The sequence below is a fragment of the Xanthomonas sp. NCPPB 2864 genome (genome assembly GCF_056675615.1).
The window spans coordinates 169,805-282,469 of record NZ_JBWWVS010000004.1 but is presented as its reverse complement, the minus strand read 5'-3'; the positions used below and the strand labels follow the sequence as shown (position 1 = coordinate 282,469).

The 112,665-nt window shown below is 66.3% G+C and carries 107 protein-coding genes and 2 other RNA genes (2 of these 109 only partly in view); 44 read left to right on the top strand and 65 right to left on the bottom strand.

Annotation, left to right across the window (positions count from 1 at the left end; genetic code table 11):
- The 7 genes from AC1KVE_RS11855 to AC1KVE_RS11825 form a co-directional block, all read right to left on the bottom strand.
- Positions 1–683, bottom strand: partial view of an ABC transporter permease gene (locus tag AC1KVE_RS11855; RefSeq protein ID WP_042827951.1) — the 5' portion only. It extends 103 nt beyond the left edge of the window; 683 of the gene's 786 nt are visible here — the first part of the coding sequence; its start codon is at positions 681–683; its stop codon lies off the left edge, out of view.
- Positions 684–774: 91 nt separating this feature from the next.
- A complete protein-coding gene (locus AC1KVE_RS11850) occupies positions 775–2,154 on the bottom strand; it encodes a glycosyltransferase family 4 protein (RefSeq protein ID WP_481092120.1) in 1,380 nt (459 codons plus the stop codon).
- A complete protein-coding gene (locus AC1KVE_RS11845; protein ID WP_024938366.1) occupies positions 2,151–3,350 on the bottom strand; it encodes a cystathionine gamma-synthase in 1,200 nt (399 codons plus the stop codon). The genes AC1KVE_RS11850 and AC1KVE_RS11845 overlap by 4 nt, the downstream gene beginning before the upstream one ends.
- A gap of 89 nt (positions 3,351–3,439) precedes the next feature.
- The gene (locus AC1KVE_RS11840) at positions 3,440–4,810 is read right to left on the bottom strand and encodes a pyridoxal-phosphate dependent enzyme (protein ID WP_046344410.1); all 1,371 of its coding nucleotides are present in this window, start codon (positions 4,808–4,810) and stop codon (positions 3,440–3,442) included.
- Positions 4,811–5,072: 262 nt separating this feature from the next.
- Positions 5,073–5,291, bottom strand: coding sequence for an HP1242/YdcH family protein (locus AC1KVE_RS11835; RefSeq protein WP_002814034.1), 219 nt, complete (start codon positions 5,289–5,291; stop codon positions 5,073–5,075).
- 345 nt (positions 5,292–5,636) lie between these two features.
- Positions 5,637–6,527 (bottom strand): coiled-coil domain-containing protein, encoded by an 891-nt coding sequence (locus AC1KVE_RS11830; RefSeq protein ID WP_184458170.1) that lies wholly within the window; start codon positions 6,525–6,527, stop codon positions 5,637–5,639.
- Entirely contained in the window at positions 6,524–6,907 is a 384-nt protein-coding gene (locus tag AC1KVE_RS11825; protein WP_039525328.1) for a DUF4398 domain-containing protein, read from the bottom strand. The genes AC1KVE_RS11830 and AC1KVE_RS11825 overlap by 4 nt, the downstream gene beginning before the upstream one ends.
- A 98-nt stretch (positions 6,908–7,005) precedes the next feature.
- Here AC1KVE_RS11825 and AC1KVE_RS11820 point away from each other — a divergent pair, with 98 nt between their 5' ends.
- Positions 7,006–8,139 (top strand): PilT/PilU family type 4a pilus ATPase, encoded by a 1,134-nt coding sequence (locus tag AC1KVE_RS11820; protein WP_016900968.1) that lies wholly within the window; start codon positions 7,006–7,008, stop codon positions 8,137–8,139.
- A gap of 257 nt (positions 8,140–8,396) precedes the next feature.
- Here AC1KVE_RS11820 and maiA read toward each other — a convergent pair whose 3' ends face one another.
- A complete protein-coding gene (gene maiA, locus AC1KVE_RS11815; RefSeq protein WP_184458168.1) occupies positions 8,397–9,062 on the bottom strand; it encodes a maleylacetoacetate isomerase in 666 nt (221 codons plus the stop codon).
- A gap of 43 nt (positions 9,063–9,105) precedes the next feature.
- Entirely contained in the window at positions 9,106–10,164 is a 1,059-nt protein-coding gene (locus tag AC1KVE_RS11810; RefSeq protein WP_184458248.1) for a fumarylacetoacetate hydrolase family protein, read from the bottom strand.
- Between the two features lie 308 nt (positions 10,165–10,472).
- On the opposite strand from AC1KVE_RS11810, the gene AC1KVE_RS11805 reads away from it, so the two are divergent.
- The gene (locus tag AC1KVE_RS11805; protein WP_039525325.1) at positions 10,473–11,861 is read left to right on the top strand and encodes a DEAD/DEAH box helicase; all 1,389 of its coding nucleotides are present in this window, start codon (positions 10,473–10,475) and stop codon (positions 11,859–11,861) included.
- A 224-nt stretch (positions 11,862–12,085) separates the two neighbouring features.
- On the opposite strand, the gene AC1KVE_RS11800 is transcribed toward AC1KVE_RS11805, so the two are convergent.
- Together AC1KVE_RS11800 and AC1KVE_RS11795 are read right to left on the bottom strand one after the other, a co-directional pair.
- Positions 12,086–14,371 (bottom strand): transferrin receptor-like dimerization domain-containing protein, encoded by a 2,286-nt coding sequence (locus AC1KVE_RS11800; protein ID WP_481092119.1) that lies wholly within the window; start codon positions 14,369–14,371, stop codon positions 12,086–12,088.
- A gap of 108 nt (positions 14,372–14,479) precedes the next feature.
- Entirely contained in the window at positions 14,480–17,101 is a 2,622-nt protein-coding gene (locus tag AC1KVE_RS11795; protein WP_184458164.1) for a TonB-dependent receptor plug domain-containing protein, read from the bottom strand.
- 282 nt (positions 17,102–17,383) lie between these two features.
- Between AC1KVE_RS11795 and queD the strand changes: the two genes are divergently transcribed.
- Together queD and AC1KVE_RS11785 are read left to right on the top strand one after the other, a co-directional pair.
- Positions 17,384–17,737 carry a 6-carboxytetrahydropterin synthase QueD gene (gene queD / locus AC1KVE_RS11790; RefSeq protein WP_054592396.1) on the top strand — a complete coding sequence of 118 codons (354 nt, stop codon included), beginning with the start codon at positions 17,384–17,386 and terminating at the stop codon, positions 17,735–17,737.
- 192 nt (positions 17,738–17,929) lie between these two features.
- A complete protein-coding gene (locus tag AC1KVE_RS11785) occupies positions 17,930–18,292 on the top strand; it encodes a phasin family protein (RefSeq protein WP_039518815.1) in 363 nt (120 codons plus the stop codon).
- Positions 18,293–18,550: 258 nt separating this feature from the next.
- Here the strand turns inward: AC1KVE_RS11785 and bioD are convergent, their stop codons facing one another.
- Positions 18,551–19,225: a dethiobiotin synthase gene (gene bioD / locus AC1KVE_RS11780; protein ID WP_481092118.1), complete on the bottom strand. Its 675-nt coding sequence runs from the start codon at positions 19,223–19,225 to the stop codon at positions 18,551–18,553.
- Between the two features lie 116 nt (positions 19,226–19,341).
- On the opposite strand from bioD, the gene AC1KVE_RS11775 reads away from it, so the two are divergent.
- Both AC1KVE_RS11775 and AC1KVE_RS11770 read left to right on the top strand, forming a co-directional pair.
- Complete coding sequence (locus AC1KVE_RS11775) at positions 19,342–19,824, top strand: GAF domain-containing protein (protein ID WP_104593589.1); 483 nt, start codon at positions 19,342–19,344, stop codon at positions 19,822–19,824.
- Positions 19,821–20,213: a TfoX/Sxy family protein gene (locus AC1KVE_RS11770; RefSeq protein ID WP_102580578.1), complete on the top strand. Its 393-nt coding sequence runs from the start codon at positions 19,821–19,823 to the stop codon at positions 20,211–20,213. Before AC1KVE_RS11775 ends, AC1KVE_RS11770 begins: the two co-directional genes overlap by 4 nt.
- A 107-nt stretch (positions 20,214–20,320) precedes the next feature.
- Here the strand turns inward: AC1KVE_RS11770 and AC1KVE_RS11765 are convergent, their stop codons facing one another.
- The 4 genes from AC1KVE_RS11765 to dinB all read right to left on the bottom strand — a co-directional run bounded on the left by AC1KVE_RS11765 (position 20,321) and on the right by dinB (position 25,879).
- Positions 20,321–21,232 (bottom strand): alpha/beta hydrolase, encoded by a 912-nt coding sequence (locus AC1KVE_RS11765; protein WP_481092143.1) that lies wholly within the window; start codon positions 21,230–21,232, stop codon positions 20,321–20,323.
- Between the two features lie 95 nt (positions 21,233–21,327).
- Complete coding sequence (locus AC1KVE_RS11760; protein ID WP_481092142.1) at positions 21,328–23,541, bottom strand: TonB-dependent siderophore receptor; 2,214 nt, start codon at positions 23,539–23,541, stop codon at positions 21,328–21,330.
- A 434-nt stretch (positions 23,542–23,975) separates the two neighbouring features.
- Complete coding sequence (locus tag AC1KVE_RS11755) at positions 23,976–24,626, bottom strand: phosphoglycolate phosphatase (protein ID WP_054592397.1); 651 nt, start codon at positions 24,624–24,626, stop codon at positions 23,976–23,978.
- A gap of 173 nt (positions 24,627–24,799) precedes the next feature.
- Positions 24,800–25,879, bottom strand: coding sequence for a DNA polymerase IV (dinB, locus tag AC1KVE_RS11750; protein ID WP_481092117.1), 1,080 nt, complete (start codon positions 25,877–25,879; stop codon positions 24,800–24,802).
- A 341-nt stretch (positions 25,880–26,220) separates the two neighbouring features.
- On the opposite strand from dinB, the gene fabA reads away from it, so the two are divergent.
- Entirely contained in the window at positions 26,221–26,736 is a 516-nt protein-coding gene (fabA, locus tag AC1KVE_RS11745) for a 3-hydroxyacyl-[acyl-carrier-protein] dehydratase FabA (RefSeq protein WP_046344438.1), read from the top strand.
- Positions 26,736–27,944, top strand: coding sequence for a beta-ketoacyl-ACP synthase I (fabB, locus tag AC1KVE_RS11740; protein WP_024938384.1), 1,209 nt, complete (start codon positions 26,736–26,738; stop codon positions 27,942–27,944). The genes fabA and fabB overlap by 1 nt, the downstream gene beginning before the upstream one ends.
- 96 nt (positions 27,945–28,040) lie before the next feature.
- Here fabB and AC1KVE_RS11735 read toward each other — a convergent pair whose 3' ends face one another.
- A complete protein-coding gene (locus AC1KVE_RS11735) occupies positions 28,041–30,065 on the bottom strand; it encodes a M3 family metallopeptidase (RefSeq protein ID WP_481092116.1) in 2,025 nt (674 codons plus the stop codon).
- A gap of 98 nt (positions 30,066–30,163) precedes the next feature.
- Positions 30,164–31,267, bottom strand: a complete 1,104-nt coding sequence (locus AC1KVE_RS11730; protein WP_024938387.1) for a PLP-dependent cysteine synthase family protein — start codon at positions 31,265–31,267, stop codon at positions 30,164–30,166.
- Between the two features lie 133 nt (positions 31,268–31,400).
- Between AC1KVE_RS11730 and AC1KVE_RS11725 the strand changes: the two genes are divergently transcribed.
- The 4 genes from AC1KVE_RS11725 to gloA all read left to right on the top strand — a co-directional run bounded on the left by AC1KVE_RS11725 (position 31,401) and on the right by gloA (position 35,764).
- Entirely contained in the window at positions 31,401–31,802 is a 402-nt protein-coding gene (locus AC1KVE_RS11725) for a CopL family metal-binding regulatory protein (RefSeq protein WP_065032889.1), read from the top strand.
- An 82-nt stretch (positions 31,803–31,884) separates the two neighbouring features.
- Positions 31,885–33,720, top strand: coding sequence for a copper resistance system multicopper oxidase (locus tag AC1KVE_RS11720; protein ID WP_481092141.1), 1,836 nt, complete (start codon positions 31,885–31,887; stop codon positions 33,718–33,720).
- 233 nt (positions 33,721–33,953) lie between these two features.
- The gene (locus AC1KVE_RS11715; RefSeq protein WP_481092140.1) at positions 33,954–35,018 is read left to right on the top strand and encodes a copper resistance protein B; all 1,065 of its coding nucleotides are present in this window, start codon (positions 33,954–33,956) and stop codon (positions 35,016–35,018) included.
- Between the two features lie 221 nt (positions 35,019–35,239).
- Positions 35,240–35,764: a lactoylglutathione lyase gene (gloA, locus tag AC1KVE_RS11710; RefSeq protein ID WP_026064020.1), complete on the top strand. Its 525-nt coding sequence runs from the start codon at positions 35,240–35,242 to the stop codon at positions 35,762–35,764.
- Between the two features lie 131 nt (positions 35,765–35,895).
- On the opposite strand, the gene AC1KVE_RS11705 is transcribed toward gloA, so the two are convergent.
- The 4 genes from AC1KVE_RS11705 to glmS form a co-directional block, all read right to left on the bottom strand.
- A non-coding RNA gene (locus AC1KVE_RS11705) (sX9 sRNA) lies at positions 35,896–35,973 on the bottom strand.
- Between the two features lie 99 nt (positions 35,974–36,072).
- Positions 36,073–37,221 (bottom strand): hypothetical protein, encoded by a 1,149-nt coding sequence (locus AC1KVE_RS11700; protein WP_481092115.1) that lies wholly within the window; start codon positions 37,219–37,221, stop codon positions 36,073–36,075.
- Between the two features lie 228 nt (positions 37,222–37,449).
- Positions 37,450–37,923 carry a hypothetical protein gene (locus tag AC1KVE_RS11695; RefSeq protein ID WP_024938393.1) on the bottom strand — a complete coding sequence of 158 codons (474 nt, stop codon included), beginning with the start codon at positions 37,921–37,923 and terminating at the stop codon, positions 37,450–37,452.
- A gap of 336 nt (positions 37,924–38,259) precedes the next feature.
- Complete coding sequence (glmS, locus tag AC1KVE_RS11690) at positions 38,260–40,089, bottom strand: glutamine--fructose-6-phosphate transaminase (isomerizing) (protein WP_102580587.1); 1,830 nt, start codon at positions 40,087–40,089, stop codon at positions 38,260–38,262.
- Positions 40,090–40,293: 204 nt separating this feature from the next.
- On the opposite strand from glmS, the gene AC1KVE_RS11685 reads away from it, so the two are divergent.
- The 6 genes from AC1KVE_RS11685 (at position 40,294) to AC1KVE_RS11660 (ending at position 48,138) form a co-directional block, all read left to right on the top strand.
- Positions 40,294–41,565, top strand: a complete 1,272-nt coding sequence (locus tag AC1KVE_RS11685) for an efflux RND transporter periplasmic adaptor subunit (protein ID WP_481092114.1) — start codon at positions 40,294–40,296, stop codon at positions 41,563–41,565.
- 101 nt (positions 41,566–41,666) lie between these two features.
- Positions 41,667–42,386 (top strand): ABC transporter ATP-binding protein, encoded by a 720-nt coding sequence (locus AC1KVE_RS11680; RefSeq protein ID WP_481092113.1) that lies wholly within the window; start codon positions 41,667–41,669, stop codon positions 42,384–42,386.
- Between the two features lie 11 nt (positions 42,387–42,397).
- Positions 42,398–43,690 carry an ABC transporter permease gene (locus tag AC1KVE_RS11675; RefSeq protein ID WP_481092112.1) on the top strand — a complete coding sequence of 431 codons (1,293 nt, stop codon included), beginning with the start codon at positions 42,398–42,400 and terminating at the stop codon, positions 43,688–43,690.
- A gap of 62 nt (positions 43,691–43,752) precedes the next feature.
- Complete coding sequence (locus tag AC1KVE_RS11670) at positions 43,753–44,961, top strand: ABC transporter permease (RefSeq protein WP_047129375.1); 1,209 nt, start codon at positions 43,753–43,755, stop codon at positions 44,959–44,961.
- A 472-nt stretch (positions 44,962–45,433) separates the two neighbouring features.
- Positions 45,434–46,777, top strand: a complete 1,344-nt coding sequence (locus AC1KVE_RS11665; RefSeq protein ID WP_053054038.1) for a sigma-54-dependent transcriptional regulator — start codon at positions 45,434–45,436, stop codon at positions 46,775–46,777.
- Positions 46,778–46,785: 8 nt separating this feature from the next.
- Positions 46,786–48,138 (top strand): sensor histidine kinase, encoded by a 1,353-nt coding sequence (locus tag AC1KVE_RS11660; protein ID WP_349778355.1) that lies wholly within the window; start codon positions 46,786–46,788, stop codon positions 48,136–48,138.
- Here AC1KVE_RS11660 and AC1KVE_RS11655 read toward each other — a convergent pair.
- Positions 48,135–49,106 carry a right-handed parallel beta-helix repeat-containing protein gene (locus AC1KVE_RS11655; RefSeq protein ID WP_481092111.1) on the bottom strand — a complete coding sequence of 324 codons (972 nt, stop codon included), beginning with the start codon at positions 49,104–49,106 and terminating at the stop codon, positions 48,135–48,137. The genes AC1KVE_RS11660 and AC1KVE_RS11655 overlap by 4 nt on opposite strands.
- 109 nt (positions 49,107–49,215) lie before the next feature.
- Entirely contained in the window at positions 49,216–50,580 is a 1,365-nt protein-coding gene (glmU, locus tag AC1KVE_RS11650; protein WP_481092110.1) for a bifunctional UDP-N-acetylglucosamine diphosphorylase/glucosamine-1-phosphate N-acetyltransferase GlmU, read from the bottom strand.
- A gap of 145 nt (positions 50,581–50,725) precedes the next feature.
- Here glmU and AC1KVE_RS11645 point away from each other — a divergent pair, with 145 nt between their 5' ends.
- Complete coding sequence (locus AC1KVE_RS11645; RefSeq protein WP_016901007.1) at positions 50,726–51,109, top strand: GtrA family protein; 384 nt, start codon at positions 50,726–50,728, stop codon at positions 51,107–51,109.
- 42 nt (positions 51,110–51,151) lie between these two features.
- Here AC1KVE_RS11645 and AC1KVE_RS11640 read toward each other — a convergent pair whose 3' ends face one another.
- The 10 genes from AC1KVE_RS11640 to AC1KVE_RS11595 all read right to left on the bottom strand — a co-directional run bounded on the left by AC1KVE_RS11640 (position 51,152) and on the right by AC1KVE_RS11595 (position 59,399).
- On the bottom strand, positions 51,152–51,721 hold the full coding sequence (locus tag AC1KVE_RS11640; protein ID WP_481092109.1) for a chorismate mutase: 570 nt from the start codon (positions 51,719–51,721) through the stop codon (positions 51,152–51,154).
- Positions 51,722–51,954: 233 nt separating this feature from the next.
- Positions 51,955–52,377 (bottom strand): F0F1 ATP synthase subunit epsilon, encoded by a 423-nt coding sequence (locus AC1KVE_RS11635; RefSeq protein WP_024938404.1) that lies wholly within the window; start codon positions 52,375–52,377, stop codon positions 51,955–51,957.
- 143 nt (positions 52,378–52,520) lie between these two features.
- Positions 52,521–53,927, bottom strand: a complete 1,407-nt coding sequence (gene atpD, locus AC1KVE_RS11630; protein ID WP_016901010.1) for a F0F1 ATP synthase subunit beta — start codon at positions 53,925–53,927, stop codon at positions 52,521–52,523.
- 144 nt (positions 53,928–54,071) lie between these two features.
- On the bottom strand, positions 54,072–54,935 hold the full coding sequence (gene atpG / locus AC1KVE_RS11625) for a F0F1 ATP synthase subunit gamma (RefSeq protein ID WP_481092108.1): 864 nt from the start codon (positions 54,933–54,935) through the stop codon (positions 54,072–54,074).
- Between the two features lie 186 nt (positions 54,936–55,121).
- Positions 55,122–56,669 carry a F0F1 ATP synthase subunit alpha gene (atpA, locus tag AC1KVE_RS11620; RefSeq protein WP_039525261.1) on the bottom strand — a complete coding sequence of 516 codons (1,548 nt, stop codon included), beginning with the start codon at positions 56,667–56,669 and terminating at the stop codon, positions 55,122–55,124.
- A gap of 47 nt (positions 56,670–56,716) precedes the next feature.
- A complete protein-coding gene (locus tag AC1KVE_RS11615; protein WP_016901013.1) occupies positions 56,717–57,244 on the bottom strand; it encodes a F0F1 ATP synthase subunit delta in 528 nt (175 codons plus the stop codon).
- 3 nt (positions 57,245–57,247) lie between these two features.
- Positions 57,248–57,718, bottom strand: coding sequence for a F0F1 ATP synthase subunit B (locus tag AC1KVE_RS11610; RefSeq protein ID WP_016901014.1), 471 nt, complete (start codon positions 57,716–57,718; stop codon positions 57,248–57,250).
- Between the two features lie 113 nt (positions 57,719–57,831).
- Positions 57,832–58,134 carry a F0F1 ATP synthase subunit C gene (gene atpE, locus AC1KVE_RS11605; RefSeq protein ID WP_002814105.1) on the bottom strand — a complete coding sequence of 101 codons (303 nt, stop codon included), beginning with the start codon at positions 58,132–58,134 and terminating at the stop codon, positions 57,832–57,834.
- A 73-nt stretch (positions 58,135–58,207) separates the two neighbouring features.
- On the bottom strand, positions 58,208–59,008 hold the full coding sequence (gene atpB, locus AC1KVE_RS11600) for a F0F1 ATP synthase subunit A (protein WP_016901015.1): 801 nt from the start codon (positions 59,006–59,008) through the stop codon (positions 58,208–58,210).
- Between the two features lie 25 nt (positions 59,009–59,033).
- Entirely contained in the window at positions 59,034–59,399 is a 366-nt protein-coding gene (locus AC1KVE_RS11595; RefSeq protein ID WP_016901016.1) for a hypothetical protein, read from the bottom strand.
- 528 nt (positions 59,400–59,927) lie between these two features.
- Here AC1KVE_RS11595 and AC1KVE_RS11590 point away from each other — a divergent pair.
- Complete coding sequence (locus AC1KVE_RS11590; RefSeq protein WP_026064024.1) at positions 59,928–60,740, top strand: hypothetical protein; 813 nt, start codon at positions 59,928–59,930, stop codon at positions 60,738–60,740.
- Positions 60,741–60,948: 208 nt separating this feature from the next.
- Here the strand turns inward: AC1KVE_RS11590 and AC1KVE_RS11585 are convergent, their stop codons facing one another.
- Positions 60,949–61,896, bottom strand: coding sequence for a Xaa-Pro dipeptidase (locus AC1KVE_RS11585; RefSeq protein ID WP_456363000.1), 948 nt, complete (start codon positions 61,894–61,896; stop codon positions 60,949–60,951).
- Between the two features lie 71 nt (positions 61,897–61,967).
- Between AC1KVE_RS11585 and AC1KVE_RS11580 the strand changes: the two genes are divergently transcribed.
- Positions 61,968–62,243 carry a hypothetical protein gene (locus tag AC1KVE_RS11580; RefSeq protein ID WP_456362999.1) on the top strand — a complete coding sequence of 92 codons (276 nt, stop codon included), beginning with the start codon at positions 61,968–61,970 and terminating at the stop codon, positions 62,241–62,243.
- A 356-nt stretch (positions 62,244–62,599) separates the two neighbouring features.
- Here AC1KVE_RS11580 and lpdA read toward each other — a convergent pair whose 3' ends face one another.
- The 5 genes from lpdA to AC1KVE_RS11555 all read right to left on the bottom strand — a co-directional run bounded on the left by lpdA (position 62,600) and on the right by AC1KVE_RS11555 (position 68,514).
- On the bottom strand, positions 62,600–64,432 hold the full coding sequence (gene lpdA, locus AC1KVE_RS11575) for a dihydrolipoyl dehydrogenase (protein WP_039518769.1): 1,833 nt from the start codon (positions 64,430–64,432) through the stop codon (positions 62,600–62,602).
- 16 nt (positions 64,433–64,448) lie between these two features.
- Positions 64,449–65,096, bottom strand: a complete 648-nt coding sequence (locus tag AC1KVE_RS11570) for a hypothetical protein (RefSeq protein WP_054592378.1) — start codon at positions 65,094–65,096, stop codon at positions 64,449–64,451.
- Positions 65,093–66,865, bottom strand: coding sequence for a dihydrolipoyllysine-residue acetyltransferase (locus AC1KVE_RS11565; RefSeq protein WP_126966608.1), 1,773 nt, complete (start codon positions 66,863–66,865; stop codon positions 65,093–65,095). Before AC1KVE_RS11565 ends, AC1KVE_RS11570 begins: the two co-directional genes overlap by 4 nt.
- A 128-nt stretch (positions 66,866–66,993) precedes the next feature.
- Entirely contained in the window at positions 66,994–67,752 is a 759-nt protein-coding gene (locus AC1KVE_RS11560) for a DUF2884 family protein (RefSeq protein ID WP_184458140.1), read from the bottom strand.
- Between the two features lie 234 nt (positions 67,753–67,986).
- Positions 67,987–68,514, bottom strand: a complete 528-nt coding sequence (locus tag AC1KVE_RS11555; protein ID WP_425511588.1) for a DNA-deoxyinosine glycosylase — start codon at positions 68,512–68,514, stop codon at positions 67,987–67,989.
- A gap of 175 nt (positions 68,515–68,689) precedes the next feature.
- Between AC1KVE_RS11555 and AC1KVE_RS11550 the strand changes: the two genes are divergently transcribed.
- Positions 68,690–69,361 carry an OmpW/AlkL family protein gene (locus AC1KVE_RS11550; RefSeq protein WP_016901022.1) on the top strand — a complete coding sequence of 224 codons (672 nt, stop codon included), beginning with the start codon at positions 68,690–68,692 and terminating at the stop codon, positions 69,359–69,361.
- Between the two features lie 84 nt (positions 69,362–69,445).
- Here the strand turns inward: AC1KVE_RS11550 and AC1KVE_RS11545 are convergent, their stop codons facing one another.
- The 6 genes from AC1KVE_RS11545 to AC1KVE_RS11520 all read right to left on the bottom strand — a co-directional run bounded on the left by AC1KVE_RS11545 (position 69,446) and on the right by AC1KVE_RS11520 (position 73,868).
- Complete coding sequence (locus AC1KVE_RS11545) at positions 69,446–70,003, bottom strand: CcdC protein domain-containing protein (protein ID WP_024940264.1); 558 nt, start codon at positions 70,001–70,003, stop codon at positions 69,446–69,448.
- A gap of 25 nt (positions 70,004–70,028) precedes the next feature.
- Positions 70,029–70,104, bottom strand: a non-coding RNA gene (locus AC1KVE_RS11540) — sX9 sRNA.
- A 62-nt stretch (positions 70,105–70,166) separates the two neighbouring features.
- Positions 70,167–70,970, bottom strand: coding sequence for a MetQ/NlpA family ABC transporter substrate-binding protein (locus AC1KVE_RS11535; protein ID WP_054592382.1), 804 nt, complete (start codon positions 70,968–70,970; stop codon positions 70,167–70,169).
- 136 nt (positions 70,971–71,106) lie between these two features.
- Positions 71,107–71,799, bottom strand: coding sequence for a methionine ABC transporter permease (locus AC1KVE_RS11530; protein WP_024940266.1), 693 nt, complete (start codon positions 71,797–71,799; stop codon positions 71,107–71,109).
- Positions 71,796–72,803, bottom strand: a complete 1,008-nt coding sequence (locus AC1KVE_RS11525) for a methionine ABC transporter ATP-binding protein (protein ID WP_154832686.1) — start codon at positions 72,801–72,803, stop codon at positions 71,796–71,798. The genes AC1KVE_RS11530 and AC1KVE_RS11525 overlap by 4 nt, the downstream gene beginning before the upstream one ends.
- Positions 72,804–72,971: 168 nt before the next feature.
- Positions 72,972–73,868 carry a DMT family transporter gene (locus AC1KVE_RS11520; protein WP_054592383.1) on the bottom strand — a complete coding sequence of 299 codons (897 nt, stop codon included), beginning with the start codon at positions 73,866–73,868 and terminating at the stop codon, positions 72,972–72,974.
- Positions 73,869–73,974: 106 nt separating this feature from the next.
- Between AC1KVE_RS11520 and AC1KVE_RS11515 the strand changes: the two genes are divergently transcribed.
- The 6 genes from AC1KVE_RS11515 to AC1KVE_RS11490 all read left to right on the top strand — a co-directional run bounded on the left by AC1KVE_RS11515 (position 73,975) and on the right by AC1KVE_RS11490 (position 79,294).
- Positions 73,975–74,460: a YajQ family cyclic di-GMP-binding protein gene (locus tag AC1KVE_RS11515; RefSeq protein WP_016903460.1), complete on the top strand. Its 486-nt coding sequence runs from the start codon at positions 73,975–73,977 to the stop codon at positions 74,458–74,460.
- A gap of 133 nt (positions 74,461–74,593) precedes the next feature.
- Complete coding sequence (locus AC1KVE_RS11510) at positions 74,594–75,058, top strand: hypothetical protein (RefSeq protein WP_184458138.1); 465 nt, start codon at positions 74,594–74,596, stop codon at positions 75,056–75,058.
- The gene (locus AC1KVE_RS11505) at positions 75,051–76,790 is read left to right on the top strand and encodes an ATP-binding response regulator (protein WP_481092107.1); all 1,740 of its coding nucleotides are present in this window, start codon (positions 75,051–75,053) and stop codon (positions 76,788–76,790) included. The genes AC1KVE_RS11510 and AC1KVE_RS11505 overlap by 8 nt, the downstream gene beginning before the upstream one ends.
- Complete coding sequence (locus AC1KVE_RS11500; RefSeq protein WP_184458134.1) at positions 76,777–77,604, top strand: alpha/beta hydrolase; 828 nt, start codon at positions 76,777–76,779, stop codon at positions 77,602–77,604. Before AC1KVE_RS11505 ends, AC1KVE_RS11500 begins: the two co-directional genes overlap by 14 nt.
- 135 nt (positions 77,605–77,739) lie before the next feature.
- Positions 77,740–78,300: a DUF1415 domain-containing protein gene (locus tag AC1KVE_RS11495; protein ID WP_016903456.1), complete on the top strand. Its 561-nt coding sequence runs from the start codon at positions 77,740–77,742 to the stop codon at positions 78,298–78,300.
- 187 nt (positions 78,301–78,487) lie between these two features.
- Entirely contained in the window at positions 78,488–79,294 is an 807-nt protein-coding gene (locus tag AC1KVE_RS11490; protein WP_448122034.1) for an SDR family oxidoreductase, read from the top strand.
- A 76-nt stretch (positions 79,295–79,370) separates the two neighbouring features.
- Here the strand turns inward: AC1KVE_RS11490 and AC1KVE_RS11485 are convergent, their stop codons facing one another.
- Both AC1KVE_RS11485 and AC1KVE_RS11480 read right to left on the bottom strand, forming a co-directional pair.
- The gene (locus tag AC1KVE_RS11485) at positions 79,371–80,084 is read right to left on the bottom strand and encodes a pseudouridine synthase (RefSeq protein WP_184458129.1); all 714 of its coding nucleotides are present in this window, start codon (positions 80,082–80,084) and stop codon (positions 79,371–79,373) included.
- Complete coding sequence (locus tag AC1KVE_RS11480) at positions 80,081–81,148, bottom strand: class I SAM-dependent methyltransferase (RefSeq protein ID WP_481092106.1); 1,068 nt, start codon at positions 81,146–81,148, stop codon at positions 80,081–80,083. The genes AC1KVE_RS11485 and AC1KVE_RS11480 overlap by 4 nt, the downstream gene beginning before the upstream one ends.
- 192 nt (positions 81,149–81,340) lie before the next feature.
- Here AC1KVE_RS11480 and AC1KVE_RS11475 point away from each other — a divergent pair, with 192 nt between their 5' ends.
- Positions 81,341–81,601, top strand: coding sequence for a hypothetical protein (locus tag AC1KVE_RS11475; protein ID WP_087962350.1), 261 nt, complete (start codon positions 81,341–81,343; stop codon positions 81,599–81,601).
- Between the two features lie 109 nt (positions 81,602–81,710).
- On the opposite strand, the gene AC1KVE_RS11470 is transcribed toward AC1KVE_RS11475, so the two are convergent.
- From AC1KVE_RS11470 to AC1KVE_RS11450, 5 genes are all read right to left on the bottom strand, one after another.
- Entirely contained in the window at positions 81,711–83,045 is a 1,335-nt protein-coding gene (locus tag AC1KVE_RS11470) for a PQQ-dependent sugar dehydrogenase (RefSeq protein WP_184632604.1), read from the bottom strand.
- Between the two features lie 87 nt (positions 83,046–83,132).
- Complete coding sequence (locus AC1KVE_RS11465; protein WP_016903450.1) at positions 83,133–83,441, bottom strand: DUF3247 family protein; 309 nt, start codon at positions 83,439–83,441, stop codon at positions 83,133–83,135.
- Between the two features lie 125 nt (positions 83,442–83,566).
- Entirely contained in the window at positions 83,567–85,600 is a 2,034-nt protein-coding gene (locus tag AC1KVE_RS11460; protein WP_104568920.1) for a hybrid sensor histidine kinase/response regulator, read from the bottom strand.
- 107 nt (positions 85,601–85,707) lie between these two features.
- A complete protein-coding gene (locus AC1KVE_RS11455; RefSeq protein WP_016903448.1) occupies positions 85,708–85,998 on the bottom strand; it encodes a hypothetical protein in 291 nt (96 codons plus the stop codon).
- A complete protein-coding gene (locus AC1KVE_RS11450; protein ID WP_180970435.1) occupies positions 85,985–86,431 on the bottom strand; it encodes a hypothetical protein in 447 nt (148 codons plus the stop codon). Before AC1KVE_RS11450 ends, AC1KVE_RS11455 begins: the two co-directional genes overlap by 14 nt.
- 249 nt (positions 86,432–86,680) lie before the next feature.
- On the opposite strand from AC1KVE_RS11450, the gene AC1KVE_RS11445 reads away from it, so the two are divergent.
- Positions 86,681–87,256 carry a DUF3016 domain-containing protein gene (locus AC1KVE_RS11445; protein ID WP_024940281.1) on the top strand — a complete coding sequence of 192 codons (576 nt, stop codon included), beginning with the start codon at positions 86,681–86,683 and terminating at the stop codon, positions 87,254–87,256.
- A gap of 149 nt (positions 87,257–87,405) precedes the next feature.
- On the opposite strand, the gene alr is transcribed toward AC1KVE_RS11445, so the two are convergent.
- Both alr and AC1KVE_RS11435 read right to left on the bottom strand, forming a co-directional pair.
- Positions 87,406–88,506 carry an alanine racemase gene (alr, locus tag AC1KVE_RS11440; protein WP_184458125.1) on the bottom strand — a complete coding sequence of 367 codons (1,101 nt, stop codon included), beginning with the start codon at positions 88,504–88,506 and terminating at the stop codon, positions 87,406–87,408.
- Positions 88,506–89,795, bottom strand: a complete 1,290-nt coding sequence (locus tag AC1KVE_RS11435; RefSeq protein WP_481092105.1) for a D-amino acid dehydrogenase — start codon at positions 89,793–89,795, stop codon at positions 88,506–88,508. Before AC1KVE_RS11435 ends, alr begins: the two co-directional genes overlap by 1 nt.
- Before the next feature lie 148 nt (positions 89,796–89,943).
- Here AC1KVE_RS11435 and AC1KVE_RS11430 point away from each other — a divergent pair, with 148 nt between their 5' ends.
- A complete protein-coding gene (locus AC1KVE_RS11430; protein WP_024940284.1) occupies positions 89,944–90,423 on the top strand; it encodes an Lrp/AsnC ligand binding domain-containing protein in 480 nt (159 codons plus the stop codon).
- 39 nt (positions 90,424–90,462) lie between these two features.
- Here AC1KVE_RS11430 and AC1KVE_RS11425 read toward each other — a convergent pair whose 3' ends face one another.
- Positions 90,463–90,894, bottom strand: coding sequence for a hypothetical protein (locus AC1KVE_RS11425; protein ID WP_102580606.1), 432 nt, complete (start codon positions 90,892–90,894; stop codon positions 90,463–90,465).
- 422 nt (positions 90,895–91,316) lie between these two features.
- Here AC1KVE_RS11425 and msrB point away from each other — a divergent pair, with 422 nt between their 5' ends.
- From msrB to AC1KVE_RS11400, 5 genes are all read left to right on the top strand, one after another.
- On the top strand, positions 91,317–91,781 hold the full coding sequence (gene msrB, locus AC1KVE_RS11420) for a peptide-methionine (R)-S-oxide reductase MsrB (RefSeq protein ID WP_039525207.1): 465 nt from the start codon (positions 91,317–91,319) through the stop codon (positions 91,779–91,781).
- Between the two features lie 403 nt (positions 91,782–92,184).
- A complete protein-coding gene (motA, locus tag AC1KVE_RS11415) occupies positions 92,185–93,039 on the top strand; it encodes a flagellar motor stator protein MotA (protein ID WP_024940287.1) in 855 nt (284 codons plus the stop codon).
- 10 nt (positions 93,040–93,049) lie between these two features.
- Complete coding sequence (gene motB / locus AC1KVE_RS11410; protein ID WP_184458121.1) at positions 93,050–94,246, top strand: flagellar motor protein MotB; 1,197 nt, start codon at positions 93,050–93,052, stop codon at positions 94,244–94,246.
- Positions 94,247–94,712: 466 nt separating this feature from the next.
- Complete coding sequence (locus tag AC1KVE_RS11405; protein WP_184458117.1) at positions 94,713–95,294, top strand: hypothetical protein; 582 nt, start codon at positions 94,713–94,715, stop codon at positions 95,292–95,294.
- A gap of 9 nt (positions 95,295–95,303) precedes the next feature.
- Complete coding sequence (locus tag AC1KVE_RS11400; RefSeq protein ID WP_024940290.1) at positions 95,304–95,588, top strand: DUF4031 domain-containing protein; 285 nt, start codon at positions 95,304–95,306, stop codon at positions 95,586–95,588.
- 647 nt (positions 95,589–96,235) lie between these two features.
- Here the strand turns inward: AC1KVE_RS11400 and AC1KVE_RS11395 are convergent.
- Positions 96,236–96,787: a DUF6630 family protein gene (locus tag AC1KVE_RS11395; RefSeq protein WP_024940705.1), complete on the bottom strand. Its 552-nt coding sequence runs from the start codon at positions 96,785–96,787 to the stop codon at positions 96,236–96,238.
- Positions 96,788–96,950: 163 nt separating this feature from the next.
- On the opposite strand from AC1KVE_RS11395, the gene AC1KVE_RS11390 reads away from it, so the two are divergent.
- A complete protein-coding gene (locus AC1KVE_RS11390) occupies positions 96,951–97,217 on the top strand; it encodes a DUF3297 family protein (protein ID WP_016900894.1) in 267 nt (88 codons plus the stop codon).
- A gap of 421 nt (positions 97,218–97,638) precedes the next feature.
- Here the strand turns inward: AC1KVE_RS11390 and AC1KVE_RS11385 are convergent, their stop codons facing one another.
- The 4 genes from AC1KVE_RS11385 to AC1KVE_RS11370 form a co-directional block, all read right to left on the bottom strand.
- Positions 97,639–98,400 (bottom strand): ABC transporter permease, encoded by a 762-nt coding sequence (locus tag AC1KVE_RS11385; protein ID WP_016900895.1) that lies wholly within the window; start codon positions 98,398–98,400, stop codon positions 97,639–97,641.
- Positions 98,397–99,341, bottom strand: a complete 945-nt coding sequence (locus AC1KVE_RS11380) for an ABC transporter ATP-binding protein (protein ID WP_054593062.1) — start codon at positions 99,339–99,341, stop codon at positions 98,397–98,399. Before AC1KVE_RS11380 ends, AC1KVE_RS11385 begins: the two co-directional genes overlap by 4 nt.
- Before the next feature lie 278 nt (positions 99,342–99,619).
- Positions 99,620–101,257, bottom strand: coding sequence for a Na+/H+ antiporter (locus AC1KVE_RS11375; protein WP_016900897.1), 1,638 nt, complete (start codon positions 101,255–101,257; stop codon positions 99,620–99,622).
- Positions 101,258–101,535: 278 nt separating this feature from the next.
- A complete protein-coding gene (locus AC1KVE_RS11370) occupies positions 101,536–102,177 on the bottom strand; it encodes a hypothetical protein (protein ID WP_435013154.1) in 642 nt (213 codons plus the stop codon).
- 346 nt (positions 102,178–102,523) lie between these two features.
- Between AC1KVE_RS11370 and AC1KVE_RS11365 the strand changes: the two genes are divergently transcribed.
- Together AC1KVE_RS11365 and AC1KVE_RS11360 are read left to right on the top strand one after the other, a co-directional pair.
- The gene (locus tag AC1KVE_RS11365) at positions 102,524–102,718 is read left to right on the top strand and encodes a hypothetical protein (RefSeq protein ID WP_115042717.1); all 195 of its coding nucleotides are present in this window, start codon (positions 102,524–102,526) and stop codon (positions 102,716–102,718) included.
- 81 nt (positions 102,719–102,799) lie between these two features.
- Positions 102,800–103,357: a fasciclin domain-containing protein gene (locus AC1KVE_RS11360; protein WP_016900899.1), complete on the top strand. Its 558-nt coding sequence runs from the start codon at positions 102,800–102,802 to the stop codon at positions 103,355–103,357.
- Positions 103,358–103,832: 475 nt separating this feature from the next.
- Here AC1KVE_RS11360 and AC1KVE_RS11355 read toward each other — a convergent pair whose 3' ends face one another.
- The 4 genes from AC1KVE_RS11355 to AC1KVE_RS11340 form a co-directional block, all read right to left on the bottom strand.
- Positions 103,833–105,272: a UdgX family uracil-DNA binding protein gene (locus AC1KVE_RS11355; RefSeq protein ID WP_184458115.1), complete on the bottom strand. Its 1,440-nt coding sequence runs from the start codon at positions 105,270–105,272 to the stop codon at positions 103,833–103,835.
- Positions 105,273–105,491: 219 nt separating this feature from the next.
- Entirely contained in the window at positions 105,492–106,736 is a 1,245-nt protein-coding gene (locus AC1KVE_RS11350; RefSeq protein ID WP_016900902.1) for a putative DNA modification/repair radical SAM protein, read from the bottom strand.
- 385 nt (positions 106,737–107,121) lie between these two features.
- Complete coding sequence (locus AC1KVE_RS11345) at positions 107,122–107,952, bottom strand: dioxygenase family protein (protein WP_184458111.1); 831 nt, start codon at positions 107,950–107,952, stop codon at positions 107,122–107,124.
- A 31-nt stretch (positions 107,953–107,983) separates the two neighbouring features.
- Entirely contained in the window at positions 107,984–108,394 is a 411-nt protein-coding gene (locus tag AC1KVE_RS11340) for a DoxX family protein (protein WP_104541716.1), read from the bottom strand.
- 105 nt (positions 108,395–108,499) lie between these two features.
- Between AC1KVE_RS11340 and AC1KVE_RS11335 the strand changes: the two genes are divergently transcribed.
- The 5 genes from AC1KVE_RS11335 to AC1KVE_RS11315 all read left to right on the top strand — a co-directional run.
- Positions 108,500–109,393 carry a LysR family transcriptional regulator gene (locus tag AC1KVE_RS11335; RefSeq protein WP_184458109.1) on the top strand — a complete coding sequence of 298 codons (894 nt, stop codon included), beginning with the start codon at positions 108,500–108,502 and terminating at the stop codon, positions 109,391–109,393.
- Between the two features lie 95 nt (positions 109,394–109,488).
- Positions 109,489–110,058 carry a flavodoxin family protein gene (locus tag AC1KVE_RS11330; RefSeq protein WP_039518741.1) on the top strand — a complete coding sequence of 190 codons (570 nt, stop codon included), beginning with the start codon at positions 109,489–109,491 and terminating at the stop codon, positions 110,056–110,058.
- A 278-nt stretch (positions 110,059–110,336) separates the two neighbouring features.
- The gene (locus AC1KVE_RS11325) at positions 110,337–111,332 is read left to right on the top strand and encodes an aldo/keto reductase (RefSeq protein ID WP_481092104.1); all 996 of its coding nucleotides are present in this window, start codon (positions 110,337–110,339) and stop codon (positions 111,330–111,332) included.
- Between the two features lie 117 nt (positions 111,333–111,449).
- Entirely contained in the window at positions 111,450–112,145 is a 696-nt protein-coding gene (locus AC1KVE_RS11320) for a glycosyltransferase (protein WP_481092139.1), read from the top strand.
- Positions 112,146–112,295: 150 nt separating this feature from the next.
- On the top strand, positions 112,296–112,665 hold the beginning of the coding sequence (locus AC1KVE_RS11315) for a M13 family metallopeptidase (RefSeq protein WP_080931480.1). 1,700 nt of this gene lie beyond the right edge of the window; the window shows 370 of its 2,070 coding nt (coding positions 1–370); the start codon lies at positions 112,296–112,298; its stop codon lies beyond the right edge, outside the window.

Here is a 112,665-nt window from a genome sequence, read left to right as displayed (position 1 = left end):
GCCGGGGAACGTCCGTAAAGAAGTACTCCCTGATATGCACTGACAAGCGGGAACAGCGGATTGAGCTTGAAGAGTTCCTGGGTCTGCGCGGGAAGGATATCGATGGTGTAAACGATAGGCGTCACCCAGAACATTGCCTGCAGAACGACCGGTACAACCTGCCCGATGTCACGCACGAAGACATTGAAGACGCCGAGCAGCAATCCAATCGACATCGCGAAAGCCAACGTCAGCAGCATCAGTAGCGGCAGCCAAGCTGCCTGCGGGCCCAAGGTGTGCCCCAGGATAGCGAACACAATGATGATTGCCAGGAACAGCAACAGATTGTTCACCATGACGGTGCCGCCGGCAATGAGTGGGAGACATATCCGCGGGAAGGCCTGCTTCTTCATCAGATTGCCGTTATCCACGAACAATGAAACACATTTGCCAATGCATTCGGCAAACAGGGTCCAGCAAAGCGTTCCGGCCATCAGATACAGTGCGTAAGCAAACTTGTTATTGACGCCTGGCAGCTTCGCGGCCAGCACCTCGGAAAGAATCGTCGCAAAGATCAGCACCTGCATGAGCGGGTGGATGATCATCCACAATGCGCCGAGTTTGCTGCGCAGGAAGCGCAGACGCAGGTCATTCCTGATCGACGACAGGATGAAGTATCGGAAGGCCCATACGGACCGGATCATGTCCAACGTTACTACCTCTGAAAGTGTTCACTACTTTGGTGAAGCGGGCAACCAAATCGCTACATCACAGGATCGACAAAAACAGTCACCGTCAGTGCGTTGACGCGACCACCTTCGCAGCCCTTGCCAGCAGGTGTCCCGCTACGCTTCGGGGAGCAAGCCTTATGCAGATATCGGCCCTGGCTGCTTCGCCCAGCCGCCGCGCCTGTAACGGGTCGTCCGCAAGCCGACGCATCGCAGCTGCGGCAGATGCGATGCTGGGCTCTGCCCAGCGCGCGCCATCCGACTCCGGATATCGCCCCGCAACCGGCACCAGGTCGTAGTCTACGAGGCAGGAGTTGCTGTCCGTCATGAACTCCATGTTGCCCGACCAGCCCGTCGCAATGACCGGCTTGCCAAGTGACATGCACTCGGCAAGCCCCAACCCGAAGCCTTCGGCCCGATGCAGCGACACATACACGTCACAGCATCGCTGCAGCGCCCGCACGTGCATCCTGTCGATCACCTCGTCCCGCAGCAGGATCCGCTTGTCTGCCGCGACCAGGCCCAGGAGTTCTGCCATTTGTTCGGGATACATATGCCCATTGCTTGACTTCACGACCAAACGCACGTCGTCACGGCCGTCCGGAAACGCATGCCTGAATGCATTGACCACGGCCTGGGGATTTTTCCTGGCCACGAAGGAGTGGAAATCAAAAGTGAAAAGAAAGACGAAGGTTTCCGGATCCAGCCCGAAGTCCTGTCTCTGCAAGCCGCTATCAGGCTGGTCAGAAAGCGGCAGCGGAAGTCGCATGATCGGTTTGTCGGTCACGTTGCGGAACGCATCCTCGATGAATCGTGAGGCCACCATGATCTCGTCCACCAGCGCAATGGCACTCAGCCAACTTGGCGGAATCACTTCAAGTTCCCAGAACCAGCACGCAATGACGTAATGCCCGTCCATACGGGCCCGGCCGATCTTCTCTAAGGCGGCTTCGAGGTAGTCGGGGTTGACGAAGACGACGGTGACCTGGTGCGGCATGCGCTGGTCGATGAGACCATCCAGACTCCGGTCGTCCCAGGAGTGTGGAAGCCCCATGTCCAGGTCATACAACGACACGGGAACGCGAGCGCTGATCAGCGCACGCGCATACATCCTTGCGCTCTCAGCCAGCCCGAATTCGCCACGGAGATAGCCGGCAATGTTGATCCCCACCGATAGAATCCGGGTGACGGAGAAATCAGCGTCCATCGGCAAGGAAGTGTCAGCGCCTTTCGCGCGCAGCTCCCAGGCGGCGGTGCGCTGAAACCGCGTTTGAACCAAAGAGCGGGCGGACAGCGTGGAAGAAACGCGGTCGCGCCAACTCTGCGGGAAAACGCGATAGATACGCTGCAACCAGGACTGTTGGCGTACCCACGACTGCAGTCGAAGGCCGGCCAGCCCGCTCCGCCAATACGCGAAGATGCCCTGACGTTGCGGCGACGCGGTCATGGAGAACTGGATGCCTCGAGCGCCTGCGCCAGATCCCCCCGCAAATCCCCCACATCCTCAACCCCCACGCTCAACCGCACCAGCGCATCGCTGATGCCAAGCTGGTCGCGGCGGGCCACCGGGATGGAGGCATGCGTCATGACGGCGGGATGGTTGACCAGGCTTTCGACGCCGCCGAGCGATTCGGCCAGGGTGAACAGTTCGGTCTTCTCGCAAAAACGTTTGGCCGCCTCGAAGCCGCCCTTGAGCACGATCGAGACGATGCCGCCGAAGCCGGACATCTGGCGCTGGGCCAGTGCGTGCTGCGGGTGCGAGGCCAGGCCGGGGTAGATCACCTTTTCGATCGCGGGGTGGGTTTCCAGCCATTGCGCCAGCGCCAGGGCGTTCTCGCAATGTGCGCGCATGCGCAGCGGCAGGGTCTTGAGGCCGCGCAAGGCGAGGAAACTGTCGAACGGGCCTTGCACGCCGCCGATGGAGTTCTGCAGGAAGGCCAGTTGCTCGGCCAGTTCGGCGTTGTCGCCGACCACCGCGATGCCGCCGACCATGTCCGAGTGGCCGTTGAGGTACTTGGTGGCCGAGTGCACCACGATGTCGGCGCCCAGGCCGAGCGGGCGTTGCAGCATCGGCGAGGCGAAGGTGTTGTCGACCACGATCAGCAGGCCATGCTTGCGCGCGATCGCAGCGATGGCGGCGATATCGACCAGCTTGAGCATCGGGTTGGTCGGGGTTTCGATCCACACCATCTTGGTGTCGGGACGGATCGCGGCTTCGAAGGCGGCCGCATCGGTCAGGTCGACGAAGCTGAAATCCAGGCCGGCGGTGCGGCGACGCACCCGCTCAAACAGGCGAAAGGTGCCGCCATACAGGTCGTCCATCGCTACCACGTGGCTGCCGGCGTCCAGCAGCTCCATCACCGTGGAGGTGGCGGCCATGCCGGAGGCGAACGCGAACGCACGCGTGCCGCCTTCCAGCGACGCGACGCAGCGCTCATAGGCAAAGCGCGTGGGGTTGTGGGTACGCGAATACTCGAAGCCCTGATGCTCGCCCGGGCTGGACTGCGCATAGGTGGACGTCGCGTAGATCGGCGGCATCACCGCCCCGGTGCTGGGGTCCGGCGACTGCCCTCCATGGATCGCCAGCGTGGCGAGCGAGAGTTCGCGCTCGCCATCGTGGCTGGGTGTGGTGCGATTGGACATGGAGGTTCCCGGAAAAAGTGGCGGATTGTAGCAAGCAGGTCTGAATGGCCGGTGCCGCGCGTCCCATCCGGGCGCGCGGCCAGCTGCGATCACTGCACGCGGCGGCGCAGGTAGTTGAGCAGGTCGATGCGGGTGATCAGGCCGAGGAACTGGTTGCCGTCCATGACGATGGCGACCTGGCCGCGGTCGAACACCGGCAGCAGCGCTTCGATCGGCGAAGCGACATCCAGGCGATCGAGCTTGCTGACCATGGCGGTGGAGATCGGGTCGCGGAAGCGTGCCTCGTCGCCGTACACATGCAGCAGCACGTCGCTCTCGTCGACGATGCCGACCAGCTCGCCGTCATCGATGACCGGCAGCTGCGAGACGTCGTACAGCTTCATGCGCTGGTAGGCGGTGGTCAGCAGGTCCTTCGGTCCGACCACCACGGTGTCGCGCTTGTTGTACGGGCGCAGGATCAGGTCGCGCAGGTCGCCGTGCTGCGGGCGCTCCAGGAAGCCGTTGTCCAGCATCCAGTAATCGTTGTACATCTTGGACAGGTACTTGTTGCCGGTATCGCAGACGAATACCAGCACGCGCTTGGGCGTGGTCTGCTCGCGGCAATACTTCAGCGCGGCGGCCAGCAAGGTACCGGTGGACGAGCCGCCGAGGATGCCCTCCTTGGCCAGCAGCTCGCGCGCGGTGTGGAAGCTTTCCGCGTCGGTGATCGAATAGGCCTTTTTGACCCGCGAAAAATCGGAGATGTCCGGCAGGAAGTCCTCGCCGATGCCTTCGACCAGCCAGCTGCCGGATTTCTCGCTGACCGTGCCCTCTTCGATGTACTGGGTCAGGATCGAGCCGACCGGGTCGGCCAGCACCAGCTCGGTGTGCGGCGAGGCGGTGGCGAAGGCGCGCGACAGGCCGGTCATGGTGCCGGAGCTGCCGCAGCCGAACACGATCGCATCCAGATCGTTGTCCATCTGCGCCAGGATCTCCGGGCCGGTGCCGAATTCGTGCGCGGCCGGGTTGTCCGGGTTGCCGAACTGGTTGATGAAGTAGGCGCCCGGGGTCTCGGTGGCGATCTTGGCGGCCAGGTCCTGGTAGTACTCCGGGTGGCCCTTGGCCACGTCCGACCGGGTCAGCACCACCTGGGCGCCCATGGCCTTGAGGTTGAAGATCTTCTCGCGGCTCATCTTGTCCGGCACCACCAGGATCAACCGGTAGCCCTTCTGCTGGGCGACCAGTGCCAGACCCAGGCCGGTGTTGCCGGCGGTGCCTTCGACCAGGGTCGCGCCCGGGGTGAGGTCGCCACGCTGTTCGGCCGCCTCGATCATCGACAGGCCGATGCGGTCCTTGATCGATCCGCCGGGGTTGGCCGCCTCCAGCTTGAGGAACAGCTCGCAGACGCCGGTGTCCAGGTGCTGTGCCTTGACGATCGGCGTGTTGCCGATCAGTTCGAGTACGGAGGAATGGATCGCCATCGGAATATCGTCACTGCGTCGCGCGGGGCTTGGCCGCCCATTATCCGACGAACGGCTGGGGAATGCTCATTCAGACTGGAACCGATCGCGCCGGCCAATGAACGGGCGGGCTCAGCCAGCGCTGCGCCACTACCACCGGCATGAGTGCGCGGCCGCCAGGCGCGTGACACGGGTTGCGCAAATAAAGACGCGGACGGTGGCAAGCCGACGAGGAGGCCGCCACCGCCCGCGGCGGTGAACTTGTTCTAGCGGTGGGGAAGGATCAGTGGGTGAGCTGGTCGTACATCCGGGTGAGCTTTTCTTTCGCCTGCAACTTCTCGCGCTTCATCTGGCCCAAGGTCACGTCGTCGATGGGGAGTACCCCGAGTTCGGCATCCATGCATTTCTTGTTCAAGAGCTTGTGGCGTTGGTACAGCTGCTTGAACTCGGGATCGGACTTGACCAATGCGTCGATTTCGGTCTGCGGTTGCCCTTCGAACATGGCGTTACCTCCTTCACTTGAAACACTTAAAACAAGAACGCCCCGGCCGCGGGCGGCACGGGGCGCTGCTTGGGGATGGAAGACTCGCGGATCACAATGGCAAGCGCACTGGCGGAACCAAAAAGCTGTCCACCGAATTGCGTTGATGCGTGCCCTTGCGTCACTGGCCCGGCCCTCCGTACTTCCAGGCAGCGGAGTGCTGCCCGGGAGTACGACCCTACGCCGGTCGCGGAGGGGGTTCAAGGCCAGAACGGCTGCTTTTGCCGTTCCCTGCCTCAATCAGTGACCGCGGTTCAACCGGGCGTCATGCCCGGGTTAAAAGACCTTAACTTCCAACCACTTGCATTACGGCGCGACAACCACCTCGGCAGCGCGCGTCTTGCTGGCGGCGGCCTTGGTGCCATTGACCTGCAGCCGTGCGCTGGCGACACCGGCAGCCACCAAGGCGTCGCGTAACGCTTCGGCCCGCTTCTTGGCGGTGGCCACATCGCTGTCGTAGCCGACGATGCTGACCCGGCCTTTCTTGCCGATGTTCAGATACTCGGCCAGTGCCTTGGCCTGCCCCGCGGCATCGCCGGACAGCGCGGCCTTGCCACCGAAGGCGCCACTACCCAGCGAAAACACTTCGCCGCGGCTGTCGAACTTGGCGGACGGCAACTTGGCCCCGGCCACCAGCTCGGCTTCTTCATGGGCCAGTTGCACCGCTTTCTGCTGGGCCGCATTGAGCTTGGCGGTCTGCTTGCCGGCCACGCTGGTCAGCGCCAGCTCGGCGTCCTGACGGGCCAGGGTCTCCTGTTCGGCCGCCTGCCGCATGCGCTCGGCCTCTTCGGCCTGGATCTGCGCCTGCACGCGCAGACGCTCGGCTTCCTGGCGCGCGCGCGAGGCGTCGCGGCGGCTGGCTTCGATCAGCAGGTCGTTGCGGGTGCCTTCCAGCCGATCCAGCTCGCGCCGCGCCAGTGCGGTGCGCGCGGTGAGTTCGGCGATTTCGACCCGACGATCGGCCAGGAACACCAGCTCGTCGCGGTCGCGCCGCTTGGCCTCGGCCAGCGCCGCCACGCTCTGCTGCGCCTGCAGCCGCTCGAAGCGGGCCAGTTCATTGGTCTGCGGGTCGTTCTGCAGCGCGGCCAGGCGCCGGTTGAGCGCGTCGGCCTGCGGGTCGTCCTTGGCCGCCATTGCCAGCGACGGCAGGGTGCCCAGGCTCAGTACGCCCAGATAGAGAAGCGGACGCAGTTTCATCGGCCGGCCTCCCCGGTGTTGAGGCTGTTCTGCAGTTGCGCCACTTCCTTGCGCCGCTGTTCCAGCTGGGCGGTGACCACCGCCTCTTCGCTGCGCGCCTTGGCCAGATCGGCGTCGGCCGCTGCGCGCAAGGCGATCTGTGGCACCTGCTTGCGCTGGCGCTTGTCCAGTTGAGCCTGCTGGGCCTGCATCAGTTCCTGGCGGGCCAGATTGACCAGATCGGGTGCGTACTGGTCGGCATCGGCCTGGGTGGCGCGTTGCACCGCCTGTTCGGCGGCGGTGAGCTCCGGTGCCACCTGGGCGGCAGCAGGAGAGGAAAGAACCATGAAACAGGCGATGCCATACAGGGATCGCCGCAAGTATGCGAAGCTAGCCGTCATTAGGGGAGCCGTAGCGAGAAGTCTCGAGCACGGCCATTGTCGGAAGCCTGCGGCGGACTTGCAACGAGACGCTGCCGTTTGTTGGGGAACCATTGCGCATGGATATCGGCTACTTCCTGAAGCTGATGACCGAAAAGAATGCCTCGGACATGTTCTTGACCACCGGCGCACCGGTGTACATCAAGATCGAAGGCAAGCTCTACCCGCTCGGCAATACGGGGTTGCCGCCGGGAATGGTCAAGAAAATCGCTTATTCATTGATGGACGAAGGCCAGGTACCGCAGTTCGAGCGCGAGCTGGAGCTCAACATGGCCATCGCCCTGTCCGACGCCGGGCGCTTCCGCGTGAACGTGTTCAAGCAGCGCGGCGAGGTGGGCATGGTGATCCGCGCCATCCGCAGCCGGATCCCCAGCATCGAAGAGCTCAACCTGCCGCAGGTGCTCAAGGACGTCATCATGACCCCGCGCGGGCTGGTGCTGGTGGTCGGCTCGACCGGCTCGGGCAAGTCGACCTCGCTGGCCTCGATGATCGACCACCGCAACAGCACCACCACCGGGCACATCCTCACCATCGAGGACCCGATCGAATATCTGCACAAGCACAAGATGTCGATCGTGAACCAGCGCGAGGTGGGCCTGGACACGCACGCCTTCCAGAGCGCGCTGAAGAACGCGATGCGCGAGGCGCCGGACGTGATCCTGATCGGCGAGATCCTGGATGCCGAGACGATGGAGGCGGCGATCGCCTTCGCCGAGACCGGCCACCTGTGCCTGGCGACGCTGCACTCCAACAATGCCGACCAGACCATCGAGCGCATCCTCAATTTCTTCCCCGAGAGCGCGCACAAGAACGTGCTGATGAACCTGGCACTGAACCTGCGCGCCGTGGTGTCGCTGCGCCTGGTCAAGGGCGTGGACGGACGCCGCCGGCCGGCGACCGAAGTGCTGCTCAACACGCCGATGATCCGCGACCTGCTGCGCCGTGGCCAGGTGCACGAGGTCAAGCAGGCGATGGAGGAATCGCTGGAAGAAGGCATGCAGACCTTCGACCAATGCCTGTTCCGCATGGTCAAGTCCGGCGAAATCGAGCAGGAGGAAGCGCTGCGCGCGGCCGACTCGCGCGATGGCCTGGCGCTGAAGTTCCGCCTGTCCGAGGGCGGTTCCGGCGAGCACGACCCGTACGCGGATTACGAAACGGCAGCAGCGCCGAAGATCAGCCACGGCTTTATCTGATCATCGGCAGGTGCGCGGCGGATTGCGCAGGGCCGTTGCCGGCGTACGAGCGGTGCGCACGGTTGGGGCAGCGCAGCGGCTAGCTCCGATCAACCCATGAGTGCCGCCGAGCGCGGCCGGTGCCCAGTGCGCGGAGACAGCGCGCCGCCTGCGCGCCACCCGGCCAACCGACAACCGCTCGCTACCGGTACCTGCCCTGCCAGAGCTGCGAGTTCGACGCGGATGTGCCCCCGCACCAGGCAAACGCCTGCCGCCGATCAGGCCGGCACCGCGTCGGCCTGCATTTCCGGCCGCGCCGCCGCGAATGCCGGCAATGCCAGGCAGGCCTGTTCGATACGCTGCAGGATCGGATATGCCGTCAGATCGACTTCGAAACGGCGCGCATTGTAGAGCTGCGGGATCAGCAGGCAATCGGCCAGGCCCGGCGTGTCGCCGTGGCAGAACGTGCCGGTATGCGGATCACCGGCCAACTGCGCTTCTAGCGCCGCAAAACCGCACTGCATCCAGTGCCGCGTCCATTGCTGGCGCTGCGCAGCATCCAGCTGCCATTCGCGCTCGAAAAACTGGGTGACGCGCAGGTTGTTGAGCGGATGCACGTCGCAGGCGATCACCTGCGCCAGGGCGCGCACGCGGGCGCGCGCGGCCGGCGCTGCGGGCAGCAGCCGTGCGCTGTCCGGGAACGCCTCTTCCAGATACTCCAGGATCGCCAGCGACTGCGGAATCACCACCGCGCCGTGCCGCAACGTGGGCACCAGTTCCTGCGGGTTGAGCTGCGCGTAGGCGGGTGCATGCTGCTCGCCGCCGTCGCGCACCAGATGCACCGGATGCGCGAGGTAGGCCAGTGCCTTCAGGTGCAGGCCGATGCGCACGCGATACGCGGCGCTGGAGCGCCAGTACGAGAACAATTCCAGTGGCGCGCTCATGCCCGGCCTCGCAGGCAGTGTTATGCAGACGCCCTTGCCGATGTCATGGCAGCGGCTGACGTTCGACCCGCTGTTCGATCGCACCGAAGATGCTGGCGCCATCGGCAGCGAACATCTCGATCCGCACCACGTCGCCGAAGGACAGGAACGGCGTGCTCGGGGTGCCGTCGCGCAGGGTTTCCACCACGCGCTGCTCGGCAAAGCACGAGGCGCCCAGCGTGGTGTCCTGGTTGGCGATGGTGCCGGAGCCGACGATGGTGCCGGCCGAGAGCGGCCGCGTCCTGGCGGCGTGGGCGATCAGCTGGGCGAAGTCGAACTGCATGTCGTTGCCGGCTTCCGGCGCGCCGAACCAGGCGCCATTGACGTGGGTGACCAGCGGCAGGTGCACCTTGTTGTCGCGCCATGCCTCGTCCAGTTCATCCACGGTGACGAACACCGGCGACAGCGCCGAGCGCGGTTTGGATTGCACGAAGCCGAAGCCTTTGGCGAGCTCGGCCGGGATCAGGTTGCGCAGCGATACGTCGTTGACCAGGCCGACCAGCTGGATATGCGCGGCGGCCTGCTCGGGCGAGGCGCCCATCGGCACATCGTCGGTGACCACCACCAGCTCGGCTTCCAGATCGATACCGTGGTCTTCGCTGATCACCTTGATCGCATCGCGCGGGCCGTAGAACCCGGCGCTGGTGGCCTGGTACATCAGCGGGTCGGTGTAGAAGCTTTCCGGCACCTCGGCATTGCGCGCACGGCGCACGCGCTCCACGTGCGGCAGGTAGGCGCTGCCGTCGACGAACTCGTAGGCGCGCGGCAACGGTGCGGCCAGCGCCTGCAGATCCAAATCGAACACGCCATCGGCGCTGCCCTCGTTGAGCGAGGCCGACAAGGCATTCAGGCGCGGCGCGACATTGCTCCAGTCTTCCAGCGCGCGCTGCAGCGTGGGCGCGATGCCGGTGGCGCGGACCGCGGTGCGCAGGTCGCGCGCGACCACGATCAGGCAGCCATCGCGGCCGCCCTCCTTCAGGGAACCTAGCTTCATGACCGTCCTGTGCTGTGGCTGATCGGTCGATTGTACGGCCTGTTGCAACAGTGGTTGCAACTGAAACAACTGACCCGTAGCCCAACCGATGAACTCGCCTTTTGTGCAGCGCGCCAAACGCGCGTACACTGGCGCGGTCTGCATGCGGCCGTCCGTTTCCCTTAGGGACAACCGGCGAGGCCAGGATCGATCGATCCGCTCGCCCGCCCCACCCGACGCCTTTCGTGGTGCCGACAAACCCATCGCGTCTTGATTGGGTTGTTCCACCATCTCGCAGCGCGGTTCACGGGAACGCTCCGAGCCTCACTTTTTTGCATCTGCAATGCGTTTGCGCTCCGGGCCTGGCCTGGCGGCGACGCTTTACTTGGAGCTTCCTGATGTCTTTTGAATCCCTGGGCCTGGCGCCCTTCCTGCTGCGCGCGTTGGCCGAGCAGGGCTACGAAACCCCCACTGCGATCCAGCAGCAGGCCATCCCGCTGGTGTTGGCAGGGCATGACCTGCTGGCCGGCGCACAGACCGGTACCGGCAAGACCGCCGCGTTCGGCCTGCCGTTGCTGCAGCACCTGGGCACCTCGCCGCAGCCGGTCAACGGCCCGCGCAAGCCGCGCGCGCTGATCCTGACCCCCACCCGCGAGCTGGCCACCCAGGTGCACGACAGCCTGCGCGGTTACAGCAAGTACCTGCGCATCCCGAGCGCGGTGATCTACGGCGGCGTGGGCATGGGCAACCAGCTCGACACCCTGCGTCGCGGCGTGGACCTGCTGATCGCCTGCCCGGGCCGGCTGATCGACCATATCGAGCGCCGCAGCGTGGATCTGTCCGGTATCGAAGTGCTGATCCTGGACGAAGCCGATCGCATGCTCGACATGGGCTTCCTGCCGTCGATCAAGCGCATCCTGACCAAGCTGCCGCGCCAGGACCGTCAGACCCTGCTGTTCTCGGCAACGTTCGAAGAGAACATCAAGCAGCTGGCGCTGGAGTTCATGCGCAACCCGATGCAGATCCAGGTCACCCCGAGCAACACCGTGGCCGAGAGCATCACCCACCGCGTGCACCCGGTCGATGGCGCGCGCAAGCGCGACCTGCTGCTGCACCTGCTGGCGCAGGACAGCCGCGAGCAGACCCTGGTGTTCGCCCGCACCAAGCACGGCAGCGACAAGCTGGCGCTGTTCCTGGAAAAGTCCGGCATCAAGACCGCGGCGATCCATGGCAACAAGAGCCAGGGCCAGCGCATGCGCGCGCTGAGCGACTTCAAGGCCGGCCGCGTGACCGTGCTGGTGGCCACCGATATCGCCGCGCGCGGCATCGACATCGACCAGTTGCCCAAGGTCATCAACTACGACCTGCCGATGGTGGCCGAGGATTACGTGCACCGCATCGGCCGCACCGGCCGTAACGGTTCCACCGGCGAGGCGATCTCGCTGGTGGCGCAGGACGAAGCCAAGCTGCTGCGCCAGATCGTGCGCATGCTGGGCCGCGACGTGGAAATCCGCGACGTGCCGGGCTACGAGCCGCAGACCCCGATCCGTTGGGGCAATAGCGCGCCGGGCCGTGCCGAGCAGCCGGGCGGCGATCGCGCCCCGCGCAAGAGCCACGCCCGTCGTCCGCATGGCGATGCACCGCGTCAGGCGCATGCGCATGCCGGCCCGAAGAAGCCGGGTGGCCAGCGCAGCAGCGGTCCGCGTCAGGCCGGTGTTGCCGCCGGTGCCGGTGCAGGCCGTCGCGATGGTGGCCGTGGCGGTCAGCGTCCGGGCGGCTCGCGCTGACGCCGGAGCGCCGGTACGACCGGCGCCCAGGTCTGCGTTGAACTGAAAGAAAAAGCCGCCCTTCGGGGCGGCTTTTTTGTGGGCGCAGTTCAGGCGATACGCGTGATGCAGCGCGAAGGAGATGGCGCCCGAGCCTCGTGCGTGCCATCCCAAGAGGCCGCAGTTATACAGCGATCCCTAGGAATGACGGGTGGCTGCGCAAGCAACCACCGTTCGTCGCTCGCCTAGCCTTCGATCAACGCGGTATTGCGATCGATCGCCTCGCGATACCGATCCAGCACCGCGGCGGTCTGCACGATGTAGGCGCTCAGATCCTCCCAGCGCCGGTCTTCCAGCGCTTCGCGGATGCCGGGCAAGGTCTTGACCTCGTATCCGGTGGCCAGGCCGGGCGCGTAGATCAGGTTCCGGTACCACGGCCGCCCCGGCAGACCGCCTTCGGCCAGCAGGGTCTGGTCGATGCGCTGCAGCGAGGCATTGAGCGTGCCGCGCACACGTGCATCCAACCCGCCGCCGCGCGATGCCAGTGCATCGTCATAGCGTCTGGCGCTGGTTTGTAGGCGGGTAATGGCCTGATCCAGTGCGGCAAAGTCGATCTGCGGCACTGCAGCTTTCGGCTCGGGCGCGCGTTGCGGCCGGTTCGGGTTATCGATGGCGGCATAGGCACCGGCCTGCAACAACTCGGCCTGGGTGCGGGCGGCAGTGCGGTCGCTGTCGGCCTGCTGCTTGAGCTCCTGCGCGTAGCCGGCCACCGCGTCGGCGAAGTCGCCGAAGCGTTGCGGCAACACCGGCGCGTTGGCGACGCGCAGCACCGTGCGGCCGACCGTCTGCGACAACAGCGGCAGATAGCTGAAGTCCGGGTCGATATAGCGCGCGAAATAATCGTAGGAGTCGTACAGCGAGTGATAGACACCGCTGCCGCCGCCCTGCCCGCCATAGCCCAGATCCAGCGTGGTCAGCCCCAGATGCTGCAGGAACGGGCTGTAGTCGCTGCCCGAGCCCAGCGCCTTCAGCGGCACGTCGCCGCCGGCCGCGAGTTGCTTGGCAATGTCTTTTTGCGCCGGCTTGGCGGTGGGGGCCAGCGCGTCGATGCGGGCACGGGCGCGTTGCCGTTCGAGCACGCTCACGCCGCTGTCGGGGTCGCGCAGATCCGCCGCCACGCCGTTGACCAGGCGTTGCAGCGCATGGCTGCCGCCGGCAGTGAGAAAGCCGCGCCCGTTGCCGTCGGTGTTGACGTACAGCACCGCCTTGCGGCGCAGTTCGTCGGCGTGCTGTTCGGCCCACTCGGTGGAGCCGAGCAGGCCGGCCTCCTCGCCGTCCCAACTGGCGTAGACGAGCGTGCGCTTGGGACGCTGCCCCTGCCTGGCCAGCTCGCCGATCGCCTTGGCTTCGGCCAGCAAGGCGGTGGTACCCGAGAGCGGATCAGCCGCACCGAACACCCAGCCGTCGCGGTGATTGCCGCGCACCACCCATTGGTCCGGATACTCGCTGCCACGCAGGGTGGCGATGACGTTGTAGATGGTCTTGCTGCCCCACTCCGCATCCACCTTGAGATGCACGCGCGCGGTGTCGTCGCCGCCGATGCGGTAGGTGATCGGCAGCGCGCCGCGCCAGTCCTCCGGTGCCACCGGCCCGCCCAGCGCGGCCAGCAAGGGCTGCGCGTCGCCCCAACTGATCGGCAGGGTCGGGATCTTCAACACGCTGCCGGCCTGGTCGATCTTCAGGCGTTTGGCGCCCTTGCTGGCGCCGACGCCCGGGGTCAGCGGATCGCCGGGATAGATCGCGAAATTGGCGACCGAGCCGCGTTGCACGCTCCACTGGTTGCGCGCCGGGCCATCCGGATACGCCCGATCCTGGAAATAACCGTCGTCGCGCGGATCGGAATAGATGATCGCGCCGATTGCGCCATGCTCCTGCGCCAGCCGCGGCTTGAGCCCGCGCCAACCCTTGCCGTAGCGGGCGATGACGATCTTGCCGCGCACATCCACGCCGTTGCGCGCCAGCGCTTCGTAGTCTTCGGCGATGCCGTAATTGACGTAGACCAGATCGCCGGTGACATCGCCGTTGCCGCCGTAGATCACATACGGCGGCAGCACGTTCTCGGTCTGGGTGGAGGTGCTGTCGCCCGGCAGCGGCGGCTCCTTCAGACGCGCGACATACGGCTTGGCCCCGAGCAATTCCAGCTGCGAGCTCCTGGGCGAGGGCCACAGCACCTGGAAGGTTTCGATGCGCGCATCCCACCCGTAGCCGCGCAGGCGGTTTTGCAGATCGCGGGCGTTCTCCAGGTTATGCGGCGCGCCAACGTGATTGGGCGCCGACGACCATTGCTTCAACCAGCCGCGATAATCGGCGTCCTTCAGGCCACTATCGAAACGCGCTTCCAGCGCGCGCTGCGCCTGTGCGGCAGCGGCGTCATAACCCGGCAGCGCGACGGGTTGGGCCGCAGGTTGGGCAGCGAGGGAAGGTGCGACAAAGGCCAGGGCGAGCAGCCAGGCATGCGGCGAAGACGTCATCGGAGTTCCTTGGAAAGTGTCCGGGGGCGAACGGCGATTGGGTTGAGACAGCACGCTGGAGCACGCACGCACCATCGCACGGGCGTGCATGGGCGGTGCGTATTCCGATCAAAATCGATAGTCCAGGCCCACGGTGAAGTAACGCCCGCGCAGGTCGTACTGGGTGAAGTCGTAAGGCGCACGAATGCCCGGGAACGAGGCGTCGTCCGGCGGCTGCTTGTCGGCCAGGTTCTCGATCTTGGCGTACAGGGTCAGCTTGTCGATGCCGGTGTAACCCAGATACAGGTCGAACTGGTTGTAGTCGCCCACGCGCGACTGCACGGCACTGGCCGCGGCGCTGGCCTTCTGGTCGTAGCCGCCGGTGTAGTACCAGGTCAGTGCGGCGCTGACGGTGCCCAGGTTCCAGTCCAGCGTGGTGGTGGCCTTGTTGCGTGGCAGCGACGGGCCGAGATTGCTGCCGGCGTAATCCTGCAACGGGCCACCGACCACGGTGGGGCGGCGGTAATCGCGCACATGGGTATAGGCGGTATTGAGGCCGAAGTTGCCGGCTGCCTCGGTGCGCCAGCGCTGACGCAGTTCGACATCGACTCCCGAGGTCGTCAGCTCGCTGAGGTTCTGGTAGCGGTTGTACACCGCCACCAGGGTGCCGCGCTCGTTGCGGATCACGTCGGCCGGGTCGTTGTTCTGCACGATGGTGGCGTTGTTGCCGGTGCCAACCAGATTCTCCAGTTCGATCTTGTACCAGTCCACGCTCAGGCTGGTGTCGGCCCACGGCGACAGCACCACGCCCAAGTTGTAGCTGCGCGTGCGCTCGGGTTCGAGCGCGGTGTTGCCGACGGTGAAGAAGGTCGGGTTCTGGCGCGAGCCCGGCACGTCCGGATCGAACGGGTCGACCACCGAGCCGTAAGAGATGTTGGTGCTGGCCGCATTCTCCGACAACGACGGTGCGCGAAAGCCGCGCGAGGCGGCCGCGCGCACCAGCACGGCGTCCAGCGGCTGCCAGCGCAGGCTAGCCTTGGGCGAAAACGCCTCGCCGAAATCGCTGTAGTGATCGCCGCGCCCGGCCAGTTGCAGTTCCAGCGATCGCAGCAGCGGCAGGTTGACCTCGGCATACAGCGCCGACACCCTGCGCTCGCCATCCACCGCGGCAATCGCGGGGCGGATCTGCAGGCCCTGGTCGATCTGCCAGGGATTGCGCGAGACCAGTTCCTCCTGCCGCCACTCGGCACCGGCAGCGAACCCGACGCTGCCGGCCGGCAGCTCGAACAGGTTGCCGGACACCTTGGCATCGACGCCGCGCAGCGTCGATCGCGCCGGGCGCAGCGTGCTGAGGTTGATGCCGTCGATCACCGACTGCGGCGTGGCGGACGGGTCGAGCAGGTTGTAGCTGCCGTCGGCCAGCGCCTGCGCCAGCGTGAAGCGGTTGGCGAAGCCACCGGATACGGTTTCGTGCTCGCTGCTGCGTGCGGCGAACGCAGCCGCCTCCCAATCCCAGCGTTCGGTCTTGCCGCGCACACCACCGAGAAAGCGGTAGGACTGCGAGCGATTGGTTTTGACCGTCTGGCCCAGGTCGAAGAAGGTGTATTCGATCGGCACCGCGGTGCCGTACGGGTTGTACGGGCTGGAGGCCGGCAGCAGGTTGGACACCGGCTCGGCCAGCCCGCTGCTGGCGTTCAAGGCGAAGCGGCCGCCCTCCAGGGTGAAGTACGGGCTGGAGCCGAAGATCGACACGCCCTTGACCTCGCTGTAGAGCGCCTCGCCGAACGCCTCGACATTGTCGCTGAGCCGGAAGGTGGCATTGGTGTAGGCCTGATAGCGCTTGGTCGAGGGAATCAGCGTGGTGAACGGGGCCTGGTTGAAGCCGCAGGTGTCGCCGGCCAGGCCGTCGATCGGCGCGCTGGCGGTCAGCACGGTGCCGGCGGGGCAGTTGCCTTGTGCGTCCAGCATCGGCACCGAGCGGCCGCCGACCAGGTAGCGCGCGCCCTTGGCCGACCAGCCGTTCCAGCGCCCGCCAGGCAGGTCGGTGTAGATGCCCGAGCGGGTCAGCGCGCGCTGATCCTGATCCAGCCGGTCGCGGTTGTAGGCGTCGAAACTGAAAAGGATGTTGTAGCCGTCGCGGTCCAGGTCGCCGATGCCGCCGATGAACTTGGCACGCTGGGTATCCATGCCGCCCTGATCGGAGGTGCCGCCGCTCAAGCCCAGCTCGGCGCCCTGGAAATCCTGGCGGGTGATGATGTTGACCACCCCGGCCACCGCATCGGAGCCGTACACGGCAGAGGCGCCGTCCTTGAGCACTTCGATGCGCTCCACTGCCACCAGCGGCAATGCGTTGAGGTTGACGAAGGTGTCGCCCAGGCCATTGGCGGGAAAGCCGTAGTTGGCCAGGCGGCGTCCGTTGAGCAGCACCAGGGTGTTCTTCTGCGACAGCCCGCGCAGGCCGATGCCCGCCGAGCCGGACGCCCAGCCGTTGTTGGTGGTTTCGTTGGTGGCGTTGCCGGTGTTGGCCGAGATCGAGCGCAGCGCGTCGGCCACGGTGACCTTGCCGGACTGTTCCAGCTGCTGGCGGTCGATCACCTGCACCGGGTTCGGGCCTTCGCTGTCGGTGCGCTTGATATTGGAGCCGGTGACGCTGACGGTGGCCAGGGTCTTGCCCGTGTCGGGTGTCGCGTCGTCGGCATGGGCAAGGGGAATCAGCGCCGACAGAACGGCAGCAGACAGCAGATAAGGCATCGGGCGCTTCACGCACGGCATCCATGAATGGGGGTTTTGCAGTGGGCCATGCGCAATCGATTAACAAAAATTACAGATCTGCATAGAGATATGACGCGCGGTGACACATGTCGCTGGCCGGACGCAGTAAGACGCGCGTCGGACTTTGTGTGGGCGAACGGGTGCGGCGCTCCGGCGCAACGCGACCACCCCGTGTTGCGGGTGCCACGCGAGGGCGCAGAGACGCTGTGTCGCCGCGATCGGGTCAGCCCGGCAGGCACCGGCGCACTTACAATGGCGCGCATGGATATCTTCAAAGTCTTTACGCTCGAAGCCGCGCACCGGCTTCCCAATGTGCCCCCCGGCCACAAGTGCGCCCGCCTGCACGGGCATTCGTTCCGGGTCGAGCTGCATGTCAGCGGCGAACCCGGTGCCGAGACCGGCTGGATCATGGATTTCGGCGACATCAAGGCCGCCTTCCAGCCGATCTACGACCGCCTGGACCACCACTACCTCAACGACATCCAGGGGCTGGAAAACCCGACCAGCGAGCGGCTGGCGATCTGGATCTGGGACCAGCTCAAGCCGGCGCTGCCGCAGCTGAGCGAGATCGTGGTGCATGAAACGTGCACCTCCGGCTGCCGCTATCGCGGCTGATCGCGCAGCGCAGTCGTGTGACGCAAGGCCGCCTCCAGGGCGGCCTTGCCGTTTCTACGGGGCGAGTAATGAATTGATTTCAAAAGGCTTTTGAGACGGTTTCGGAAATTTTCAGCAAACGTGTTGCATCGCAGCAATATCTGCGTATGCTGCAACGCAACAACGGTCACAGCCTTCCCCAAGGGGTTCGCAATGTCGGCGCAGTTCGAAAACGGCTTCAACAGCTTTGCCTCTGCAGCGGCACGCGCCAACCAGTTGGCGATGGAACACGCGGAAAACGCGTTTGGCCTGCAGCTGAAGACGCTCGAACGCAACGTCAGTGCGACCACCAGCTTCTTCGGTGAGTTTGCCCAGGCCCGCGACCTTGGCGCCTACCAGACGCTCTGGCCGAAGGGGCTGCAACTGGCCCGCGACAACCTGGAACGGCTGGCTTCGGTGAATCAGGAAGTGGTTGGACTGGGATTGAAGGCATCCGATGCGCTCGGCCAATTGGCCAAGCAGCAGTTCGAGGCCAACAGCGAGCAGGCCGCCAAAGGCAAGACCCGGCGCACGTAAGCGCCGACAAAAAATTCAGCGTCTTTGCATGGGTCCCTCCCCCCATGCAATCCGGCCCGACAGATCCCTCCCTCTGTCGGGCTTTTTTATTGTCTGCGCATTGCGCGTGCTGCCGATCCGACCAAGCGGTATCGCGGCACGGCGCAGGGTGCACTGGAAACGCCGGGACGCAGGGCGAGTCCCCGGCGGCGCGCAAGGCTGGGACGGCATCTGGCGATCCGCGTCGCAGTGACGCGGTCGCCAGATAGCCAACGTCACTCAGGCCGGCACGTGCAGCCCCAGCGACTGCGCCGCGGCATCGGCGCCCGGCCGCCAGCCGATCCGGCCCCAGCACGGCATCGCCAGACGCTGGCGCAGCATGCCGATGTTCTCCTCGATGCGCTCCATCTGCGGGTCGACCTCGTTGGCGATCCAGCCGATGCAGTCCAGCCCGTCGGCAGCGATCGCCGCAGCGCTCAGGCGCGCGTGATTGATGCAGCCCAGCCGGATGCCGACCACCAGCACCACGGGCAGCTTGAGCGCACGCACCAGATCGGCCTGGTCCAGATCGGCGCTCAAGGGCGCAGCCCAGCCGCCGACACCCTCCACGACCACCACCTCGGCCTGCGCGCGCAATTGCGCGAAGGCCTGGGCGATCGGCTCCAGCGACAGGGTCACGCCGACATCGGCGGCGGCCAGTTCCGGCGCCAGCGGTGCCGGCAAGGCATAGGGATTGAGGGTGGCGTAATCGGGTTGCGGGGCGCTGGCGGCCTGCAGCGCCAGCGCGTCCTCGTTGCGCCAGCCCTGCGGCGTGTGCTCGCAACCGCTGGCCACCGGCTTCATGCCGACCGCCGTGTGGCCCTGCCTGCGCAGTGCGTGCAGCAGCGCGGTGCTGGCCATGGTCTTGCCGATGCCGGTGTCGGTGCCGGTGACATACAACGCCGGAAGCTGCATGCGTGTGCTCCTGCGGCCGCGCCGCGGTTGCCGTGGGGCGCGCAGCATAGCGTGCGGATCCGAACGCGCGGCTGAGTCGCAATGTCGCTGCGGATGGCCGCTGCTAAACTTCGGCCATGTTCGCAACCTCTTCGCTGACCGGCAGCAAGCCGGAACAATACGCCCAGCTCACCGCCCAGGCCCAGGCCCTGGTGCATGGCGAGCCGGACCGGATCGCCAATGCCGCCAACCTGGCCGCGCTGATCTTCAATGCGTTGCCGTCGCTCAACTGGGCCGGCTTCTATTTCTACGACGGCCGCGAGCTGGTGGTGGGGCCGTTCCAGGGCTTGCCGGCCTGCGTGCGCATTCCGCTGGACAAGGGCGTGTGCGGCGCGGCTGCCAGCACCCGGCAGAGTCAGCGCATTGCCGACGTGGATGCCTTCCCCGGGCACATCGCCTGCGATTCGGCCTCGCGCTCGGAGCTGGTGATTCCGCTGGTCAGGGGCGATGCGCTGATCGGCGTGCTGGATCTGGACAGCCCGGAGCTGGATCGCTTCGACGCCGACGATCAGCGCGGCCTGGAAGCCATTGCCCAGATCTTTGTCGGCGCGCTGACGTGACCACCGAACGGCTGCGCAACATCGGCCCGAAAAGTGCGGCGTGGCTGCGCCAGGTCGGCCTGCGCACGCAGCAGGATCTGCAGGCGGTGGGCGCGGTGGGCGCATTCGTCAAAGTGCGCCGCGCCGGCTTCAAGCCCAGCCTCAACCTGCTGTATTCGCTGGAAGGCGCGTTGACCGACTGCCATTGGCAGGACGTGCCGGAAGCGCGCCGGCACGCCTTGCTGGCCGAATACGAGGCAGCCAGTGCGCTGTTGCCGGTGCGCGGCCGCGCGGTCGGTGGGCCGGTGGAAACCGTGCACTACGCACGCGCCGACAACGACGATACGCACGGCGAGATGGGCCAAGCGGACGACGACACTGCGGACCTGAGCGAAACGCGCGACGATTGAGTGCCTGCGCCGAGGTGTCACCGCTGCATGCGTGCGGCATCAACACTGCGATCCGCAGCAGCGTGCTTGTCGAGCGGGTTCTCCTCGAGCGCCTGCTTGATGGGACGTCATCGACGCGTCGCTGCATCCCGCAACGTTGGCGCAAGCGATGCGCCCAACGTCTGGCCATGGCTGAGGCCTGGCAGCGGTTGATAGTCGGCGGTGAGGCCGGGTAACAACGACAGCAGCACGACGAGGCGTCGGGCGGCCTGTGGATCCGCGCGCGGCCGCCCCGGGCGATCCGGTTTTGCCTTGTTCGCTGGTGGTGCGCCCTCGCCTGCCATCAGCGTCAGCCGACGCCTGGATGGCTGCGTGCCCGCCGAACCCTCCCGTGCATGGTCGACCACACGCTGCGCCTGCTGGACAATAAATCCATCGCCCCACCACAGCGACGGGTCGACCGCGACGTAGTGCTGGAACAGCTGCGGCTGCGTCAGCAACACCTGCAGCACGAACAATCCGCCATACGAATGGCCCCACAGCGTCTGCCGCTGACGGTCCACCGCCACGCGCGCTTCCACCTGCGGGCGGATGGCTGTTGCGATCAGCTGCGCGAACGCCGCCGCACCGCCGGTTCTGCGCTGCGGATCGAGTGGATCGGTTTCCACCCGCCCGTCGCTATAGCGCGCAGGCGTGTAGTCCAGGCTGCGCCCCACCGCATCGATGCGCAATGCGCTGTCGTCGGCGATGAACACCAGCACCGGCGCATCGCCTCGGATAGACAGGCTGTCGAGCAGGCGCTCATCCAGCTCCATCAGCGCGGCATTGCCATCCAGCAGATACACCACCGGATACCCCGCAGCCGGTGGCGCAGCTTTGGGGGTGGCGATGCGCACGCGGTAATGGCGCTGGCCATCGGCCGAATCCAGGCGCAACGCGCTGAACACATACGAGGCACTGGGACGATCGGCGACGGTGCTGCCGATCGTGCGGCTCAGGTCCGGCTGTGCGAACGCCGGCACAGCGCCGGCGATCCACATCAGCGCAGCGGCACACGCAAGCCGCCAACAATGCTGTCGGGTCATTGCACTCCCCTCTTGCGGCGCGCACGTTCGCTCGCGGCGCCGCATCGCTGTCAGAAACCGAAACTCAGGCTCGCCCAAAACGCGCGACCGGGTTCGTTGTAGGTGGCTGCACCCGCCGCGCCGCCGGTATTGTTGGTGCCTTCGCGGAACAGACGGGTGTCGAACAGATTGTCCACACCGACGCCCACGCTGACCTTGCGGGTGATCCGGTAACGCGCACTGACGCCCCACAAGTCATAGGGGTCGCGCGAGTCGGGGGCGATGGCGCCGCCGCTGGTGCTCGATTGCGTGGCCGACTCCTGCTTGCCGTAGAAGGTCCCGGTGAGCAGCAGCGACAAGGCCTGGGTCGGCTGCCAATCCAGCGTGGTGTTGACGGTGTATTCGGGGATCACCGACAGCGGTTGATCGGTCGCGGTGTTCTTGTTCTCGATCATGTAGGTGACATTGGTGTTCCACTTCAGCTCGCGGCCCTGCTCGCCCAGCAGCGGCAACGTGAGATTGCCTTCCACACCCTGCACGATCGCTTCCGATGCATTGGTCCACTGGAATACCTGCCCGCGCCGGTCGACGGTGATACCGACCGGCGTCATGCCGGCGACGATCTTGTTGTCGTAGGCGTTATGGAAGTACGTCAGCGAGGCGTGGTGACCGGTTTGCGGTGCCCACTCGATGCCGATCTCCTCGTTGATGCTGGTCTCCGGATCGAGGTTGTCGTTGCCCTGGATATAGCAGCCCGAACCAAGATTGGGGAACAGCACCGGGCAGCCATTGCCGCGTGTGTAATACAGATAATTGGCGTTGGACTGGTACAGGTTGGGCGCCTTGAAGGCGCGCGCGATGCCGCCCTTGAGCAACCAGTCGTCGCTGAGTTTGTACTGCACGTTGAGGCTGGGGCTGAGGTTGTTGCCAAACTGGCTGTGGTGATCCAGCCGCAGACCGGGCGTCAGCGTCAGCCGCTCGCTGGCGTAGATGTTGTCTTCCAGATACACCGCGCTGAGCGTGGCCTCGCTGCGTGGGCTGCGCGTGCCATTGGCAAGACCGGGAAAGCCGCCGCCGGCGCTCACCGTCTGCGACATCGAATACGCATCGCTGAGGCGGCTCTGCCGGCGCTCGAAGCCCAGCGTCAGTACCTGCTCGGCCCAGGCCTGCAACGGCATGTTGAACTCGCCGTCGATGTTGAGATTGTCGAGCGTGGCGGTGGAATTGAGCAGGCTGGCGGCAATGGAGCCTTCGGGGCCGCCGGCCAAGCCTTCGTTGAGGCGGGTATTGTCGGTGCCTTCATAGGCGGCGGTGAGGCGCGAGGTACCGAGCGCCCAGGTGCCGCGATGGGTCAGCGAGGCGGTGCGGCGGATCATGGTGTTGGTTTCGCTGCCGAACAGTGCGCCCAGATCGGCACCGGCCAGGCCATCGGCGCTGACCGCACGATCACCGGCGTACAGATTGCCCTGGCGGCTGAAGCCGGCATCGAGTTCGATCACCTGGCCTTCCATCGGATCCCAGCGCAGCAGGCCGTTGATGTCCTTGTTGCGCACGCCCTCGCGCCCGGCCGGCGGCACCGCGGCGGCACTGCTGGCAAAGCGGCGATTGAGCTCCAGCGAATCCGGATCGGTCTTGTTGAGGTTTCCATACAGGCGGAACGAGAACGTGTCGCTCAGCGGCCCGCTGAGCTGGAAGCCGGCACGCTGGCCACCGCCTTCGGCACTGTGCTGTGGCACCAGGCCGAACACCGTCATCGAACCGGTCAGGTCGCCGGTCGGCTTCTTGGTGATGATGTTGACCACACCGCCGGAGGCACCGGATCCGTAACGTGCCGCGGCCGGGCCGCGCAGCACTTCGATACGCTCCACCGCTTCGGCCGGTACCCAGTTGGTGTCGCCGCGCGTATTGCGCTCGCCGCTGCGGCCCATGCGCACCGCATCGCGCGATCCCACCGGCTTGCCGTCGACCAGGATCAGCGTGTTTTCCGGGCCCATGCCGCGCAGATCGATCTGGCGGTTGTTGCCGTACTGGCCGGAGGCGCTGTTGCCGGTGAGGTTGACGCCCGGCATGGTGCGCAGCAATTGCGACAGATCGTTGACCGGTGGGCGCCGTTCGATATCTTCGGCGGTGATCACCGATGACCCCAAGGCCTGGCGTGCGATCTGCGCGGCGGTGACGTGCACGGTGTCCAGCGACTGCGGCTCGGCCGCGTCTTCGGCCGACGCGCTGCAGATGCAGCTGCCGCAACCGAGAGCAATGGCCAGCACCAGCTGACGGTGGGACAACACGGGACGACGTGCAGGCGCAGACATCCATGACCGGCGTGATGCGGACATTCTCAAACCTCTCGACAGGAGATGGACCTCTGGCGACGGCTTGAGGTGACACGATGGGGGTGATGCATGCAGCGCCGCGCACGACGTGCATGCGCGGCGCTGACGCAGTCAAACTTGTCCGCGCATTCTACACAGATGCGATTCATTCTCAAATCGAAACGCTGCGCTTTCATGGCCACACGCGGGCATTGCCGCTTCCGGCAGCGCAGACGTCACCAATGACGCACACCGGTGGGGAACTGTACGCGTTAGCTGGCCGACGATGCGGCCAGCGTGCGAAAGGCCTTCATTCAAGGCGACAAATGCCGCCAGCCGATGGTGGTATTGGTTGCTTCACCGCCGTGCGGACGATGCCTGCACCCGCGCTGGCAACACTGCGCGTCTTACTTCAGCGCCAGCAATTGCCGCATGTCATCGATGATGGCCACGGCACCGGCGCTCTGCACATCGAAGCCGCGCAGATAGCCGTAACGCACCATCGCCAGCGGCATTGCCGCGGCGTTTGCAGCCGCCGCGTCGGTGGCCGAATCGCCGACCATCAGGCATTGCTGCGGTGTGCGCCCGAACTGTTTGGCCAGGTGCAGCAGCGGCGCTGCATCGGGTTTGCGCTGCGGCAGCGAATCGCCACCGAGCACACTGCTGAAATGCGCGGCGATGCCCAGGTGCTCCAGCAGCGGCGCGATGAAGCGCGCGGGCTTGTTGGTGCACAGCGCCAGCGTGGCGCCGGCCTCGCGCAGGCCGGCCAATGCCTCGGCAACACCGGGATACAGCTGCGGGTTGTGCAGCAGGCTGGCCTGGTAGTGGCGCATCATCAGCGGCATCTCAGTATCGGCATCGTGGGTGCCGCCGGCTTCGCGCAAGGCGGTGGCGAGCAGCACCTGCACGCCTTCGCCGATCCAGCTGCGGATCGTCGCCTCGCTGAACTGCTGCAGCCCGAGTTCCTGCAAGGTGGCATTGAGCGCTTCGGCGATATTGGGTGCACTGTCCACCAGCGTGCCATCCAGGTCGAAGATCACCAGCGGATACGGAAACATGCGCACAGTCTCGTTGGGGGAGCGGCCTGCAGTGTACGAGCTGCGGGATTCAGGGCGCGTCACCGTGGCGCGATGCGAACGGCCGATGCCAGCATCGATGCCTGCGTGGCTGCAGTCATCGCTGCATGCACCACACGCCGCGGCCGCGGTGCAGCAGCCATGCCGCCACGCACTCACTGCGCCGGCGGCATGTCGCCGAACAACTCGCCCTGCACCGCGCCCTCTTCCGCGTCGCTGAAACCGCTCAATCCCACCCCGACCAGGCGATAGCGCGTGTCGTCGGGCAACTCCACGCGCCGGGTCAGCGCCAGCGCGATCTCCGCCAATGCCTCCAGCGAAGTCGGTGGCTGATCTGGCGTGTACGAGCGGGTCAGGATGCGGAAGTTGGAGGTCTTCAACTTGAGGACCACGGTGCGCCCGATGCGCTCGGTGCGGCGCGTGGCCAGCCAGGTCTTTTCAGCCAGGCGCAGGATGTGCGGATCCAGTGCCTCCAGCGCGATGTCCTCGCTGAAGGTATCTTCCGAGGACACCGATTGCACCTCCTGATCCGGCTCGACCGGGCGCTCGTCGATGCCGCGTGCGCGGCGGTACAGGCTCTGCCCGAAGCTGCCGAAATGCGCTTGCAGCTCTTCCAGGGGACGCAGCCGCAGATCGCTGACGGTGACGATCCCCAACGCGGCCAACTTGCCATCCATCACCTTGCCCACGCCGGGAATGCGGTTGACCGGCAGCGGCAGCAGGAACGCATCGACACGACTGGGCGCGATGACGAACTGCCCGTCGGGCTTGCGCCAATCCGAGGCGATCTTGGCCAGGAACTTGTTCGGTGCGATGCCGGCCGATGCGGTGAGCTGGGTTTCCTCGCGGATCTGGCTGCGGATCAGTTGCGCGATTTCGGTGGCCAGCTGCATGCCGGTCTTGGCTTGCGTGACATCCAGATAGGCCTCGTCCAGGGACAGCGGCTCGACCAGATCGGTGTGGCGATGGAAGATCTCGCGCACCTGCCGCGACACCGCCTTGTAGCGCGCAAAATCCGGCGGCACGAATACCGCATCCGGACACAGGCGCTCGGCACGCAGCGCCGGCATGGCCGAACGGATGCCATAGGTGCGCGCTTCGTACGAGGCCGCGCACACCACCGAGCGCGCACCGCGCCAGGCCACCACCACCGGCTTGCCGCGCAGCGATGGATCGTCACGTTGCTCCACGGACGCGTAGAACGCATCCATGTCCACGTGCACGATCTTGCGCATCAAGCTGGCATCTCTCCGAAAACGTCGGGCCATGATAAATCAGCCGCGTCCCACGTCTTGCGCCGCGCCATCGCGCAAGCCCGGGCGCGAACGGACGCGAGCGCTGGCGGGACGCTCTACTGCGTCTGCCCGGGCGCCGATCCACGCCGAGCAGGCATGCCTGACCGCGTTCCGCTGAATGCCGTGATCCGCGTTGGACCCTGTCTGCCACACATGCTTGCCGCACTGCGCAACCGGCTGAAAACAGCACGCATGCGTACGGATAAAACGTTTGATTGAACCGCGCGCCCTCATGCACCCTTGCCGGCCTCGCCTTTCGCTTCTTGCAGGAAACGTTCGTCATGACTCGTCAAAGTGCGTACTCGCGCGACCAATTGCTGGCCAGCGCGCGCGGGGAATTGTTCGGACCCGACAGTGCCCGCCTGCCCAACGACCCGATGCTGATGTTCGACCGCATCACCGAGATCAACGACAGCGGCGGCGCGCATGGCAAGGGCCTGATCCGCGCAGAACTCGACGTGCGCCCGGACCTGTGGTTCTTCGGCTGCCACTTCATCGACGACCCGGTGATGCCCGGCTGCCTGGGCCTGGACGCGATGTGGCAGCTGACCGGCTTCTTCCTCACCTGGATCGGCGCAACGGGCCGCGGCCGCGCACTGGGCTGCGGCGAGGTCAAGTTCACCGGCCAGGTGTTGCCGAGCGCGAAATTGGTCAGTTACGAAATCGATATCAGCCGCGTGATCAACCGCAAGCTGGTGATGGCCCAGTCCGATGCACGCATGCTGGTGGACGGGCGCGAAATCTACACGGCCAACGATCTGCGCGTGGGCATGTTCACTTCAACGGAGAATTTCTGATGCGTCGCGTCGTCGTCACCGGAATGGGCATCACTTCCTGCCTGGGCAATGATCTGGACACCGTCTCCAGCGCCTTGCGCGAGAGCCGCTCGGGCATCACCGCATTGCCCGATCATGCCGACGCCGGCCTGCGCAGCCAGGTCGGCGGTGCGGTGGCGCTGGATCTGGACAGCCTGATCGACCGCAAGCTCAAACGCTTCATGGGCGATGCCTCGGCCTACGCCTACCTGGCGATGCGCGATGCGATCGCCGATGCCGGACTGGATGCCGAGCAGGTCAGCGACCTGCGCACCGGCCTGATTGCCGGCTCCGGTGGCGGGTCCAGCCAGTGGCAGGTGGAAACCGCCGATCTGCTGCGCAACCGTGGCGTGCGCAAGGTCGGCCCGTACATGGTGCCGCGCACGATGTGTTCGTCGGTCTCCGCTTCGTTGGCGACCGCGTTCAAGATCCGTGGCCTGAGCTATTCGCTGTCGGCCGCGTGTGCGACCTCGGCGCATTGCATCGGCGCGGCCGCGGACCTGATCCGGCACGGCGCGCAGGATGTGATGTTCGCCGGCGGCGGCGAAGAACTGCACTGGACCATGAGCGTGATGTTCGATGCGATGGGCGCGCTGTCCACCGGCTTCAACGATCGCCCCGCCGTGGCCTCGCGGCCCTACGATGCGCAGCGCGACGGCTTTGTCATCGGCAGCGGCGGCGGCATGCTGGTGCTGGAAGACTATGATCACGCCATCGCGCGTGGCGCACGCATCCATGCCGAACTGCTCGGCTATGGCGTGACCTCCGATGGCGCCGACATGGTGGCGCCCAGCGGCGAAGGTGCGGTGCGCTGCATGCACATGGCCATGCAGGGCCTGACGCAGCCGATCGACTACCTCAACACGCACGGCACCTCCACGCCGCTGGGCGATGTGACCGAGTTGGGCGCGGTGCGCGAGGTGTTCGGCGACAACGTCCCGCCGCTGTCCTCGACCAAGGCGTTGTCCGGCCATTCCTTGGGCGCGGCCAGCGTGCACGAGGCGATCTACAGCCTGCTGATGCTGCGCGACGGCTTCATGGCCGGCTCGGCGCATATCGACGAACTCGACCCGCGCGCCGAAGGCTTCCCGATCCTGCGACAGACCCAGGACGCCACGTTGAACACGGTGATGTCCAACAGCTTCGGCTTCGGCGGCACCAACGCAGCGCTGGTGTTCGGCCGGGTGTGAGGGCGCGGCGCCGGGCGCCGCGCGGAATTGGGAATTGGGGATTTGTGCCGAGAGATCGCTCTCGCCACTCCCCAATCCCGATTCCCCACTCCCGGTTCAGCCCGCCATGCCGTTGTGCCGCAGCAATGCGTCGATGCTCGGCGCGCGCCCCCGGAAGGCGCGGAAGTTGTCGGCCGCGCTGCGGCTGCCACCACGCGACAGCACTTCATGGCGGAAGCGCGCGCCGGTATCGGCCACCTGCTCGGGCGCTTCTTCGAAGGCAGCGTAGGCATCGGCGCTGAGCACTTCGGCCCACTTGTAGCTGTAGTAACCGGCTGCATAACCGCCGGCGAAGATATGGCTGAACTGGTGCGGGAAGCGATTCCATGTCGGCGGGCGGTTGACCGCCACCTCGTCGCGCACGCGCTCGATCAGCTGCAGCACGTTGTCCTGGGTCGGGTCGAAGCTGCTGTGCAGCTGCATGTCGAACAACGCAAATTCCAGCTGGCGCACGGTGAACATGCCGCTCTGGAAATTGCGTGCGGCCAGCAGCCGGTCGAACAGGTTGCGCGGCAGCGGCTCGCCGGTCTGCACGTGCGCGGTCATCGCCTGCACGCGCTCCCATTCCCAGCAGAAGTTCTCCATGAACTGGCTCGGCAGTTCCACCGCGTCCCATTCCACGCCGTTGATACCGGCCACGCCCAACTCGCCGATGCGCGTCAGCAACTGATGCAGGCCGTGGCCCATTTCATGGAACAGCGTGGTGACCTCGCCATGCCGGAACGTGGCCGGCGTATCGCCACTGCCACGGCCGAAGTTGCACACCAGATACACCAGCGGCGTCTGCACGCCGTTGACGGTGTCGCGGCGGTTGCGGCAATCGTCCATCCACGCACCGCCGCGCTTGCCTTCGCGCGCGTACAGGTCCAGATAGAACTGGCCGACCAGCTCGCCCTGCGCATCTTCCAGACGATAGAAGCGCACATCCGCATGCCAGACCGGCGCGCGATCGGGCTTGACGATCAGGCCGTACAGGCTGTGGATCACATCGAACAGACCGGCCAGCACCTTGGGCTCGGTGAAGTACTGCTTTACCTCCTGCTCGGAGAAGCTATAGCGCGCCTGCTTGAGTTTCTCTGAGGCATAGGCCAGATCCCAGGCCTGCAGTTCGTCCAGGCCAAGTTCGTCGCGGGCGAAGGCTTCGAGCTCGGCACGGTCGCGTTGCGCATACGGCCTGGCGCGCACTGCCAGATCGCGCAGGAAGCCCATCACTTCATCCGGGCTTTGCGCCATCTTGGTGGCGACCGAATACTCCGCGTAACTGGCAAAGCCGAGCAGCTGCGCCAGTTCGGCGCGCAGGGCCAGGATACGATCGATATTGGCGCTGTTGTCCAGCGCGGCATCGCCGAACTCGGAGGCGCGCTCGGCGTTGGCGCGATACAGCCGCGCGCGCAACTCGCGATTGTCCGCATCGGTCTGCACCGGCAGATAGCACGGCATCTGCAAGGTCAGCTTCCAGCCCGGCACGCCGTCCTTTTCCGCGGCCGCGCGTGCAGCAGCGACCACCTCGGCCGGCAAACCAGACAGCTCGGTTGCGTCCTCGCTCACGTACGACCATGCATCGGTGGCATCGAGCACGTTCTGCGAAAACTTGGCGGCCAGTGCGGACAGTTCTTCCTGGACCTGCGCAAACCGCGCCTTGGACGCATCATCCAGCTCGGCACCGCCGAGGCGGAAATCGCGCAGCGCGTTCTCCAGCACCTTGCGCCGCGCGGCGTCGTAGTGCGCCGCTTCCGGCGCTTCGGCCAGCGCCTTGTACTGCGCATACAGCGCCAGGTTCTGCGCCAGCGCACTGCCGAAGCGGCTGAGCTTGGGCAGATTGCTGTTGTAGGCCTCGCGCAGTTCCGGCGTATTGACCACCGCCTGCAGATGGCCGACCTGGCCCCAGGCACGCCACAGCCGCTCGGTAGCATCGTCCAGCGGCACCACGAAGCTGTCCCAGCTGACCGGGCTGACCTGCTCGGCCGCTTTCACCGCGGCCTCGGCCTCGGCCAGCAGTTGATCAATTGCCGGGCCCACGTGTTCGGGGCGGATCGCATCGAAGGACGGCAGTCCGGACAGGTCGAGCAGCGGGTTGGTCATGAGGCGCTCCGGCGATGGACTGGATCAGGAATCAGGGCGAGGGGTGGCAGACGCTGCCAGAGGCAGCGGTTTTGCCAGCAGCTGATCGGATATGGCGGTCATTCCAGCGCCGCACAAGGCAGCGCAGGCAAGTCGCCGCCGTTGACGGCGATGGCAATGGCCGCATCGCTGTCGGTGACGTCGATGTCGCGCGCCACGTACCAGGCCGGGTCGTAATAGCTGTGCGCATAGCGCTCGCCGGCATCGCACAGGATGGTGACGATGGAGCCGCTGCGGCCGGCCTGGCGCATGCGCTGGGCAGCCTGCAGCACGCCGACGAAGTTGGTGCCGGTGGAGCCACCGACGCGGCGGCCGAGCGTGGCGCTGACATGGCGCATGGCGGCCAGGCTCAGGGCGTCGGGCACCTTGATCATCACGTCCACGCAGCTGGCGATGAAGCTGGACTCCACCCGCGGGCGGCCGATGCCTTCGATGCGCGAGCCGCCGGTGATGGCCAACTCCTTGGGGCACTGCCCGTCCACCGCGCGGCAATAGCCGTCGAAGAACACCGACACTTCCGGGTCGGCGCAGAGGATGCGGGTGGCGTGGCGCCGGTAACGCACATAGCGGCCGAGCGTGGCGCTGGTGCCGCCGGTGCCGGGGCTGCAGACGATCCAGTCGGGAATCGGATGCGGCTCCTCGGCCAACTGCTTGAAGATCGATTCGGCGATGTTGTTGTTGGCGCGCCAGTCGGTGGCGCGCTCGGCGTAGGTGAACTGGTCCATGAAGTGGCCGCCGGTCTCGCGCGCGAGCTGGTGCGAGGCGCTGTCCAGATCGCAGGCACGCTCGACCAGATGGCAGCGGCCGCCCTGGAATTGAATCGCGGCGATCTTTTCCGGCGAGGTCGAGGCCGGCATCACCGCGATGAAGGGGACTCCCAGCAGCCGCGCGAAATAGGCCTCGGAAATGGCGGTCGAGCCACTGGAGGCCTCGATCACCGGCCGCCCGGCACGCAGCCAGCCGTTGGTCAGCGCGTACAGGAACAGCGAGCGCGCCAGCCGGTGCTTGAGGCTGCCGGTCGGGTGGCTGGACTCGTCCTTGAAATACAGGTCGATGCCCGGAAAACCCGGCAGGTCCATCGGAATCAGATGGGTGTCGGCCGAACGGTTGAAATCGGCCTCGATCTTCTGGATGGCGGCGGCCACCCACTGGCGCTGCGACATGGCAGGACTGTGCGGCGAAGGAAGCGTCAATTCTACCGCTGCCGGGCGCGCGGCCACGGCCGGCGGGTCATCGGGCGGACAGCTGGGAGCCGGTGCTATGCTCGTGGCACCCGACTGCCCGCCCTGACTGCCCGTGCTGCGTTGCCTGCTCCGCCTGCTGCTGTGCCTGTGCCTGGTTGCCAATACGGCCACCGGCGCGTGGGCGTCGGTGGGCATGGCGCTGCCGGAGATGGCGTCGGCCGGGACGGTTGCGACCGCGTCGATGGCGCACGCGCCCATGTCGGCCGCGATGCCGTGCCATGCCGACATGCCGCCGCCCGCTGCGGCGCATCCCCCCGATAAAACCCGGCACGCGCACGCGGCCGACTGCTGCAAGCTGGGCAGCTGCGACTGCCTGCAGCACTGCAGCCTCGCCTTGCTGACCCTGCCTGCGGTACCCGCCGGCCTGCCTGGCCGCGCCACCCTGCCTGCCACCCTGGCCGAAGGGCGCGGCAGTCCAGTGCCCGAGCAACCGGTTCGACCTCCCATCGCCTGAGCGCTGACGGCCTTGGCCGTCATCGGGCCCGCGCGCTTGCTGCGCGGGGTTTCTAAGCGATGCGATGCGTCCGCCTTCATCGGTGGGCCGCAGCGGAGATGTCATGTCTTTCGATCCCAATTGTTTCGATCCACCCTCCAACGGCGGCCTGAGCCGGCGCCGCTTCGTTCAGGGCATGGCCCTGGGCGGTGTTGCCGCCACCACCGGCCTGTGGCGCAGCGATGCGCGTGCGTCCAACCCGGTGAGCACGCCGGTCCTGCGCGGCAGCAGCCAGACGCTGCAGATCGGCCGCATGCCGGTCAACCTCACCGGGCGCCGCCGCCCCGCCATCACCGTCAACCAGAGCCTGCCGGCCCCCACGCTGCGCTGGCGCGAAGGCGACACGGTCAGCGTGCGCGTGCGCAACGCGCTGGCCGACCAACCCACCTCGGTGCACTGGCACGGCCTGTTGCTGCCGGCCAACATGGACGGCGTGCCGGGGATGAGTTTCGACGGCATCGCGCCGGGCCAGGAGTACCACTACCGCTTCATGCTGCGCCAGTCCGGCACCTACTGGTATCACAGCCATTCGATGTTTCAGGAACAGGCCGGCCTGTACGGCGCGATCGTCATCGACCCGCTGACACCGCCGCCGTATCGGCACGATCGCGAGCATGTGGTGCTGCTCTCGGACTGGACCGACCTGGACCCGGCCGCGCTGTTCCGGCGGCTCAAGCAGATGCCCAGCCACGACAATTACGCGCAGCGCACGGTGGGCGATTTCCTGCGCGATGCGCGCGACGACGGCCTGCGCGCAACGCTGGCCGACCGCGGCATGTGGGGGCGCATGCGCATGACCCCGACCGACCTGTCCGACGTCAACGCCAACACCTACACCTACCTGCTCAACGGCGTCGCCCCGGCCGGCAACTGGACCGGCCTGTTCAGGCCAGGCGAAAAGGTACTGCTGCGTTTCATCAACGGCTCGTCGATGACCTACTTCGACATCCGTATCCCCGGCCTGCGCATGACCGTGGTGGCCGCCGACGGCCAGTACGTGCATCCGGTCAGCGTGGACGAGCTGCGCATTGCGGCAGCCGAGACCTTCGACGTGCTGGTCGAGCCCATCGGCCAGGACGCGTTTACCTTGTTCGCGCAGGACATGGGCCGCACCGGATTCGCCTGCGGCACGCTGGCGGTGCGGCATGGGCTGCAGGCACCGATTCCCGCGCTGGATCCACGCGCGATCCTCACCATGCAGGACATGGGGCACGGCGATGGCATGGCGCATGCAGGTCACGCCATGCAGGGCGCCGACACGCCGCACAGCGACCCGCATGCGGCACACGCGATGGCAATGCCGATGCCAGCCGCACAGATGCACGGGCATGCAAGCGGCGATGCGCAGCGCAAGACACCGCACCACCCTGCCAGCGAAGACGGCAACCCGCTGATCGACATGCGCAGCAATGCCACTTCACCGCGCCTGGACGATCCCGGGGTTGGCCTGCGCGACAACGGCCGCCGGGTGCTGCGCTACGCCGACCTGCACAGCCTGTTCGAGGATCCGGATGGGCGCGAACCCGGGCGCGAGATCGAACTGCATCTGACCGGGCATATGGAAAAATTCGCCTGGTCGTTCGACGGCATCGCCTTCGCCTCGGCAGAGCCCTTGCGGCTGCAGTACGGCGAGCGGCTGCGCATCGTGCTGGTCAACGACACCATGATGCAGCACCCCATCCATCTGCACGGCATGTGGAGCGACCTGGAAGACGCCGATGGCAATTTCCAGGTGCGCAAGCACACCATCGACATGCCGCCCGGCACACGCCGCAGCTATCGCGTCCGCGCCGATGCGCTGGGCCGCTGGGCCTACCACTGCCATCTGCTGTACCACATGGAAGCGGGCATGATGCGCGAAGTGCGGGTGGAGGCATGAGTACGCTACGGATGCAATACATGGCGCTGCTCGCGCTGTTGTTGAGCGCATCGGCCACTGCACAGGAGCATCAGCATGCGGCGATGGAGTCATCCGCGCATGCCGACGGCGCACATGCAATGCAGATAGCCGACCAGGCAACGGCGGCCCAGCCGCAGACATCCATCGCAACGGAGGCATCGCCGCCATCCGCGCAGCAGAGCGCAGAGGCGATGCAGATGGAGCATGCGCAGATGCAGCACGCGCAGCACTCCAGCACTGCATCGGCAAACGCTGCTGACAGCACGCCTGCGCAACGCCCGGTACAGGCCGACGTTTCGGCAGCGCCGACATCGATGCACCACGCAGGCATGCAGCACGCCGATGTCCAGCACGCCGCACACCAGACCTCTGCAAATCCACAACTGGACCACACCCGGCAATCACAGGCAGACAGCGACCACGATGCAATGGATCATGCATCGATGGATCATGCGTCGATGCAGCACGGGCAACAGCACGGGGCGATGGATCACTCCGACATGGAGCACGCGCCGCATGCCGAAGCGGTGACGCAAACGCCGGCATCGCCCGGCACCGGCGCACTGCCACGTACGCCGATCCCCGAGCCCACTGCCGAGGAGATCGCGGCGGCATTGGCCCCCTTGCAGCACCATGCGATGCACGCGCCAGGCATCAATCACTACGTGTTGCTGGATCGACTGGAAGCCTTCGACACCACGCGCGGCAGTGGCCAGGACTGGGAAGCGCGCGCCTGGATCGGCGGCGATATCGACCGGCTCTGGTTGCGCAGCGAAGGCGAGCGGCAGGACGGGCGCACGCAGGCCGCATCGGTGGAGGCGTTCTATGGCCACGCCATCTCGCCGTGGTGGGACCTGCTGGTCGGCGCACGTCAGGACATCGGAGCGGGTGAGCATCGCCGTTGGGCCGCCTTCGGCGTGCAGGGCCTGGCGCCCTACAAGTTCGAGACTGAAGCCACGCTCTATGTCGGCAGCGGCAGCCGCGCGGCATTACGCCTGGAAGGCGAATACGAGGTGCTGCTCACCAACCGGCTGATCCTGCAACCACGCGTGGAAGCCGATATCGCCCTCACCGACGATGACCGGCGCGGCGTCGGCAGCGGGCTGGAGCAGGTCGAGGTGGGCCTGCGGCTACGCTACGAAATCACCCGCCGCTTCGCGCCCTACATCGGCTGGGTGCACAGCCGCAGTTTCGGCGACACCGCCCGCCGCGCCGCGATCGACGATGAGCCTGCACGCGACAGCCGGTTTGTTGCCGGCCTGCGCATCTGGTTCTGAGGACAACCGCTGTGCGCATGGGCCTGACCGTTCGTATTCGGATGCAGGCCCATGCCACGGCCTTGAACAGCACAGTTCGTGCCGCCGCGCGCGATCAATCAGATAGCGGCGCGGCCAGACCGCCGACGCGCACGGTGCAGACATGCCGACAACCATTGCCCCGCTAACATCCACCTCCAGTGCAGCCTGACTTGCCCCCGCATTCCATTGAGGAGACCGCAATGCCTTTGACCGACCTGCAACACGTCCCCGGCGCCAGCGCCGCACCTGCCGACACCGCCGGTTTCGTGTTCAACCACACCATGCTGCGCGTCAAGGATGCGCAGCGGTCGCTGGATTTCTACACGCGCGTGCTGGGCTTCCGCCTGCTGGACGCACGTGATTTTCCGGATGCGCAGTTCAGCCTGTACTTCCTGGCCCTGCTGCCCGACGGCACCGCGATCCCCGACGACGATGCCGCGCGTCGGCTGTGGATGGCCGGCATCCCCGGCGTGCTCGAACTCACCCACAACCACGGCACCGAAACCCAGGACGGCCCGGTCTACCACGACGGCAACAGCGAGCCGCGCGGCTTCGGCCACATCTGCATCTCGGTGCCCGACATCCACGCCGCCTGCGCACGTTTCGACAGCCTCAACGTGCCGTACCAGAAACGCCTGGAAGACGGCCGCATGAAGCACCTGGCCTTCATCAAGGACCCGGACGGCTACTGGGTGGAGATCATTTCCAATACGCCGCTGGCGTAACCCATAACAAAATGCCCGGGGTTCCCGGGCATTCTTGTTTCAGGCACATGCACTGTCGGTATTTCGCTTTCGAGCGGGGTATATCGGCAGAGAACGCCCACCCGGTTGGATGCGCGCAGCGCACTTCCAGCGGCTAACGCAACCTAGCGCGCGGTCATCAGGTGGGCGCGGACGGCGCGCTCAGACCCGGAATGATACGAGTGGCACATGCCGACTCCGAGCACCGGCCGCGCCCGCCTGACAGCGGCGCAGTAGTTTTGGTAGATCTTCCCAGATGCAGGCGCCATCCTGCGGCATGACGCGTTGCCTCAATTGGAGGTGGCAACTGCCTCTCTATCCGGGAACCACTGCGGTAACTGCTCGGCAAATTTTGCGGCGCATTCCTCGCTGTAGGCCTGCGCGGCCTGCTTGACCAGCGCGTAGTCGTTTGCCTCCCACTCCTCGAGCGATGCGGTGCGCGGTGTGGGCGCGCACTCCAGATTGACCGGACTCGCCTTGCGCTTCAACAGTCCCGAGCGTTCACCGCCGATCGTCACCGCGTAACGCAGCTCGTAGGGCGACTTGGTATCGGCCACGCTCTGGTAGACGAGCAGCCAGTCGGACATCAGGACCTGCAGCGGGAACGGTTCCGCCGGCAGTGCTGCCGGATGCCCGGTGAAGTAGCTCTTCAGGCGCGCATTGACCGCATCGCGCTGCAGTTGATAGCCGGGATTGCCCACGCCCTCCATCTTTTCGCCTTTCAGCTGCCCCTTGCCGAAGGCCGACACTGCGACGCCGCGTGTGAGCAGGCTGGTGGCGATCTGCAGGCCCACCACTGCCCCGGTGTGCCCGCGCCGCACCACGCGCAACATTTCGTCGCCGTTGGGCAGGCCGTTGGACCCCACGCGCATGCTGGCATGCAACGGCAGCTGCAACGCCCAATCCGCCGATGGTGTAATGGCTGCGTCGGTATCGCCCTGCGTCTGTGCGGAGGGCTGTTGCTGTGTCTCGGCGACCGACAGCGTGCCGGCAACTGCAGCCGCGGCATAGGTCGTTGCCGTCGAAAAATCGCCGTTGGCAAATGCGGGCACCACTGCCACCGCCTCGGCACCACGGGTGGCGGTACAGAACGCGCTGGAGGCACGCATCTGCACTTCATGAAATGCGATGCCGTTGACTTGATGCACGGCCGCATCCTGGCCGTACTGCGCAACCAGCCTGGCAACGATGGCGTCCTGCTCGACAGGCTGCTGGCCGCAGACCTTGGCCGCAGCGATGCGCGACCAGGCGAACTGCAGCGCCGGATCCCACCCCATCGCGTCTTCGCCAACGAAGCCGTGGTCGTAGTGATAGGCATAGATGGCCGGGTCGATGTCCTGCAAGGTCATGCCGCCCACGCCCGCATAACCGGGCGGAACATCGCTGGCCATTGCGGCGCCGCTCAGCACCGAGATCGCCACTGCAATTAATGCTTTCATGGATTCCTTCCCCTGGAGAGCGTCGCATTGCGTGTCCCCCACGCAATGCGACATGACACTGTCAGATCGCGCGGACAGCGATCAACGACACAGTGCTTTGGTCCATCAGACAACGGTCCGCAGTCGGCTAGAACGCTCAGTTGCGAACTTAGTGTGAGCGCATCATGCGCAATTGGCAGTCGGGGCGGTCCCCACAGCTGTAGGGACCGCCCCGGAAGTGACGCTTATCTAGGCATGCAGCAGCCCGCCGTGACTGCGCTGCCACTCGCGCGGCGGGCGCAGCGCCGCAAGCGTGCGGACCAACTCGCGATAGGTGGCGGCCAACTGCGCGAACAGACCCGCATCGCTGTAACGCGTGTCGGCTACTTCGAAATACGCGCCGCGGCCCAACGCGATGAAGTAATCGACGCTGAGCCGCCGGCGCTGCGCAATCCCGGGAAACAGGCCTGCAATCAGCAGGCATTGATCTCCGATGTCGCGCAATGCATCGGCCCGCAGACTGCCGATCTGGTCGTGCGCGTGCAACCAGGCCAGGGCCTGCGTGCGCGAAAACAGCTGCGCATCGCGCTGCAGGCGCAGCAACACGAAAACCAGATAATGCTCGCGCGATTCGTCCAGCGGCTGTGCAATCCGCTGCCCCGCCTCACGTACCAACGCCTGCCACAATTCCGCCGGCGCGCCCTGTTTGAAAGACTCGTGCATACGTCCTCCTGCGTGATGGGACCCTCGCAGGAAGCGTATGCATAACCTGGGCCATCGCGTTGGCAGCCGGAGCAGCAGTCTGCCAAGCTTGGGTTGCTGCGGCACCGGCAGCGACCCGGGCACGTTGCGAAACACGCCTCCACGCGGACACTGGGCGATACCGACGCGGGGCCCCAGCAACGCCACCGATGTCCGCAGGCTGCAGGCAATCGCGACAAAGAAACAGGGCGGGCAGTCGTTGGGCATGCGCACCGAGCCACAGCGCATGCAGGGAGATGCCGCACCCGGCGGCCGCGACGCTGATCGCGGCGAGCGCAGCCCCCTCGATCGGCCGCGCTACTCCACCGTCACCGATTTGGCCAGGTTACGCGGCTTGTCCACGTCCGTGCCGCGCGCCAGTGCGGTGTGGTAGGCCAGCAACTGCACCGGGATGGTGTGGATCACCGGCGACAGCACGCCGGCGTGGCGCGGGGTGCGGATCACGTGCACGCCTTCGGACTCGCTGAAGTGGCTGTCCTGATCGGCGAACACGAACAGCTCGCCGCCACGGGCGCGCACTTCCTGCATGTTGGATTTGACCTTTTCCAGTAGGCGATCGTTCGGCGCGATCACCACCACCGGCATCGCCGCGTCCACCAGGGCCAGCGGGCCGTGCTTCAACTCGCCGGCCGGATACGCCTCGGCGTGGATATAGGAGATTTCCTTGAGCTTGAGCGCGCCTTCCAGCGCGATCGGGTAATGCAGGCCGCGGCCGAGAAACAATGCGTTTTCCTTGGCCGAAAAACGCTCGGCCCAGGCCATGATCTGCGGCTCCAGATTCAGCGCGTGCTGCACGCTGCCCGGCAGGAAGCGCAGCTGCTCCAGATACTCCGCTTCCTCGGCCTCGCTGATGCGCCCCTGCAACTTGCCCAGCACCATGGTGAGCTGGAACAACACCGCCAGCTGGGTGGTGAACGCCTTGGTCGAGGCCACGCCGATCTCGGCGCCGGCACGTGTGTAGCAGACCAGTTCGCTGGCGCGCGGAATCGCGCTTTCGGGCACGTTGCAGATCGACAAGGTGTGCAGGTGCCCCAGCGATTTGGCGTATTTCAACGCCTCCATCGTGTCCAGCGTTTCGCCGGACTGGGAGATGGTGACGATCAGGTGCCTGGGATTGGCGTACGCCGCGCGGTAGCGGTATTCGCTGGCGATCTCCACGCTGCACGGCAGCCCGGCGATGGCTTCGATCCAGTAGCGCGCAGTCATGCCGGCATAGTAGCTGGTGCCGCAGGCCAGGATCTGCACGCCGTCGATGTCGCGCAACACTGCTTCGGCATTGGCGCCGAACAATGACGCAGGGAAGCCCTTGGCGTCGATCGCCGCCTCGATGGTATCGGCCAGCGCACGCGGCTGCTCGTGGATCTCCTTCTGCATGAAGTGGCGGAACGGGCCCAGTTCCAACGATGCCAGCGACACGTCCGACAGATGCAACGGGCGTTCGACCGGGGCATCGTTGCCATCGAAGATGCGCACGCCATCGCGGCGCAGGTCGGCGGTATCGCCCTCTTCCAGGAAGATCACCTGGCGGGTGGCCTGCACGATGGCCGAGACATCGGAGGCGACGAAGTTCTCGCCCTCGCCCACGCCGATCAGCAGCGGGCAGCCCATGCGCGCGCAGACGAAGCGCTCCGGTTCGGCCTGGCTCATCACCGCCAGCGCGTAGGCACCGGTGAGCTCCTTGACGGTGCGCTGCAGCGCGGTCAACAGGTCGCCCGCGCTGCCCAGATGGTGATGGATCAGGTGCGCGATCACTTCGGTATCGGTCTGCGACTCGAAGGTGTAGCCCAGCGCGCGCAGCTTCTCGCGTTGCTGTTCGTGGTTCTCGATGATGCCGTTGTGCACCAGTGCCACGCCGTCACTGATGTGCGGGTGCGCATTGGCCTCGGTGACGCCGCCATGGGTGGCCCAGCGGGTGTGGCCGATGCCCAGCGTCGCGCCGAACTGCTCGGCCTGCGCGGCCTGCGCCATCTCCGCCACGCGCCCGGTGCGGCGCACGCGGCGTACCTGCGCGCCATCGAGCACGGCGATGCCGGAGGAATCGTAGCCGCGGTACTCAAGGCGCTTGAGTCCTTCGATCAGGACCGGGACCACATCGCGCCCGGCGATCGCTCCGACAATGCCGCACATAGGACAACCCTTGAGGACGAAGCCGGGCATTTTAGCGTGTCCGCTCTTGTCCGCTGCATGACCATGCCCGGACAGCGTGTCCGCACCAGTGTCCGCGGACACTGCGGACACTGGCCGCAAACATCAAAAAGCGAATGCATTCAATGACTTGGAGGTTGGCATACGTCCTGCTTTATCGCAGTGACGCCACCGAGCCAGCCGACCATGATTCGCGATACCTCCGCCCAGGACCAGGTTCTCCGTACACCCGCCCAGAGCGCGCCCTGGCGCCGCTGGCTATGGCCCGGCATCGCGGTGGTCGCGGTGTTGGCCGGCATCGGCTGGGCGGTCACCGCGTGGAGCGCCGGCAGCCGCTCGTTCGATGCCAGCCGGGTTCGGATCGCCACGGTCAGCCAGGGCGACCTGGTGCGCGACATCGCCGCCGACGGGCGCGTCATCGCCGCCAACAGCCCCGTGCTGTATGCCATCTCGGCCGGCACGGTGACGCTGAGCGTGGTGGCCGGCGACGTGGTCAAGCAGGGCCAGGAGCTGGCCCGCATCGACAGCCCGGAGCTGCGCAGCAAGCTGGCGCAGGAGCAGGCCACGCTGGCCGGGCTGGAAGCCGAGTCCAGCCGCGCCGCCCTGGATGCCACCCTGGCTCGCGCCACGGCCAGCAAGCTCACTGACCAGGCCAAGATCGACAAGCAGGCCGCCGCGCGCGACCTGGAGCGCTACCAGCGCGGCTACGATGGCGGCGCGGTGCCGCAGGTGGAGCTGGCCAAGGCGCAGGACACCTTGAAGAAGACCGACATCGACCTGCAGCACGCCCAGCGGGATGCGTCGCTGAAGAGCCAGGGTGCAGACCTGGATTTGCGCAACAAGCGCCTGCTCGCCGACCGCCAGCGCGCGGTGGTGGCCGAGGTGCAGCGCCAGGTCGATGCGCTCACGCTGCTGTCGCCGTTCGATGGCCAGGTCGGCCAGGTGCAGGCGGTGCAGCACACCCAGGTCGCGGCGAACGCGCCGATCCTGGGTGTGGTGGACCTGTCCAAGTTCGAAGTGGAGATCAAGGTGCCGGAAAGTTTTGCGCGCGATCTGGCGATCGGCATGCCGGCGCAGCTCACCAGCGGCAGCGGCGAGCCGTTCCCGGGCGCGATCTCGGCGGTGTCGCCGGAAGTGGTCAATGGCGAAGTCACCGCGCGCATCCGCTTTGCCGACAAGCAGCCGCCGGGCCTGCGCCAGAGCCAACGCATGAGCGCACGCGTGGTGATGGACACGCGCCGCAACGTGCTCAAGGTCGAGCGCGGCCCGTTCGTCGAACAATCCGGCGGCAGCTACGCCTATGTGATGGATGGCAACACCGCGGTGCGCCGTCCGGTGCGCATGGGTGTCAGCAGCCTGGGCGAGGTGCAGGTGCTGTCCGGGCTGCAGGTCGGCGACCGCGTGGTGGTCTCCGGTGCAGACAACTTCGGGGATGCACCGCGCGTCACCGTTCACTAAAGGCGGCCAGCAACTGCTGCGCAGCCGTCAGGCTGCTCGCCACGGTTTGTCAGCCACTCTCAATCTCTTTCGCACACACCTTCTTCGTAAAGGAATCGGCAATGCTCAAGATGCAATCGGTCTCCAAGGTCTTCCGCACCGAACAGGTGGAAACGCACGCGCTGCGCTCGCTGGACCTGCATGTGCGCGAAGGCGAATTCGTTGCGGTCACCGGCCCCTCCGGCTCGGGCAAGACCACCTTCCTCAACCTGGCCGGGCTGCTGGAGACCTTCACCAGCGGGCAGTACCTGCTCGACGGCGAAGACGTCAGCCACCTGTCCGACGACGCGCGTTCGCGCCTGCGCAACCGCAAGATCGGTTTCATCTTCCAGGGCTTCAATCTGATTCCCGATCTCAACCTGTTCGACAACGTCGATGTGCCGCTGCGCTATCGCGGCATGGCCGCGGCCGAGCGCAAGCAGCGCATCGAAGAAGCCTTGACCAAGGTCGGCCTGGGCTCGCGCTTGAAGCACTACCCCACCGAGCTGTCCGGTGGCCAGCAGCAGCGTGCCGCCATCGCGCGTGCGCTGGCCGGCAGCCCGCGCCTGTTGCTGGCCGACGAACCCACCGGCAACCTCGACTCGCAGATGGCACGCGGGGTGATGGAACTGCTGGAAGAGATCAACAGCCAGGGCACCACCATCGTCATGGTCACCCACGACCCGGAACTGGCCGCACGTGCGCAGCGCAACGTGCATATCGTCGACGGCCAGGCCACCGACCTGGAACGCAACCCCGCCCTGATGCGCGCGCGCGACAGCGCCGCCGCCCTGGCCGAGTAAGAGGCACATCCATGTTCGGCTACTACTTCAATCTTGCCTTACGCAGCTTCCGCCGCAACAAGGTGCTCACCGCGCTGATGGTGCTGGCCATCGCGCTCGGCATCGGCGCCAGCATGACCACCCTGACGGTGTTCTACATCCTGTCTGGCGATCCGTTGCCGGGGAAAAGCGGCACGCTGTTTCATCCGCAGCTCGATGCGCGTTCGTTGGGCTACCAAGAAGACGATGCACTGGATCAGTTGACCCGCTTCGATGCCGAGGCGCTGCTACGGGAAAAGCGTGGAGACCGTCAGGTCATGATGACCGCAGGCACCGTTCCGCTGGAGCCGGACAACACCACGTTGCGGCCAATGATGCTGGACGCGCGTTACACGTCCGTTGATTTCTTCCCCATGTTCAATGTGCCCTTCCTTTATGGCGGCCCTTGGACGGTGAATGATGATGGCAGCCGTGCACGGGTGGTGGTGATCTCCGAAGCACTGAACAAGAAGCTCTTCCATGGTGAGGACAGCGTCGGCCGCACGGTGAACGTCAATCGCAACATCATGCGGGTTGTGGGTGTTGTTCGCGAATGGCGGTTGACCCCAGCGTTCTACAACCTGGGTGGCCAGGCCTACGACAAGTCCGAGCAGGTCTTCCTGCCGTTCAGTACCGCAATGGAACTGAAACTCTCAAACAGTGGACAGCGTTCGTGCTGGGGCGAAAGCAGTTCGCCGGAAGATATCAACGCAGCCTGTTCCTGGGTCCAGTACTGGGTGCAACTGGATACGCCACAGAAGGTCACTACGTACCGTCAGTACCTGGAGAACTATTCGGATCAACAGCGACGGGCCGGGCGCTTCGAGCAACCCACGAACGTCCAGCTGCGCAGCGTGATGGAGTGGCTGGACTTCAAGAAGGTCGTTCCCAGCGATGTGCGCCTGCAGACCTGGCTGGCGTTCGGGTTCCTGCTGGTGTGCCTGGTCAATACCGTCGGCCTGTTGCTGGCCAAGTTCATGCGACGCAGTGGAGAGATCGGCGTGCGCCGGGCACTGGGCGCAACCAAGCGCAGCATCTTCGCGCAGTCCCTGGTCGAGGCAGGAACCATCGGTCTGGTCGGCGGCATCCTGGGGCTCGGTCTTGCCGCGTTGGGGCTGTGGGGGGTGCGTCAACAACCCGCTCAATATGCCGACCTGGCAAGGCTGGATCCGGCAATGTTGCTGGCCACGTTTGCCCTCGCGCTGGTGGCCAGCATCATGGCCGGGCTGCTGCCCGCATGGCGCGCATGCACCGTGCCACCGGCCATCCAACTCAAAGCGCAGTGAGCTGACCTCCGAACCGCGCGCCCTCTCGCAGCGTTTCGCCAGCCCCTCTCAAGGAATCGCCCATGGAAATCCGTCCCATTCTGTCCACCCTGCGGCGCCACAAAACGGCGGCTGCCCTGATCGTGCTCGAGGTGGCACTCAGTTGCGCCATCATCTCCAATGCCTTGTTCCTGATCGGCGATCGCCTGGAGCGCACACAACGCCCCAGCGGTCTGGCAGAGAACGAACTGGTGACGCTCAGCATCAGCGGTATCGGGCGCGATGAAGACGCACGCGCACTCACTGAGACAGACCTTGCTGCACTGCGCAGCATTCCCGGCGTCAAATATGCCTCCAGCGTCAGCCAGATTCCTTATGGCGACAATATGTGGGTCAGCGGCCTGAAACTGACGGCTGACCAGAAGAACTCCACGATCAACGTCAACGACTACACCGGGGACAGTCAGACCCTGGATACGATGGGCCTGACGCTGGTACAGGGGCGCCGTTTCACGGAAGGCGAATTCACCTGGTCCGATGACAAGACGGCCAACGTCCCAAGTGCCATTCTGACCAGAAGTGCAGCCGACAAGCTGTTCCCCGGCCAGTCAGCCCTGGGGAAATCGATCTATCGCGGCGACACGCCCATGAAGATCGTCGGCATCGTGGAGCATCTGGCGCGCGTCAACGACTATGGCGGCGCAGCTGTTTACGACGATTCGATGCTGACCCCGATCAAGATGACCTACAAGGACGGCGGCCGCTATCTGCTACGCACCGATCCGGCGCGTCGTGACGAGGTGCTGCGTCAGGCAGTGGCAGCGCTGGAAAAGAACAGCGCAAGCCGCATCATCGAAAAACCGAAGGTGTTCGAGCAGATGCGGCGCAATTTCTATCGACAGGATCGCTCCATGGCCTGGCTGCTGATCACCATGAGCATCGCGCTGCTGATCGTCACCGCGCTGGGCATCGTCGGCCTGGCCAGCTTCTGGGTGCAGCAGCGCACCAAGCAGATCGGCATCCGCCGTGCACTGGGTGCCACACGCGGCCAGATCCTGCGTTACTTCCAGATCGAGAATTTTCTGCTGGCCTCAGTCGGCATCGTGCTCGGCATGTTGCTGGCGTACTCGATCAATGTCTGGCTGATGGCCCGCTACGAATTGCCGCGCCTGCCGGTGCTGTATCTGCCCATCGGCGCACTATTGCTCTGGGCGCTGGGTCAGATCGCCGTGTACTGGCCCGCACGGCGCGCCGCGATGGTGCCGCCGGCGGTGGCCACGCGCAGCGCGTAATGCGCACGCTGCGCGTCAGCGGTCGCTGTCGACCCGCTGACACGCGGTACGCGGTACGCGGTACGCGGTACGCGGTACGCGGTACACGGTACACGGTACACGGTACACGGTACACGGCCATGTTGCGCAGATCTGCGCGATGGCAGCATCGCTACAAGCGACTTTGCCGTCGGCGGCCTGGGCAATGCCGATTCCGTCACCACCGCCCTGTCTACCAAGGCGCCTGTGTCTCAGGCGCCTGCCCCGTGCTGATAGCCAGCGTTGCGCCGGGACCTTCGCTTGAGCTCGGCATCGACGCACGCCCGCTGCCAGCCTCGTCGCACCGATCAGACCATCACGGCATTGCCGGAATCAGCTCCGTCTGGCAAAGGCCTGTCAGTCGCACGCCCTCCCTATTGCTCGCACAGTTCCGCCACGCGCCGAATCCTGTTCTGATAGCCCTTCCCTCCCGCGCCTTTCACCGAGCATCGCGATGCCGCAGATCCTGATCATCGACGACAACACCGCTGTGGCCACTGCGCTGGAGGTGCTGTTCTCGCTGCACGATATCGAGGCGCGGCATGCGCACTCGCCGCAGGCCGGGTTGGCGCTGCTGGACGAGCAGGGGTTCGACCTGGTGATCCAGGACATGAACTTCACCGCCGACACCACCTCCGGCGAGGAAGGCGAAGCGCTGTTCACCCAGATCCGTCAGCGCCACCCGGATTTGCCGGTGATCCTGCTCACCGCCTGGACCCACCTGGGCAGCGCGGTGGGCCTGGTCAAGGCCGGTGCGGCCGACTACATCGCCAAGCCCTGGGACGACACCAAGCTGCTGACCACGGTCAACAACCTGCTGGAGCTGTCCGAAGCGCGCCGCGAGCTGGAACGTCGGCGCGAGCGCGAGCGGCGCGGTCGCGAGCAGCTGACCCAACGTTACGACCTGCGCGGCGCGGTGTTCGCCGACCCCGCCAGCGAACGCGCGATCGCGCTCGCCTGCCAGGTCGCACGCTCGGATCTGCCGGTGCTGATCACCGGCCCCAACGGCAGCGGCAAGGAGAAGATCGCCGAGATCATCCAGGCCAACTCGCCGGCCAAACACGGCCCGTTCATTGCGCTCAATTGCGGCGCATTGCCGGGCGAATTGATCGAAGCCGAGCTGTTCGGCGCCGAAGCCGGCGCGTATACCGGCGCCAACAAGGCGCGCGAAGGCAAGTTCGAAGCCGCCGATGGCGGCACGCTGTTTCTGGACGAAATCGGCAACCTGCCGCTGGCCGGGCAGATGAAGCTGCTGCGCGTGCTGGAAACCGGCCGCTACGAGCGCCTGGGCTCCAACCGCGAACGCCACGCCAAGGTGCGGGTGATCAGCGCCACCAATGCCGACCTGCAGGCCATGATCCGCGATGGCAGCTTCCGCGAAGACCTGTATTACCGCCTCAACACGGTGGAAATCGCGCTGCCCGCCCTGGCCGAACGCCCCGGCGATATCGGGCCGTTGGCCGAGCACTTCCTGGCTGGCGAAAAACCCTTGTCCACGCAGGCGCGTGATGCCTTGCAGCGGCACGCCTGGCCCGGCAACGTGCGCGAGCTGCGCAATGTGCTGCAGCGCGCGTCGCTGCTTGCGCAAGGCGTGCGCATCGAAGCCGGCGATCTGAACCTGCCGCGCGCAGCCGCGTCGCGCCCGGCCGCGCCGGCAACCGGCGAGCCGGATCGCGCCCGTATCGAGCAGGCACTGGCGCGCGCGCAGGGCGTCATCGCCCAGGCCGCTGCCGAGCTGGGGCTGAGCCGGCAGGCGCTGTACCGGCGCATGGACCGCTACGGCATCACTTCGGAATGATTCCCGACATGTGGCAACGTTCCTTCACGTTCTCGCTGTTCCTGCGGCTGTTGCCGGTGCTGGCGCTGGCCGCCGCGCTGCCCTGGTTCATGGCGTACTGGATGGACCGTGGCTGGCAAGTGGCCGCGGTGTCGGTAGTCGTGCTGCTGTCGGCCATGTGGTTCAGCCTCAGCCGCGCCACTGCGCCAATGCGCTCGCTGTTCCGTGCCCTGGCCGGCACCACCAGCAGCTACCGCGATGGCGAATACAACTTCGGCGTGTACTGGCGCGGCAACGACGAGCTGGCGCAGCTGGTGCAGGCGCACGCGGAACTGGGCGAGGTGCTGCGCGCGCAACGGCGCAACCTGGTGCAGCGCGAACTGATGCTCGACACCATGCTGCAGAACACCCCGGTGGCGATGCTGCTGGTGGTGGCCGGTGGCGATGGCGTGCGCCGCATCGGCTTTTCCAACAACGCCGCACGCAAGCTGCTGCACGATGGCCGCAAGCTCGAAGGCCAGCACCTGGACGACGTGCTGGCGCGCATGCCGGGCGAACTGCGCGATGCGCTGGCCCGCGGCGGTGATTGCCTGTTTGCGGTCCGCGAGGACGGCGATGACGAAGACGACGAGCAGATCTATCACCTGTCACGCCGCAGTTTCCATCTCAACGGACGCGGTCACGAACTGCTGCTGATCCGCACCCTGACCACCGAACTGCGGCGCCAGGAAGTGCAGACCTGGAAGAAGGTCATCCGCGTGATCAGCCATGAATTGAACAATTCGCTCGCACCGATCGCCTCGCTGGCGCATTCCGGTGCCGAGTTGCTGCGCCGCGAACGCACCGACCGGCTCGGCACGGTGTTCGAGACCATCGAAGAACGCGCACGTCATCTGGAAGGCTTCATCCGCGGCTACGCCCGCTTTGCCAAGTTGCCGCAGCCACAGTTGCAGACCATCGAATGGGCACCGTTCCTGGAGCGTTTGCGGCAGCAGATTCCGTTTCAGCTGCAGGGCGCACTGAGCGACGTCTCCAGCCGCATCGATGCCGCGCAGATCGAGCAGGCGCTGCTCAACCTGCTCAAGAACGCGCATGAAGCCTGCAGCGAAGCGCAGCCGCCCAACAGCGATGTCGCCGTGCGCGTCACGCGCGTGCCGCAATGGCTGCGGATCGAAGTGCTGGACCGCGGCAACGGCATGAACGAGGCCGTGCTGCATAACGCACTGATGCCGTTCTACTCGACCAAGCGCAATGGCACCGGGCTCGGGCTTGCGCTCACCCGCGAGATCGCCGAAGCGCACGGCGGGCGCATCTCGCTGCATAACCGCGAACACGGCGGGTTGTGCGTCACTTTGCTGCTGCCGGCTGCGGTGGCCGGCTAGTTGCCGCGCACCGTCCCGCGTTCTTGAATCCGCGGTTGTTTCAACGCACCACAGGCATCGTCGGCACCGCTGGTGCGGGTGGCGGCGATCGCGCCGTAATAGCCGGCTCCCACGGTGTTGTCGACGAACTGCCCGCCTTGCGACGGACATTCGCCATCGGGCTTGATCCAGTCCGAAAACGCCGCGTACTTGCCGGCCCGGACGAAACGGTTGGACGCCACGTAGGTGTTGTCGGAGGCATCGCGGGTACGCACGGCATCGCCGTTGACGTCGGTGAAGGTATTGCCTTCGATGCGGTTGCCGGAGGAGTGGCGCGCCAGGTAGACCGCATGCACGAAACCCGAGGTCCGGGTGTCGTTTTCGATCGACACGAAGCGATTGCGTTCGATGCGGTTGTCGCGCGAGTTCTGCAGGCGGATCGCCGCGAACGAATAGGCGGCCTCACTGCTGCTGCCGTGGACCCCGCCGATCCGCTCGAAGGTCATGTTGCGGATGATGTTGCCGCTGTTGCCGTCCGCGCTGCGCTTGCTGCTGCCCAGGTCCATCGCCATCCAGTAATTGCTGACCTTCAACCCGGTGAAGGTCAGCCGGGTGGCAGCATCGCCGCCGCCCTTCAGCGTGAACCAGGTCGCGCCACCGCGACCGTCGAACCACGGTGGCGCGGCAGCGTCGGACGCGGCGATAAAGCGAATGGGCGCCCCGTTGGTGAACGTCCATTGCACCGACTGCCGCAGATACGTGCCTGCAGCGATCACCACGTCCACCGCACCGCTGGGCCGCTGCTCCAACAGCCGCTGCTGGGCGGCCGCCAGACTCCGCAACGCGGTCGTTGCGCTGGTGCCTGCCGCCGCATCGTTGCCGTCCGGCGCCAGATACAGCCGGTAGGTCTGCGCATGGGCCGCAACTGGCAGCATTGCCGCCAATAGCAGCAGCCATGTCACCAGCAACACGCAACGCGGCGTTCGCATCGTGCACCTCCTGAGCCATCGTGACGGGCATAGCCTATGCATGGCATCGCTTTACAGCAGCTGTGCGCGCTGCAGCGACATGCAGCCAGGCCGCAGGCCTGCAGGCAGGCTACTTCTTGGTCGGGCGTTGCCAGCCTTCGACCACGGTCTGACGCGCACGCGTGACGCTGAGCTGCCCGGCAGGCGCATCGCGGGTGATCACCGAGCCTGCGCCAATGGTGGCCATGGCGCCGATCTCGATCGGTGCCACCAGTGCGCTGTTGGAACCGACAAAGGCGCCATCGCCGATGCTGGTCTGCGACTTGTTCACTCCATCGTAGTTGCAGGTGATGGTGCCGGCACCGATGTTGACCTTGCTGCCGATCACCGCATCGCCCAGGTAGGTCAGATGGTTGGCCTTGCTGCCCACGCCCATCGTGACCTTCTTGGTCTCGACAAAGTTGCCGATATGCACGCCATCGGCCAGCACGGTGCCAGGACGCAGCCGCGCGAACGGACCGATCTGCACCGCCCCTTCCGTCACCACGCCTTCCAGATCGCAATGTGCGCGTACCTGCGTACCGGCGCCGAGCGTCACATCGCGCAGGCGCACGAACGGACCGACCACCACGCCATCGCCCAGCGTCACATCGCCTTCCAGGATCACGTCGATATCCAGCTGCACGTCGCTGCCCACCGTCACCTTGCCGCGCTGCTCCACGCGCGCCGGGTCGGCCATGCGCACGCCCTGCAGGCAGAGCGCACGGGCGGCACGCAGCTGCCAGGCGCGCTCCAGCTGCGCCAGTTGCCAGGGGTCGTTGGCGCCTTCCACATCCTGCGCGTCGGCCACATGCACCATGTCGGCCGGGGTGAAATCGGCGGCGGCCCTGGCAAACACGTCGGTGAGATAGAACTCGCCCTGCGCATTCTCGTTGGACAGGCCGGCCAGCCAGCGGCGCAGCGCCGTGGACTCGGCAGTGAGGATGCCGGTGTTGATGGTGCGGATGCGGCGCTGCTCGTCGTTGGCATCCTTCTGCTCGACGATCGCGGCGACCTTGCCCTCGGCATCGCGCAGGATGCGGCCGTAGCCGGTGGGATTGGGCACATCGGCCACCAGCACCGCCATGCGCCCGGGTGCGTGCAGCAGCTGCAGCAGGTCCTGGGACTGGATCAGCGGCACATCGCCGTACAGCACCAGCACCGTGGCCGCATCCGGAATCGCATCCATCGCCTGCTGCACTGCATGCCCGGTGCCCAGTTGCTGACGTTGCTCGGCCCAGTGCAGATCGCCCTGCGCAGCAAACGCCGCCTGCACCTGCTCGCCGCCGTGCCCGTGCACCACATGGATCGCTGCCGGCTGCAGCTGCCGCGCCGTGGCGATCACATGTGCCAGCATCGGCTGGCCCGCCAGCGGCTGCAGCACCTTGGGCAGGGACGAGCGCATGCGCTTGCCCTCGCCCGCGGCCAGGATCACGACGTGCAGGGGCAGAGTCATCGAAGCGTTCCAGAACATGGGAGAGCCAAATTCTAGTCGCTGTCCCCGCAGTGCGTCGTGTCCTGCCTGCAGCATGCGCGACGATGACACTTTTCAAGCGCCGCTGCCGTTAGCATGAGCGCCCTTCCACGATGACCCGGCCTGCATGAGTCTGTTCCGCCAAGGCAGCCAATTCATGATCATTGGCGCCCTGCAGCTGGCGGTGGACTGCGGCATCTTCATCGCCGCCACCGCGGCCGGCATGCCGGCCGTGCCTGCCAATCTGCTCGGGCGGATCAGCGGCGCGGTGCTGGGCTTCTGGCTCAACGGCCGCTACACCTTTGCCCAGGAAGGCGGCGCACGTCTGGGCTGGCCGCGTTTTCGCCGCTTTGCGCTGATGTGGCTGGCGCTGACACTCATCAGCACATGGCTGTTGTCGGCAACGGTGGATCTGGTCGGCCTGCGCCAGGCCTGGCTGGCCAAACCGCTGGTGGAAGGCGGCCTGGCGATCGTGTCGTTTTTCCTGGGCCGGCACGTGGTGTATCGCTGAGCGAGCGTCCCTGAGCCCGGGCAGTGTCGGACCCGGCGCGTATCAGTGGCAGAAATCGCCTAGGCTTCTCACCAGTGCCGCACGATGCAGCGCGTCCAGCTGCCATTGCGCGGCGTAATGGGCCGCCGCACGCGCGGTGCTGGTCGCGCATTGCGGCGCTGCACGTGCCGGCGCGACCTCGGCCAGTGCGTCGAGCAATTGACCTTGCAGTTGATCCAGACGCGTGCGCAGGATCGCCAGATCCGGACGCGCGGTGTCCGGCGCGCGTCCGCGTTCGCGCCAGTGGTACAACAACGCGTATTGCACCGCCTTGTTGGCCTCGATCTGCGCAGCGAAGAAACGCGCCGCATCGTCGGCATCCAGCCCATGCGCAGGCGCCTGCTCGCGTACGCTCTGCAGCACCGCCGCCTCGCGGGTCTGGTCCAGCACCGGCTTGCCGCTGTCCCACTTGCTCAGCGCCACCGCATCGCCGATGGCATTGCGTTGCACGATGCGATCCAGCAGCGGATCCAGCGGCGGCTGGCTGCGGGCCGGCAGCGCGCACCCCAGCATCGCCACGGCCAGCAGGCCGCTCAGCGCATAACTACGAAAGCCATCGATCGTGCGGGTCATCGGGTGTTCCTCGACGTGCGTGAGTGAGAGGCCGCGCCGCCTGCAACCGGCGGCATGGCACAAGGCAGGCAGTGTGCCTGCTGTGCCCAGGCATGGAGGCGGCGCCACGCACGCGCAGCTCCAGAAACGAAAACGCCGACCCTGAGGTCGGCGTTTCCAGTCCACACCGGCGTGCGGCGCTGCGTCGGGTATCACGTTTGCGTGCGCTAGCAAATGCGCGCACGCCCGCGTGCTTAATGCTTGAGATTGCGACGCAGGCGTTCCAGTGCCTGCAGCTGCACGGTCGCCTCGGCGAGCCGACGCTGCGCATCGGCCACATCCACCGTGTCGCCACGGTTGGCCAGCAGACGCTCGGCCTCTTCCTTGACCTTGCGCACGGCAGCTTCGTCGATGTCTTGCGCGCGCACCGCGGTATCGACCAGCACGGTCACCACCTGCGGCTGCACTTCCAAAATGCCACCGGAAATGGCGAAGTCCAGCTGTTCGCCGCTGGCGGTGGTGACCACCACCTTGCCCGGCTTCAGGCGCGTGATCAGCGGTGCGTGCTTGGGCGCGATGCCCAGCTCACCCAACTCGCCGGTGGCCACGACCAGCGTCGCCTCACCGTGAAAGATTTCCTTCTCGGCGCTGACGATGTCGCAACGGATAGTGCTCATGGTGCCTCGCGTTGTGAGGCGGGGATTGGGGATTGGGGATTCGGGATTGGCAATCGCAGCTTTCACTGTGGCCACTCACCTTGTCTCCGCACCCCGCTCACCGCCGTACCAAATCCCGAATCCCGAATGCCAAATCCCGGCTCTTACGCCTTGGCGCTCATCTTGTTGGCTTTCTCGACGGCTTCTTCGATGCTGCCGACCATGTAGAACGCCTGCTCCGGCAGGTGGTCGTACTCGCCGTCGCAGATCGCCTTGAAGCCGCGGATGGTGTCCTTCAGCGAGACGTACTTACCCGGCGAGCCGGTGAACACTTCGGCCACGTGGAAGGGCTGGCTGAAGAAGCGCTCAATCTTGCGTGCGCGCGACACCGACTGCTTGTCTTCTTCGCTCAGCTCGTCCATGCCCAGGATCGCGATGATGTCCTTCAGTTCCTTGTACTTCTGCAAGGTCTGCTGGACGCGCTGGGCGGTGTCGTAATGCTCGGTGCCGATCACCAGCGGGTCCATCTGGCGGCTGGTGGAATCCAGCGGATCCACCGCCGGGTAGATACCCAGCGAAGCGATGTTACGGCTCAGCGTGACGGTGGAGTCCAGGTGGGCGAAGGTGGTCGCCGGCGACGGGTCGGTCAGGTCGTCCGCAGGCACGTACACGGCCTGGATCGAGGTGATCGAACCGCTCTTGGTCGAGGTGATGCGCTCCTGCAACACGCCCATTTCCTCGGCCAGGGTCGGCTGGTAGCCCACTGCCGACGGCATGCGGCCGAGCAGCGCGGACACTTCGGTACCGGCCAGCGTGTAGCGGTAGATGTTGTCCACGAACAGCAGCACGTCCTTGCCCTTGCCGTTCTCGTCCTTTTCGTCGCGGAAGTACTCGGCCATGGTCAGGCCGGTCAGCGCAACGCGCAGACGGTTGCCCGGCGGCTCGTTCATCTGGCCGTACACCATCGCGACCTTGTCCAGCACGTTGGAGTCTTTCATCTCGTGGTAGAAGTCGTTGCCCTCACGGGTACGCTCGCCCACGCCGGCAAACACGGACAGACCCGAGTGCGCCTTGGCGATGTTGTTGATCAGCTCCATCATGTTGACGGTCTTGCCGACGCCGGCGCCGCCGAACAGGCCGACCTTGCCGCCCTTGGCGAACGGGCACATCAGGTCGATGACCTTGATGCCGGTTTCCAGCAGCTCGGTGCTGGAGGACTGGTCTTCATACGACGGCGCAGCGCGATGGATTTCCCAATGGTCCGAAGCCTGCACGTCGCCAGCCTCGTCGATCGGACGACCCAACACGTCCATGATGCGGCCCAGCGTCCCGGCACCGACCGGCACCGAAATCGCGCGCTCGGTATTGGTGGCCAGCAGGTTGCGCTTCAGGCCGTCGGTGGAGCCGAGCGCAATCGTGCGCACCACGCCATCGCCGAGCTGCTGCTGCACTTCCAGGGTGATTTCGGTGCCTTCGACCTTCAACGCGTGATAGACCTTCGGCACTTCATTGCGCTGGAATTCGACGTCGACGACCGCGCCGATGATCTGAACGATCTTGCCCTGACTCATTTTGCTGCTCCGGTTAGCTTTGTTCTGTCCGAGTGGCAAATGCCATCTCGTGGAATTTTGTGATTTGGGATTCGTGATTGGGGATTCGCAAAGGCACAGTTCGCTGCGCTCCTACCAATCCCGAATCCCCAATCCCGGCCGTGCTTATACCGCGGCCGCGCCGCTGACGATTTCCGAAATTTCCTGGGTGATCGCCGCCTGACGCGCCTTGTTGTAGACCAGTTGCAAGGTGCCGATCATCTTGTTGGCGTTGTCGCTGGCGGCCTTCATCGCCACCATGCGCGCAGCATGCTCGGAGGCCACGTTTTCCAGCACGGCCTGATACACCAGCGACTCGATGTAACGCGTCATCACGTGCTCCAGCACGGTCGCGGCATCGGGTTCGTACAGGTAATCCCAATCGTGATGGGCCACCTTGTGCTCGGCGGCCGGCAGCGGCAGCAGCTGATCGAAGCTGGCCTTCTGCGTCATCGTGTTCACGAAGCGGTTGTAGACCAGATACACGCGGTCCACCTTGCCCTCGACGAAGGCATCCAGCATCACCTTGATCACACCGATCGACTGCTCGATCTGCGGACTGTCGCCCAGATGGGTGACGCTGCCGACCATGTTGACCTTGATGCGACGGAAGAACGCCGAAGCCTTCTGGCCGATGGTCACCACGTCGATCTCGGCGCCCTTGTCCTGCCACGGGCGCACTTCGCCCAGCATCCTGCGGAACAAGTTGTTGTTCAGGCCGCCGGCCAGGCCGCGATCGGAAGAGATCACGATGTAACCGACCCGCTTGACCTGCTCGCGCTCGACCAGGAACGGATGCTGGTAGTCGGTGCTGGCCTGCGCCAGATGCCCGATCACCTGCTTCATCGCCTGCGCGTACGGACGCGAGGTCTTCATACGGTCCTGCGCCTTGCGGATCTTGGAGGCCGAGACCATTTCGAGCGCGCGCGTCACCTTGCGGGTGTTCTGCACGCTCTTGATCTTGGTTTTGATTTCGCGTCCGCCTGCCATACTCGCTCGCTTCGATGGTGGGATTCGAGATGGGTGATTCGGGATTGGCCAAAGCCGCCGACGTCACCTCACCCACAAACCCCGAGTACCTGAATCTGGAGATCCGAAGTGGTGATCCTGGGCGTTCAAGCCCTCAGATCACCGCTTCTACGAATCCCGAATGCCCAATCCCGACTCCCGGCGCTGTTACCAGCTGCCCGTGGTCTTGAACTCTTCGATGCCCTTCTTGAAGGCAGCTTCGATGTCGTTGTCCCAGCCGCCGGTGCTGTTGATCTTGGAGACCAGCTCACCCTGGGTGTTGGCGAAGTGCGCGTGCAGGCCTTCTTCGAACGCCAGCAGCTTGTTGACCGGCACTTCGTCGAGGTAGCCCTCGTTGACGGCATAGATCGACAGCGCCTGGTTGGCGATGGACATCGGCGCGTACTGCTTCTGCTTCATCAGCTCGGTGACGCGCTGACCACGCTCGAGCTGCTTGCGGGTGGCTTCGTCCAGGTCCGAGGCGAACTGCGCGAACGCGGCCAGCTCACGGTACTGCGCCAGCGAGATACGGATGCCGCCGGACAGCTTCTTGATGATCTTGGTCTGGGCCGCACCACCGACGCGCGACACCGAGATACCGGCGTTCACGGCCGGGCGGATGCCGGCGTTGAACAGGTCGGTTTCCAGGAAGATCTGGCCGTCGGTGATCGAGATCACGTTGGTCGGCACGAACGCGGACACGTCGCCGGCCTGCGTTTCGATGATCGGCAGCGCGGTCAGCGAACCGGTCTTGCCGGTCACCGCACCGTTGGTGAACTTCTCCACGTACTCCTCGGACACGCGCGCAGCGCGCTCGAGCAGGCGGGAGTGCAGATAGAACACGTCGCCCGGATAGGCTTCGCGGCCCGGCGGTCGCTTGAGCAGCAGCGAGATCTGGCGGTAGGCCACGGCCTGCTTGGACAGATCGTCGTACACGATCAGCGCGTCTTCGCCGCGGTCCATGAAGTACTCGCCCATGGTGCAGCCGGCATACGGGCTGATGTACTGCATCGCGGCCGATTCGGACGCGGTCGCAGCCACCACCACGGTGTGCGCCAGCGCGCCGTTCTCTTCGAGCTTGCGCACGATGTTGGCAACGGTCGAGGCCTTCTGGCCGATCGCCACGTACACGCACTTGATGCCGGTGCCCTTCTGGTTGATCACCGCATCGATCGCCAGCGCGGTCTTGCCGGTCTGGCGGTCACCGATGACCAGCTCGCGCTGGCCGCGGCCGATCGGGATCATCGCATCGACCGACTTGTAGCCGGTCTGCACCGGCTGGTCGACCGACTTGCGCCAGATCACGCCGGGCGCAACGCGCTCCACCGGTGCGGTCTGGGTGGCGCCCAGCGGGCCCTTGCCGTCGATCGGCTCGCCCAGCGCGTTGACCACGCGACCGAGCAGTTCCGGACCGACCGGCACTTCCAGGATGCGGCCGGTGGTCTTGGCCACGTCGCCTTCGCGCAGGTTCTCGTAATCGCCCAGCACCACGGCGCCGACCGAATCGCGCTCCAGGTTCAGTGCGAGCGCGAAGGTGTTGTTCGGCAGTTCGATCATTTCGCCCTGCATCACGTCGGCCAGGCCGAAGATGCGCACGATGCCGTCGGACACGCTGGTCACGGAGCCTTCGTTGCGCGACTCTGCGGACAGCTTGACCGCCTCGATGCGGGTCTTGATCAGGTCGCTGATTTCGGAGGGGTTGAGCGTGGTTGCCATCGTTCAGTCCTAGGTGCCGGCCGCGAGGGCCATGCGTTTATGTGAATTCAGTGGGCGAGCGAGCTTTGCAGACGCGCAAGCTTGCCCTTCAGCGAGCCGTCGATGACCACGTCGCCGGTGTCGATCACCGCGCCGCCGATCAACGAAGCATCCACCGCGGTGGTGATGTCCACCTCGCGGCCGAAACGCTTCTTCAGCGCAGCAGCGATCGTGTCCAGTTCCGCCTGGCTCATTGCAGCCGCCGAGGTCACCGTCGCCTTGACGACGTGTTCGGCTTCGGCCCGCAGTTGTTCGTACAGTCCTGCCACTTCCGGCAGCAGCGACAGCCGCTGCGCGTCGGCCAGCAGGCCGAGGAAACGCAGATAGTCTTCGCTCGCCTGCGGCGGCGCCAGCAACGTCACTGCCTGATCCTGGCCCAGGGCCGGGTTGAGCAGCAGCGCGGCCACGCGCGGGTCGCCGGCCACCTGCGCCGAAAACGCCAGCGCATCGGACCAGGGCGCGAAGTTGCCGCCCTCACGCGCGATCGCAAACGCGGCGCGGCCGTACGGACGGGCAAGTGTGAGGGCCTGACTCATCGATTAAATCTCCGCCGCCAGCTCGTCGAGCAGCGCCTTGTGGGCGTTGGCATCGATTTCGCGCTTGAGCAGCTTTTCGGCACCGCTGACGGCCAGCACGGACACCTGCTTGCGCAGTTCCTCGCGGGCACGCGTGGCGGACGCGTCGATCTCGGTCTGCGCCAGATCCTTCTGACGGTTGGCTTCGGCAATTGCCTCGTGCTTGGCCGCTTCGATGATCTGGTTGGCGCGCGCATGGGCCTGATCGATGATCTCGTTGGCCTTGGTGCGTGCGTCCTTCAGTGCTTCGTTGACCTTTTCCTGCGCCTGCGCCAGATCCTTCTGACTGCGATCGGCCGCAGCCAGACCTTCAGCGATCTTTTGCTGACGCTCTTCGATCGCCTGCAGCAGCGGCGGCCAGATCTTGGTCGCGACGATCCAGATCAGACCGGCGAAGGCCAGCGCCTGGGCAAAGATGGTAAGGGTGATATCCATGGGTCGCTCAATCGCTGTTTAGGGGTGAAAGCGCCACCGCATGGCGACGCTTTCCGACCTTCATCCGCGGACGCAACCGCGCACGGCTGCCTCCACATCCTGCTACCGCTGGATCAGCCGGCAGCCTGCGACAGACGCTCGATGAACACCTGGGCCAGCGGGTTGGCGAAGGCGAACAGCAGGCCAACGGCGACGCTGATGATGAACGCGGCGTCGATCAGGCCGGCGGTGATGAACATGCGGACCTGCAGCACCGGGATCAGCTCCGGCTGGCGCGCAGCCGATTCCAGGAACTTGCCAGCCATGATGGCCAGACCGAGGCCGGCACCCAGCGCGGCCAGGCCGATCATGATGCCGACGGCGAGGACGGTGGAGCTCTGGACTTGAGCGAGGTTGGTCAGGACGGCGAGGTACATGGTGATCTCCGAACGAAAGTTTCTAAGGGTGATGGATGAATCGGGATGAAGCGTATGAAGGGTGCAGCGAAACTCAGTGACTGTCTTCGGCAAGGCTCAGATACACGATCGACAGCATCATGAAAATGAAGGCCTGCAGCGGAATCACCAACAGGTGGAACAGCATCCAGCCGAGGCCGAATACGCCGCCAGCGACCATGCCGGCGATGCCCGCACCGCCCAGCACCCAGATCAGCAGGAAGACGATCTCGCCGCCGAACATGTTGCCGAACAGTCGCATCGCCAGCGAAATCGGCTTGCTCAGCCACTCGACGATGTTCAAAAGCAGGTTGAACGGCATCATCCACTTGCCGAACGGCGCCGTCAGGAATTCCTTGGTCATGCCGCCCACGCCCTTGGAGCGCAGCGAGAAGACGATCATCAGGAAGAACACGCTGATCGACATGCCCAGGGTGGCATTGACGTCGGCGGTGGGCACCGGCTTCCAGGCGTGGATACCGGCCCAGCCCAGCGGGATGGCGATGAAATCGGCCGGGATCATCTTGATGAGGTTCATCAACAGGATCCAGAAGAAGATGGTAATCGCGATCGGCGTCACCAGCTTGCTGCTGCCGTGATAGGTGTCCTTGGCCTGACGGTCGACAAACTCGAGGCAGATTTCGACAAACGCCTGCCACTTGCCCGGCACGCCGGCGGTGGCATTGCGGGTCGCCGTCCAGAACGCGAAGACCATCACCAGGCCCATCAGCACCGCCATGACCAGGGTGTCGACGTGGATGGTCCAAAACGTGCCGCCACCCTCGCGAACCGGATAGATCAGGTTCTGCAAGTGATGCTGGATATAGGAGGTAGGTGTTGCTGCCTCGCCCGCCATGTGTCCGGAGCCCTTTAAGTTCGAATCAACGCCTGGCCAGAGCCAGAACCTGAAAAATCAGCCCGATGGCGATACCCGCCAGCAAGGCCAGAGGAGGCAGCCGCCACAGGCCGAAGCCAAGCGCCAGCGCCACGAAAACCAACACCCACTTCAACACCATCGCCAGGATCAGCCGGACCATGGCAATGCCGGCTGCCTGGATACCGCCACCTAGCGCGGTACGTGCTGCCACCCAACCGCCCAGCACCGTCGCAAACCCGGTCAATGCCAGACCGGCAGAGTAACGGGGACCGACCAACAGCAACCCCAGACTGGTTATAGCTACAGCGGCAAGCGGATATACCGCAGCGCGCAGCATCAACCGCCGACCCGCGTCAACGGAGTTCAGCACTACGGTTACCTTACGTGTGAATGAGTGGGAAGCGCAGATGCGCCTCGTCGAGCCGCGAAAGTATAGCAATGGGACAAATTGCGAGACAACCGGCAGAGGTCATCCGTTGCTGCGTCGCACCATACAGGGTTGCCGCGGCGGGTGGGAACTTTGCCACAAACCGGCGGTCATAACCCGCGAGGCCTGCACATCCTCGTCGAAAGGTCCCGCCGCAGGTCGCGTATGGGAGCCCCGGAGCATCGGGGCTCCTGCTTTTTACGCATTTTGTCGCACCCTGCGACCTTCCCGTTGGCGGTCCAATCGGTGCCATGGCGGCTTGACCCATGCCGTGGCGTTTCGCGCCTGGCGCCCGGATTGCGCAACGTACGACTAAAGTCTGACCCCTGCAGCAGCGGACCGTTTTGTCCGATTGCTATCTCAGCCTTCACAGCAATGCGACAGCTCCTTCACTTATGGAAGACGCCGTCTTATCGAAGATGCGCCGCACAGGCCGAAACGCCTGACCATTCCAAGAATTCGGAGCTCCCCATGAAACACCTTCTCGCACTGGCCATCCCGTGCGTATTGGCTGCCGCCTACGCCGCGCCGGCGCACGCCGAAGATACCGATGACCGCTTCCAGCTCCGTCTGGGTGCGATGAACGTCGACAACGACAACACCATCCGTGGCAACACGCTGGTGGCAGGCAACAATGTGTCGGTCAACGAAGACTTCAAGCTCGGCGGCAAGGAATGGGAGCCGCGCGTCGACGGCGTGTTCCGCATCAGCACCCGCCAGCGCCTGATCTTCGATTACTTCAAGTACGACAAGGATCGCCGCGAGACCCTGACCCAGGACATCAGCGGCGGTGGCGTCACCGTGCCGACCGGCAGCTTCATCAAGGGCGAGCTGAAGTATCAGGTTGCCACCCTGGTGTATGACTACTCGGTGATCGACTCGCCGGAATTCAGCCTGGGCCTGCAGATCGGCGCCGAATACGCCAAGGTCGAAGCCAACGCGTACGCCGACCTGGGCAGCGTCTTCAGCGGCGATGTGCTGGACGAAAGCGAAGACGGCGTTGCGCCGGTGGTCGGCATCCGCTTCACCGCGCGCCCGAGCGAGCATTGGCTGTTCAACGTGCAGGGCCAGTACCTCAACACCAGCTGGGGCGACTTTGGCGATTACGACGGCGACCTGAGCCGCGCCAACGCGATTGCCGAATACCGCTTCACCAAGAACTTCGGCATCTTCGCCGGCTATGACTGGTTCAAGCTCGACGTCGACCAGCGCGGCAGCGATGGCCTGATCGGTCTGAAGCAGGAGTTCAAGGGCCCGGTTGCGGGCGTGACGTTCGCGTTCTGATCTGCTTCGCAGCCTTGTGATTGATGACGCCCCGCCTCGTGCGGGGCGTTGTCGTTTTGGCCGTAAAAATACGGCTTGAGCGTACGCGCGCTATCTGCGGCAGCACGCGCATGACTGCAGGCGCGCACGGTGGATCGGCTGCATAAGCTGCTGCGCAGGCCGGTTACGCGAGGTCGCGATGCGTCGTTCAACGCAGCTGCGCGCCGCCTCAATCGAGCACGCGCTCGCCGCCCTTGATCACACTGTCCACCTGCATCAACACGTTGACGTCCTGCAGCGGGTCGCCGTTCACCGCGATCAGATCCGCATAGCGGCCTGGGGCGATCGCACCGACATCGGCAGTGCGCCCCAGGGCCTCGGCCGCTTCGGTCGTCGCGGCACGGATCGCTTCCAGCGGAGTCATGCCCCACTCCACCATCTTGGCGAACTGGCGTGCGTTGTCGCCGTTGGGATAGACACCGCCATCGCTGCCGAACACCAACTTGACCCCGGCCGCGTGCGCGGCGCGAAAGGTTTCGCGCTGCTTGCGCCCGATCTGGCGTTCCTTTTCCAGCGACTCGGCGAACAGGCCGTTCTTTTCGCCTTCGGCCAGGATGTAGTCGTCGTTGTAGATGTCCATCGAAAACCAGGTGCCGTGTGCCTTGGCCAGCTTGAAGGATTCGGCGTCGGCCAGGCTGGCGTGCTCGATGGTGTCGGCACCGGCACGGATCGCATCGTTGATGCCGGAGGTGCCGTGCGCATGCACGGCGACCTTCAATCCCAGCCGATGCGCTTCGTCGACCAGCGCGCGCATTTCTTCCAGGCTGTACTGCTGCCCGCCGACGCTGTCGGTCTTGGACAGCACGCCGCCGGTGCCGCAGAACTTGATCACCTCTGCGCCGTACTTGCGCAGCGTGCGCACCGCGGCGCGGATCGCGTCCGGACCATCGGCAACGCCGGGGCCGCTGACGCGTACCGACGGCGGAAATTCGGTGGCATCGCAATGACCGCCGGTCGCGCCGATGCCGTAAGTGGCCGGTACGATGCGCGGGCCGGGCACGGTGCCGTGCTCGATCGCCTGCTTGAGCGCGACGTCGTCGTAATTGAGCGAGCCGACATTGCGCACCGTGGTAAAGCCTGCGCGCAGCGTCCTGGCCGCATTGGCCACCCCGACCACGGTCCAGAAGTTATCGGTGTACTCCAGGCCCTTGTAGCCCCCCCCAGCGTGGGATCCACGGTGAGATGCACATGCATGTCGATCAAGCCCGGCAGCAAGGTGCGCTCGCCCAACTCGATGCGCTGCGCCTGTGCCGGCAGCGGGTCGCCTTGCCGGCCGACGCGGGTGACACGGCCAGCGACCACCTCGATCTGCGGCCGCTCCAGATAGCGACCGGCCTGCACATCCAGCAAGCGCGCAGCAGTGATGACGGTGGTCTGTGCGTGCGCGCCCAGCGACGCGCACAGGCAGCCAGCAGCGGCAAGCAGCACCGGCAAACGCATCTTCAACATCGTGGTCATCCCTGAGTCGCGAACGGCATGTCCGCTCACCGATGGTGCAAGCGTGGTGGGGGCTGCGCAAGCGGCGGCGGCGCAGCGCTGCCGTTCAAACCAGCGTGCTGCCACGCATGGCCTCACCAGCCCCTTTACCGCACGCTGCATGCAGCAGCGCGTTTCGCCCAGTGCGTTGCCGGTTACGTGCAGCGTCTTGAAGCGGCTATGCGACCGAAGCAAGTCATCACCAGACAGATGCGAACGACGCGCGGCAGTCGCTCGTATGCCTGCCATAGCCCGCTCACAGCAGCGCTCGCGCACAGTGGTGCCCGAAACGACAACGCCCCGCGCGGGGCGGGGCGTTGTCGCTAGCAAGTGCTGACGTGCGCTTACTTCTTCTTCGGGATGTACAGGTCGGTGATGGTGCCGTCGTAGACCTCGGCGGCCATACCGACCGATTCGCTCAGGGTCGGATGCGCGTGGATGGTGTGGCCGATGTCTTCGGCCTCGGCGCCCATCTCGATCGCCAGGCCGATCTCGGCCAGCAGATCACCGGCATGCACGCCGACGATGGCACCACCGATCACGCGATGGGTTTCTTCGTCGAAGATCAGCTTGGTGAAGCCTTCGGTGCGGCCGATGCCGATCGCGCGGCCACTGGCGGCCCACGGGAACTTGGCCACGCCGACCTTCAGGCCCTTGGCCTTGGCCTCGGTCTCGGTCACGCCGACCCAGGCGATTTCCGGGTTGGTGTAGGCGACCGACGGAATCACCCGCGCCACCCATTCCTTCTTCTCGCCGGCAGCCACTTCGGCGGCCAGCTTGCCCTCGTGGGTGGCCTTGTGCGCCAGCATCGGGTTACCGACGATGTCGCCGATGGCGAAGATGTGCGGCACGTTGGTGCGCATCTGCCGATCGACCGGAATGAAGCCGCGCTCGGTGATGGTGACGCCGGCCTTGTCGGCACCGATCTTCTTGCCGTTGGGCGTGCGGCCAACCGCCACCAGCACGCGGTCGTAGGCGGTGGCCTGCAGACCCGGCTTCTCGCCCTCGGTGGCCGCTTCGAACGACACCGTGATGCCGCTGGCGTCGGCCTTGACGTCGGTGGCCTTGGTCTTGAGATGGACTTCCACGCCCTGCTTCTTCAGGCGATCGGCCAGCGGCTTGACCAGGTCCTTGTCGGCGCCCGGCATCAGCTGGTCCATGAACTCGACCACGGTGACCTTGCTGCCGAGCGCGCTGTACACCGTGGCCATTTCCAGGCCGATGATGCCGCCGCCAACCACCAGCAGGGTCTTGGGAATGTCGTGCAGTTCCAGCGCGTCGGTGGAGTCCATCACGCGCTTGTCGTCCCACGGGAAGTTCGGCAGCTTCACCGCCTGCGAACCGGCGGCGATGATGCAGTGCTCGAAGCGCAGCAGCTGGGTCTTGCCGTCGTCGCCGACGATCTCCAGCTCGTTGGGCGACACGAACGATGCCACGCCGGTGACGGTGCGCACCTTGCGCTGCTTGGCCATGCTGGCCAGGCCGCCGGTGAGCTTGCCGACCACCTTTTCCTTGTACTCGCGCAGCTTGTCCAGGGTGATCCTGGGCTGGCCGAAGTCCACGCCGAAATCGCCGGCGTGCGCCACTTCGTCGATCACCGCGGCGGCATGCAGCAGCGCCTTGGACGGGATGCAGCCGACATTGAGGCAGACCCCGCCCAGGCTGGCGTAGCGCTCGATCAGCACCGTATCCAGGCCCAGGTCGGCGGCGCGGAATGCGGCGGTGTAGCCGCCAGGGCCGGCGCCGAGCACCACCATCTTGCATTCGATATCGGCCGGCTTGCCGCTGGCCAGCGCCGGCTTGGACGGCGCCGGTTCGGCCGGCGCGCGATGCGACGGCGTTACCGGCGGCTTGCTGCCGGGCGCGGCGGCAGGCGCCGCAGCCGCCGGTGCGGGCTTGCTGTCAGCCTTGGCGGGCGCAGCCGGTGCGGCGGCCTCGCCTTCGGCTTCCAGCAGCAGCACCAGCGCACCTTCGGACAGGCTGTCACCCACCTTGACCTTGAGCTCCTTGACCACACCGGCGGCCGAGGACGGCACTTCCAGCGTGGCCTTATCCGACTCCAGCGTCACCAGGCCCTGATCCTTGACCACGCTGTCGCCGACGGCGACCAGCACTTCGATGACGGGGACATCGCTGTAATCGCCGATGTCGGGAACCTTGATTTCAATGACCGCCATTTGCTTCTCCTGTGGCTCAACCGGCCGTGCCGGCAAGCGTCTGCTGGAGTTCATCCAGCGACGATTCGATTTGGGTCCAGCGCTTGTCGCGCTTCTTTTCCTTGCCTTCGCTGGCTTCGATCAGCAACGCGGCCTGCTGCAGCAGCAACTCGCCGGCGCCGCAGCTCGGGCGGGTGCCGCTGTAACGCACGCCATCGACCTGGAACGACAGCACCTCGCCCTCGCTCACCGGGGCGCTGCGACCGCTCGGCGCCAGTTGCGTCAGTGCGCCGGTCCAGTTGCTGACCAGGCGCCTTGCCAACGCCGCCGGAATCGGGATCTCGACCGTTTCCGGGGTCTGCGCGGTGCGGAACTGCACGCTGCCGCGATCGCTCTGGCTGACCCAGCTGTAGACGCGCTCGTCGGCGCGGCTGTGCCGCAGGGTCCAGTCGGCACCGTCCTTGCCCGGCACCAGCGATACGCCGCTTTCCACGCCACGGGTAGGCAGCGTCAGCAACGACAGGCTCGGCCGGGTGCCGGCGTCGAGCAACGTGGTCACCGCGGTGCCGTAGTTGCCCACCGCCGGCGGCCAGCCGCGCCCGAGCGTGCTCTCGCACTCGCGTGCCGCCGCGGATGTCCACGGCAGCACGCCCAGCAGGGCGAAGGTCAGCAACGCTGCTCTCACAGCAGGACGCGGCGCATGTCGGCCAGCACCTGGCTGAGGTAGGTGGTGAAGCGTGCGGCCAGCGCGCCGTCGATGACGCGGTGGTCGTAGCTCAACGACAGCGGCAGCATCAGCTTGGGGGCGAACTCCTTGCCGTTCCACACCGGCTGCATCGCCGACTTGGACACGCCCAGGATCGCCACCTCCGGCGCATTGATGATCGGCGTGAATGCCGTACCACCGATGCCGCCCAGCGAGCTGATCGAGAAGCAGCCGCCGCTCATGTCGGCCGGGCCGAGCTTGCCGTCGCGCGCCTTCTTGGCCAGCTCGCCGCTTTCCTGTGCGATCTGCAGCACGCCCTTCTTGTCGACGTCGCGGATCACCGGCACGACCAGGCCGTTCGGCGTGTCGGCGGCGAAGCCGATGTTGATGTACTTCTTCAGCGTGAGGTTCTCGCCGGCCGCATCCAGCGAGGCGTTGAATTCGGGGAACTTCTTCAACGCCGCGGCGCTGGCCTTGACCAGGAAGGCGAGCATGGTCAGCTTGATGCCAGCCTTCTCGTTTTCCTTGTTCAACGCCACGCGCAGGGCTTCCAGGTCGGTGATGTCGGCCGATTCGAACTGGGTGACGTGCGGAATCATCGCCCAGTTGCGTGCCAGGTTGGCACCGGAAATCTTCTTGATGCGCGACAGCGGCTGGGTCTCGGTCTCGCCGAACTTGCTGAAGTCCACCTTCGGCCAGGCCAGCAGGTTCAGACCGTTGCCACCACCGGCCGGTGCGGCCCCGGCTGCGGCAGGCGCGCCGCCGCTGAGTGCGGCCTTGACGAAGCGCTGCACGTCCTCACGGGTGATGCGGCCGCCCTTTTCGCTGCCCTTGAGCTGGTTCAGATCCACGCCGAGCTCGCGTGCGAACACGCGCACCACTGGGCTGGCGTAGGCCACCTTGGACGGCAGCACGCTGTCGGCGTCGAAGGTCACCGGCGGGCTGGACGGCTGCCCGGCCGACGGCTGACCGCCCTGCGCAGGCTGCGCGGCCTCGCTGGACCGGGCGCCCTGCACCTGCGCGATCTCGCGCTGGGCCAGCTTGTCCGGCACCGCAGACACGGCGACCGGCTCGACCTTGCCGGCGGTTTCGGCGGTGTCGGTGCTGGGCTTGGCCGGGGACTGCGCCGCTCCGGCGCCGCCATCGCTGGCAGCGATGATCGCCACCACATTGCCCTGCGAGAGCGTGTCGCCGACCTTGACCTTGAGTTCCTTGACCACACCGGCGGCCGAGGACGGCACTTCCATCGTGGCCTTGTCCGATTCCAGCGTGACCAGGCTCTGGTCCTTGGCGACGGTATCGCCAACGGCGACCAGCACCTCGATCACCGGGATGTCGGTGTAATCGCCGATATCGGGCACGCGGGCCTCGACCAGGCCGCCGTCCGAGGACGCGGCAGGCGCAGCCGGCTCGGCCTTGGCGGCAGGCGCCGGCGCGGCAGCGGGCGCAGCCTTGGCGGGGCCGGCAGGAGCGGCGGCCGGGGCGGCGGCGGTTTCGGCGCCAGCGTCGGCCACTTCGATCAGCGCGACCAGCGCGCCCTGCGACAGCGAATCGCCGACCTTGACCTTGATCTCCTTGACCACGCCGGCCACCGACGAGGGCACTTCCATCGTGGCCTTGTCCGATTCCAGCGTGACCAGGCTCTGGTCCTTGCTGACCGTATCGCCGACCGACACCAGCACCTCGATTACCGGGACATCGCTGTAGTCACCGATATCGGGGACAAGTGCTTCCTTGATTTCGGCCATACGGGGAACTCCGGCAACAGAATGGGGAAACCCCTATTGTGGCCGGCTGCGGGCCGCAGCGCCAACCATTGCCGTGGAAAAAGTCGCGCACCGGACGGGATGCAGCGTTCGCCGGCGCATGCGCCGGATCATTTCGATGCGCGCCGATCGACCCGCAACAGTTGCAGTGGCTCGCCCGAGGGCAAACGATACGCCAGCGCATTGTCCAAGCCGTCGAGCGCCTCGACCCGCGTACACAGTTGCTGCGCGCGTGGCCGCAACGCACGCGCCTGCGGCTCGATCAGGCGCTCGATGCGCGTTTCCACCCCTTCCAGCGACCGCAGCTGCAGATCGTTTCCGGTCAGTGCCGACTGCACCGCACCGGCGACGACATCGCCGATCAGCTGCGGCAGCAGCTCGGCCACCATCGCGCCGATGTCGTCATCGATATCGATCGAGGTGAGCTGGCTCTTGCCGAAACTCTGCTTCAGGCGGGTGTCGATCTTTTCGCGCACGGCCGCCAGCTGCACGCGTGTGGCCTCGGGGCTGCGGCTGAAGCCGGCCGCCACCTCGCCCAGCGCAGTGACGGCGATGTCGGCCGCTTCACGCCCGACCTCCTGCGCCAGCGGCACCACGTCGCGGGTCTGCCGCTCGAAGTTGATCAAACGCGTGCGATCGTCCGCGCTCACCGCGACCCAGCGGTCGTCGACGAATAACGCGCCCTGGCGCATCACCAGCCGCTGCGGCGTGCCCGACGCGCGGATCAGGATCAGGCTGCGCGGGTTGAGCGTGAGGTCGTAGTCGCTGCTGACGTTGCAGTGCAGATCGTCGGCGCTGGCAGCCGGTACGGCGACCAGCAGGCCCAGCAGCAGGCCCGCTGCCATCTGTAGTGCGTGCTTGATCGCCATCTGGTCGCTTCCGTTGATGTGTTGGCTGCAGCATGCGTGCACGGGAGCGGCACTTGCCCGTGCCGGACGCTGGCATGACTTCCGGCCGGTGGCTACGCGCTGACCAACATGGCCGGCGTTGCGGTGGTGACAGGTGTCGGCCAACCCGCCACGACGCAGGCACATGGCTCGCACGGCGCCATCCGCTCGCTGATGTCTTCGCTCATGGATTGGTTGCGCGGCGATCCGACGTCGCTAATCCAGTGCGTCGCGCAGCGGCTGCCAGGCCGCGCACAGCCGTGGCAGCGACCATGCCGCATTGGCCGGGCTGGTGGACGGCAAGGCCCATACCGGCACCGTATGCAGGGCAACCGGCAGCAGCGGCTGCACATGGCGGCGCCATGCCTGCGCGGCGGCCGCCCCGTTGCAGGCGACCGCGCGCAGCTGCGGCAGCGTCGCCAGCCGCGCCGCCAGCGGGTTGACCACGATGCTGCTGGCGACGATGGCAGTGTCCAGGCTGCCGCGCCGCTCGCATTGGCCGATCACATCCCACAGGCCGACCTTGCAATCGGCCAGTGCCTGCAGGCGCGCCGGATACGCCAACCCGGCATCGATGCCCAGCAGTTCCTGCATCAGCGGCCAGAAACGGTTGCGCGGATGGGCGTAGTACATCGCCGCGTGCAACGAGGCGTTGCCCGGCATCGAGCCGAGCACCAGGACACGGCAATCGTTAGGAATGTGCGCTGGAAGGCCCTGCAACAGGTCGGTTTTCGTCACGGCGATCGCATCTGCGTGAATGTCTTTTTCAGCTTGCCTGTTGCAGCCACGGCCTTCTCCGGAAACTTGCTGAACAAACGAAATTTTAGCGAGCCACGGGTGGGCGTGGATTCAGATTTTCAGGAATAGCTTTGGCGCGGCCCACTCCACGGGCCTAACAAGAACACTGAGGAGACCCCCAATGCGTGCCATTTCCATCCTGAGCCTGGCTGCCGTATCCGCACTTGCGTTTGCGCCGTCGGCATTTGCACAAGACACCACCTACACCGGCGACACCTCCTCGGCTTCCACCAGCGCCGATAGCGCTTCCGGAAAGCATTGGGCAGTGGTCGGCGGTGTTGCTCTGATCAAGCCGAAGAACGATCCGGCTCCCGGCCTGGACGTCGATGGCGGCCCGGCACCGACGCTGAGCGCCAGCTACTACATCAACGACAACTGGGCCGTTGAGCTGTGGGGCGCCGCTGACAAGTTCAACCACCGTGTCAACGCCGATGGCGTGGGCAAGATCGGTACCGTAGAGCAGCAGCCGATCGCCATCAGCGGCCAGTACCACTTCGGCCAGGCCGATAACGTGTTCCGTCCGTTCGTGGGCGTGGGCTACTACGAGTCGAACTTCAGCAACGAGAAGATCGACGCGGCGTCGGCCACCGGCCAGCACGTGGGCCTGGACACCGCCAAGGGTGTCATCGGCACCGTCGGCGTGGACATGAACATCAACTCCACCTGGTTCGCACGTGCCGACGCCCGCTACATGCGTTCGCGTCCGGAACTGCGCGTGGGCGGCCAGGGCACCGGCAGCGAGCTGGAACTGGATCCGTGGACCGTCGGCTTCGGCGTCGGCGCGCGCTTCTAAGCACGCGGGCAAGCAACGTTTCAGTTGAACAAGAACGGGCCGCAAGGCCCGTTTTTTATGCTTTGAAATCGTGGCGCCGCCCGCTCAGCGCCAGTAGACGCTGCCGCGCAGGCGCGCGCTGCGCCAGCGCCACCACAACAAGGTGGCATAGGCGAGCGCATAGCCGAGCAGTACGCCGGCCGCGCCCAACAGGCTGGCGTGACTGAGCCACCCTTCCGTGGGCCAGGCAGCACCCTGCCAGGTGCTGCGCCACCCCTGCACCATGCCGGCGATCACACGTACCACCACCAGCGCGGTCAGGGCCAGCACCAGCCACAGGTTGGGCCGGTAGAACAGCCCCTGCTGGGTGCGCTCGAAGCGGGTCAGACGCAATGCCAGCAGCCCCAGCGCCAGCCCGCAGGCCCAGCCGAAGGCGGCATGGCTGATCGCGCCGGGCCAGAACGCGGCGGCGATCAACACGAAGATCACGAACAACACCGTGGAGAGGCCGGCCGAGACCAGATTGATCATCAACAGCCAGCCGCGTGCCTGCCGCCGCGCGGTGCCGACACGAAAGCGCTGCACCAGCGACAACGGCAACAGCACCGCGAACACCGCCAGGGCGATGATCACGGCCAGCGGTATGGCGAGAAGAAGTGGCATCACATGCTCGGTGGCGGTGAAGAGTGGTTGGCAACCCGTAACGCGCGGACGCCACGTGAACATGGACGGCGCGCAGCAACCGGCGTGTTCGCGGGGTGCATGCCGATGCGGAGCACCGGCCGCACCCGCCTGGCGGTGAGCGCGGTCGGTTGGACCGCCGCTCTTAGAACGCCGGCAATACCGCGCCTTTGTACTTCTGCTCGATAAACGCCTTCACTTCCGGGCTGGTCAAGGCCTTGGCCAGCTTCTGCACGCGCGGGTCGTCCTTGTTGTCCGGGCGCGAGACCAGGAAGTTCACGTACGGCGAGTCCTTGCTCTCGATCGCCAGCGCGTCGCGGGTCGGATTGAGGCCGGCGTCGAGCGCGTAGTTGGTGTTGATCAGCGCCAGGTCGACCTGGTCGAGCACGCGCGGCAGCATCGCCGAGTCGAGCTCGCGGAACTTCAGCTGCTTGGGGTTCTCGACGATGTCGCGCTGGCTGGACAGGGCATTGCTCGGGTCCTTGAGTTTGATCACGCCCGCCTTGTCGAGCAGGATCAGCGCGCGGCTGTTGTTGCTCGGGTCGTTGGGAATCACCACATCTGCGCCGGTAGGCAGCTCGGCCAGCGTCTTGAACCGGCGCGAATACGCGCCGAACGGCTCGATATGCACGCCGACCACCGTCACCAGCTGGCTCTTGCGGTCGCGGTTGTAGGCATCCAGGTACGGCTCGGTCTGGAAGTAGTTAACGTCGATCTGCTTCTGCACGACCTGGTCGTTGGGCTGCACGTAGTCGTTGAACACGCGCACGTCCAGCTTGACGCCCTGCTTGGCCAGCAGCGGTTCGACCACCTCCAGGATCTCGGCATGCGGCACCGCGGTGGCGGCCACCGTCAGTGTGTCGCCGCCGCTGCTGCCACCGCTACCGCCACAGGAAGCCAGGGCCAGCGTGGCCGCAGCCAGGAGGGAACGAAACGCGAATGTGTTCATGTGGGGGTCCGTGGGAGGAGGAATGCGGCACTGCCGCAAGCGCTAAACCTAGCAGACCGCAGGTGGAGCCGCGATCGGCGGGCCCGTGTGCTTGCTGGGCCCTGCGCGCGCCGACAACACGCGATCGCGGTCAAGCTCAGCGCCGGCTGTAGCGCGCCACCAGCCAGTCGCCCAGCATCTGCAGCAGCTGCACCAGCACCAGCAGGGCGATCACGGTGATCAGCGCGACATCCGAATGCGAGCGCAGATAGCCCTCGCGGTACGCGACATCGCCCAGCCCGCCGGAGCCGATCGCACCGCCCATCGCGGTGAAACCGATCAGCGCGATGGTGGTCACGGTGGCGCCGGCGATCAGGCCCGGGCGCGCTTCGGGCAGCAGCACGCGCAGCACCAGCTGGCGGGTGGTGGCGCCCATCGCCTGGCTGGCTTCGATGATCCCGCGGTCCACTTCGCGCAAGGCGGTTTCCACCAGCCGTGCATAGAACGGTGCGGCGCCGACCACCAGCGGCAGGATCGCGCCGCGCACGCCCAGCGAGGTCCCCATCAGCATCAGCGTGAGCGGAATCATCGCGATCATCAGGATGATGAAGGGCACCGAGCGCAGCAGGTTGATCAGTGCCGCGAGCACCCCGTACAGCACCGGGCGGCGGCGCAGCTGCGGGGCACCGCACAGGAACAGCGCAACGCCCAGCGGCAGGCCGATCAGCAGCGTCAGCGGCAGCGCGCCGGCCAGCATCAGCAAGGTATCGAGCGTGGCCTGGCCGATATCGCCCCACTTGGCGGCATCGAGATTGCGGAAAAACCCGCTTGTCGTGGCGATCAGAGTCATACGCGCAGATCCTCCACGTGCACGCCGGCGGCGACGAAGCCGGCGCGTGCCGCGTTATGGTCGCCGCCAGTCAGCGCGACGATGAGCTGGCCGTACGGGGTGTCCTTGATGCGGTCCACGCGCCCGGACAGGATGTTGTAGTCCACCCCGGTCTCGCGGGCGATGCGGCCCAGCACCGGTTCGTAGGTGCCGTTGCCCAGGAAGGTCAGCCGCACGATGCGCCCGCCCACCGCGGCGAAGTCGCGATGCAGCTCGGCTTCGTCCACATGCTCGGCCTCGGACACGAAGCGCCGGGTGGTGGCGTGCTGCGGATGCAGGAACACCTCGGTCACCGGGCCGGTTTCCACCAGCTTGCCGGCATCCAGCACCGCGACGCGGTCGCAGACCCGGCGGATCACGTCCATCTCGTGGGTGATCAGCACGATGGTCAGGCCCAGCTCGCGGTTGATCTGCGCCAGCAGCTGCAGCACCGAGGCGGTGGTCTGCGGGTCCAGCGCACTGGTGGCCTCGTCGCACAGCAGGATCTGCGGCCGGGTGGCCAGCGCGCGCGCAATGCCCACGCGCTGCTTCTGCCCGCCGGACAGCTGCGCCGGATACTTGCTGGCATGCTGCTCCAGCCCGACCCGTGCCAGCAGCTCGGCCACGCGCGCATCGACCTCGGCGCGCGGGGTGCCGGCCAGTTCCAGCGGAAACGCCACATTGCCGGCCACGGTGCGCGAGGACAGCAGGTTGAAGTGCTGGAAGATCATCCCGACACGCCGACGCAGCGCGCGCAGGCCCTGGCGGTCCAGCGCGGTGACGTCCTCGTCGCCGATCAGCAGCCGCCCGCCGCTGGGTTCTTCCAGCCGGTTGATCAGCCGGATCAGGGTCGACTTGCCGGCACCGGAATGGCCGATGATGCCGAACACCTCGCCGGGGCCGATCCGCAGATCGAGTGGATGCAGCGCCACGATCTGGCGACCGTCAACGGAATAAGACTTGTGCAGGCGCTGAAACTGGATCACCGCGCGTGGCCGATTGGGGGGCCGTGAAGCCTACCAGTCAATGTTTGCGGACGATATTCCAATGAGTTCTAAGTTGGGGATTGGGGAATCGGGATTGGGGATTCGTAACAGCCAAAGCGCCTTGCCGTTGCTCTTGCGAATCCCAAATCCCGAATCCCAAATCCCCAATCACGGCTTATCCAACGACATCGGCCGATCCGCCTTCCGAATCCGCTCCCGGCGCAGCAGATACAGCCCGCTGGCGACGATGATGCCGGCGCCGGTCCAGGTCCAGCTGTCGGGCAGGGTCTGCCACAGTAGCCAGTCCCAGCCGATCACCCAGACCAGGCCGGTGTATTCCAGCGGCGCGATCATCGAGGCCTCGCCGCGCAGGAAGGCCTGGGTCAGCGCAATCTGCCCCAGTGCGCCGGCCAAGCCCATGCCGGCGATCAGCCAGGCGTGCTCGCCCCGCAACGGCACCCAGTCGGGAATGGCCAGCAGGCCGGCGCCGACCGCCATGAACAGCAGGAACCACACCACCATCGCCTGCGGGGTGTCGGTGCGGGTCAGCAGACTGACGGTGATGGCGGCGATGGCATAGGCGGTGGCCGCCAGCAGCACCATCAGCCCGGGCAGCGAGATCAGCCCGTCCACGCCTGGGCGCAATACCACGATCACCCCGACCAGGCCGATGCCGATCGCCGTCCAGCGGCGTGGCCCGACCCGCTCGCCCAGCAATGGCACCGACAGCGCCGCCACCAGTAGCGGGGCGACGAAATACAGCGTGTAGGCGGTCGACAGCGGCATGCGCTTCAGGCCGTAGACGAAGCAGCCGATCATCACCATGCCCAGTACCCCGCGCAGCAGGTGCAGGCCCCAGCGCACCGGCACGATCGAGCGCGGTCCGGCGGTGGCGAATACCCACACCAGCACGAACGGCAGCGAGGCGGCGCCGCGCAGCAGGGTGACCTGCAGCGGCGGGTAATGCGCCGACAGCAGCTTCATTCCCGCATCCATCAGCGAGAAACAGGCCACGGCGGCCACCATCCAGGCGATGGCGGGAAGCGGAGAGCGGGTGGTGGGCATGGACCATTATCGCTGCGCGTGCGCGCAGCCTGGCAACCCTGTGTCGACAGGGGCGATGACGCGATGCCCTAGAATGGCGGCTGTTTACAGACAGCAGGAGCTTTGCATGCCTTCCTTCGACGTGGTGTCCGAAGTCGACAAGCACGAACTGACCAATGCGGTGGACCAGGCCAACCGCGAGCTGGATACGCGCTTCGATTTCAAGGGGGTCGAGGCCAGGTTCGAGCTGGAAGACGGCAAGGCGATCAACCAGTCCGCGCCCAGCGATTTCCAGGTCAAGCAGATGACCGACATCCTGCGCGCGCGCCTGCTGGCGCGTGGCATCGACGTGCGTTGCCTGGAGTTCGGCGACATGGAAACCAACCTGGCCGGTGCGCGCCAGAAGGTCACCGTCAAGCAGGGCATCGAACAGAAGCAGGCCAAGCAGCTGGTGGCCAAGCTGAAGGAAGCCAAGCTCAAGGTCGAGGCGCAGATCAATGGCGACAAGCTGCGCGTGAGCGGCAAGAAGCGCGACGATCTGCAGGATGCGATGGCACTGCTGAAGAAGGCCGACTTCGAGCTGCCGCTGCAGTTCGACAACTTCCGCGACTGAGCACGCGTGATGGCTGACACGGCGCCTTGTCGTGCCGCGCTGTGCAGGCGGGCCGCACAGCGCGGCGTACCGGCCGTCCGCTGCCCGGGCATCGGACGCGCGCGCACCGGCGCGTTACGGATCTGATGCAAGCATGCGCGGCCTGCTCTCCAGCCTGTTGCAACGCGCGCACCCGGCCACGGTGCCGCAGGCGCCGCCCGCTGCCGGGACGGCGTGCGCCGTGACGCACGCACAGCCACGCATCGAAGCCGGCTCGACGCTGCACACGTTGGCCGGGCTGGACCCGCTGGCGGCCGCAGCGTTTGCCGATGCGTTTGCGGTGGAAGTGCAGCGCGCCATCGCCAGCTGCACGCTCGGCCAGGCCAGCACCACCCAGGCGCAGGCACTGGAGCAGATCCATGCGCTCAAGAACACGCTCTCGCTGACCGGCTCTTGCGAACTGCTGAACGCCTGCGACCGGTTGCGCGGCGATGTCGACGGCGGCGAACCGGGGGCCGCGCTCGCGCAGCGCTACACCGCGATTGCGACCGCGGCCGGCCTGCTGGTCGAGAATTACCGGCGCACCCTTCCCAACGACGACACCGCCCCCCATGCGTAGTGGATCCAACCGTGCAGCGCCCGGCCTGATTCTGGCCGCCCGGCAGCTGCGCAACGACAGGCTGGTGCGGCTGTTCGAATCGTTCCTGGAATATCGCGCCTGCGTCGGCCGGGTGATCGTGCAGACCATCGTGGCGCTGTGGTGCTTCGGCTGGCTGTACGGGCCGCAGCCGGTGCTGGTCAGGGATGCACAGGCGGTCTTCCCCACCGCAGCGACGCTGTGGATGGTGGCGGTGATCTGGATGGTGCTGGTGCGACGCAGGATCATCCCGCCGGGCGAGTGGCTGGACGCGGTCGGGTTTGCGATGAACCTGCTATTCATCGGCATCCAGACCTATCTGGCCTTCATCCTGCTGATGTCGCTGAACGCCTTCCTGCCCTTCATCACCATCGCCGCGGTGGCGCGCTATGGGCAGAAGGCGACGCTGCCGGTGCTGCTCAGCACCTTCGTGCTGATGCTGCTGACCGCGCCGGCCGGCTACTGGCTGTCGCGGCCGGCCTACTTTGTGTATGCAGTGGCGCTGAGCGTGGTGCTGCCGCTGCTGGTGGCGCGCATCGTCAGCGCAATGCAGGAGATCGCCCTGCAGGCGCTGGCCGCGCGCGATGCGCAGAGCCGCTTCATCAGCACCATGAACCACGAACTGCGCACGCCGTTGAACGCGGTCATCAACTGCGCGCAGCTGATCGACAGCGACACCTTGTCGGCGCAACAGCGCGAACTGATGCAGGCGGTGACGGTCAATGCGATCGCGCTGCGGCATCGGGTGAACGAAGTGATCGACGTGGCCAGCATCGACGGTGGCCGGCTGCAGCTGCACAGCAAGCCGCTGAGCCTGCTCGACGTGCTGGCCACGGTCAAAGCGGTGTGCGCGAGTGCAGCGTCGACCAAGGGCGTGGCGCTGGCGCTGCGCAGCGATGTGGCGCAGACGCCTGACCTCATCGGCGACGAAGGGCGTATCGAACAGGTCATCACCAACCTGGTCATCAATGCGATCAAGTTCACCCCGGCCGGTGGCGCGGTCGACGTGCTGATCGCCGCCACGCAGGTGCAGCAGCGCTGGGCGATCGCGGTGACCGTGACCGATACCGGCATCGGCATCCCCGACGCCCAGAAGGCCTATATCTTCACGCCCTTCAGCCAGCTCAGCACCGGTTTCAGCCGTGCCGAGGGCGGGGTCGGGCTGGGCCTGTTCATTGCGCTGTCGGTGTCCGAGGCGATGGGCGGCAGCCTGAGCGTGCGCGACAACCCCGGCGGCGGCAGCGTATTTCGCTGGACCTTCGAATTGGCCGCCGCCGCGGCGCAAGGCTGCCGCCCGCCGGCGCTGCGCGAGGCCCTGCAACAGCATGCCGCGACGGTGCCGCCGCTGCATTGCCTGGTGTTCGAGGACATGGACACCAATCGGCTGGTGATCGGCAATCTGCTCACCCGCGCCGGGCACCGGGTGAGCTTTCACAGCGATGGCAGCAACGCGGTACAGCGCATCCGCGAGGCGGCGCCGGACCTGGTGTTCCTCGACCTGCACATGCCCGGCACCTCGGGCTGGGACGCGCTGGGGGAGGCGCGCACGGCGATCGCCGCGCTGCCGCCGATCATCGTGCTGACCGCCGACACCCGCACCGATTCGATGCGCGAGGCCACCGCGGCCGGCGTGGCCGGCTATCTGTCCAAACCGATCAACGCGCACCAATTGCTGGCCATCCTCGCCGCGCATGCCCGCCATGCAACCGGCTGACCTGAAACCGGGCAACGCGGCACGCCGGCACTGGCACACCGCCGCGCGCAGACGCACGCCGCTGGCGCTGCTGTACCTGCATGGGTTCGCCGCCAGCCCGGGAGAAGCCGGCGAACTGCCCGAGCAGATCGCCGATGCGCTGGCTGCCAACCTGTACGTGCACCGTTGGCCCGGGCATGGCCGCAGCGCCGCCGACGCGATGCAGGGGCTGACGCCGGCAGCGTTACAGGCCTCGGCCCTGGATGCACTGGCGCAGGCACAGCGCATGGGCACACGCGTGGCGATCGTCGGCTCGTCCATGGGTGCCACGCTGGGCTTGTGGCTTGCGGCGCAGCGCCCCGACGCGGTGGCTGCGGTGGTCGCCTGGTCACCGGGCATCCGGCCGGCCGACCCGGCGCTGCTGGATCAGGTCTGCGCCGCGCAGACGCCCTTGACCGACCCACGCCCGCGCACCGCCGCGTCGCTGGCGTTCTGGTCCGGCACCATCCACCCGGATGGATTCCGCGCGCTGCGCAGCCTGTTCGACGCGGTTGCCGCCGATCCACCGTGGCCACGCGTGCAATGCCCGGTGTTTCTGGGCTATTACCGCGCTGCCAACGGCGAGGAGGATCCCACCGCCTCGGTGCCGGCGATGCTGGCGATGTTCGCTGCGCTCGGCAGCGCGCCGGAGCACACCTGCGCGATGGCCTTCGACACCGGCGCGCACGCGATCGGCTCGCCGCACAAGACCCCGCACGCCGATAAAGTTGCGCAGGCATCGAGTGCGTTCCTGCGTGCGCATGTCGGCGCAAACACGCATGCGGATGCCACCTAGGCTGCGTCAGCGCAGCAACTGCTGCAGTTCTCCCCGCATTCCGCCAAGCGCCGGCTCCGCGCTGCGCTGCACCGGCACAGGCGGCCGCGCCGGCAGCGATCGCATACACTGGCCCACCATCACGCCGCCGCCACGATGACGACCACGCCTGCCACGCTCGACCCGTTGACCGCCACCCGCCAGTGGATCGAGCGCGCGGTGATCGGCCTGAATCTGTGCCCGTTCGCCAAGGCGGTCTACGTCAAAGAGCAGGTACGGCTGGTGCTCAGCGATGCCAGCACGCCCGAAGCGCTGCTCGAACAACTGGCCGAGGAACTGGTGTTGCTGCGCGACACGCCGGCCGAGCAGATCGACACCACCTTGATCGTGCATCCGGACGTGCTCACCGATTTCCTGGACTACAACGACTTCCTCGACAACGCCGATGCGGCGGTGGAAGCGCTGGATCTGGGTGGCGTGTTGCAGGTGGCCAGCTTCCATCCGGACTATCAGTTCGCAGGCGCGGCGGTGGATGACGTGGCCAACTTCACCAACCGCTCGCCCTACCCCACCCTGCACCTGCTGCGCGAAGACAGCGTGGAGCGTGCGGTGGCCGCGTTTCCGGACCCGGACGTGATTGTCGAACGCAATATCCAGACGCTGGAACGCCTGGGCCAGGACGGCTGGGAGCGGTTGTTGAGCGCATCGCAGCACTGACCGCCGCATCGGGTGCGGTTGCGCGTGCCTGAAACGCGCAGCGATGCCGGCGCGCAGCGGCGCGGCATGACGCGCTAACGGCGGGCAAGCCACCAATCTGCATGCCTCGCGCGCGGCGATCGCGTTGCTACGGCCACCACGGCGCCCGCGTTACAGTGCGCGCGACCTCACTCCCCTGGTGCGCCCGATGCCCCTGACCCCCGCCGTCTCCGCATGGAATCCCTCCCCGTTGCAGGACCGCGTGGTGGTGATCACCGGCGGCGCCCAAGGCATCGGCCGTGGCATCGCGCAGGCGGTGCTGGGCGCCGGTGGCAGCGTGGTGATCGGCGACCTGGATGCCGATGCCGGCAAGGCCTGCCTGCAGGAGTGGGCATTGCCGCGACGCAGTGCCTTCGTGCGGTGCGATGCCGCGCGCCCGGCCCAGGCAACGCGCCTGATCGCCACCGCGCTCACCCGCTTCGGGCGACTCGATGGCCTGGTCAACAACGCCGGCGTGGCCGATCCGCATGTGCCGCCATTGCCGCAACTGGACTGGGACGAGTGGAATCGCAGGCTGGCCAGCCTGCATGGCGCCTTCCTGTGCAGCAAGCAGGCCTTGCCCGCATTGGCGCAGGCCCAGGACGGCGGTGCGATCGTCAACATCGCCTCCACCCGCGCCTGGCAATCGGAGCCGCATAGCGAAGCCTATGCCGCCGCCAAGGGCGGGCTGGTGGCCTTCACCCACGCCTTGGCGCTGAGCGAAGGCCCGCAGGTGCGCGTCAACAGCATCAGTCCGGGCTGGATCAGCACCGACGCCTGGCGCGCACCGGCGCGCCGGCGCACACCCAAGTTGTCGCGGCGCGACCATGCCCAGCATCCGGCCGGACGGGTCGGCACACCGGAAGACATCGCGCAACTGGCGGTCTATCTGCTGTCGCCGCAGCTGTCCGGCTTTGTGACCGGGCAGGACTTCATCGTCGATGGCGGCATGTCGCGCAAGATGCAGTACGTCTGAGGCATTGCCGCGCACGCGGCCTGCAGTAGACCGCGCAGGCCCGGAGCGCCGCAGGCGCAATCACTAGCGGCGCGGCTCAGGCCTGCTCGTTGCGGCCGAACAACACCGCAAGATCTCCGGCCTCCAGCGCGCGCCATTGCCCGGACGGCAGACCGTCCAGCGCCAAGCCACCGATGCGGCTGCGGTGCAAGGCCACCACGTGATTGCCGGCGGCGGCGAACATGCGCCGCACCTGGTGGTAGCGGCCTTCGTGCAGGGTCAGGCGTGCCTCGCGTGGGCCGAGCACGTCCAGTTCGGCCGGCAGCAGCGGCTTGGTTTCGCCTTCCAGCAACAGCGTGCCGCTGGCAAACAGCGCCGCCTCGTCGCCACGCAGGTCCTCGGCCAGGGTGACGTCGTAAACCTTGTCCAGCGCCGACTTGGGCGAAATGATCCGGTGCAGCAGCGCGCCGTCGTCGGTCATCAGCAACATGCCGCTGGTCTCGCGATCCAGCCGCCCCACCGGCGCCAGCACCGGTGCGCGCGAACGGAAGCGCGGCGGCAGCAGTTCGTAGATCAGCCGGCCGGTGTCCTTGGTCGAGCAGGTGTAGCCGCCGGGCTTGTGCAACAGCAGGCTGAAGCCCGCTGGCGGATCCAGCGGTTCGCCATCGATGCGGATCACATCGTGCTCCACCTGGTCGTCGGCATACAGCACCTCGCCGGCGGCGTCGGTGACCGCGCCCTGGCGAAACAACTGGGTCACCTGCTTGCGGCTGCCGTAGCCGAGGTTGGCGATGTGCTTGACCAGCTTCATGCGCGCGCTCCGCGGCCACGGATGGCGGAAATCAGCTTGAAACCGTCGCGTTCGGCGGCCACGCGCACCTGCCCGAAGCTTTCGTTGAGCACGTACTCGTAGGGCAGATGCCGGTTGGCGACCAGCAGCAGCTGCCCACCCGGGCGCAACGCCTGCGCGGCCACGGCGATGAAGCGCTGGCCGATATCCGGGCGATCGGCACGCGAAGGCGTGTGGAACGGCGGGTTGCTGACGATGAAATCGTACTGCGCCCCCAGGCCGGCGGTGACGTCGCGCCAGTGGTACTGCAGCTGCGCCGGATGCGCGATGGCCTGCAGATTGCGCCGCGCCAGGGTCAGCGCGCGCGCCTCGGCCTCGTACAGATCCAGCCCGGTGACCTTGGGGCAGCGCGCCAGCACCTCGGCCGACAGATAGCCAAAGCCCGCGCCCAGATCGGCGCCGTGTCCGGCCAGGGTGCTCGGCAGATGCTCGACCAGCAGCGCCGAGGCAGGGTCGATGCGGTCCCAGGCGAACACACCGGGGCGACTGACGAAGCGCCCGTCCAGAATGGGGCGCGGCGCATCCAGCGCGGCCCAGCGCGCCTGCAGCACCGCATCGGTGTCGGCAGGCAGCGGCGCGCTCCAGTAGGTGCGGCAATGGTGCTTGGTCAGGCTGCCGGCCAGGCCAGTGAGCTGACGCAGATCCGCCTCGCCCGAGCGCGCGCCCTCGTTGTTGGACTGGCAGGCCACCACGCGGCCGCCCGGGGCGGCCAGCGTCACCGCGCGCGCGAACAGGGCACGCGCTTCCTCGCGTTGCCGCGGCGGCAACACCAGCACCAGGGCATAACGGGTGCTGTCGGCCTCGATCTCGCTCTCTTCGCGCACGTTCCAGCCGTTGCGCTCCAGCGCTTCGGCGAAGGGACGAAAGCTCTGCTCGCAGGTCAGCGCATCGGCAGCCGCATGCTCGCGCAGCGGGAACCCGTCGCGCGCGCGCAGGAACAGCACCGGGCCGCTGGGCCATGGCAGCACGCCCTGGGCGAAGGGCAGAAACAGAGCTTGAAGCGGGGCATCGTGCGGGCCAGCCATCGGATCATCGGGTCGGGAACAGGCCGCCATTGTAAGGGAGCGCTGCGTGCTGCCCGCCCTGGCGCCCGCTTGGGCGGGCATTCGATTGCGTGATCTGCAGACGGCGGCCCTTCCAATGTCTATACGGTCTATTGATGCGCACGCAACATCCGCCCGCCTAGGCTGGAATCACACCAATACCGGAGAGACGCGATGCGAGCCCTGTTCGTAGGTGGAGTGGTCGACAACAGCGAAATGGATCTGGATGACACCCCGCCACCGATGCACTACCCCGAAAACACCGGTGCGGGCCGGCCGCGTTATCGCCTGCACCAGGTCGGCGAGCGCGACGATGGCAGCGTGGCATATGCGGTGTATGGCGCCCCGGAAATGGCCGATGACGACATCAGCCGGATCACCGAAGAACGTGGCTATGCGCGCCGCTTCAGTGCTTCGCCCGAACCGCCGCGCTGAGCGTGGGCGCATTGGCTTGGCACCGCGCACGATCGCGGCACACGCATGGAAAAACCGGGCCTGGGCCCGGTTTTTTCGTTTGAACGCCTGAGCCAGCGGGTTGTCTGGATCAGCGCGCCTTGGGTGTCACCCGCCAGATCACATTGCCGACATCGTCGGCCACCAGCAGCGCTCCGGTATTGTCCGGGCTCACGCCCACCGGTCGCCCCTGCGCATTGCCTTCGGCATCCAGAAAACCATCCAGCACCGTGATCGGCGTGCCGCTGGGCTTGCCGTCGACGAACGGCACGAACAGCACCTTGTAGCCACTGGGCGGGTCGCGATTCCACGAGCCGTGCTGGCCGATGAAGGCGCCCTGGCGGAAGCGCTCCGGCAGCAGGCTTCCGCTGGCAAAGCTCAGACCCAGCGAGGCGGTATGCGGGCCCAGCGCGTAGTCGGGCTTGATCGCCTTGGCCACCAGCTCGGGGTTCTGCGGTTTGACCCGCTCGTCCACATGCTGGCCGTAATAGCTGTAGGGCCAGCCATAGAAGCCGCCGTCGCGCACCGAGGTCAGGTAATCCGGCACCAGATCGCTGCCGATCTCATCGCGCTCGTTGACCACCACCCATAGCGACTTGCTCTGCGGCTCCCAGGCGGTGCCGACCGGATTGCGCAGGCCGCTGGCGAACACGCGGCTGCTGCCGGTGGCCGGGTCGATCTCCAGGATCGCGGCGCGGTTGAGTTCGGCCTCCATGCCGTTTTCGGCCACGTTGCTGTTGGAGCCAACGCCGACATACAGCTTGCTGCCGTCGGCGCTGGCCAGCAGCGACTTGGTCCAATGGTGATTCAGGCCGCCGGGCAGGTTGGCCACGAAGGTCGGCTTGGCGGTGATATGCGTCTCGCCGGGCTTGTACGGAAAGCTCACCAGCGCATCGGCATTGGCCACGTAGAAACGATCGCCGATCAGGGCCATGCCGAACGGGGAAAACAGCCCGCTGATGAACTGGGTGCGCACTTCGGCCACGCCGTCGCCATCGGCATCGCGCAGCAAGGTGATGCGGTTGGCACTGGGCACCACGGCGCCGGCCTTGCTCATCATCGCGCCCTGCACCTTCTTGCGGATGCCGCCGCCTTCGGCGTCTTCCGGCTTGGGCGGCTCGGCGGTCTCGGCCACCAGCACGTCGCCGTTCGGCAGCACATAGACCCAGCGCGGGTGATCCAGGTCGCGCGCAAACGCGGCAACCTGCAGGTCGTCGGCGGCGATCGGCTTGGCGTTCTCGGTCCAGCGCTTGACCGGCGCCACCTTGACAGTGGGGATCAGGCGTTTGACCGGCTCGGGCAATTGCGGGTTCGGCCCGGTCCCTTGTTCGATGGCAAGCGTGGCGGTATCGCCGCAGGCGGCGAGGAGGGCGACGGTCAGTAACGACAGCGGCCAGCGGGCGAGCTTCAACGCGGGAGCATTCATTGCGCGATCGATCCTGAACAGTTACGACAATCGGCCATCATGCCGTCAACGCCACGACGAGAAGTAAACACATCGTCAATGCGTGACTCAGGGAGCGGCTTGCGGATCGCTGCCCAGCGGCAAGGGGTGCACTGCCACGATGCGGTCCATCCAGATCCAGTGCGGCTCCTGCGCGGCATCCAGCTGGTCGATGCGCAACTGGCCGTTGAGGCCTTCGCGCTGCTGGTCGTCCAGATAGGTCTGGATGCTCGGGCGCACGGCGACGGTGCCGCTGATCATGCTGCCGTCGTCGAGCTCGACGCGCACGCGCTCCTGGCCACCGAGCAGCGACACCCAGTGTTCGAGCGTGGCGATCTGTACTTGTTCCGAATAGACATGCGGGGCGTATCTGGACATGGCGTCATCTCCATCGAAGGAATGCACCACGCTAGGCCATCGGCCGTGAAAGAGGCAGTAAACAGCCTCTTTCACCTGTGCTTGTCAGCCGGAGCGGCGGCGCCACGTCGGCGGCGCCTGCCGTCTCACTCCACCGATTCGCGCGCGGCGCGCACCGCGGTGACCAGTTGGGCGACGCTGTAGGGCTTGGCCAGATGCTCCTGGAAACCGGAGTCCAGCGCGCGCTTGCGATCGTCGTCGCGTGCCAGGGCGGTCACTGCCACGGCCGGCAGTGCCGCCGCGTCCAGCCCCATGTTCTCGCGCACGGTGCGGATCAGCCCGTAGCCGTCCATGCCCGGCATGCCGATGTCGGTCAGCATCAGGTCGAAGCGTGCATGGCCGCGGTGATCGATCAATGCCAGCGCATCGGTGGCGCTGCCGGCGGTGACCACTTCGGCGCCCTGCTCTTCCAGCAGGCGGCGCAGGTAATCGAGCATGTCCGGCTGGTCTTCCACCGCCAGCAGGCGCAAGCCATTGAGCGCGCGCGCTTCGATGATCTGTTCGGACATCAAGCGCCGGCGCAGTTCGCGCCGCGGACGCCTGGCCTGATCGGGAATATGCTCCGGCAGGCGCACCGTGAAGGTGGCGCCCTTGCCGCGACCGCCGCTGGTGGCGCTGACCTGGCCGCCATGCATTTCCACCAGCTGCTGCACGATCGCCAGGCCCAGGCCCAGCCCACCATGCTGGCGCGTGGTGGTGCCATCGGCCTGACGGAAGCGGCCGAACAGATGCGGCAGGAACTCCGCTGCGATGCCGTCGCCCGAATCGCGTATCGCGACCAGCAGGTGGCCGTCGTCGCGTTCGATGGTGACATCGATACGGCCATGTGCCGGGGTGAACTTGATCGCATTGGACAGCAGATTCCACAGCACCTGCTGCAGCCGCGTGGCATCGCCCAGCACCAGGCACGGCGTGGACGGAGCATGCACCTCCAGCACCTGGTCCTTGCCTTCGGCAGCCAGCTCTTGGGTGTTCAGGGCCTCGCGCACCTGTTCGACCAGATCCAGCGACTCGACCTCCAACTGCACCTTGCCCAGCAGCATGCTGCTGAGGTCGAGCATGTCCGAGATCAGGCGTTTCTGCGCACGGGCACTGCTGGCGATCACCGACAGGCCCTTGTAATTGGGATGACCTTCCTCGACCCGCTGCAGCAGCAGCTCGCTCCAGCCCAGGATGGTGGTCAGCGGCGTGCGCAACTCGTGCGACAAGGTGGCCAGGAACTCGTCCTTCAGCCGCGCCATGCTCTCGGCTTCGTTGCGTGCGCTGCGCTCGGATTCGAGCAGCTGCTCGCGTGCCAGTTCGATCTCGCGTTGTTCGGTCACGTCCGGGCTGCTGCCGGCCAGGCCGATGAAGCGCCCGTCGGCCGAATAGCGCGGCGTGGCGGTCATTTCGATCCAGCGCCACTGCCCGTCGTGGCGGCGCGCGCGCACCAGTGCATGCAGGCCGCGCTGTTCTTCCAATGCGGTGGCCAGTTCGAACTGGAAGATCGACAGGTCGTCCGGATGCAGCAACTCGCTCCAGGCCGACACCGTGCCGCTGGAAATGTCGATGCCGAAAAATTCGCCATAGGCACTGTTGACGAAGCGCACCACGCCTTGCGCGTCCAGTACCCAGACCGGCATCGGCAGGCCGTCGGCCAGGGCGCTGAAACGTGCCTCGCTCTCGGCCAGCTCGCGCTCCACCCGCTTGCGCTCGGTGATGTCCATGAACAACACCGCCACCCGCGCCTGCTCCGGCTGCCCGACCCGGAACGCATCCACCGAGTACCAGCGGCGCAATGCCTTGGCCTGCATTTCGAAGTGGATGCGGTTACCCGTGCGGGCGACATGGCCGTAGCGGTCGAACCATTCCTGTTCGTGATCGACCAGCATGCCGCGAATGGACACGTTCAATACATTGGACAGGCCGGTGTAGCGCTCGAACGCGCCATTGGTCATGCGGATCACGTAATCGACGGCCTTGTCGCCATCGAACACCATATCGATGACGCAAAACCCCGCATCCAGATTATGGAAGATCTCGTGGTACATCCCCGGGTCGAGGAAGGGCTCGGCGAGGGCTGCCGGGTGGCTGGTGGCCAGATCGGGGCTGGTGGTCGAGGTGCTCAAATCGGGATCCAGGGGTGGTGCCAGGGCGGATGACGGGCAGATGAAACCACGCCCGGTGTCGTCAGCGGGTGCACAGCCGGCCGACCCGGTTCACGCGCGTGCCGCCGGCTCCCCAGGGATCACCACAGCAGCGCCGCGCACAGCGCGATGCATGCCGCCAGCACCACGATCCCGGCGATCACGCCGCGAAACACCCACTCGCCTTCGCGGCGCAACTGCTCGTCCATCCAGCGCTGCGCTTCTTCGCGCCAGGCGGTGGAACGCGCGTACTCGGCGTCCAGCAACAGCAACCGCACCCGCGACAGGCCAAGTTTGGCGCATTCGCTGCGGCAGCGCTCGCTGAAACCATCCTCGCCGGTGGCGACCTGTGCGCCCAGCGGCAACTGCAGTTCGAGTTCATGCCTGGACATAACGGGGGCGCTCCTGATCAAGCTCGTGTTCCAGCGCCATCCGCGCCAGTTGGGTGTAGTTGGCGCGTGGACCCTGGCCGCGGCCGGTGAGCATTCCCTGGTAATCCAGGTCCTGCCAGACCCGCCCGGTCCACTCGACGCAATCCTCGGCGATCACCAGCATCAGCGAGTAGCGGTATTCCAGCCCGTTGGCGGCGGTGTAGGCGTAGACCGGCGGGAACTGCACCGCCACATCGCCCTGGCGCGCCAGCGCGGCCAGGTGTTCGCGCAAGGCATCGCGCGGCGAGGCTCCCGGTTCCATCCGCAGCGCGCGGGTCGCCAGGTCCAGATCCACATCGCTTTGCAGGGCGACGAAGGCGGCGGCCCCGGTGGCGGGGTTATGGCCGTGTTGTTTCGCCCAGTCGATGAACTGCAGGCGCACGTCCGACGGCAGGTGTGCCGGCGCCGAAGAGGCTGACTTTGTGCGGAAAGAGTGGGTGTCCATGCTGGCGATCTTCCGGGCTGCGCCGTGAAGCGCAGGCGCAGGCGCGGTGAACCCGCCGTCATGGCGCCAGCGCTGCGGATTAACCGCGTGGCAATGGCCGGCCAGCCCTTGCGTGGCAAGCGTTGCCGGCACGCAGACGCGCCCCCACACTGCAAGGACGCCCGGTACGTCCACGTACCTTCCGCTTGGAGACTTTCCATGAAACGTTCCAGCCTTTGCGGCGCCAGCCTGTTGCTGGCAGGACTGCTCGCGGCAACCGGCGCGCAGGCACGTGTACGCAACGTCACCGACCCGCAGGCGCCACGCGCGCTGACCGGCGATGGCAAGGTCGATGTGCGCTGGACCGACCCGGCGCAGTTTTCCGAAGTGCGCTTCAGCGGCAACCGCTGGGAAGCGCAGCGTGGCGACTGGGTGACCCAGCTGGCGACTTATTTCCAGCAGAGCGCCGCGCGCAAGCTGCCCGACGGCCAGCGCCTGAGCGTGACCATCACCGACATCCGCCGCGCCGGCCAGTACGAGCCCTGGCACGGGCCGCGCATGCAGGACGTGCGCATCGTCAAGGACATCTACCCGCCGCGCCTGAGCTTCAACTACACGCTGACCGGCGCCGATGGCCAGGTGATCGACCAGGGCGAACGCAAGCTGGTGGATTCGGCGTTTCTGATGAGCGGCCCGCGCCTGACCGACAGCGACCCGCTGCGCTTCGAAAAGGCGATGATCGACGACTGGGTGCGCAAGCAGTTCCGCGGCGACCGGAGTACTGCCGGGCTGTGAGCTGCCGCTTCAAGCCCCTCTCCGGTCGGCAGAGGGGTTGGGGTGAGGGCACGGAGCGAAGCCCACGCGTTGTTCCAAGTGCATGTGGCTTCGCACGTCCCCTCATCCGCCCCTTCGGGGCACCTTCTCCCGATGGGAGAAGGGACATCTCACCGCGTGACTCCCTCGCCCACTGCCGCCTCACCCACATACGTCCGCGGCACGCGCTTGAGTCCACACAGCAGTTGATACGCGCTGACATTGCACTGTGTCGCCAACGGGGAGACCCGCGGCGCATCGCCCCACAGCTGCACTGACGCACCGATGTCGGCCTGCGGGTGCTCGGTGAGATCCACGGTCAGCATGTCCATCGACACGCGCCCGATCAGCGGGCAGACCTGTCCATCCACCAGCACCGGGGTGCCGTTGGGGGCGAACTGCGGATAGCCGTCGGCATAGCCGATCGCCACCACGCCGACGCGAGTCGGACGCTCGGCGACGAAGCGGGCGCCGTACCCCACCGGCTCGCCGGCCGGCAGCTCGCGCACGGAGATGATGCGCGAGCGCAGCGTCATCACCGGGCGTAGTTGCGCGGTGGTGTCGGTGTCCTGCGGGAACGGGTTTGCGCCGTACAGCATCAGCCCCGGACGCGACCAATCGTTACGCAGCGCCGGCCAGCCGAGCAGGCCGGGCGAATTGCGCAGGCTGGTTTCGGCCTGCATGCCGCCTGCGGTGAGCGCGAACGCCACCGCCTGCTCGTCGGTGCGGCTGCACTCCAGCTCGTCGGCGCGCGCCAAGTGGGTCATCAGCACCAGCGAGGCGATCTGCGGCAGCCCGCGCAGCCGCAACCACGCCGCACGAAAGTCTTCCGGTGACAGGCCCAGGCGATGCATGCCGCTGTCCAGCTTCAGCCAAACCCGCAACGGACGCGGGCTCTGGAACTCGGCCAGCGCGCGCACCTGCTGCGGCGTGGCCACCACCGTCCACAGATCATGCTCGGCAATCAGGCGCAGTTCGTCGTGTTCGAAGAACCCTTCCAGCAGCAGGATCGGCGCACGGATGCCGGCCTGACGCAGCTCCAGCGCTTCTTCGATGCAGGCCACCGCAAAGCCGTCGGCCTCGCCGTCCAACGCCTGCGCGCAGCGCACCGCGCCGTGGCCGTAGGCATCGGCCTTGACCACCGCCAGGGCCTTGCTGCCGCCCAGGCGCTTGGCCAGGCGGTAGTTGTGACGCAATGCGTCCAGGTCGATCAACGCTTGCGCAGGACGCACTACGCGGCCTCCTGCTGCGCGCGGGCGCTGCGTGGCGACAGGTAACGGAAGATGTCCAGGCCTTCGCTATCGATATCGGGCGTACGGCCCTGCATCAGGTCGGCCAGATAGCGGCCCGAGCCGCAGGCCATGGTCCAGCCCAGGGTGCCGTGGCCGGTATTGAGGAACAGGTTGGCATACGGCGTGGCGCCGACCACCGGCGTACCGTCCGGCGTGGCCGGGCGCAGGCCGGTCCAGAACTCGGCCCGGGCCAGATCGCCGGCACCGGGGAACAGGTCGTTGACCACCATCTCCAGCGTGGCGCGGCGGCGCGGATTCAACGACAGGTCGAAGCCGGCCACCTCGGCCATGCCGCCGACGCGGATACGGTCGTCGAAGCGGGTCAGCGCGATCTTGTAGCTCTCGTCCAGCACCGTGGAGGTCGGCGCGCGCGCGGCATCCACGATCGGGATGGTCAGCGAATAGCCCTTAAGCGGATACACCGGCAGGTGCAGGCCGAGCGAGAGCAGCAGGTCGGCCGAATAACTGCCCAGCGCCAGCACGTAGCGGTCGGCGGTCTCGATGCGGCCATCGATCTGCACGCCGGTGACGCGCCCGCCTGCGTGCTGCAGATGCTCGACCTGCTGCCCGTAGCGGAACTCCACCCCCGCCTGCGCGGCCAGTTCGGCCAGGCGCTGGGTGAACAGCCGGCAGTCGCCGGTCTGGTCCTCGGGCAGGCGCAGGGCGCCGGCCATCTGCGCGCCACCGCCGGCCAGGCCCGGTTCGAACTGGGCGATCTGCGCCGGGGTCAGCAGCTCGTAGGGCACGCCGTACTGGGCCAGCACCTCAATGTCCTGCGCGGCGGCATCCAGTTGCTGCTGGGTGCGAAACAGCTGGGTGGTACCGAGCTGGCGGCCTTCGAACTCGATGCCGGTGCTGGCACGCAATGCGTTCAGGCAATCGCGGCTGTAGTCGGACATGCGCACCATGCGCGCCTTGTTCACCGCATAGCGCTCGGCAGTGCAGTTGCGCAGCATCTGGCTGAGCCAGGCCAGCTGACGCAGGTCGCGGGTGGGCCGGATCGACAGCGGTGCATGCTGCTCGAACAGCCACTTCACCGCCTTGCCGGGCACACCGGGCGCGGCCCACGGCGAGGTGTAGCCGAACGACAGCTGGCCGGCATTGGCGTAGCTGGTTTCCAGCGCCGCCGCCGGCTGGCGGTCGACCACGGTGACCTCGCAACCGGCCTGTGCCAGATACCAGGCCGTGGTGGTGCCGATAACGCCACTACCGAGAATGAGCACCCGCATGTCGTTCTCCTGGAAAGGGTATTCCCCCACAACCAGGCGCCGAGGGGGACAGTTAGACGCAGTATATTGCGAGCCAGGCAGTGCCATTTCTGGAATCAGCCTGCCTTGGCAGTGAATCCTCCTGTCAAACCCTGTGGAAGCAGACCCGATGACGACCCGCACCCGCGAGCTGGACAAGATCGACCGCAAGATCCTGCGCATCCTGCAGCAGGAGGGGCGGATTTCCTTTACCGAACTGGGCGAGCGGGTGGGCCTGTCGACCACGCCCTGCACCGAGCGCGTGCGCCGGCTGGAGCGCGATGGCGCCATCACCGGCTACTACGCGCGGCTGGACCCGCACTATCTCAAGGCCAGCCTGCTGGTGTTTGTGGAGATCAGCCTGGCCTACAAGTCCGGCGACATTTTCGAGGAGTTCCGGCGCGCCGCGCTCAAGCTGCCCAACGTGCTGGAATGCCATCTGGTCTCGGGCGATTTCGACTACCTGCTCAAGGCGCGCATCAGCGAGATGGCCTCCTATCGCAAGCTGCTCGGCAGCACCTTGCTGACCATGCCGCATGTGCGCGAGTCCAAGAGCTACATCGTGATGGAAGAGGTCAAGGAGACCCTGGCGTTGCCGATCGAGGGCTGAGATTTGGGAGTCGGAATTGGGGATTGGTAACAGCGCGGGTCAGCGCACCACGCGCATGCCGTCGCCGGCCGGGACCGCGTCGTAATAGCGCCCGGTCTTGGTATCCAGCACCCGGTTGGCGCCGGCCGGCTGCATGCCCTGCAGCAAGCGGCCATTGCGGTCGTAGACCATCGGCGCGCTGGCCGGCGCAACCTGGCTGCCGGCCGGCGCCACCGGCGTTTGGGCCGGGCCACGGGTCGGGATGGTGGGCGCGGACGGGCGCTGGCCGAGCTGCGATGGCACCGGAGCCGTGGCCGGCGCGGGCTGCACTGCGCGCGGCGCGGTCAGCGTGGGCTGGGCGGGCGTCGGGCTGGTGATCGGCTGCAGGGTATTGGACGAGCGTGTGCTGGTGGCCGATTGCGCTGCCGCAGCGCCAGCGGCAGCCAGCAGGCCGCACAGCAGCAGGCCGCGCGTTGAAGAAAGGATCGCCATGACGGACACCGTGCTTGATCGAGGAGTACTCACTGGATGGGGGCGCCGGCGTGTTGCGGCAATACGCGGGATCGGCTGCGGGATGAACGCGTTCGCCAGATGATCACGGCGCGAAAAACACCTCCTTTTTTCATCGGGACGATGTGGCGCGCAGCGCCGGATGAGGGTGCGTGAAGCCTGGCAATCAGTACTGCGTCATGGCTTCGCCACCTTACCCTCGCCCCAACCCCCGCTCCGCGCCCCGCCCCGCCCTGCGCCAGCGGCGCAGGCGCACCAAGGCACGCGCGCCAGTGGCGCGCAAGCTGTGCCGTGGCGCCCCGGCGGGAGAGGGGCTTTGTCCCGGCACGCTTGAACCACGCCGACAGCGCCCACATCACGGGTGCAGGCGCGGCACCCTGCCAGCGCGCGCATGCGAGAACCCCATGAGCCAGTTCGATCTGACCCCTCCCTCCCCCGCCCAACGCGACGCCCTGATCGCCGGGCTCAGCGACGAGGAACAGCGCGTGCTGCTGCACCATGGCACCGAAGCGCCGTTCTGCGGGGTGTTCCTGGACAACAAGCTCGACGGCGTCTACACCTGCCGCCTGTGCGGGTTGCCGCTGTTCCGCTCCAGCGCCAAGTTCGAATCCGGCACCGGCTGGCCGAGCTTCTTCGCCCCGTACGACACCGCCCATGTGCGCGAAATCCGCGACACCAGCTACGGCATGATCCGCACCGAGATCGTCTGCGCGCGCTGCGACAGCCACCTGGGCCACGTGTTCCCCGACGGCCCGCCGCCGACCGGCGAACGCCACTGCCTGAACTCGGTCTCGCTGGGCTTTACCGAAAATGGCCAGGCCCTGCCCAACCCCTTGCAGCGCGCAGGCGCCGAAGCGCAACCGGCCTGAGCCGACGCATGCATCCGGCCCGGAGGGATTCCGTGCCGGATGCATGCCTGCAACACCTGCGCCCACTGGCAGGCGCTGCCGCGTCGCCGACGCAATGTAGCGACCCCGACAAGGCGTCGAACCACCGCTGTAGCCAGGCGCGATTCACCTGAGCAAGGCTAGGTCACGATGAGCGTTGCAGGGATTGCTTGCAGTAGGCAGCCGCGCCGCAAAGCCATTCAATCAAGGGCTGGAACGGCCTGAGCGCACCTGGCGCTAGCAACGACAGCGCCGCAACCTGCCGCGTGAAGATGCGATGCACCGAGCGATCGTTCAGTTACACCGCACACCTTCACGCCGTGCGCTTCAAGAATCCGCCGCGCAAGCCGAAACAACAGCAACCCTGTTTGCTTTTGGCTGCGCCATGCTCATCATCATCGGCTTCATCGTCGTCATCGTCAGTGTCCTCGGCGGCTATGTGCTGTCGCATGGCAAGCTGGGCGCGCTCTGGCAGCCGTACGAGCTGATGATCATCGGTGGCGCGGCGTTCGGTGCGTTTCTGGTCAGCACGCCCGGCAAGATCGTCAAGGAGACCTTCAGCAGCATCCTGGGCGTGTTCAAGGGCCCGCAGTACAAGTCCGACGATTACAAGGACACGCTGAGCCTGATCTACGAGCTGCTCAACAAGGCGCGCCGCGATGGCTTCATGGCGCTGGAAGATCACGTCGAAAAACCGCAGGACAGCACCATCTTCGGCAACTACCCCAAGGTGGTCGCCGACCATCACCTGCTGGACTTCATCACCGACTGCCTGCGTCTGATGATCGGCAGCAACATCGAGCCACACGAGCTGGAGCCGTTGCTCGAGCTGGAGCTGGAAAAACATCACCACGAAGCGCTGGCGCCCTCGCATGCGCTGAGCAAGGTGTCCGACGGCCTGCCCGGCTTCGGCATCGTGGCGGCCGTGCTCGGCATCGTGATCACCATGGGCTCGATCGGCGGGCCGATCGAGGAGATCGGCCACCACGTCGGCGCCGCCCTGGTCGGCACCTTCCTGGGCATTTTGCTGGCCTATGGCTTCGTCGCACCGCTGGCCGCGGCGATGGAAGCGCGCGCCGAGCAGGACGGGCGCATGTACGAGGCGGTCAAGACCGCGCTGCTGGCCTGCCTGCGTGGCTACAACCCGAAGATTGCGCTGGAATTCGCGCGCAAGACGCTGCCCTCCAACGTGCGTCCGAGCTTTGCGGATTTCGAAACGCACCTGAAGACGATCAAGTAGGACCGCGGTCATGGCCGAGGGCAAATCCACCGTCGTCATCCGACGGGTCAAGAAGGTGCAGGGCGGCGGCCATCATGGCGGCGCCTGGAAGGTGGCGTTTGCCGACTTCGTGACCGCGATGATGGCGTTCTTCCTGGTGCTGTGGCTGATGGCCGCCACCACCAAGGAGCAGCGCGCGGCGATCTCGGAATACTTCCGCAATCCCAGCCCGTTGTCGGGCAAGTCGCCGGCCCCCTCCCCGGGCATGAACGGCCCTGGTGGCGCCAGCACCTCGATGATCAAGCTCGGCGGCACCGCCGACATGGCCAAGGGGCAGAAGGACGAGATGGGCCGCAAGCGCGACAACGCTGCCGACACCAACGAAGACAGCCGCGCCAGGGACAAGAAGCGCCTGGAAGCGCTGATGCAGGACCTGAAAGAGGCCATCGACAAGAGCCAGGCGCTGGAGCCGTTCAAGGACCAGTTGCTGCTCGACCTCACCCCGGACGGCCTGCGCATCCAGATCGTGGACAAGCAGAACCGGCCGATGTTCGACATGGGCCGCGACCAGCTCAAGCCGTACACCGTGGCGATCCTGCGCGAGCTGTCCAGCTTCATCAACCAGGTGCCCAACCACATCAGCATCACCGGCCACACCGACACCACCGCCTACAGCAGCGATACCGGTTACACCAACTGGGAACTCAGCGCCGACCGCGCCAACGCCGCGCGCCGTGCGCTGGTGGGCGGCGGCATGGACGATGCCAAGGTCACCCGCGTGGTGGGGCTGTCCTCGTCGGTGCTGTTCGACAAGACCGACCCGCAGAACCCGATCAACCGCCGCATCAGCATCGTGGTGATGACCCAGGATGCCGAACAGGCCGCGCTGGCCGGCGCCGGCCAGGGCATTGCGCTGGGCAAGCCGACCCACGATGCCGACACCCATGTGCCGGATCTGAGTGCCGCAGCAACCGCCACCACCGCGGTGGGGACCCCGGCCGCGCTGCCTGCGGCAGGACCCAGCGCTGCTGCGCCGACGGGCGGACCTGCGGCTGCGGCCAGCGCCACATCGCCCGCTGCAGCGCCCCCGGCCACCAGCGCCGCGCCGGCGGCACCGCGCGTCTCCACGCGCAGCCAGGTGGCTTCGGCCACCGCACTGGCCAAGGCTGCCGAAGCCGCCGTGGCCGCACCGCGCACTGCGGTCAGCGAAGTACCCGCGCGGCGCTGACGGCGTCTGCGGGAACTTGGCCTGAGGTTGCCTGGCGGTTTTTGGCGTTCTTGGCGTTCTTGGCGTTCTTGGCGTTCTTGGCGGTTGCGGGCAGCGGGCAGCGGGCGGCGGCAGACGGCAGACGGCAGACGGCAGACGTTATCGTGCATGTCGAATCCGATGTGCATCCCGAACTTGATTTGCATCCCGGATCTGGTCGCCCTGCGGGCTGCTTGTCGGGCTTGTAGGGCTTGTCGTCCTGAATGCCGATCCTGACCGGCAATCGCGCGTTGGCGCTCCGACAGACCCGCGGTGCCAGCCGCTGCAGCCTGTCCGACATATCGGCGTCAGCGGCCTTCGGAGCGCCGGAAGCGCCGACAGCAGCATCCCCCGGCGCGGCCGGCGTTCATCGGCCTGGCGGAGGTACCCGAGCCGGGTCACGCGCAAGCGCCTAGAATGGTCGGCCATTCCCAGCGTCGAGAACACCGTGTCCCGCAATTCCAAGGCCAAGCGCGACAAGCGCAAGAAGTCCCAACCCAAGCGCCCGATCGTCCGTCTGGGCCAGGCGCCGCAGATCGCCAACCATGCCGTGCTGCAGGATGCCGACGGCCGCGTGGTCGCTGCGATCGGCTTGCAGAACGGCAGCGAATGGCTGCTGTCGATCGGCGGCCAGACCATGGGCAGCGCCGACAACCCGGTGCCGATGCTGGCCATGCTCAAGCACCTGGCCAATCTGCAGGAGAAGGAAGGCAAGACCATCTCGCTGGAATACTCCACCCAGCTGCAGCAGATGATCGACGACCTGGCCGCCGAAGACGGCAAGACCGCCGAGGAATACCTGACCACGCTGGTGTCCGAGTTCGAGAACAGCGACGCTGAAGGCGACGACGGCGAAGCCGAAGACGCAGACGCCGAGGCAGGCGATGCCCCGGCAGATGCCGATGCGGACACCGATGCCGATGCTGATGCCAGCGCCGAAGACGCCGCTGCCGACACCGCAGGCGACGCGTCGCAGGACGACGCCGACGACGCAACCGACGACGGCAAGAAGAAGGGCAAGAAGGCCTAAGGCCTGCCCGTGGCCGTCTACGTCGACGATGCGGTGCATCCGTGGCGCGAGCAGCGCTGGGCGCACCTGCTCGGCGATACGCTGGACGAGCTGCATGCGATGGCGGCGCGGCTGGGCATTCCCCGCCGCGCCTTCCAGAACAAACTCAGCGGCGCGCACTACGACGTGTCCGCAACGCTACGCGCCGAAGCGATCGCGCTCGGTGCCATTGCGATCTCCCGTCACACCGACCGCGCCCTGCTCAAGGCCTTGATCGCCAACGCGCGTGCACAGGCGCGCGGCGAGGCGCCTTGAGGCGGGGATTGGGGAGTCGGGATTGGGGAGTCGTAACGGCGATCGCCACAACCTGATTGGCGGCGCGCCGTTGTAGGAGCGCGCCCGAGCGCGAGGACCCGTCCCGGTAACGCCCGTCGCGCGCAGGCACGCTCCTACGTGGCAAGCGCTGGCCCGTTCATGCGTCCTGGCCTGGAGGCCTGCAACTTCCAGCACCCATGATGACGGCATCCCTCTGCACATGACGGCACGCCGTTGTAGGAGCGCGCCTGAGCGCGAGGAGCTGTCGCGGTAATGCCCGATCGCGCGCGGGCACGCTCCTACGTGGCAAGCGCTGGCCCGTTCATGCGTCCTGGCCTGGAGGCCTGCAACTTCCAGTACCCATGATGACGGCATCCCTCTGCACATGACGGCACGCTGTTGTAGGAGCGCGCCCGAGCGCGAGGAGCTGTCCCGGTAACGCCCGTCGCGCGCAGGCACGCTCCTACGTGGCAATCGCCGGGCTGTGGACCATGCCTGCGCGGCAGACCTTAGTGGCCACCAGGCGCTTGGCATGCTGCTGCGGCAGCACGCACCACCGCGGCTCGACACAACCACACCCACACATCGTTCCTGCGAATCCCGAATCCGGAATCCCCCAATCCCGATTCCCCAATCCCGGCCCTGCCTCAGAACGCTTCGTTCCCCAGCCGCACTTCCACCCCCAACAGCGAGGTCAGCGCCAGCATGGCGTCGTCGTCGCGGCTGAGCGCGATCCAGCCGGCATAGGCGTCGCCGCCGGTGTTCCAGTTCCACAGCGAGTAGCCGTGCTCGCGCAGACGATCAAAGGCCACCGCCATCAGGTCGGGCACACTCAGATCGCTGGAAAACTCCTCGTCATCCAGGTCGCCGCCCCAGTCGATGCGCAGGTTCCAGCGCGCGCTGAGTTCGTCGATGGCGGCAATGAACGCGTCGGTGTCCTTCCAGTCCACGAAAAAGCCCGAGCGCCAGTCGATCGCATCCTTCAAGGCCCACAACCAGGCATCGTCGCCCTCGTCGTCGTCCAGGTCGGCCTGTGCCTCGCGCCAGGTATCGAACTGGCCCAGGGCGGTGTCTTCGTCGCCGGGATTGATCAGCACCAGCAGATTCCACACCCGCGCCGGGTGGTCGTCGACATCGTCTTCGTCGCCTTCGGGCTGCAGGCCTTCGTCGTCTTCGTAATCGGCGCTGTTATCGGGCATGGCGGTCTGGTTCCAGGAGTGCAGGCGTGAAGTGTGAGGCCTGACGGGGCGCAAGCAAACCGCCCGGCGCGTGCGCCGGCAGCGCCGGGGCTGATCTTCGCGGCGCGGGCCCGTATCCTGTGCGGCCGAAGACGGCCATCCCGGCCGCCATGACGCCTTTCCCATGAGCGATACCCCTCCCGATCATCTGGCCATCGATGCACGCAGCCCGTTCCACAATGCCGATGCGCTCAGCCGCGGCGTCGGCGTGCGCTTCAACGGTGTCGAACGCGACAACGTGGAGGAGTATTCGGTCAGCGAAGGCTGGATCAAGGTGCAGGTCGGCAAGGCCCGCGACCGTCGCGGCAACCCGATGACGATGAAGATCAAGGGTGAGGTGGTGGCCTACTTCCTGGACACCAAGAGCGACGCCAAGCCGGCTGCCGAATAAGAGCGGCTGACACCACCACGTCACGCCGGGCTACTGCAGGCCGGCTGCCCTGTGCCGTGGCTGCAGGGCCCTGGCCCGCCCACCCTCGCCGGGCACGCTGCAAGTACGTCCTTGCATAAGCGCTGGCGCGGCATCCATGCCGCATCAGCGCTGGCGACTGCGAGAGGGCGAGGACCATCGGAGGTGGTCGTTTCGTTGCGCAGAGCTTTCAATAAAGCAGCCGGCAAACTCTCTGGCGTGGCGCCCTCGCCGATTGCGAGACCGTGGGACGGCATGGATGCGGCTACCGAGTCCCCAGGGCCGGGTTCACGGCGCGTCCCGCGAGCGGCAAGGGCGCCGCGCACTCGCCCCAGTCAACGTTGACCCGGACTGCCGACGGCATCCACCAGGGTGCGGCCGACCAAACCACTGCCGTCACCACTCACGCCTTGAGCCGGTAACCGCTGCGGAAGATTGCCGCCACCACGCCCAGGCACACCAGCAGGAACAGGAAAGTCATGCCGGTGCTCACCGCGATGTGCACGTCGGCCTTGCCGTAGAAACTCCAGCGGAACCCGCTGATCAGGTACACCACCGGATTGAACAGGGTGACCTTCTGCCATAGCGGCGGCAGCATGTTGATCGAGTAGAAACTGCCGCCCAGGAAGGTCAGCGGCGTCACCACCATCAGCGGGATCACCTGCAGTTTTTCGAAGCCGTCGGCCCAGATGCCGATGATGAAACCGAACAGGCTGAAGGTCAGCGCGGTGAGCACCAGAAAGCCCAGCATCCACAGCGGATGCGCGATCTCGTAAGGCACGAACAGCCGCGCGGTGAGCAGGATCAGCAAGCCCAGCAACACCGACTTGGTGGCCGCCGCGCCCACATAGCCGATCACGATCTCCCACCAGGCCACCGGCGCCGACAGCACCTCGTAGATGGTGCCGGCCCAGCGCGGCATGTAGATGCCGAACGAGGCGTTGGAAATGCTCTCGTTGAGCAGGGACAGCATCACCAGCCCGGGAATGATGAAGGCGCCGTAGCTGATGCCGTCGATGTCGCCCATGCGCGAGCCGATCGCCGCGCCGAACACCACGAAATACAGCGAGGTCGACAACACCGGCGAGGCGATCGACTGGGTCAGCGTGCGGAAGGCGCGCGCCATTTCGAAGCGGTAGATCGCCGCGATCGCATGCCGGTTCATGCGCGCACCTCCACGTTGCGGGCGCCATGCACCAGGTTGACGAAGATCTCCTCCAGCGAACTCTCGCTGGAATGCAGGTCCTTGAAGTCGATGCCCTGCTCGTTGAGCCGCCGCAGCAACGCACCGATACCGGTCTGCTCGGCCTGGGTGTCGAAGGTGTAGACCAGGCTGTTGCCGTCGGCCGACAGCTCCAGCGGCAGATCGGCCAGCGCGGCCGGGATGGCCTGCAGCGGCGCCTGCAGGCTCAGCGTGAGCTGCTTCTTGCCGAGCTTGCGCATCAGCGTGTGCTTGTCTTCCACCAGCACCAGCTCGCCGCGATTGATCACCCCGACCCGGTCGGCCATGTCTTCGGCTTCCTCGATGTAATGGGTGGTCAGGATCACCGTGGTGCCCTGCTCGCGCAGCCTGCGCACCATCTGCCACATGTCGTGACGCAGCTCCACGTCCACGCCTGCGGTGGGTTCGTCCAGAAACAGGATGCGCGGCTCGTGCGCCAGCGCCTTGGCGATCAGCACGCGCCGCTTCATGCCGCCGGACAGCGTGGAAATCTTGTTGTGGCGCTTGTCCCACAGCGAGAGCTCGCGCAGCACTGTTTCCAGATACGCCGCATTGGCCGGCTTGCCGAACAGCCCGCGACTGAAGCGCACGGTGGCCCAGACGGTTTCGAACGCGTCGGTGGCCAGCTCCTGCGGCACCAGGCCGATGCTGGCACGCGCGGCGCGGTAGTCGCGCACGATGTCGTGGCCATCGGCCAGCACGGTGCCGGTGCTGGGGTTGATCAGCCCGCAAATGATGCTGATCAGCGTGGTCTTGCCGGCGCCGTTGGGACCGAGCAGCGCGAAGATCTCGCCGCGCCGGATCTGAAGGTCCACCTGCTTGAGCGCCTGAAAACCGCCAGCGTAGGTCTTGCTCAATCCCTGGATGGAAACGATTGGAGTCATGTCTTCTGCACTGGAGCGATCAGCCGCACAGGGTAGGCCGTGCGCCATGAAGATGGGAGAAGTGCGGATGGAATGGTGTCTTCCGGCGCGCGCCGGGAAGCCTCAGCGAACTGGACCGCGCACGCCTGCTGCGTCCGTTAGTCGGCGCATCTCCGTAGGAGCGCGCCTGAGCGCGATGGGGCTTTCCCGCCAACGCCCCATCGCGCCCAGGTGCGCTCCTACCCGAACACGGCAACCGCTGCTGCTCCTGCGATTCCCCACTCCCGATTCCCGCGCGCTCACGCGCGCTTGCGCGACTCGATCAGGTCCAGATTGCGCACCAGCCGGCGCGACAGGTCGTCGGAAATCTCGCGGCGCCTGGCCAGCTTGAACAGCTCGTTGCGCTCGGCCACCAACGCGGCATGGCGGAACTGGCGCAGCGCCTGTTCGTAGGCGCCGGCCTCTTCCGGATCGGTCTCGGCCATGTCCACCGCGCCGAGCTTGCGTTGATAGCGCTGGCTGACCTGGTTGGCGGCGGCGTTGTAGCGCTCGGCATGCTTGCTGCCGTCCACCAGCCGCTGACGCAGTTTTTCCACCGCTTCCAGCGCCGCCTGCGAGGCCGCCTTCACCGCCAAGTCTTCCTTGAGCTGCTCGTCTTCCTCTTCGGGCAATTCCAGCCCGCGCAGCAGCCGCGGCAAGGCCACGCTGGCCACCAGCAGCGACACCAGGATCACCGAGGCGGCCAGGAAGATCGCCAACTGGCGGGCCGGAAACGGCGAGCCGTCTTCCAGCATCAACGGCAGCGTGAGCACGCCGGCCAGGGTGATCGCACCGCGCACGCCGGCCAGCGAGACCGCCACCACGATGCGCCACGGCGGGCTGACATGCTGCTCGCCGCGCCACTGCGCCTTGAAGATGTTCCAGCGCAGCGACAGGAACACCCACACGAAGCGCAACGCCATCAGGCTGGCGCTGATGGTGGCCACGTACACCGCCAGCCACCACGGATTGAGGTGCCCGGCCTCCTGCACGCTGCGCACCGCCCCGTCCAGGATGCCCGGCAACTGTTCGCCCAGCAGCACGAAGATGATGCCGTTGAAGGTGAACTGCACCGTGTCCCACACCGCCGAGCGCTGCAGCCGCATATTGCCCGGCGCGTTGCCGGCCATCTCCACGTAACTCATGGTGACGCCGGCGGCTACTGCGGCCAGGATGCCGGAGGCATGGAAGGCTTCGGCCAGCAAATAGGCCGCGAACGGGGTCAGCAGATTGACCAGGATCGCCGAACCCGGCTCCTCGCCGAAGTGGCGCCAGATCCAGGCCTGGATGCGGCTCAGGCCAAACGTGGTGGCCACGCCCAGCGCCAAGCCGGCCAATGCCACCCACAGGAAGGTCAGCGAGGCGGTGGCGAGCGAGAAGCTGCCGGTCAGCACCGCGGCCACCGCGAACTGGAAGCACACCAGCCCGGAAGCATCGTTGAGCAGGGACTCGCCTTCCAGGATGTGCATCAGCCGCTTGGGGATCGACACCTTGGAGGCGATCGAGGACACCGCCACCGGATCGGTCGGCGAGATGATCGCCGCCAGCGCGAAGGCCACCGCCAGCGGCATCGCCGGGATCAGCCAATGGATCAGCAGGCCCGCACCGATCACGGTGAACACCACCAGCCCCAGCGCCAGCTCGAGGATGGCCGCCTTGTCGCGGAACAGGCCTTGTTTGGGAATGCGCCAGCCATCCAGGAACAGCAGCGGCGGCAGGAACAACAGGAAGAACAACTCCGGTTCCAGCTCGTGCCCGGCATCGAACACACCCGAAACCACCGCGCCAAGCGCAATCTGGACCAACGGCAAGGGCAACGAGAACGGCAGGATGCGGATCAGATAACCGCTGGCCGCGACCGCCAGCAACATGGCGAGGACGACATCGATCGAATGCATGGAAAACCCGGAAGAAGAAACGGTGCGCGCGTGCGGCATCGCATAGTGCAACGCACCATCACGCGCCTACGGAAACATACCGGTTTGCATCCGGCGATGAAACCTTTGCGCCACCTCGCCCGGCTTGCCGTTCGTTGCGGCAGATCTGCCATAGGGGCCCGTCAATGTCACACCGTTGCCGACTCGGGTCGGCGCGGCGCCGTTGGATACGCCAGCGAATGGACGCGCGCGCTCTGTTGCGGGAGCGCCCTGCCAGGCAGTTCACCGACAGACTGCAATCAGCTATGGCGAACGTGCCGCTTCGCATGCGGGGACGATTGCCGCGTGGTCTCGACCGGGACGATGAAGGTCGCTTGCTGTAGTTGCAGCCTGGAGTCGTAGTGACTCACCACCACCTTGACTACCTTGGGCTTTTTCCGGAAGGCATACGGCCACTGCGCGCCGACCATCTGCTGGCCGATCTTCTGGCCGTTGGCGTCTTCCACGAGGTTGAGGTGCACCGGGTAATTGCCTGCACCGCCATTGTCCGCATCGTTGGCATCGACCACATCGATATGGGCTTTTGAAAACGCCAGCGTCGACGGCCCGCCATCCTTGTCGTTGGCGCTGTCATCGAACCCGATGTTCCTGTAGCTGTAACTCACCAGCAGCACCTGCGTGGGACGCCAGGATCCACCGCCATCGTCATGGATGTTCACCTTGACCTGGCGCACGGCATCGACGGTGAACTGCCATTCGCCCGGAACAATCCATTGCTGCCGTGGCCGATAGGCTTCACTGGACGGAGCAACGGCCTTTGCCGGCGTTGGCGTCGAAGCCGGCGCTGCGGCCGAGACCTGCGTGATGCCGCACACCATCACGCTTGCAGCCAGGCATGCTGCCAGTGCCAGCCGCGTGCATTGGGTTTTTTTCTGCGTCATCTAGCTACAACCTTTCTGCGTGATTCGGTGAATTGCGTTGGCCGCAAATGCGGAGCCAGCCTGCAAGGTTCAGCGTCATTATCTGCACTCCACGCTAGCTGAGATAAGTGCAGCCGGTGGCGCGAGGTTACATGACACAAGCAGCAGATCACTACCGTCATCATGCTACAGCCGTGGTTATTTAGTCCGGCTTCACTCACGAACTTATGTAGCAAAAACCACCTGATATTCACGTATTCGATAATCAGGTTGCAGGACCAAAGATAATCCTGCCCGCCCTATTTGCGCTTGCTGGTAACTGTCGTCAGCAACGCATTGAACCTTGCCTGCACTGGCTGCGCATCGCATGGACGGCGGCAAGTCGATCGCGTCCTGTCTGCAATGGCACCTCGACCTGCATCGCTTCGGTTTCGACCACCGGCACATGCCTGGGTTGCAGCTGCCGCCCGAGCCCAGCGAGCGCAACAGGCTGTGTCGACGTCTGCGTTATGACGATCTCGAGCAACGCGGTGCCAGGTACGCCCGTGTAAAAACCGCGTGATGCATCCGCGCTGCATCTACCCGCGTATCCAGCACTACGATTGCCATCCAGGCAGTCGCTTACCCAAAGGATCGATGCCTCATGAAGACCTCATTCCAGTCGCTTGCCATTGCCACCGCCATTGCCCTGACCAGCGCCATGGCCCCCGCTTACGCCGCATCGAACCCGACCGTGGGCGGTGCGCCGATGCTGGTGACCAAGGACATCGTCGACAACGCCGTCAACTCCAAGGACCACACTACCCTGGTCGCCGCGGTCAAGGCCGCCGGCCTGGTCGACACGCTGAAGGGGCCGGGCCCGTTCACCGTGTTTGCCCCGACCAACGCCGCATTCGCCGCCCTGCCGGCCGGCACGGTGGAAACGCTGCTCAAGCCCGAATCCAAGCCCACGCTGACCAAGGTCCTGACCTATCACGTGGTACCGGGCAAGGTCGACGCCGCATCGCTGATCGCCAAGATCAAGGCAGGCGGCGGCAGCGCCTCGCTGACCACCGTGCAGGGCGAGGCGTTGACCGCAAAGCTCAACGGCAAGAAGGTCACCATCACCGATGCCAAGGGCAACACCGCCAACGTCACCATTGCCGATGTCATGCAGAGCAATGGCGTGATTCACGTGGTCGACAAGGTGTTGATGCCGTAACGGCAGCTCGCTGCCTGACGCAGGCAGTCGCAGGCGCGTGACCTGCATCGGCGGAACGCAGCCAGGTTCCGTCGATGGGTCGACGACGAACTGCGCACGCCAGCAACGTTCAGAGCAGCTGCATTGCCGCAAGCACTCGGGTAGGCGTGGACGCTGCGCTCGACACCGGCAGGTACGGTGGTGCATGCCGATGTCGAACACCGACCGCGCCTGTCTGACCAACATGCAGCAGTCGTGTCGGCAGCTGCCTCAAGTGATTGGTTGCACTGGCGTTGCACGGCAACGCCAGTGCATCAGCTGCACATGACTTAGGTGTAGACACTGCTGAATCGTTGTATCCGCGCATGCCTGGAAACAAGCTCCAGGCAGCGCCACCACACCGCAAAGCGGCGGTGAGGGAGCCACTGGCTCGCCAGTGGTTCCACTTGGTGTCTCGTTCTCCGACACCGTGCGCGTGCATTTGCACGCGCATTTTTTATGTCTTCGCCATGTGCTCTGCAGCAACCGGTGCATCCAGCAACTGGCGCAAGTCCTCGACAAACCCGCGGTAGCCTTCCTCGCGCGCGGCCTCCGAGCCCTGCCGCAATACCCAGGAGGGATGCACGGTGGTCAGCACCGGCGTGCCGTCGTCCAGCCGCTGCCACTGGCCGCGCTGCTGCATCAAGCGAAAGCTGCTTCCCAACACCGCCTGTGCCGCGGTCGCGCCCAGGCAGACGATCTGCGCCGGACGCAGCTGCGCGCGTTCGGCATGCAACCAGCCGCTGCAGGCCTGCACATGCGACCGTTCCGGGTTGCGATGCAGCCGCCGCTTGCCGCGTTGCTCGAAGCGGAAATGCTTGACCGCATTGGTCACGTAGACCGTGGCGCGGTCGATGCCGATTTCGCCCAGCGCCATGTTGAACAAACGCCCGGCCGGCCCGACGAACGGACGCCCGCTCAGATCCTCTTCGTCGCCGGGCTGCTCACCGATCACCATCACCGACGCATCGCTCGGCCCTTCGCCGAACACCGTCTGCGTTGCCGGCTGCCATAACGCGCAACGCCGGCAATCGCGCGCGGCCACACGCAACTGCGCCAGGCTTTGCGTGGCCACTTCCGGCGTCGGCGCCGGCGCCGCCGGCACTCGCCGCCGCACCGGCTCGGGCGCACGCTCGGCCATCTCGCGCACGCGCACCCCGGCCTCGCGGATCAGCTCCGGCAACAGGCTCGCCTCGGGCAGGTTCTTCCAGTATTTCTGCGGCATTTCCTGCCGCATCATGGTCGGATTGAGACGCGCCGGATTGAAGATATGCGCGTAATAGGTGCGCCAGAGCGTCTCCTGCGCATCGTCGGCCGGCACCTGGGTGCGCACGGCGCCCTCGCCGAACGTCAACGCCTCACCGTCCCAGCGCACGCTGCGATACGGGGTGAGGATCGCCCAGCGCATGCCGGCGAAGCGGCGCGCGAAAAACGGCGCCACCCGATCCACGATCCAATGTTCGGGCTCGAACCACGCCACGAAGTCTTCTTCTTCCACCGGCAAACGCCGAAAGCGCACGAACGCCTTCATCTTGTGCGTATCGCGCTGCACCGCCTTTTGCCACTGCGTCACCCGATGCACATCGACATCGGTGGCCCGCTCCAGCAGCGCGCGCTCGCCGCAGGCCACCCGCCACAACAGCCGGTACAGCACCGCATAGCGCTGCGGATCGCGGTGACACAACACCGCTCCGGCCATCTGCAGGAACTCCGCCGACACCCGCGGCGCCGCAGCCACGGCCGGCAAATCCAGCAGCCCCTGCCCCATCAACAAGCCGCCCTGCGCTCCGCCATTCCATGCGATGGAGTCGGGCTCCACCTGCGCGCACCACCCTGCCCGCGCCAGCGCACGCCATGCTGCAAGGCTCCAGCCCGGCTCGACGTCAGCGTTGAACATCGCGGTGGTCAGGATGGAGAGGTGGGATTGGGGATTTGGGATTGGGGATTCGCAAAGCGTCGCGTTCCTGTGTCAGCACTGGCGTTCGGTGGCCTTTGCGCTTTCGGCGGTCTTTGCACTTGATGCCATCCTTCTCCGCCTTTCGGGCAGCTTGCCCGGCTACACGGCAGACGCCAGCGGACGCGGCGGTGCGCCGGATGGCGGCGGCCAGCTGCGGTTTCAATCGAACAGACTCGCCTGCCGGGGTGCCGGCGCCAGTTGCGCGCGCAAGCGCACCGGGTCGTCCAGGCGCTGGCGCGGATGATGGTCCAGCACGCTCACAAACGGCAGCAGCTTCTTCATCGGCACCCGCAACCGCGCCAGGTCGCCCACCCGCAGGCGCGCATGCCGGCGCGACAACAACAGGCGCTCCACATTGCGGGTGCCCAGGCCCGGCACCCGTAGCAGCATCTCGCGCGGCGCCGCGTTCAGATCCACCGGAAACCGCTCCGGATTGCGTAGCGCCCAGGCCAGCTTCGGATCCACGTCCAGATCGAGCATGCCGCTGGACTGCGCCGGTGCGATCTCCTCCACGCTGAACTCGTAGAAGCGCAGCAACCAGTCGGCCTGATACAGCCGGTGCTCGCGCTGCAACGGCGGTGCCTGCAGCGGCAATTTGGACGAGGCATCCGGGATCGGGCTGAAGGCCGAGTAATACACCCGGCGCATCCGGTAATTGCCGTAGAGATTGTGGCTGGTGTCCAGGATGCTGCGATCGTTGGCATCGTCGGCGCCGACGATCATCTGCGTGCTCTGCCCGGCCGGTGCAAAGCGCGGCGGCTTGGCGCGGCGCAGCTTTTCGGCCTTACGCTCCAGCTGGTTTTCTTCGATGCGCCAACGCAGTTCGCCCATTGCCGAGCGAATGCCGCCAACGCTTTTTTCCGGCGCCAGCAGCGTCAATCCCTGCTCGGTCGGCAGCTCCACGTTGATGCTCAGGCGGTCGGCATAGCGGCCGGCGGCGGCCAGCAATTCCGGCGTGGCATCGGGGATGGTCTTGAGGTGGATGTAGCCGGCGAAGTGATGCACCTCGCGCAGCTGCCGCGCCACTTCCACCAGCTGCTCCATCGTGTAATCGGAGTTGCGGATGATGCCGCTGGACAGGAACAGGCCTTCGATGTAATTGCGCTTGTAGAAGTCCAGCGTCAGCGTGACCACTTCTTCCGGCGTGAAGCGCGCACGGCGCACATTGCTGGACACGCGGTTGACGCAATACGCGCAATCGAACACGCAGAAATTGGTGAGCAGGATCTTCAACAGCGACACGCAGCGGCCGTCGGGCGTGTACGAGTGGCAGATGCCCATGCCCTCGGTGCTGCCGATCCCGCCGGTGCCGAGCGAATTGCGCTTGTTCGCGCCACTGGAGGCGCAGGACGCGTCGTATTTGGCCGCATCGGCCAGCACTGCGAGTTTGTCGAGGATTTTCACGCAAGCAGCATGTCGTGAAGGCGTCTCAGCCTATGAGACTGCACCGCATTTCATCGTGAATGCTTCAGAGCGCTGCGCTGCCGGCACTTGTCGCAGCATGCCTTGTGGCTGCGCTGCCGGCACTTGTGGGCAGCATGCCTTGGCTGCGCTGCCGGCGCTTGTCGGCAGCATGCCTTGTCGCTGCGGGCCGGTGTGCCGTAGGTACCAAGCCGTATCGCCATGGGTCTTGCGGGCTATAGCTACCGCACCACACCTGCTTGCAGCGGCACTAATTGGCCACATGCCATGGCTTGCATGCGGCTGGGTGGTGCCTCGGGATTGCGGGGCCGACATGCTGCCTGCCCCGTCGATAGCGACGGTGCAGGCGTGCTGCGGTCGCCTGGACTCAGGCGGCGACCGGGCCCGCAAGCGCGCGATCATTACCGGGATCGCCGTCGAACCGGTAGATATCCATCGCCAGAAACCCCGCGTCGATGCCGGCATCGATGCGCTGTGCGCCGAGCCGGTCGGCGCCGGCGGCGCCCATCGCCACGTACAGCGGCAACAGGTGCTCGTCGGTGGGATGCGCCCGTGCCGCATGCGGTGCCTGCCGGCGATAGTCCAGCAACGCGGCGATGTCGTCCTCCACCAGTTTGCGCTCGGTCCACTCGATGAAGGGCCGCACATACGGCACCTCGCGCTCGGCACTGTAGCCATGGCGGAAGTCGTGCAGGTTATGGGTGATGCTGCCCGAGCCGATCACCAGCACCCCGTCTTCGCGCAGCGGCGCCAGCGCGCGGCCGACCGCAAACTGGTGCGCCGGGCCCAGCTCGGGCTGGATCGACACCGACACCACCGGGATGTCGGCGGCCGGATACAGCAGGCGCAGCGGCACCCACACGCCATGATCGAAGCCGCGCTGCGGATCCAGGTGCGGATGCAGGCCGGCCTGTTCCAGCCGGCGCAGGATCTGCTGCGCCAGCGCCGGCTCGCCGGGCGCGGGATATTCCAGCTCGTACAGCGGCGCCGGAAAGCCGCCGAAGTCATGGATGGTGGGCGGCCGCGCCGCGCCGCTGACCAGCGGGCGACGGCCCAGCCAGTGCGCGGATGCCACCACGATCGCGCGCGGCCGCGGCAAGGTCTGCGCGAGCTCGGCCAGGCGCTCGCCGACCTGCCCTGGCTGCAGCGCAGTCATCGGCGATCCGTGCGAGATGTACAGGGAAGGCAAACGGGTCATGGCGTACTCCTCGGAAGAACGACAGGCAGCCTCAACGCGCCGGCTTCAGCGCCCACGCGCCTTCGCCGAGCAGGGCTTGCACGATCAGCAAGACCGCCCACAGCGCCGGGTATTCCCAGCCGCCGCCCGGATTGGAGAAACCGAAGCCGTTGCCGCCGTGCACGCTGACGATGGTGCCCAGCAGCAGCGGCACGCCCAGCAACCCGATCCAGCGCGCATAGATGCCCAGCAGCAGGGACAGGCCCAGACCCAGTTCCAGCGCAATGGTGAGATAGGCCAGCGCGCCCGGCAGGCCCAGCGAGTGGAAATAGGCCACGGTGCCGGCCGGGGTGAACACCAGCAGCTTGGTCAGGCCGTGGACCAGGAACAGCGCGCCCAGGCTGATGCGCAACAAGGCGGCGCCGTAGGCAGCGGTACGCGGGGAAGCAAGCGAGGTGGACATTGGACGGACTTCGGTGAGGACCTGCACAGCCTATTGCTTACAAATTTCTGATAAATAGTTTTAGTTCGGATAATTTATTGCGATCAAAGCAACAATCGGACACCCATGGATACCCTCGATGCGATGCGCGTGTTCGCGGCAGTGGCCGAACGCAGCGGCTTCAGTGCGGCCGCCGATGCGCTGGACCGCTCTACCGCCAGCGTGACCAGGCAGGTCGCCGCGCTCGAGCAACGGCTGGGCACCCGCCTGCTCAATCGCACCACCCGGCGGGTCAGCCTGACCAGCGCCGGCACCGCGTATTACCAGCGCTGCCTGCAACTGCTGGCCGACCTGGACGATCTGGAGGCCACGGTCGGCGCGCAGGCGCTGGAGCCGGCCGGGGTGCTGCGGGTCAATGCGCCGGTGAGCTATGGCATCGAGCGCCTGGCCGCGCTGCTGCCGGGCTTTTGCGCGCGCTACCCGCAGGTGGAACTGGACCTGTCGCTGTCGGACCGGCTGGTGGACATGGTCGAAGAAGGTTTCGATGTCGCCATCCGTATTACCCGGCAGCCGGCGCCGACGCTGATCGCCCGGCGCCTGGGCACGGTCCGCCTGGTGCCGTGCGCGGCGCCGGCCTACCTGGCCCGTGCCGGCACCCCGATGCATCCGTCCGACCTGGCCGGCCACGAATGCCTGCTGTACCACTACTCGCCCAACGGCGACGAGGTGCGCTTCCATGGGCCCGATGGCGATAGCGATGTGCGCATCCACGGCAGCCTGCGCGCCAACAACGGGCATGTGCTGAGCGCAGCGGCGGTGGCCGGCCTGGGCATCGCGATGCAGCCGGACTTCCTGGCCGACGAGCATCTGGCCGCCGGCCGGCTGGTGCGCATCCTTCCGCAGTACGCACTGGGGGAGATCGGCATCTTTGCCGTCTATACCAGCCGCAGCCACCTGGCCCCGAAGGTGCGCAGCTTCATCGACTACCTGGTCAACAGCATGGGCGATCCCGGGCGCTGATGAGCCCGGCAACAGTACGTCCCGTCGATGGTCATTAACCTGACACGGCATGTGTGGTCACAATCGGGCCCCCACCCGGATCAACAGGATTGCGCATGAGCAAGATCGCCATCATCTACTTCAGCGGCTACGGCCACACCGTCAAACTGGCCGAAGCCGTGCATGCCGGCGCTGCCAGCGTCGGCGAGGCCACGCTGTACCGCATCGATCAGGACGGCAACCTGCCCGATGACGCCTGGGAGGCGATCGGCGCAGCCGACGCCATCATCTACGGCAGCCCCACCTACATGGGCGGGCCGGCGTGGCAGTTCAAGAAGTTTGCCGACGCCAGCTCCAAGCCGTGGTTTGCGCAGGCCTGGAAGGACAAGATCGCCGCCGGCTTCACCAACTCGGCCTCGGTGAACGGCGACAAGTACGCCACCATCCAGTATTTCTGGACGCTGTCGCAGCAGCACGGCCAGGTCTGGGTGGGTACCGGCCTGCTGCCGTCCAACACCAAGGCGCACGGTCCGCAGGACATCAACTGGACCGCCGGCTCGGCAGGCGCGCTGGCGATCTCGCCCTCCGATGCCTCGCCGGAAGAAGCGCCGCGCAGCGGCGATCTGGAAACCGCCAAGCTGCTCGGCAAGCGCGTGGCCGAATTCGCCGGCAAGCTCAAGGGCTGAAGCGGCCAGTGGTAGCGCCCACGTAAGAACACCCGCGCATGGCGGTGGGCCCTGGCCTGCCGCCATGCGCGGGTCTTGCGTGAAGTCGCGTCGCGCGCCCGGTTTTTTGCGCGCTGTGCTTCCAACTGCTTGGCTGTGCGCCGTTTGCCTGTGCGCCCAGCGGACGCCACGGCAGCCCGCCAGCCGCCCACAGCGCCGTCATCGCACGGGCCACATCGTGCTAACGCGCGCCGCCGCATCCTCTCCTGACTTGTTCGCCGCACGGAGTTTCCTCCACCATGCAAACCCGCACGCTTGGCCGTTCCGGCCCCACCGTCTCTGCGCTCGGCCTCGGCTGTATGGGCATGAGCGCGTTCTACGGCGATCGCAGCGACGAGGCCGGCTCGATCGCAGTGATCCATCGCGCCCTCGATCACGGCGTCAGCCTGCTCGACACCGCCGACATGTACGGCCCGCACACCAACGAAATCCTGGTCGGCAAGGCCATTGCCGCGCGCCGGCACGAGGTGTTCCTGGCCACCAAGTTCGGCATCAAGCTCGACCCCAACGACCCGTCGGTGCGCGGCATCGACGGCAGCCCGGACTATGTGCAAGCGGCCTGCGAAGCCAGCCTGCGCCGCCTGGGCGTGGAGCACATCGACCTGTACTACCAGCACCGCGTGGACCCCAACGTGCCGATCGAAGACACCGTCGGTGCGATGTCGCGGCTGGTCGAACAGGGCAAGGTGCGTTTCCTGGGGCTGTCGGAAGCCGCTGCAGCCACCATCCGCCGTGCGCATGCGGTGCATCCCATCACCGCGGTGCAGACCGAATACTCGCTGTGGTCGCGCGAGCCCGAGGACAACGGCGTCTTTGCCACCGTGCGCGAGCTCGGGATCGGCTTCGTTCCGTATTCGCCGCTGGGCCGCGGGTTCCTGACCGGCGCATTCGCCTCGCCGGACGACTTCGAGGCCGACGATTACCGTCGCCATTCGCCGCGTTTCCAGGGCGAGAACTTCACCCGCAACCTGCAACTGGTGGAGCAGGTCAAGGCGATCGCCGCCGACAAGAGCATCACGCCGGGGCAGCTGGCGCTGGCCTGGGTGCTGGCGCAGGGCCAGGACCTGGTGCCGATCCCGGGCACCAAGCGTCTGGCCTACCTGGAAGAAAACCTGGGCGCGCTCGATGTGGCGCTGATGCCGGACGAACTCGCACGCATCGATGCGATCTTCCCGCTGCAGGCCGCGTCCGGTACGCGGTATCCGGAAGCGATGATGGGCGCGCTCAGCCGCTGAGCGTGCTCACGTGAGTGCACGCAGTCGCAGCTGTGCGGCGATTGCATGCGCTCACGCCATCGCACCGGTATGGCTCGCACACTTGGCATCACCACCTTCCGAGTGCCACGTCCTGCCATGCTGTCGTTCGTGATCCCCGCCCATGACGAGGCCGCACTGATCGGCCAGACGCTGCAATGCCTGCACGCCTGTGCGCAGGCCATGCAACTGGACTACGAGGTCATCGTGGTGGCCGATGCCTGCGAGGATGACACTGCCGCCATCGCGCGCGCGGCCGGTGTGCAGGTGCTGGAGGTGCAATTGCGCCATATCGCCGCCACCCGCAATGCCGGCGCGCAGCAGGCGCAAGGCGATTGCCTGTTGTTTCTCGACGCCGATACGCTGATCAACCCGCAGGTGGTCGGCGCAGCGCTGGCGGCGCTGGATGCCGGCGCGGTCGGCGGTGGCGCGCAGGTACATCTGCAGGGCAGGCGCGCGTGGTTCGAACGCATGGCGCAGGCGACGTTCGGCTGGCTGTTCCGTCTCAGCGGCATTGCCCCGGGCTGCTTCCTGTTCTGCACGCGCGCGGCATTCGTCAGCGCCGGCGGCTTCGATACGCGTTATTACGCCGGCGAAGACGTGGCATTGAGCCGCGCGCTGGCACGCTGCGGGCGGTTCGTGATCCTGCGCCAGACCGTGCACACCTCCGACCGCAAGCTGCGCAGCTTTTCCAAGCGCGAGCACCTGAGCCTGCTGCTGCGCTTTCTATGGCGCGGGCGCGGCATGCTGCAGACCCGCGATGCGCTGGGTTTCTGGTACCAGCGCCGGCGCTGAACCGCGCGTGTCCGCAGGCCGCCATGCCGGCCGCGCGCTGCCATCGCGTCGGGACGTGGCGACGGCGGCAATTTACACTGGTATGTCTGTTTTTCGTTTCCGAGTTGCACTCGCATGGCTCTTCTGCACCGCCCCGTCCTGATCGCTGCGCTGTCGGCTGCCCTGCTGAGCACCGCCGCGTGCCACCGGGATGGCACTTCACCGGCAACGACGGCGCACGCGAAGCCCGCGCCCACCACGCCCAAGCTGGGCGATTTCGGTTTCGATGCGGCAGGCATGGACCGCAGCGTGGCACCAGGCGACGACTTCTTCAGCTACGCCAGCGGCAACTGGGTCAGGACCACCCAGATCCCGGACGACCGCTCCAGCTTCAACAGCTTCGTCAGCATCGCGATCGAGACCGAGCAGCACAGCCGCGACATCATCGAGGGCGCCGCCGCCAACGACCGTGTCACCGGCGAAGACAAGCAGATTGGCGATTACTACGCGGCCTACATGGACGAAGCCGGCATCGAGGCCA

What these genes read in the sequence shown, in the direction of transcription:
- AC1KVE_RS11785 (WP_039518815.1), top strand. Translation starts at nt 17,930, where the DNA reads ATGTCGGCGCAGTTCGAAAACGGCTTCAACAGCTTTGCCTCTGCAGCG.
- AC1KVE_RS11475 (WP_087962350.1), top strand. Translation starts at nt 81,341, where the DNA reads ATGCGAGCCCTGTTCGTAGGTGGAGTGGTCGACAACAGCGAAATGGAT.
- AC1KVE_RS11335 (WP_184458109.1), top strand. Translation starts at nt 108,500, where the DNA reads ATGGATACCCTCGATGCGATGCGCGTGTTCGCGGCAGTGGCCGAACGC.
- dinB (WP_481092117.1), bottom strand. Translation starts at nt 25,879, where the DNA reads ATGCGCAAGATCGTGCACGTGGACATGGATGCGTTCTACGCGTCCGTG.
- AC1KVE_RS11495 (WP_016903456.1), top strand. Translation starts at nt 77,740, where the DNA reads ATGACGACCACGCCTGCCACGCTCGACCCGTTGACCGCCACCCGCCAG.
- motB (WP_184458121.1), top strand. Translation starts at nt 93,050, where the DNA reads ATGGCCGAGGGCAAATCCACCGTCGTCATCCGACGGGTCAAGAAGGTG.
- AC1KVE_RS11765 (WP_481092143.1), bottom strand. Translation starts at nt 21,232, where the DNA reads ATGTGGATCGCCGGCGCTGTGCCGGCGTTCGCACAGCCGGACCTGAGC.
- AC1KVE_RS11645 (WP_016901007.1), top strand. Translation starts at nt 50,726, where the DNA reads ATGAGTCTGTTCCGCCAAGGCAGCCAATTCATGATCATTGGCGCCCTG.
- AC1KVE_RS11615 (WP_016901013.1), bottom strand. Translation starts at nt 57,244, where the DNA reads ATGAGTCAGGCCCTCACACTTGCCCGTCCGTACGGCCGCGCCGCGTTT.
- AC1KVE_RS11665 (WP_053054038.1), top strand. Translation starts at nt 45,434, where the DNA reads ATGCCGCAGATCCTGATCATCGACGACAACACCGCTGTGGCCACTGCG.
- AC1KVE_RS11655 (WP_481092111.1), bottom strand. Translation starts at nt 49,106, where the DNA reads ATGCGAACGCCGCGTTGCGTGTTGCTGGTGACATGGCTGCTGCTATTG.
- AC1KVE_RS11530 (WP_024940266.1), bottom strand. Translation starts at nt 71,799, where the DNA reads ATGACTCTGATCGCCACGACAAGCGGGTTTTTCCGCAATCTCGATGCC.
- AC1KVE_RS11485 (WP_184458129.1), bottom strand. Translation starts at nt 80,084, where the DNA reads ATGAAGCTGGTCAAGCACATCGCCAACCTCGGCTACGGCAGCCGCAAG.
- AC1KVE_RS11325 (WP_481092104.1), top strand. Translation starts at nt 110,337, where the DNA reads ATGCAAACCCGCACGCTTGGCCGTTCCGGCCCCACCGTCTCTGCGCTC.
- AC1KVE_RS11675 (WP_481092112.1), top strand. Translation starts at nt 42,398, where the DNA reads ATGTTCGGCTACTACTTCAATCTTGCCTTACGCAGCTTCCGCCGCAAC.
- AC1KVE_RS11390 (WP_016900894.1), top strand. Translation starts at nt 96,951, where the DNA reads ATGAGCGATACCCCTCCCGATCATCTGGCCATCGATGCACGCAGCCCG.
- AC1KVE_RS11430 (WP_024940284.1), top strand. Translation starts at nt 89,944, where the DNA reads ATGACGACCCGCACCCGCGAGCTGGACAAGATCGACCGCAAGATCCTG.
- AC1KVE_RS11840 (WP_046344410.1), bottom strand. Translation starts at nt 4,810, where the DNA reads ATGGCGATCCATTCCTCCGTACTCGAACTGATCGGCAACACGCCGATC.
- msrB (WP_039525207.1), top strand. Translation starts at nt 91,317, where the DNA reads ATGAGCCAGTTCGATCTGACCCCTCCCTCCCCCGCCCAACGCGACGCC.
- AC1KVE_RS11345 (WP_184458111.1), bottom strand. Translation starts at nt 107,952, where the DNA reads ATGACCCGTTTGCCTTCCCTGTACATCTCGCACGGATCGCCGATGACT.
- atpE (WP_002814105.1), bottom strand. Translation starts at nt 58,134, where the DNA reads ATGTACCTCGCCGTCCTGACCAACCTCGCTCAAGTCCAGAGCTCCACC.
- AC1KVE_RS11835 (WP_002814034.1), bottom strand. Translation starts at nt 5,291, where the DNA reads ATGTTCGAAGGGCAACCGCAGACCGAAATCGACGCATTGGTCAAGTCC.
- AC1KVE_RS11425 (WP_102580606.1), bottom strand. Translation starts at nt 90,894, where the DNA reads ATGGCGATCCTTTCTTCAACGCGCGGCCTGCTGCTGTGCGGCCTGCTG.
- AC1KVE_RS11330 (WP_039518741.1), top strand. Translation starts at nt 109,489, where the DNA reads ATGAGCAAGATCGCCATCATCTACTTCAGCGGCTACGGCCACACCGTC.
- AC1KVE_RS11550 (WP_016901022.1), top strand. Translation starts at nt 68,690, where the DNA reads ATGCGTGCCATTTCCATCCTGAGCCTGGCTGCCGTATCCGCACTTGCG.
- AC1KVE_RS11435 (WP_481092105.1), bottom strand. Translation starts at nt 89,795, where the DNA reads ATGCGGGTGCTCATTCTCGGTAGTGGCGTTATCGGCACCACCACGGCC.
- AC1KVE_RS11455 (WP_016903448.1), bottom strand. Translation starts at nt 85,998, where the DNA reads ATGTCCAGGCATGAACTCGAACTGCAGTTGCCGCTGGGCGCACAGGTC.
- AC1KVE_RS11670 (WP_047129375.1), top strand. Translation starts at nt 43,753, where the DNA reads ATGGAAATCCGTCCCATTCTGTCCACCCTGCGGCGCCACAAAACGGCG.
- AC1KVE_RS11535 (WP_054592382.1), bottom strand. Translation starts at nt 70,970, where the DNA reads ATGAACACATTCGCGTTTCGTTCCCTCCTGGCTGCGGCCACGCTGGCC.
- AC1KVE_RS11565 (WP_126966608.1), bottom strand. Translation starts at nt 66,865, where the DNA reads ATGGCCGAAATCAAGGAAGCACTTGTCCCCGATATCGGTGACTACAGC.
- AC1KVE_RS11700 (WP_481092115.1), bottom strand. Translation starts at nt 37,221, where the DNA reads ATGAAAGCATTAATTGCAGTGGCGATCTCGGTGCTGAGCGGCGCCGCA.
- AC1KVE_RS11545 (WP_024940264.1), bottom strand. Translation starts at nt 70,003, where the DNA reads ATGCCACTTCTTCTCGCCATACCGCTGGCCGTGATCATCGCCCTGGCG.
- AC1KVE_RS11355 (WP_184458115.1), bottom strand. Translation starts at nt 105,272, where the DNA reads ATGTTCAACGCTGACGTCGAGCCGGGCTGGAGCCTTGCAGCATGGCGT.
- AC1KVE_RS11360 (WP_016900899.1), top strand. Translation starts at nt 102,800, where the DNA reads ATGAAGACCTCATTCCAGTCGCTTGCCATTGCCACCGCCATTGCCCTG.
- AC1KVE_RS11445 (WP_024940281.1), top strand. Translation starts at nt 86,681, where the DNA reads ATGAAACGTTCCAGCCTTTGCGGCGCCAGCCTGTTGCTGGCAGGACTG.
- queD (WP_054592396.1), top strand. Translation starts at nt 17,384, where the DNA reads ATGGATATCTTCAAAGTCTTTACGCTCGAAGCCGCGCACCGGCTTCCC.
- AC1KVE_RS11365 (WP_115042717.1), top strand. Translation starts at nt 102,524, where the DNA reads ATGGACGGCGGCAAGTCGATCGCGTCCTGTCTGCAATGGCACCTCGAC.
- AC1KVE_RS11465 (WP_016903450.1), bottom strand. Translation starts at nt 83,441, where the DNA reads ATGTCCAGATACGCCCCGCATGTCTATTCGGAACAAGTACAGATCGCC.
- AC1KVE_RS11850 (WP_481092120.1), bottom strand. Translation starts at nt 2,154, where the DNA reads ATGACCGCGTCGCCGCAACGTCAGGGCATCTTCGCGTATTGGCGGAGC.
- AC1KVE_RS11385 (WP_016900895.1), bottom strand. Translation starts at nt 98,400, where the DNA reads ATGAACCGGCATGCGATCGCGGCGATCTACCGCTTCGAAATGGCGCGC.
- AC1KVE_RS11755 (WP_054592397.1), bottom strand. Translation starts at nt 24,626, where the DNA reads ATGTTTCCGTATCCGCTGGTGATCTTCGACCTGGATGGCACGCTGGTG.
- AC1KVE_RS11480 (WP_481092106.1), bottom strand. Translation starts at nt 81,148, where the DNA reads ATGGCTGGCCCGCACGATGCCCCGCTTCAAGCTCTGTTTCTGCCCTTC.
- AC1KVE_RS11660 (WP_349778355.1), top strand. Translation starts at nt 46,786, where the DNA reads ATGTGGCAACGTTCCTTCACGTTCTCGCTGTTCCTGCGGCTGTTGCCG.
- atpB (WP_016901015.1), bottom strand. Translation starts at nt 59,008, where the DNA reads ATGGCGGGCGAGGCAGCAACACCTACCTCCTATATCCAGCATCACTTG.
- AC1KVE_RS11825 (WP_039525328.1), bottom strand. Translation starts at nt 6,907, where the DNA reads ATGACGGCTAGCTTCGCATACTTGCGGCGATCCCTGTATGGCATCGCC.
- atpG (WP_481092108.1), bottom strand. Translation starts at nt 54,935, where the DNA reads ATGGCAGGCGGACGCGAAATCAAAACCAAGATCAAGAGCGTGCAGAAC.
- glmS (WP_102580587.1), bottom strand. Translation starts at nt 40,089, where the DNA reads ATGTGCGGCATTGTCGGAGCGATCGCCGGGCGCGATGTGGTCCCGGTC.
- AC1KVE_RS11820 (WP_016900968.1), top strand. Translation starts at nt 7,006, where the DNA reads ATGGATATCGGCTACTTCCTGAAGCTGATGACCGAAAAGAATGCCTCG.
- AC1KVE_RS11320 (WP_481092139.1), top strand. Translation starts at nt 111,450, where the DNA reads ATGCTGTCGTTCGTGATCCCCGCCCATGACGAGGCCGCACTGATCGGC.
- AC1KVE_RS11800 (WP_481092119.1), bottom strand. Translation starts at nt 14,371, where the DNA reads ATGACGTCTTCGCCGCATGCCTGGCTGCTCGCCCTGGCCTTTGTCGCA.
- AC1KVE_RS11500 (WP_184458134.1), top strand. Translation starts at nt 76,777, where the DNA reads ATGCAACCGGCTGACCTGAAACCGGGCAACGCGGCACGCCGGCACTGG.
- AC1KVE_RS11685 (WP_481092114.1), top strand. Translation starts at nt 40,294, where the DNA reads ATGATTCGCGATACCTCCGCCCAGGACCAGGTTCTCCGTACACCCGCC.
- AC1KVE_RS11590 (WP_026064024.1), top strand. Translation starts at nt 59,928, where the DNA reads ATGAAACACCTTCTCGCACTGGCCATCCCGTGCGTATTGGCTGCCGCC.
- AC1KVE_RS11715 (WP_481092140.1), top strand. Translation starts at nt 33,954, where the DNA reads ATGCAGCACGCGCAGCACTCCAGCACTGCATCGGCAAACGCTGCTGAC.
- AC1KVE_RS11510 (WP_184458138.1), top strand. Translation starts at nt 74,594, where the DNA reads ATGCGCGGCCTGCTCTCCAGCCTGTTGCAACGCGCGCACCCGGCCACG.
- AC1KVE_RS11515 (WP_016903460.1), top strand. Translation starts at nt 73,975, where the DNA reads ATGCCTTCCTTCGACGTGGTGTCCGAAGTCGACAAGCACGAACTGACC.
- atpD (WP_016901010.1), bottom strand. Translation starts at nt 53,927, where the DNA reads ATGAGTCAGGGCAAGATCGTTCAGATCATCGGCGCGGTCGTCGACGTC.
- AC1KVE_RS11375 (WP_016900897.1), bottom strand. Translation starts at nt 101,257, where the DNA reads ATGCATTCGATCGATGTCGTCCTCGCCATGTTGCTGGCGGTCGCGGCC.
- glmU (WP_481092110.1), bottom strand. Translation starts at nt 50,580, where the DNA reads ATGACTCTGCCCCTGCACGTCGTGATCCTGGCCGCGGGCGAGGGCAAG.
- AC1KVE_RS11795 (WP_184458164.1), bottom strand. Translation starts at nt 17,101, where the DNA reads ATGCCTTATCTGCTGTCTGCTGCCGTTCTGTCGGCGCTGATTCCCCTT.
- AC1KVE_RS11635 (WP_024938404.1), bottom strand. Translation starts at nt 52,377, where the DNA reads ATGAGCACTATCCGTTGCGACATCGTCAGCGCCGAGAAGGAAATCTTT.
- AC1KVE_RS11470 (WP_184632604.1), bottom strand. Translation starts at nt 83,045, where the DNA reads ATGAATGCTCCCGCGTTGAAGCTCGCCCGCTGGCCGCTGTCGTTACTG.
- AC1KVE_RS11370 (WP_435013154.1), bottom strand. Translation starts at nt 102,177, where the DNA reads ATGACGCAGAAAAAAACCCAATGCACGCGGCTGGCACTGGCAGCATGC.
- AC1KVE_RS11845 (WP_024938366.1), bottom strand. Translation starts at nt 3,350, where the DNA reads ATGTCCAATCGCACCACACCCAGCCACGATGGCGAGCGCGAACTCTCG.
- atpA (WP_039525261.1), bottom strand. Translation starts at nt 56,669, where the DNA reads ATGGCAACCACGCTCAACCCCTCCGAAATCAGCGACCTGATCAAGACC.
- AC1KVE_RS11560 (WP_184458140.1), bottom strand. Translation starts at nt 67,752, where the DNA reads ATGGCGATCAAGCACGCACTACAGATGGCAGCGGGCCTGCTGCTGGGC.
- motA (WP_024940287.1), top strand. Translation starts at nt 92,185, where the DNA reads ATGCTCATCATCATCGGCTTCATCGTCGTCATCGTCAGTGTCCTCGGC.
- bioD (WP_481092118.1), bottom strand. Translation starts at nt 19,225, where the DNA reads ATGCAGCTTCCGGCGTTGTATGTCACCGGCACCGACACCGGCATCGGC.
- maiA (WP_184458168.1), bottom strand. Translation starts at nt 9,062, where the DNA reads ATGAGCGCGCCACTGGAATTGTTCTCGTACTGGCGCTCCAGCGCCGCG.
- AC1KVE_RS11680 (WP_481092113.1), top strand. Translation starts at nt 41,667, where the DNA reads ATGCTCAAGATGCAATCGGTCTCCAAGGTCTTCCGCACCGAACAGGTG.
- AC1KVE_RS11580 (WP_456362999.1), top strand. Translation starts at nt 61,968, where the DNA reads ATGCATGTCGATCAAGCCCGGCAGCAAGGTGCGCTCGCCCAACTCGAT.
- AC1KVE_RS11735 (WP_481092116.1), bottom strand. Translation starts at nt 30,065, where the DNA reads ATGACCAACCCGCTGCTCGACCTGTCCGGACTGCCGTCCTTCGATGCG.
- AC1KVE_RS11610 (WP_016901014.1), bottom strand. Translation starts at nt 57,718, where the DNA reads ATGGATATCACCCTTACCATCTTTGCCCAGGCGCTGGCCTTCGCCGGT.
- AC1KVE_RS11640 (WP_481092109.1), bottom strand. Translation starts at nt 51,721, where the DNA reads ATGACCCGCACGATCGATGGCTTTCGTAGTTATGCGCTGAGCGGCCTG.
- AC1KVE_RS11830 (WP_184458170.1), bottom strand. Translation starts at nt 6,527, where the DNA reads ATGAAACTGCGTCCGCTTCTCTATCTGGGCGTACTGAGCCTGGGCACC.
- lpdA (WP_039518769.1), bottom strand. Translation starts at nt 64,432, where the DNA reads ATGGCGGTCATTGAAATCAAGGTTCCCGACATCGGCGATTACAGCGAT.
- AC1KVE_RS11340 (WP_104541716.1), bottom strand. Translation starts at nt 108,394, where the DNA reads ATGTCCACCTCGCTTGCTTCCCCGCGTACCGCTGCCTACGGCGCCGCC.
- AC1KVE_RS11490 (WP_448122034.1), top strand. Translation starts at nt 78,488, where the DNA reads ATGCCCCTGACCCCCGCCGTCTCCGCATGGAATCCCTCCCCGTTGCAG.
- AC1KVE_RS11380 (WP_054593062.1), bottom strand. Translation starts at nt 99,341, where the DNA reads ATGACTCCAATCGTTTCCATCCAGGGATTGAGCAAGACCTACGCTGGC.
- fabA (WP_046344438.1), top strand. Translation starts at nt 26,221, where the DNA reads ATGACTCGTCAAAGTGCGTACTCGCGCGACCAATTGCTGGCCAGCGCG.
- gloA (WP_026064020.1), top strand. Translation starts at nt 35,240, where the DNA reads ATGCCTTTGACCGACCTGCAACACGTCCCCGGCGCCAGCGCCGCACCT.
- AC1KVE_RS11395 (WP_024940705.1), bottom strand. Translation starts at nt 96,787, where the DNA reads ATGCCCGATAACAGCGCCGATTACGAAGACGACGAAGGCCTGCAGCCC.
- AC1KVE_RS11805 (WP_039525325.1), top strand. Translation starts at nt 10,473, where the DNA reads ATGTCTTTTGAATCCCTGGGCCTGGCGCCCTTCCTGCTGCGCGCGTTG.
- AC1KVE_RS11695 (WP_024938393.1), bottom strand. Translation starts at nt 37,923, where the DNA reads ATGCACGAGTCTTTCAAACAGGGCGCGCCGGCGGAATTGTGGCAGGCG.
- AC1KVE_RS11730 (WP_024938387.1), bottom strand. Translation starts at nt 31,267, where the DNA reads ATGTCGCAGCGCCAGTGGGTGGCCGCCGCCATCCAGAAGATCGAGGCC.
- AC1KVE_RS11505 (WP_481092107.1), top strand. Translation starts at nt 75,051, where the DNA reads ATGCGTAGTGGATCCAACCGTGCAGCGCCCGGCCTGATTCTGGCCGCC.
- fabB (WP_024938384.1), top strand. Translation starts at nt 26,736, where the DNA reads ATGCGTCGCGTCGTCGTCACCGGAATGGGCATCACTTCCTGCCTGGGC.
- AC1KVE_RS11520 (WP_054592383.1), bottom strand. Translation starts at nt 73,868, where the DNA reads ATGCCCACCACCCGCTCTCCGCTTCCCGCCATCGCCTGGATGGTGGCC.
- AC1KVE_RS11775 (WP_104593589.1), top strand. Translation starts at nt 19,342, where the DNA reads ATGTTCGCAACCTCTTCGCTGACCGGCAGCAAGCCGGAACAATACGCC.